General features: G+C 49.6%; 85 protein-coding genes, 11 pseudogenes, 1 riboswitch and 1 other annotated feature. Of the genes and pseudogenes, 68 read left to right on the forward strand and 28 right to left on the reverse strand.

The features are described from left to right. The 7 genes from BHE85_RS08325 to BHE85_RS08360 all read left to right on the forward strand — a co-directional run. Positions 1-306: integrase core domain-containing protein (locus BHE85_RS08325; RefSeq protein WP_032232747.1), on the forward strand; the 306-nt coding region annotated here is incomplete at its 5' end. A 54-nt stretch (positions 307-360) separates the two neighbouring features. Next, positions 361-1,200 carry a phage tail tape measure family protein gene (locus tag BHE85_RS08330; protein WP_242412321.1) on the forward strand — a complete coding sequence of 280 codons (840 nt, stop codon included), beginning with the start codon at positions 361-363 and terminating at the stop codon, positions 1,198-1,200. After that, positions 1,164-1,457, forward strand: coding sequence for a hypothetical protein (locus tag BHE85_RS08335; RefSeq protein ID WP_000274322.1), 294 nt, complete (start codon positions 1,164-1,166; stop codon positions 1,455-1,457). The genes BHE85_RS08330 and BHE85_RS08335 overlap by 37 nt, the downstream gene beginning before the upstream one ends. Positions 1,458-3,036: 1,579 nt before the next feature. Continuing rightward, positions 3,037-3,133, forward strand: a riboswitch (TPP riboswitch). 34 nt (positions 3,134-3,167) lie between these two features. Further along, a complete protein-coding gene (gene thiM / locus BHE85_RS08345) occupies positions 3,168-3,956 on the forward strand; it encodes a hydroxyethylthiazole kinase (RefSeq protein WP_001195644.1) in 789 nt (262 codons plus the stop codon). Next, the gene (gene thiD, locus BHE85_RS08350) at positions 3,953-4,753 is read left to right on the forward strand and encodes a bifunctional hydroxymethylpyrimidine kinase/phosphomethylpyrimidine kinase (protein ID WP_000822297.1); all 801 of its coding nucleotides are present in this window, start codon (positions 3,953-3,955) and stop codon (positions 4,751-4,753) included. Before thiM ends, thiD begins: the two co-directional genes overlap by 4 nt. 64 nt (positions 4,754-4,817) lie before the next feature. Next, positions 4,818-5,636, forward strand: coding sequence for a glycoside hydrolase family 25 protein (locus BHE85_RS08355; RefSeq protein ID WP_004981988.1), 819 nt, complete (start codon positions 4,818-4,820; stop codon positions 5,634-5,636). A 51-nt stretch (positions 5,637-5,687) separates the two neighbouring features. Further along, on the forward strand, positions 5,688-6,434 hold the full coding sequence (locus tag BHE85_RS08360; protein ID WP_000434038.1) for a GntR family transcriptional regulator: 747 nt from the start codon (positions 5,688-5,690) through the stop codon (positions 6,432-6,434). Here BHE85_RS08360 and BHE85_RS08365 read toward each other — a convergent pair. From BHE85_RS08365 to BHE85_RS08375, 3 genes and pseudogenes are all read right to left on the reverse strand, one after another. Further along, positions 6,408-7,372: pseudogene (locus BHE85_RS08365) on the reverse strand (carbohydrate kinase family protein). The gene BHE85_RS08360 and the pseudogene BHE85_RS08365 sit on opposite strands and share 27 nt — an antisense overlap. Then, the gene (locus tag BHE85_RS08370) at positions 7,369-8,373 is read right to left on the reverse strand and encodes an ADP-ribosylglycohydrolase family protein (protein ID WP_000846249.1); all 1,005 of its coding nucleotides are present in this window, start codon (positions 8,371-8,373) and stop codon (positions 7,369-7,371) included. Before BHE85_RS08370 ends, BHE85_RS08365 begins: the two are co-directional and overlap by 4 nt. Continuing rightward, complete coding sequence (locus BHE85_RS08375) at positions 8,370-9,647, reverse strand: nucleoside permease (RefSeq protein WP_039064054.1); 1,278 nt, start codon at positions 9,645-9,647, stop codon at positions 8,370-8,372. Before BHE85_RS08375 ends, BHE85_RS08370 begins: the two co-directional genes overlap by 4 nt. A 256-nt stretch (positions 9,648-9,903) precedes the next feature. On the opposite strand from BHE85_RS08375, the gene fbaB reads away from it, so the two are divergent. The 8 genes and pseudogenes from fbaB (at position 9,904) to BHE85_RS08415 (ending at position 17,511) form a co-directional block, all read left to right on the forward strand. Then, the gene (fbaB, locus tag BHE85_RS08380) at positions 9,904-10,956 is read left to right on the forward strand and encodes a class I fructose-bisphosphate aldolase (protein WP_000129575.1); all 1,053 of its coding nucleotides are present in this window, start codon (positions 9,904-9,906) and stop codon (positions 10,954-10,956) included. Between the two features lie 307 nt (positions 10,957-11,263). Beyond that, the gene (gene gatY, locus BHE85_RS08385) at positions 11,264-12,118 is read left to right on the forward strand and encodes a tagatose-bisphosphate aldolase subunit GatY (protein WP_000558570.1); all 855 of its coding nucleotides are present in this window, start codon (positions 11,264-11,266) and stop codon (positions 12,116-12,118) included. Between the two features lie 28 nt (positions 12,119-12,146). Next, positions 12,147-13,349, forward strand: a complete 1,203-nt coding sequence (gene gatZ / locus BHE85_RS08390; RefSeq protein WP_039061104.1) for a tagatose-bisphosphate aldolase subunit GatZ — start codon at positions 12,147-12,149, stop codon at positions 13,347-13,349. Positions 13,350-13,418: 69 nt separating this feature from the next. Continuing rightward, on the forward strand, positions 13,419-13,871 hold the full coding sequence (gatA, locus tag BHE85_RS08395; protein ID WP_000182904.1) for a PTS galactitol transporter subunit IIA: 453 nt from the start codon (positions 13,419-13,421) through the stop codon (positions 13,869-13,871). 30 nt (positions 13,872-13,901) lie between these two features. Further along, positions 13,902-14,186 (forward strand): PTS galactitol transporter subunit IIB, encoded by a 285-nt coding sequence (gene gatB, locus BHE85_RS08400; protein ID WP_000823274.1) that lies wholly within the window; start codon positions 13,902-13,904, stop codon positions 14,184-14,186. A gap of 3 nt (positions 14,187-14,189) precedes the next feature. After that, positions 14,190-15,545, forward strand: a complete 1,356-nt coding sequence (locus tag BHE85_RS08405) for a PTS galactitol transporter subunit IIC (protein WP_000490685.1) — start codon at positions 14,190-14,192, stop codon at positions 15,543-15,545. A 47-nt stretch (positions 15,546-15,592) separates the two neighbouring features. Next, positions 15,593-16,632, forward strand: a pseudogene (gene gatD, locus BHE85_RS08410) (galactitol-1-phosphate 5-dehydrogenase). 105 nt (positions 16,633-16,737) lie between these two features. Further along, positions 16,738-17,511: a DeoR/GlpR family DNA-binding transcription regulator gene (locus BHE85_RS08415; RefSeq protein ID WP_001367074.1), complete on the forward strand. Its 774-nt coding sequence runs from the start codon at positions 16,738-16,740 to the stop codon at positions 17,509-17,511. Positions 17,512-17,592: 81 nt separating this feature from the next. Here the strand turns inward: BHE85_RS08415 and yegS are convergent. Then, positions 17,593-18,491: pseudogene (gene yegS, locus BHE85_RS08420) on the reverse strand (lipid kinase YegS). Positions 18,492-18,904: 413 nt separating this feature from the next. On the opposite strand from yegS, the gene yegR reads away from it, so the two are divergent. Further along, positions 18,905-19,222 carry a protein YegR gene (gene yegR / locus BHE85_RS08425; RefSeq protein WP_024258023.1) on the forward strand — a complete coding sequence of 106 codons (318 nt, stop codon included), beginning with the start codon at positions 18,905-18,907 and terminating at the stop codon, positions 19,220-19,222. Between the two features lie 329 nt (positions 19,223-19,551). Here yegR and trhP read toward each other — a convergent pair whose 3' ends face one another. From trhP to mdtA, 10 genes and pseudogenes are all read right to left on the reverse strand, one after another. Continuing rightward, complete coding sequence (trhP, locus tag BHE85_RS08430) at positions 19,552-20,913, reverse strand: prephenate-dependent tRNA uridine(34) hydroxylase TrhP (RefSeq protein WP_000476046.1); 1,362 nt, start codon at positions 20,911-20,913, stop codon at positions 19,552-19,554. A 141-nt stretch (positions 20,914-21,054) separates the two neighbouring features. Continuing rightward, positions 21,055-21,213: a type II toxin-antitoxin system ParD family antitoxin gene (locus BHE85_RS27340; protein WP_223675288.1), complete on the reverse strand. Its 159-nt coding sequence runs from the start codon at positions 21,211-21,213 to the stop codon at positions 21,055-21,057. A gap of 20 nt (positions 21,214-21,233) precedes the next feature. Then, on the reverse strand, positions 21,234-22,634 hold the full coding sequence (locus BHE85_RS08440) for a HEAT repeat domain-containing protein (RefSeq protein WP_000911982.1): 1,401 nt from the start codon (positions 22,632-22,634) through the stop codon (positions 21,234-21,236). Between the two features lie 122 nt (positions 22,635-22,756). After that, positions 22,757-23,089: a YegP family protein gene (locus BHE85_RS08445; RefSeq protein ID WP_000929408.1), complete on the reverse strand. Its 333-nt coding sequence runs from the start codon at positions 23,087-23,089 to the stop codon at positions 22,757-22,759. 190 nt (positions 23,090-23,279) lie between these two features. Beyond that, entirely contained in the window at positions 23,280-24,002 is a 723-nt protein-coding gene (baeR, locus tag BHE85_RS08450) for an envelope stress response regulator BaeR (protein WP_000137877.1), read from the reverse strand. Further along, positions 23,999-25,402: an envelope stress sensor histidine kinase BaeS gene (baeS, locus tag BHE85_RS08455; RefSeq protein ID WP_000675146.1), complete on the reverse strand. Its 1,404-nt coding sequence runs from the start codon at positions 25,400-25,402 to the stop codon at positions 23,999-24,001. The genes baeR and baeS overlap by 4 nt, the downstream gene beginning before the upstream one ends. Beyond that, positions 25,399-26,814 (reverse strand): annotated as a pseudogene (gene mdtD, locus BHE85_RS08460) (multidrug transporter subunit MdtD). Before mdtD ends, baeS begins: the two are co-directional and overlap by 4 nt. Next, positions 26,815-29,892, reverse strand: a complete 3,078-nt coding sequence (mdtC, locus tag BHE85_RS08465) for a multidrug efflux RND transporter permease subunit MdtC (RefSeq protein WP_128832478.1) — start codon at positions 29,890-29,892, stop codon at positions 26,815-26,817. Continuing rightward, positions 29,893-33,015 carry a multidrug efflux RND transporter permease subunit MdtB gene (gene mdtB, locus BHE85_RS08470; RefSeq protein WP_001197852.1) on the reverse strand — a complete coding sequence of 1,041 codons (3,123 nt, stop codon included), beginning with the start codon at positions 33,013-33,015 and terminating at the stop codon, positions 29,893-29,895. Next, positions 33,015-34,262 carry a multidrug efflux RND transporter subunit MdtA gene (gene mdtA, locus BHE85_RS08475; RefSeq protein WP_000678982.1) on the reverse strand — a complete coding sequence of 416 codons (1,248 nt, stop codon included), beginning with the start codon at positions 34,260-34,262 and terminating at the stop codon, positions 33,015-33,017. Before mdtA ends, mdtB begins: the two co-directional genes overlap by 1 nt. A gap of 278 nt (positions 34,263-34,540) precedes the next feature. Between mdtA and BHE85_RS08480 the strand changes: the two genes are divergently transcribed. From BHE85_RS08480 to yegI, 6 genes are all read left to right on the forward strand, one after another. Continuing rightward, a complete protein-coding gene (locus BHE85_RS08480; RefSeq protein WP_100249772.1) occupies positions 34,541-34,597 on the forward strand; it encodes a type I toxin-antitoxin system Ibs family toxin in 57 nt (18 codons plus the stop codon). Positions 34,598-34,868: 271 nt separating this feature from the next. Then, on the forward strand, positions 34,869-34,925 hold the full coding sequence (locus BHE85_RS08485) for a type I toxin-antitoxin system Ibs family toxin (RefSeq protein WP_001386899.1): 57 nt from the start codon (positions 34,869-34,871) through the stop codon (positions 34,923-34,925). Between the two features lie 272 nt (positions 34,926-35,197). Beyond that, entirely contained in the window at positions 35,198-35,257 is a 60-nt protein-coding gene (gene ibsA, locus BHE85_RS08490) for a type I toxin-antitoxin system toxin IbsA (RefSeq protein WP_010723109.1), read from the forward strand. A 220-nt stretch (positions 35,258-35,477) separates the two neighbouring features. After that, positions 35,478-36,137 carry a vWA domain-containing protein gene (locus tag BHE85_RS08495; protein WP_000003176.1) on the forward strand — a complete coding sequence of 220 codons (660 nt, stop codon included), beginning with the start codon at positions 35,478-35,480 and terminating at the stop codon, positions 36,135-36,137. Further along, positions 36,134-36,895 carry a protein-serine/threonine phosphatase PphC gene (pphC, locus tag BHE85_RS08500; RefSeq protein WP_000119081.1) on the forward strand — a complete coding sequence of 254 codons (762 nt, stop codon included), beginning with the start codon at positions 36,134-36,136 and terminating at the stop codon, positions 36,893-36,895. The genes BHE85_RS08495 and pphC overlap by 4 nt, the downstream gene beginning before the upstream one ends. After that, positions 36,892-38,814 (forward strand): protein kinase YegI, encoded by a 1,923-nt coding sequence (gene yegI / locus BHE85_RS08505; RefSeq protein WP_004982315.1) that lies wholly within the window; start codon positions 36,892-36,894, stop codon positions 38,812-38,814. The genes pphC and yegI overlap by 4 nt, the downstream gene beginning before the upstream one ends. An 11-nt stretch (positions 38,815-38,825) precedes the next feature. Here yegI and yegD read toward each other — a convergent pair whose 3' ends face one another. Beyond that, positions 38,826-40,178 (reverse strand): molecular chaperone, encoded by a 1,353-nt coding sequence (gene yegD / locus BHE85_RS08510; RefSeq protein ID WP_000469696.1) that lies wholly within the window; start codon positions 40,176-40,178, stop codon positions 38,826-38,828. Between the two features lie 133 nt (positions 40,179-40,311). Here yegD and alkA point away from each other — a divergent pair, with 133 nt between their 5' ends. Further along, positions 40,312-41,169: a DNA-3-methyladenine glycosylase 2 gene (alkA, locus tag BHE85_RS08515; RefSeq protein ID WP_000288370.1), complete on the forward strand. Its 858-nt coding sequence runs from the start codon at positions 40,312-40,314 to the stop codon at positions 41,167-41,169. Positions 41,170-41,207: 38 nt separating this feature from the next. Here the strand turns inward: alkA and BHE85_RS08520 are convergent. Further along, a pseudogene (locus tag BHE85_RS08520) lies at positions 41,208-44,505 on the reverse strand (diguanylate cyclase). Positions 44,506-44,822: 317 nt separating this feature from the next. On the opposite strand from BHE85_RS08520, the gene udk reads away from it, so the two are divergent. The 3 genes from udk (at position 44,823) to asmA (ending at position 48,012) form a co-directional block, all read left to right on the forward strand. Then, on the forward strand, positions 44,823-45,464 hold the full coding sequence (gene udk / locus BHE85_RS08525; RefSeq protein ID WP_004982015.1) for a uridine kinase: 642 nt from the start codon (positions 44,823-44,825) through the stop codon (positions 45,462-45,464). 91 nt (positions 45,465-45,555) lie between these two features. Next, positions 45,556-46,137, forward strand: a complete 582-nt coding sequence (gene dcd / locus BHE85_RS08530) for a dCTP deaminase (RefSeq protein ID WP_001234767.1) — start codon at positions 45,556-45,558, stop codon at positions 46,135-46,137. A 21-nt stretch (positions 46,138-46,158) separates the two neighbouring features. Beyond that, on the forward strand, positions 46,159-48,012 hold the full coding sequence (asmA, locus tag BHE85_RS08535) for an outer membrane assembly protein AsmA (RefSeq protein WP_001252385.1): 1,854 nt from the start codon (positions 46,159-46,161) through the stop codon (positions 48,010-48,012). A gap of 273 nt (positions 48,013-48,285) precedes the next feature. Here asmA and BHE85_RS08540 read toward each other — a convergent pair whose 3' ends face one another. Both BHE85_RS08540 and BHE85_RS26725 read right to left on the reverse strand, forming a co-directional pair. Further along, positions 48,286-49,869, reverse strand: coding sequence for a TerC family protein (locus tag BHE85_RS08540; protein WP_001300971.1), 1,584 nt, complete (start codon positions 49,867-49,869; stop codon positions 48,286-48,288). Between the two features lie 200 nt (positions 49,870-50,069). Further along, the gene (locus BHE85_RS26725; RefSeq protein ID WP_162829205.1) at positions 50,070-50,219 is read right to left on the reverse strand and encodes a hypothetical protein; all 150 of its coding nucleotides are present in this window, start codon (positions 50,217-50,219) and stop codon (positions 50,070-50,072) included. A 308-nt stretch (positions 50,220-50,527) separates the two neighbouring features. Between BHE85_RS26725 and wza the strand changes: the two genes are divergently transcribed. From wza to ugd, 33 genes and pseudogenes are all read left to right on the forward strand, one after another. After that, positions 50,528-51,667 carry a polysaccharide export protein Wza gene (gene wza / locus BHE85_RS08545; RefSeq protein WP_000978101.1) on the forward strand — a complete coding sequence of 380 codons (1,140 nt, stop codon included), beginning with the start codon at positions 50,528-50,530 and terminating at the stop codon, positions 51,665-51,667. Between the two features lie 5 nt (positions 51,668-51,672). Continuing rightward, positions 51,673-52,116 (forward strand): low molecular weight protein-tyrosine-phosphatase Wzb, encoded by a 444-nt coding sequence (wzb, locus tag BHE85_RS08550; RefSeq protein ID WP_000482907.1) that lies wholly within the window; start codon positions 51,673-51,675, stop codon positions 52,114-52,116. A gap of 2 nt (positions 52,117-52,118) precedes the next feature. After that, a pseudogene (gene wzc, locus BHE85_RS08555) lies at positions 52,119-54,281 on the forward strand (tyrosine-protein kinase Wzc). A gap of 177 nt (positions 54,282-54,458) precedes the next feature. Continuing rightward, entirely contained in the window at positions 54,459-55,298 is an 840-nt protein-coding gene (gene wcaA / locus BHE85_RS08560; RefSeq protein WP_000654503.1) for a colanic acid biosynthesis glycosyltransferase WcaA, read from the forward strand. A 2-nt stretch (positions 55,299-55,300) separates the two neighbouring features. Continuing rightward, the gene (gene wcaB / locus BHE85_RS08565; protein WP_000888729.1) at positions 55,301-55,789 is read left to right on the forward strand and encodes a colanic acid biosynthesis acetyltransferase WcaB; all 489 of its coding nucleotides are present in this window, start codon (positions 55,301-55,303) and stop codon (positions 55,787-55,789) included. Then, positions 55,786-57,003 (forward strand): colanic acid biosynthesis glycosyltransferase WcaC, encoded by a 1,218-nt coding sequence (gene wcaC / locus BHE85_RS08570; RefSeq protein ID WP_001023946.1) that lies wholly within the window; start codon positions 55,786-55,788, stop codon positions 57,001-57,003. Before wcaB ends, wcaC begins: the two co-directional genes overlap by 4 nt. Then, positions 56,978-58,195: a colanic acid polymerase WcaD gene (gene wcaD / locus BHE85_RS08575; RefSeq protein ID WP_000107810.1), complete on the forward strand. Its 1,218-nt coding sequence runs from the start codon at positions 56,978-56,980 to the stop codon at positions 58,193-58,195. The genes wcaC and wcaD overlap by 26 nt, the downstream gene beginning before the upstream one ends. A 10-nt stretch (positions 58,196-58,205) precedes the next feature. Further along, on the forward strand, positions 58,206-58,952 hold the full coding sequence (gene wcaE / locus BHE85_RS08580; RefSeq protein ID WP_000927089.1) for a colanic acid biosynthesis glycosyltransferase WcaE: 747 nt from the start codon (positions 58,206-58,208) through the stop codon (positions 58,950-58,952). Between the two features lie 15 nt (positions 58,953-58,967). Further along, positions 58,968-59,516: a colanic acid biosynthesis acetyltransferase WcaF gene (gene wcaF / locus BHE85_RS08585; RefSeq protein ID WP_001153547.1), complete on the forward strand. Its 549-nt coding sequence runs from the start codon at positions 58,968-58,970 to the stop codon at positions 59,514-59,516. A gap of 25 nt (positions 59,517-59,541) precedes the next feature. Beyond that, positions 59,542-60,663, forward strand: coding sequence for a GDP-mannose 4,6-dehydratase (gene gmd, locus BHE85_RS08590; protein WP_000048190.1), 1,122 nt, complete (start codon positions 59,542-59,544; stop codon positions 60,661-60,663). A 2-nt stretch (positions 60,664-60,665) separates the two neighbouring features. Beyond that, complete coding sequence (gene fcl / locus BHE85_RS08595) at positions 60,666-61,631, forward strand: GDP-L-fucose synthase (RefSeq protein ID WP_039064052.1); 966 nt, start codon at positions 60,666-60,668, stop codon at positions 61,629-61,631. 2 nt (positions 61,632-61,633) lie between these two features. Continuing rightward, complete coding sequence (gmm, locus tag BHE85_RS08600) at positions 61,634-62,113, forward strand: GDP-mannose mannosyl hydrolase (RefSeq protein WP_000479828.1); 480 nt, start codon at positions 61,634-61,636, stop codon at positions 62,111-62,113. Continuing rightward, on the forward strand, positions 62,110-63,333 hold the full coding sequence (gene wcaI, locus BHE85_RS08605; RefSeq protein ID WP_000699735.1) for a colanic acid biosynthesis fucosyltransferase WcaI: 1,224 nt from the start codon (positions 62,110-62,112) through the stop codon (positions 63,331-63,333). The genes gmm and wcaI overlap by 4 nt, the downstream gene beginning before the upstream one ends. A gap of 2 nt (positions 63,334-63,335) precedes the next feature. After that, positions 63,336-64,772, forward strand: coding sequence for a mannose-1-phosphate guanyltransferase (cpsB, locus tag BHE85_RS08610; RefSeq protein WP_039064051.1), 1,437 nt, complete (start codon positions 63,336-63,338; stop codon positions 64,770-64,772). A gap of 192 nt (positions 64,773-64,964) precedes the next feature. Then, positions 64,965-66,334, forward strand: a pseudogene (gene cpsG, locus BHE85_RS08615) (colanic acid biosynthesis phosphomannomutase CpsG). A gap of 54 nt (positions 66,335-66,388) precedes the next feature. Then, on the forward strand, positions 66,389-67,768 hold the full coding sequence (gene wcaJ, locus BHE85_RS08620; protein WP_039064049.1) for an undecaprenyl-phosphate glucose phosphotransferase: 1,380 nt from the start codon (positions 66,389-66,391) through the stop codon (positions 67,766-67,768). 1 nt (position 67,769) lies between these two features. Beyond that, entirely contained in the window at positions 67,770-69,248 is a 1,479-nt protein-coding gene (gene wzxC / locus BHE85_RS08625) for a colanic acid undecaprenyl disphosphate flippase WzxC (protein ID WP_000058483.1), read from the forward strand. A gap of 275 nt (positions 69,249-69,523) precedes the next feature. Next, positions 69,524-70,804, forward strand: a complete 1,281-nt coding sequence (wcaK, locus tag BHE85_RS08630; protein ID WP_000770805.1) for a colanic acid biosynthesis pyruvyl transferase WcaK — start codon at positions 69,524-69,526, stop codon at positions 70,802-70,804. Next, on the forward strand, positions 70,801-72,021 hold the full coding sequence (wcaL, locus tag BHE85_RS08635) for a colanic acid biosynthesis glycosyltransferase WcaL (RefSeq protein ID WP_000862694.1): 1,221 nt from the start codon (positions 70,801-70,803) through the stop codon (positions 72,019-72,021). The genes wcaK and wcaL overlap by 4 nt, the downstream gene beginning before the upstream one ends. A gap of 10 nt (positions 72,022-72,031) precedes the next feature. After that, complete coding sequence (wcaM, locus tag BHE85_RS08640; protein ID WP_001115957.1) at positions 72,032-73,426, forward strand: colanic acid biosynthesis protein WcaM; 1,395 nt, start codon at positions 72,032-72,034, stop codon at positions 73,424-73,426. Between the two features lie 174 nt (positions 73,427-73,600). After that, entirely contained in the window at positions 73,601-74,494 is an 894-nt protein-coding gene (galF, locus tag BHE85_RS08645; protein WP_000183051.1) for a UTP--glucose-1-phosphate uridylyltransferase GalF, read from the forward strand. A 372-nt stretch (positions 74,495-74,866) separates the two neighbouring features. Beyond that, on the forward strand, positions 74,867-75,952 hold the full coding sequence (rfbB, locus tag BHE85_RS08650) for a dTDP-glucose 4,6-dehydratase (protein WP_000699437.1): 1,086 nt from the start codon (positions 74,867-74,869) through the stop codon (positions 75,950-75,952). Then, complete coding sequence (gene rfbD, locus BHE85_RS08655) at positions 75,952-76,851, forward strand: dTDP-4-dehydrorhamnose reductase (protein WP_001023647.1); 900 nt, start codon at positions 75,952-75,954, stop codon at positions 76,849-76,851. The genes rfbB and rfbD overlap by 1 nt, the downstream gene beginning before the upstream one ends. A 57-nt stretch (positions 76,852-76,908) precedes the next feature. Next, positions 76,909-77,787: a glucose-1-phosphate thymidylyltransferase RfbA gene (rfbA, locus tag BHE85_RS08660; protein WP_039064045.1), complete on the forward strand. Its 879-nt coding sequence runs from the start codon at positions 76,909-76,911 to the stop codon at positions 77,785-77,787. Between the two features lie 4 nt (positions 77,788-77,791). Next, positions 77,792-78,361 carry a dTDP-4-dehydrorhamnose 3,5-epimerase gene (rfbC, locus tag BHE85_RS08665; RefSeq protein ID WP_001100813.1) on the forward strand — a complete coding sequence of 190 codons (570 nt, stop codon included), beginning with the start codon at positions 77,792-77,794 and terminating at the stop codon, positions 78,359-78,361. Further along, positions 78,348-79,115 (forward strand): hypothetical protein, encoded by a 768-nt coding sequence (locus BHE85_RS08670; protein ID WP_128832479.1) that lies wholly within the window; start codon positions 78,348-78,350, stop codon positions 79,113-79,115. Before rfbC ends, BHE85_RS08670 begins: the two co-directional genes overlap by 14 nt. Before the next feature lie 72 nt (positions 79,116-79,187). Beyond that, positions 79,188-80,300: a glycosyltransferase family protein gene (locus BHE85_RS08675; RefSeq protein ID WP_000668638.1), complete on the forward strand. Its 1,113-nt coding sequence runs from the start codon at positions 79,188-79,190 to the stop codon at positions 80,298-80,300. Next, a complete protein-coding gene (gene wzx, locus BHE85_RS08680; protein ID WP_000239329.1) occupies positions 80,281-81,510 on the forward strand; it encodes an O53 family O-antigen flippase in 1,230 nt (409 codons plus the stop codon). The genes BHE85_RS08675 and wzx overlap by 20 nt, the downstream gene beginning before the upstream one ends. Then, positions 81,511-82,605 (forward strand): glycosyltransferase family 4 protein, encoded by a 1,095-nt coding sequence (locus tag BHE85_RS08685; protein WP_000716855.1) that lies wholly within the window; start codon positions 81,511-81,513, stop codon positions 82,603-82,605. It begins immediately after the preceding gene. 3 nt (positions 82,606-82,608) lie between these two features. After that, the gene (wzy, locus tag BHE85_RS08690) at positions 82,609-83,901 is read left to right on the forward strand and encodes an O53 family O-antigen polymerase (RefSeq protein WP_000881830.1); all 1,293 of its coding nucleotides are present in this window, start codon (positions 82,609-82,611) and stop codon (positions 83,899-83,901) included. Further along, positions 83,873-84,949 (forward strand): DUF1972 domain-containing protein, encoded by a 1,077-nt coding sequence (locus BHE85_RS08695; protein ID WP_011379140.1) that lies wholly within the window; start codon positions 83,873-83,875, stop codon positions 84,947-84,949. Before wzy ends, BHE85_RS08695 begins: the two co-directional genes overlap by 29 nt. Before the next feature lie 127 nt (positions 84,950-85,076). Then, positions 85,077-86,483, forward strand: coding sequence for an NADP-dependent phosphogluconate dehydrogenase (gene gndA / locus BHE85_RS08700; protein ID WP_000043483.1), 1,407 nt, complete (start codon positions 85,077-85,079; stop codon positions 86,481-86,483). A 248-nt stretch (positions 86,484-86,731) separates the two neighbouring features. Beyond that, positions 86,732-87,898 (forward strand): UDP-glucose 6-dehydrogenase, encoded by a 1,167-nt coding sequence (gene ugd, locus BHE85_RS08705; protein ID WP_000704808.1) that lies wholly within the window; start codon positions 86,732-86,734, stop codon positions 87,896-87,898. Positions 87,899-87,962: 64 nt separating this feature from the next. Here ugd and BHE85_RS08710 read toward each other — a convergent pair whose 3' ends face one another. Then, positions 87,963-88,967, reverse strand: a complete 1,005-nt coding sequence (locus BHE85_RS08710) for an NAD-dependent epimerase (RefSeq protein ID WP_000670924.1) — start codon at positions 88,965-88,967, stop codon at positions 87,963-87,965. A 169-nt stretch (positions 88,968-89,136) separates the two neighbouring features. On the opposite strand from BHE85_RS08710, the pseudogene BHE85_RS28370 reads away from it, so the two are divergent. Together BHE85_RS28370 and wzzB are read left to right on the forward strand one after the other, a co-directional pair. Further along, positions 89,137-89,229, forward strand: a pseudogene (locus BHE85_RS28370) (hypothetical protein); the annotation flags it as partial. Positions 89,230-89,375: 146 nt separating this feature from the next. Continuing rightward, positions 89,376-90,353 (forward strand): LPS O-antigen chain length determinant protein WzzB, encoded by a 978-nt coding sequence (gene wzzB, locus BHE85_RS08720; RefSeq protein ID WP_004982250.1) that lies wholly within the window; start codon positions 89,376-89,378, stop codon positions 90,351-90,353. A gap of 96 nt (positions 90,354-90,449) precedes the next feature. Here wzzB and hisIE read toward each other — a convergent pair whose 3' ends face one another. The 9 genes and pseudogenes from hisIE to hisL all read right to left on the reverse strand — a co-directional run bounded on the left by hisIE (position 90,450) and on the right by hisL (position 97,680). After that, positions 90,450-91,061: a bifunctional phosphoribosyl-AMP cyclohydrolase/phosphoribosyl-ATP diphosphatase HisIE gene (gene hisIE / locus BHE85_RS08730; protein WP_000954858.1), complete on the reverse strand. Its 612-nt coding sequence runs from the start codon at positions 91,059-91,061 to the stop codon at positions 90,450-90,452. Next, positions 91,055-91,831: an imidazole glycerol phosphate synthase subunit HisF gene (gene hisF / locus BHE85_RS08735; protein ID WP_000880186.1), complete on the reverse strand. Its 777-nt coding sequence runs from the start codon at positions 91,829-91,831 to the stop codon at positions 91,055-91,057. The genes hisIE and hisF overlap by 7 nt, the downstream gene beginning before the upstream one ends. Then, entirely contained in the window at positions 91,813-92,550 is a 738-nt protein-coding gene (gene hisA, locus BHE85_RS08740) for a 1-(5-phosphoribosyl)-5-[(5-phosphoribosylamino)methylideneamino]imidazole-4-carboxamide isomerase (RefSeq protein ID WP_000586485.1), read from the reverse strand. Before hisA ends, hisF begins: the two co-directional genes overlap by 19 nt. Continuing rightward, a complete protein-coding gene (gene hisH, locus BHE85_RS08745; protein WP_001103560.1) occupies positions 92,550-93,140 on the reverse strand; it encodes an imidazole glycerol phosphate synthase subunit HisH in 591 nt (196 codons plus the stop codon). The genes hisA and hisH overlap by 1 nt, the downstream gene beginning before the upstream one ends. Continuing rightward, complete coding sequence (hisB, locus tag BHE85_RS08750) at positions 93,140-94,207, reverse strand: bifunctional histidinol-phosphatase/imidazoleglycerol-phosphate dehydratase HisB (protein WP_000080073.1); 1,068 nt, start codon at positions 94,205-94,207, stop codon at positions 93,140-93,142. The genes hisH and hisB overlap by 1 nt, the downstream gene beginning before the upstream one ends. After that, positions 94,207-95,277 carry a histidinol-phosphate transaminase gene (gene hisC / locus BHE85_RS08755; protein ID WP_000029562.1) on the reverse strand — a complete coding sequence of 357 codons (1,071 nt, stop codon included), beginning with the start codon at positions 95,275-95,277 and terminating at the stop codon, positions 94,207-94,209. The genes hisB and hisC overlap by 1 nt, the downstream gene beginning before the upstream one ends. Further along, a pseudogene (gene hisD / locus BHE85_RS08760) lies at positions 95,274-96,579 on the reverse strand (histidinol dehydrogenase). Before hisD ends, hisC begins: the two are co-directional and overlap by 4 nt. Before the next feature lie 5 nt (positions 96,580-96,584). Next, positions 96,585-97,484 carry an ATP phosphoribosyltransferase gene (gene hisG, locus BHE85_RS08765; protein WP_000131782.1) on the reverse strand — a complete coding sequence of 300 codons (900 nt, stop codon included), beginning with the start codon at positions 97,482-97,484 and terminating at the stop codon, positions 96,585-96,587. Between the two features lie 46 nt (positions 97,485-97,530). Continuing rightward, positions 97,531-97,654: a sequence feature (His leader region), on the reverse strand. After that, a complete protein-coding gene (hisL, locus tag BHE85_RS08770; protein WP_001364200.1) occupies positions 97,630-97,680 on the reverse strand; it encodes a his operon leader peptide in 51 nt (16 codons plus the stop codon). Its footprint overlaps the feature before it by 25 nt. 282 nt (positions 97,681-97,962) lie before the next feature. Between hisL and yefM the strand changes: the two genes are divergently transcribed. The 7 genes and pseudogenes from yefM to BHE85_RS08810 all read left to right on the forward strand — a co-directional run. Next, complete coding sequence (gene yefM, locus BHE85_RS08775; RefSeq protein WP_001259255.1) at positions 97,963-98,214, forward strand: YoeB-YefM toxin-antitoxin system antitoxin YefM; 252 nt, start codon at positions 97,963-97,965, stop codon at positions 98,212-98,214. Beyond that, a pseudogene (gene yoeB / locus BHE85_RS08780) lies at positions 98,211-98,465 on the forward strand (type II toxin-antitoxin system mRNA interferase toxin YoeB). The gene yefM and the pseudogene yoeB overlap by 4 nt, the downstream one beginning before the upstream one ends. Positions 98,466-98,547: 82 nt before the next feature. Next, a complete protein-coding gene (locus tag BHE85_RS08785; RefSeq protein WP_000754749.1) occupies positions 98,548-99,372 on the forward strand; it encodes an SDR family oxidoreductase in 825 nt (274 codons plus the stop codon). Between the two features lie 45 nt (positions 99,373-99,417). Next, positions 99,418-100,347: a LysR substrate-binding domain-containing protein gene (locus tag BHE85_RS08790; protein ID WP_000803344.1), complete on the forward strand. Its 930-nt coding sequence runs from the start codon at positions 99,418-99,420 to the stop codon at positions 100,345-100,347. A 214-nt stretch (positions 100,348-100,561) separates the two neighbouring features. Then, positions 100,562-100,624, forward strand: a complete 63-nt coding sequence (yoeI, locus tag BHE85_RS08795) for a membrane protein YoeI (RefSeq protein ID WP_010723108.1) — start codon at positions 100,562-100,564, stop codon at positions 100,622-100,624. Beyond that, entirely contained in the window at positions 100,614-101,972 is a 1,359-nt protein-coding gene (gene plaP / locus BHE85_RS08800) for a putrescine/proton symporter PlaP (protein ID WP_000019197.1), read from the forward strand. The genes yoeI and plaP overlap by 11 nt, the downstream gene beginning before the upstream one ends. A gap of 178 nt (positions 101,973-102,150) precedes the next feature. After that, a pseudogene (locus tag BHE85_RS08810) lies at positions 102,151-102,763 on the forward strand (YeeE/YedE thiosulfate transporter family protein); the annotation flags it as partial. Between the last annotated feature and the right edge of the window lie 99 nt (positions 102,764-102,862).

Raw genomic sequence — 102,862 nt, forward strand, 5'->3', positions numbered from 1 at the left:
AAAGGTTCTCAGTATGTATCGCTGGCCTACACACAGCGGCTTAAGGAAGCCGGATTACTGGCATCAACAGGAAGTACAGGCGACTCGTATGACAACGCGATGGCGGAGAGCATCAATGGTCTTTACAAAGCGGAGGTAATACACCGTAAGAGCTGGAAAAACCGTGCAGAAGTGGAACTGGCCACACTCACGTGGGTGGACTGGTATAATAATCGACGATTGCTGGAAAGGCTGGGCCACATCCCTCCGGCAGAAGCAGAAAAAGCTTATTATGCTTCCATCGGAAACGATGATCTGGCAGCCTGAGTTCACAGATAAAACACTCTCCAGGAAACCCGGGGCGGTTCACTCCCGGGGGCTGTGGGTCTGTTCGTTAAGGCTCTCAACCAGATGAAAGGGACAACCAACCTTACAGAAAAGGATCTGTTTGACCTGATGCAACAAGGGAAGCTGTTCTCTAAGGACATCCTCCCGGAAGTGGCTAAACAGATGAAAGCCGCAGCTCGTAACGGCGGCGCTCTGGATAAGGCTATGAAGTCCAACCGGGCAAGCTGGCAGCGCCTGCAAACCAGTATGCAGAACGCGATGAACATCTTCTTTGCTTCTGGCTTCGGCAACGAATTAACCAGCGCTTTCGACGCTATCAGCGCCGCTGTTAACGGCTCTGGTGGGGCCTTTGAGATGTTCGGGCATATTGCCGGGAAAATCGTTGAGGGTGCCACAGATGCGTTTACAGAGTTGCATGACACTGTGATCCTGACCTTCCGCATTATTGAGTATTACGCCAGCAAGATGGGGATCACTGGTGAGCAGCTTAAAGCCTGGGGCGAAATGGCAGCATACGCCGCCGGGGTGGCTATGTTCGCCGGGTCTATCTGGAAGTTGGGCGTAGCCTTTAAATGGTTGTTGACCATGCTTAACCCACTAACCAAATTACTGGGGGTCATGAAAGGGATCGCCGCTATTGGTGGCATTGAAGCCGCTACTACTGGCGGATCTGGTGGGGAAGGTAAAGACAAGCCAAACAAACCGGGTCGGGGTCCGAAAGTTGGCAAGGTAGGCGGCGCGGCGGCTCTCTCTGGCGGTCCTGTTGGCTGGAGCATTGCGGTCGGTTCGGTAGGTGGGGATTATGCCTGGGATAAGGTCATGACGCTAACGACGCCATGTATGGACAGGACACCACCGCCGGGGGCAATCTGAAAAAAGATAGCCCGCTGGGTAAACTGTGGGATTTCCTCCATAGTCCAGACCTTCCGACTAATCCAGACTTTGCCAAACCAGCAGATAAAACAGGGTGGGTAAGCTCTTACTCCAATCCAACTTATGTACCTCCTACGCCGACGATTACAGCGCCACAGCTTAAAGTTGATATGGCAGGTAATCCACTGATGACGCCGCCAGCGTGGCTAAACCAGCCGCTAAACGTGAACGTTAATGTGAAAGTGCAGGATGGATAGGTTAAGGATCTGGTACGCTCTGAAGTTGAGAGCAATAATCAGCAGGCTTTCAACATGCTAATGCAGGGCGGGCCGAACTAACCACGTTGACACCCCCAACCACAGGCCCCCGGCTAACCCCCGGCGGGCTTTTTTGTTATCTGTAACCATGAAATCAACACTTTGCTAACCCCCTAAATAAATGGCTTTAAATCCGTTTAAATATGTGGTAAAGGGCGATCAAATGGATTGTATACCCGGTAAAAGAATCAGTTTTAGCTCAAAAAGTAATCAATTGTGTAACTAGTGGGACTCCCCCAGCGCTTCTAACTATTTGTTTTTATGGTCAATTAATTATCATTACAAAGTGCAAGTGTGTAGCATTTTACATGCTTAACCCCAAAATTATTTTTCTGGGGAAAACTTCGAACACAAATGAGATCGATTATCACTTGAGAATTGGTTCTCAATCCCTCTTTCGAGTGCGACTCATTCCCATCTACAGGGGCGGTAGCCACCGCCCTAAACCCTTTTTGTGTTTTTGCCACAAGAAAGGGCCTGAAGAGGCGGACGCCTCAAAAGGGGAGTTTATGGGGTTAGTGCGTGGAAGTTATCCACAGGAAAAGGGCGTTACTCACAGGCAGATCAGTTTTACAGTTTACTCTGTGGAATGGCTCCCGGATGGGTACAGAAGAGCCACAGTTATGGGGCGTACACAGCGCCCAGGAGGCGGACCTATTGAAAGGGTACAGGTCTAACCTGTTGCGCATATGTTAAATAGTTGTCTAAAAGTTGACCAAATCGGACCTTTCACCACTTTCATTTATGCAATATTCACACGGACGCTCTGTAACGCTCTGTAAGCCTCGCAATGGGTTAGCTATGGGATTGTATAGAAAGAGGAGAGAAGACGCCACAGCGGCGCGTAAAGAGAGCCACAGCAGGCCCCTCGCCTGGATATTTGGGAATAATAAACATTCTCATCTATGGGTCTGGTTACCCTGCCTGGCTACTGTATCCAAACTCCCAGATATTTTCCCACCCAACTGGAAGGAATCCGCCCCTATTTTATGGTCGTGTATAGGTTAGGCTGAGGGAGGCTCGCCAATGTACACCCCCCTGGATTTGGTGATCTGTTAAGTTATTGATTTTGATCGATTTTAGATCAATCATCCGTTGCCGGGATTACCCCCACCCAGACGGATGGCACACAATGAATAACGATAAAGTAAACCACCCTAAACACTTCCAATACTTGGGCCGCATGGTCACTGTTTACCCTACATACATCATTATTGACGGTATCAAGATCAGCCGTTCCCGTCTTTCCTTTGCATTCCAATTGGAATTGGCAAAAGCACTTCGACTGCATGAAGAAAGCGTATGCAGAAAATAGATTTCATTTAAATCTTCACGACTGAATAATTTACTTAAGCCGCCTTATGGGCGGTTTTTTTGTGCCTGCCATTTATCTGTGGGCCACAACGTGAGACACAAACTGGGACACAGAGGATTTTTTAGGGTTGAGTCTTTGGCTTCCCGCTGGCATGATCCAGAACAGGGATTAACGGGACGTTAATCGCAATCTTTTGATTTTGTTTTAAATGACTCGGGGTGCCCTTCTTTGTGAAGGCTGAGAAATACCCGTATTACCTGATCTGGATAATGCCAGCGTAGGGAAGTCACGGACCACCAGGTCATTGCTTCTTCACGTTATGGCAGGAGCAAACTATGCAAGTCGACCTGCAGAGTTCAGCGCAATCTGCGCACGCGTTACACCTTTTTCACCAACATTCCCCTCTTGTGCACTGCATGACCAACGATGTGGTGCAAACCTTTACTGCCAATACCTTGCTGGCGCTCGGTGCATCGCCAGCGATGGTTATCGAAACCGAAGAGGCCAGTCAGTTTGCGGCTATTGCTAGTGCGTTGCTGATTAACGTTGGCACGCTGACGCAGCTACGCGCACAGTCGATGTGTGCCGCCGTTGAGCAAGCAAAAAGCTCTCAAACACCCTGGACGCTTGATCCAGTAGCGGTTGGTGCACTCGATTATCGCCGCCGTTTTTGTCTGGAACTTCTGCCTCATAAGCCAACCGCTATACGTGGTAATGCTTCGGAAATCATGGCATTAGCTGGCATTGCTAATGGTGGACGGGGAGTGGATACCACTGACGCCGCAGCTAACGCGATACCCGCTGCACAAACACTGGCACGGGAAACTGGCGCAATCGTCGTGGTCACTGGCGAGATGGATTATGTTACCGATGGACATCGTATCATTGGTATTCACGGTGGCGATCCGTTAATGACCAAAGTGGTAGGAACTGGCTGTGCATTATCGGCGGTTGTCGCTGCCTGCTGTGCGTTACCAGGCGATACGCTGGAAAATGTCGCATCTGCCTGTCACTGGATGAAACAAGCCGGAGAACGCGCAGTCGCCAGAAGCGAGGGGCCAGGCAGTTTTGTTCCACATTTCCTTGATGCGCTCTGGCAATTGACGCAGGAGGTGCAGGCATGAAACGAATTAACGCTCTGACGATTGCCGGTACTGATCCGAGTGGTGGTGCGGGGATTCAGGCCGATCTTAAAACCTTCTCGGCACTTGGCGCTTATGGTTGCTCAGTTATTACTGCACTGGTGGCGCAAAATACCCGTGGCGTACAGTCGGTGTATCGCATTGAGTCTGATTTTGTCGCCGCCCAGCTCGATTCGGTGTTCAGCGATGTGCGAATCGACACCACTAAAATCGGTATGTTGGCGGAAACCGATATTGTTGAAGCGGTGGCAGAACGGTTGCAACGTTATCAGATCCAATACGTGGTACTCGACACCGTTATGCTGGCAAAAAGCGGCGACCCGCTGCTTTCACCTTCGGCGGTTGCTACGCTGCGCAGTCGATTATTGCCACAGGTTTCATTAATAACGCCAAACTTGCCCGAAGCTGCCGCCTTGCTCGACGCGCCACACGCGCGCACCGAACAGGAAATGCTGGAACAAGGGCGATCGCTGTTGGCGATGGGCTGTGGCGCAGTGCTAATGAAAGGTGGTCATCTGGATGATGAGCAAAGCCCGGACTGGCTGTTTACCCGCGAGGGTGAACAACGGTTTACCGCACCGCGCATTATGACCAAAAACACCCACGGCACTGGTTGTACGCTCTCTGCGGCGTTGGCTGCACTACGCCCGCGCCATACAAACTGGGCTGACACCGTACAGGAGGCTAAAAGCTGGCTTTCATCAGCATTAGCCCAGGCCGACACGCTGGAAGTTGGTCACGGTATTGGTCCGGTTCACCACTTCCACGCCTGGTGGTGAGCACCGTACTATAGCTGCTTTGGTTATTGTCAGCCTTTGGCACTGACATTCAGGGATGAAACCAATGCAGCTAAGAATTACCAGTCGAAAAAAACTCACCTCTCTATTATGCGCTCTTGGGCTAATTTCCATCGTTGCAATTTATCCGCGTCAGAAGGTGAATTTTTTCTATTCGACAGCAGTTCAGATTACAGACTACATCCATTTCTACGGTTATCGCCCGGTTAAATCTTTCGCTATTCGCATTCCTGCCAGTTACACCATTCACGGAATAGATGTTTCTCGCTGGCAGGAGCGGATCGACTGGCAGCGGGTGGCAAAAATGCGCGACAACGGTATCCGCTTACAGTTTGCTTTTATTAAGGCGACGGAAGGCGAAAAGCTGGTGGACCCGTATTTTTCGCGTAACTGGCAACTAAGCCGCGAAAATGGCCTGCTGCGCGGGGCGTATCATTATTTCTCCCCGTCGGTAGCAGCGCCGGTTCAGGCACGATTATTTCTGCAAACGGTGGATTTCTCACAAGGCGATTTCCCTGCGGTACTGGACGTAGAAGAACGGGGAAAATTATCGGCAAAAGAATTACGCAAACGAGTAAGTCAGTGGCTAAAAATGGTCGAAAAAAGTACGGGAAAAAAGCCGATTATTTACTCAGGAGCCGTTTTTTATCACACCAATCTGGCGGGCTATTTCAATGAATATCCGTGGTGGGTGGCTCACTATTATCAACGTCGTCCGGACAATGACGGCATGGCCTGGCGCTTCTGGCAGCATTCCGACCGTGGACAGGTAGATGGCATCAATGGTCCGGTGGATTTTAATGTATTTAATGGCACGGTGGAGGAGTTGCAGGCATTCGTTGATGGGATTAAAGAAACGCCTTAAATAAGAAGCAGTGATATACTCCCACCAGACTCCCCGGCAGGAACAAGACAAATGGAACAAGCGCATACCCAGCTGATTGCCCAACTGAACGAGCGTATTTTAGCGGCGGATAACACGCCGCTTTATATTAAGTTTGCCGAAACGGTAAAAAATGCCGTGCGCAGCGGGGTGCTGGAGCATGGCAATATTTTGCCCGGTGAGCGTGATTTAAGTCAGTTAACCGGCGTTTCGCGCATTACGGTGCGCAAGGCGATGCAGGCGCTGGAAGAAGAGGGTGTGGTGACGCGTTCGCGCGGTTACGGCACGCAGATCAACAACATCTTCGAATACTCGTTGAAAGAAGCGCGAGGTTTTTCTCAGCAGGTGGTATTGCGCGGGAAAAAGCCCGATACGCTATGGGTTAACAAGCGTGTCGTGAAATGTCCCGAAGAAGTCGCGCAGCAGCTGGCGGTCGAAGCAGGAAGTGATGTCTTTTTGCTTAAGCGTATTCGCTATGTCGATGAAGAAGCGGTATCGATTGAGGAATCGTGGGTTCCGGCGCATTTAATTCATGATGTTGATGCCATCGGGATTTCACTTTATGACTATTTCCGCAGCCAGCACATTTACCCACAACGTACGCGTTCCCGCGTTAGCGCCCGGATGCCGGATGCCGAGTTTCAGTCACATATTCAGTTAGATAGCAAAATACCGGTGCTGGTGATCAAGCAAGTGGCGCTTGACCAACAGCAACGGCCTATTGAGTACAGCATTAGCCACTGTCGCAGCGATCTATACGTTTTTGTGTGCGAGGAGTAGTTCCTCGCGCGTTGGCGCACAATCACCGCCCCGATGCCCGACAACCCATGACGCCACTGCATTGCCCAGTAATACGGCATCCGCCAGTGGCAGACCAGAGGCCAGCCCGGCAAGTACGCCACCGGCATGACTGTCGCCCGCACCAATGGTGTCGACAACTTGCGTTGGAAATGCCGGAATGCAGCCAGAAGCGTCGTTGCTGAAATACCATGCGCCTTCTTTATCGAGACGAACGATCAACGGCGCGGCAAATTTCTCCTGCCATTGCTTGCCAAGTGTTGTTATCTCTGCGGATAAAGCAAAACGTTCGGCGCAATCTCAGCCTCTTGACGATTGAGTGACACTAAAGGTCGACAGGCCATGATCCGCGCCAGTAATGCGTCCGGGATATCGCCAATACGTGGGCCAAAATCGATAAACGGCGTCACGTCTTGCAGCTCTTCCAGCCATTCCACTAACAATTCGCCGCAGGGCGAGGCCAGTTGATAACCGGAAAAATAGAGCAGGCTGCCAGGCGCAACGGTTAATCGCGCCAGCCACTGGCGATTCCACTGATTTTCCACACCGCTGAATGACATAAAAGTACGTTCGCCATCCGGCTCAACCAGCGCCAGACACCAGCCGTTATCGCCTTCGGCGTTATCGATCAGGCTGATTAACCCCTCTTTCGCCATCCGGTTGCGAATAATCTCCGCCCATACCCCCTGACCGAGCGGCAAGGCATTACCCGCTTCGATGCCGAGGCGCTTTAACGCCACGGCAATATTCAGTGCGCAGCCGCCAACGTTAACGCTCTGCTGTTTCAGTTCGATATCGCACCCACGCCAGGGGAGGGCATAAGCGTCGGCGATCACGTCAATGACCGCCGCGCCGACGACCATCACCGACTGACGCGTGGTTAATTCAGGCAGCAGCGTGTGTAATCGAGCGCCGCTCATACCGCCTCCCGTTGTTGACGATATTTCGCCAGCGCTGTGGCATAGCGGTTGAAATCAAGCTGATTTACCGCATCCAGCTCCGCCTTTAACGCAGGATCGATAGCGTTAATGCCATGCAACGCGCCGCAGATTGCCGTCGCCATAGCACCGATGGTGTCTGTATCGCCGCCAAGGTTAGCGCAGAGGACGGCGCAACGGTTCGGGTCGGTTTGTGCCAGTTCAACCAGCGCAATGGCGCACGGAACGGACTCAATAGTGCTGGTACCTGCGCCAACGACCTGGTAAAGCTGTTCGCTGGCGGATTCGGTGCCGTCGGCATTGCGCACAATTTTCAGCGCAATCTCCAGCCGCGCCGCCAGTGAGGCGCTGAACGTGGTGGTGCGTTTTTGCTGGGCATGTCGCGTAATTGAAGGCAGTGAATCAACAATCGCTGACCAGCTTTCTCCGTCAATAGCACGAGAAATCGCCCATGCGATGACTACCGCACCTGCAACTGCCAGATCGGATTTATGGGTCGGGCTCGACGCCAGCGCCACATCATCAATAAAGGAATCAACATCGCGCGCCGGAAGCAAACAACCTAATGGCGAGACGCGCATCGCTGCGCCGTTGGTTACGCCGTTGTTTTCCAGTTCAGCAACGGGTTTACCGTCGCGAATGGCGTTAAGCGCAATCTTCGAGGTCGGACCTAGCACGTTTTTGTTGAAGGCGTCGAAACGCAGCGCCCAGTCGAGGATATTACGCCCAATCAGATCCGGATCGATCTTGCCTTTACGTTCCAGCAACGCATCCGCCAGACACAGCGCCATCGAGGTATCGTCGGTGAATTCGGCGCGGTTAAAATAACAGGCCGCGTTATTCTCCTTTGGTCCAGGCAGAAAACGGTCAATCCAGCCAAAGTGTGCTTTAACGCGGCTGCGTGGCCAAAGCTCGGAGGGCATCCCCATCGCATCCCCTAACGCCTGCCCATAAAGAGCACCGAGAATACGTTCTGTTTTCATTTAACTTCCCCTTGTGTCAACGCAATATCGCGATCATCGACCTTGATAGCCGTAATTTCGTTGTCGGATTCGCAGAAAAAAATCATGAACAGCACGGCGATAATGGCAATCATCACCGCGCCAAAAGTCCACATCCCGGACCAGTTGAAAGTCAGTCCGTTTACCGGTTCCTGATAAGCGAACATCTTTTCCATCATCACACCGCCAAGACGATAGCCGAGCAAACTGCCGAAGCCCTGGCAGCAGAGCGTGATCAGCCCCTGCGCGGCGGTACGCATATGCACGGGGGCTTTTTTATCGACATAGATGTAAGCGGTAACGTAGTAAAAATCGTAACTTACGCCGTGAAGCAAAATACCGAGGAACAGTAACGCGTAGGTGAAATATTCATCCGCACTACCGTAAATAAAGAAGCCATAGCGGATCGCAGCGATGACCAGACCAAGCAATAATACCTTTTTGATACCAAAGCGTTTAGTGAAAAACGGTAATGCCAGCATAAAGAATATTTCAGAGAACTGGCCGAGCGTCATCCAGCCGGTGGCATTTTTCATGCCGACTTCGGTCAGATAACCGTTGGCAAAGATGTAATAGAACGCCAGTGGCATCGCAAACGGGAATGAACAGAAGAAAAAGACGAGGAAGTTTTTATCGCGCAGCAGGATCAGCGCATCCAGGCCGAGCATGACTTTAATATCCATTTTGCCGGTGCTTTTTGGTGGCGTGCCGGGCAGGAAAAACGCAAACACACCGAGCAGAGCAGAACTTCCGGCGGTAATCAGCAGCGGGATGTTAGTCGGTGAGATATCGGCATACCCCAGTATTTGCGGCAAGAAACCACATGCCAGACCGGAGGCAATCCAGCCGATAGTGCCCATCACACGAATGCGCGGGAAATCACGCTCCACATCCGGCACGTTGGCAAAAGCGATGCTGTTAGTCAGCGCAATGGTCGGCATATAGGTTAGAGAGTAAGCCAGCAGTAACGGAAAGAACCCGGCAAAAGTGGTCTGTTGCGCAGCGAAATACATCAGCAGCGCGCCTGCGAACATCAATACCGCCAGCACTTTTTGCGCCGAGAAAAAGCGGTCAGTGATGGAGCCAACCAGAATTGGCGACAGGATCGCCGCAATGGCGGTACAGGCATACGACCAGCCAATTTCTCCGGCACTAAAACCGCTTTTACTTAACCACAACCACAATGGCACAAACCACGCGCCCCAGATAAACCATTCAACAAACATCATGAACGACAGCTTTGCTGTTGTTTTCATCTTTTAATTCCTTCATGACAGGTAATGTAAGGTACGCGATGACAATACCACTTAATAATACCTTTTAAATATCTTTACGGTGAAAACTTGACCGCGCTAACATTTTTTCTGATGAATCGAGCCAACAGAAAACGCTGAAAAAACATCCAAAAGATGGAAAAACTCGCCCGTAACGACCAGGATTATGATTGCCCGCAAAAGGCGGGCCAGGACAATCCATAGCCGATATCCAATCGGAATTTACGGGAGCATAGTAATGACAGATATTGCGCAGTTGCTTGGCAAAGACGCCGACAACCTTTTACAGCACCGTTGTATGACAATTCCTTCTGACCAGCTTTATCTCCCCGGACATGACTACGTAGACCGCGTAATGATTGACAATAATCGCCCGCCAGCGGTGTTACGTAATATGCAGACGTTGTACAACACCGGGCGTCTGGCTGGCACAGGATATCTTTCTATTCTGCCGGTTGACCAGGGCGTTGAGCACTCTGCCGGAGCTTCATTTGCTGCTAACCCGCTCTACTTTGACCCGAAAAACATTGTTGAACTGGCGATCGAAGCGGGCTGTAACTGTGTGGTATCAACTTACGGCGTGTTGGCGTCGGTATCGCGGCGCTATGCGCATCGCATTCCATTTCTCGTCAAACTTAATCACAACGAGACGCTAAGTTACCCGAATACCTACGATCAAACGCTGTATGCCAGCGTGGAGCAGGCTTTCAACATGGGCGCGGTGGCGGTTGGTGCGACTATCTATTTTGGCTCGGAAGAGTCACGTCGCCAGATTGAAGAAATTTCTGCGGCTTTTGAACGTGCGCATGAGCTGGGCATGGTGACCGTGCTGTGGGCCTATTTGCGTAACTCCGCCTTTAAGAAAGATGGCGTTGATTACCATGTTTCCGCCGACCTGACCGGTCAGGCAAACCATCTGGCGGCAACCATCGGCGCAGATATCGTCAAACAAAAAATGGCGGAAAATAACGGCGGCTATAAAGCGATTAATTACGGTTATACCGACGATCGCGTGTACAGCAAGTTAACCAGCGAAAACCCGATTGATCTGGTGCGTTATCAGTTAGCTAACTGCTATATGGGCCGGGCTGGGTTGATAAACTCCGGCGGTGCTGCAGGCGGTGAAACTGACCTCAGTGATGCAGTGCGTACTGCGGTTATCAACAAACGCGCTGGCGGAATGGGGCTGATTCTTGGACGTAAGGCGTTCAAGAAATCGATGGCTGACGGCGTGAAACTGATTAACGCCGTGCAGGACGTTTATCTCGATAGCAAAATTACTATTGCCTGATACGCCTTATACGAACAACACCACCCCGTAGGACGGATAAGGCGTTTACACTGCATCCGGCAACCTATGCCTGATGCGACGCGGAAGCGTCTTATCATGCCTACATAGCACTGCCACGTATGTTTACACCGCATCCGGCATAAAAACACGCGCACTTTGCTACGGCTTCCCTATCGGGAGGCCGTTTTTTTGCCTTTCACTCCTCGAATAATTTTCATATTGTCGTTTTTGTGATCGTTATCTCGATATTTAAAAACAAATAATTTCATTATATTTTGAAAACGAAAACAAACGACAGGATATGAAAATGCACGTGGTATCGACAAAGCAGATGCTGAACAACGCACAGCGCGGCGGTTATGCGGTTCCGGCATTCAATATTCACAATCTCGAAACGATGCAAGTGGTGGTGGAAACCGCTGCCAACCTGCATGCGCCGGTCATCATCGCCGGAACGCCTGGCACATTTACTCATGCTGGTACAGAAAATCTGTTGGCGCTGGTCAGCGCGATGGCGAAGCAATATCACCATCCACTGGCAATTCATCTCGACCATCACACGAAATTTGACGATATCGCTCAGAAGGTTCGTTCTGGCGTGCGCTCAGTCATGATTGACGCCTCGCATTTGCCTTTTGCGCAAAATATTTCACGGGTCAAAGAGGTGGTGGATTTTTGCCATCGCTTTGATGTCAGCGTCGAAGCGGAGCTGGGGCAACTTGGCGGCCAGGAAGATGATGTGCAAGTCAATGAAGCCGATGCTTTTTATACCAACCCCGCTCAGGCGCGTGAATTTGCCGAGGCAACCGGAATTGATTCCCTGGCGGTCGCCATCGGCACGGCTCATGGGATGTATGCCAGCGCACCGGCGCTTGATTTTTCTAGACTGGAGAACATTCGCCAGTGGGTGAACTTACCGCTGGTGCTGCATGGCGCGTCAGGGTTATCGACTAAGGATATTCAGCAAACCATCAAACTGGGGATATGCAAAATCAACGTTGCAACGGAGCTGAAAAATGCCTTCTCGCAGGCGTTAAAAAATTACCTGACCGAGCACCCTGAAGCGACCGAGCCCCGGGATTATTTGCAGTCGGCTAAATCCGCAATGCGCGATGTGGTGAGCAAAGTGATTGCCGATTGTGGCTGCGAGGGCAGGGCATAACGCACCTGCCATTTAATAAGGAAAAAACATGAAAACGTTAATTGCCCGGCATAAAGCTGGTGAACATATCGGCATATGTTCAGTCTGTTCTGCCCATCCGTTGGTTATCGAAGCGGCGCTGGCATTTGATCGCAACAGCACGCGCAAAGTGCTGATTGAAGCAACGTCAAACCAGGTCAATCAATTTGGCGGTTATACCGGAATGACACCGGCAGACTTTCGCGAATTTGTTTTTACGATTGCCGATAAAGTTGGGTTTGCACGCGAACGCATTATTCTCGGCGGCGATCATCTGGGGCCAAACTGCTGGCAGCAAGAAAATGCGGATGCGGCGATGGAAAAATCCGTCGAGCTGGTAAAGGAATATGTTCGTGCCGGCTTCAGTAAAATTCATCTTGATGCGTCAATGTCCTGCGCGGGGGATCCCATACCGTTAGCACCAGAAACGGTTGCGGAACGAGCTGCTGTGCTTTGCTTTGCTGCGGAAAGTGTGGCGACAGATTGCCAGCGTGAGCAACTGAGCTATGTCATTGGCACCGAAGTTCCGGTTCCGGGCGGTGAGGCCAGCGCCATTCAGTCAGTACACATCACCCATGTTGAAGATGCCGCCAATACTTTACGTACGCATCAAAAGGCCTTTATTGTCCGTGGGCTGACAGAGGCGTTAACACGCGTGATTGCCATCGTGGTGCAGCCGGGCGTGGAATTTGATCACAGCAATATTATCCATTATCAGCCGCAGGAAGCGCAGCCGCTGGCGCAATGGATAGAAAACACCCGAATGGTTTATGAAGCACATTCTACCGATTACCAGACCCGGACGGCTTATTGGGAATTAGTCCGCGATCACTTTGCAATATTGAAAGTCGGTCCCGCATTAACCTTTGCTTTACGCGAGGCGATATTTGCACTGGCACAAATTGAGCAGGAACTTATCGCCCCTGAAAATCGCAGCGGTTGCCTGGCGGTAATTGAAGAAGTGATGCTCGACGAACCGCAATACTGGAAAAAATATTATCGTACGGGTTTTAACGATTCATTACTGGATATTCGTTACAGCCTGTCGGATCGTATTCGTTATTACTGGCCGCATAGTCGGATTAAAAATAGCGTCGAAACGATGATGGTGAATCTTGAAGGCGTGGACATCCCACTGGGCATGATTAGTCAGTATCTTCCCAAACAATTTGAACGCATTCAGTCCGGGGAATTATCAGCAATACCGCATTAGCTGATTATGGATAAAATTTATGATGTTTTGCGCGCCTATCGCTACGGCTGTGCGGAATAAGGACGGTATATGACTAACCTGTTTGTTCGTAGCGGAATTTCTTTTGTCGATCGTAGCGAAGTTTTAACCCATATCGGTAATGAGATGCTCGCCAAAGGTGTGGTTCATGATACCTGGCCACAGGCATTAATTGCCAGAGAAGCAGAATTCCCTACCGGGATAATGCTTGAGCAGCACGCCATTGCAATACCGCATTGTGAGGCGATTCATGCTAAGTCGTCAGCCATTTATCTGTTAAGGCCAACAAATAAAGTTCATTTTCAGCAAGCGGATGATGATAACGACGTGGAGGTATCGTTGGTTATTGCGTTGATTGTGGAAAATCCGCAGCAGCAATTGAAACTTTTACGCTGTTTATTTGGCAAGTTACAACAGCCCGATATCGTCGAGACACTAATCACTCTTCCTGAAACCCAGTTAAAGGAATACTTCACAAAGTATGTTTTAGATTCAGACGAATAAATCCCTCTGTAACAATAAAAAGGACTATTTATGAAACGCAAGATTATTGTCGCTTGCGGAGGCGCGGTTGCGACCTCTACGATGGCGGCGGAAGAAATTAAAGAATTGTGTCAGAATCATAATATTCCTGTTGAATTAATCCAGTGTCGGGTTAATGAAATAGAAACCTATATGGATGGCGTGCATTTGATATGCACTACTGCCAGGGTGGATCGTAGTTTTGGCGATATTCCGTTAGTTCACGGCATGCCTTTTGTTTCTGGTGTCGGTATCGAAGCATTACAAAATAAAATTCTGACTATCTTACAGGGGTGACCTATGTTTTCAGAAGTCATGCGTTATATTCTCGACCTCGGCCCTACGGTGATGCTGCCGATTGTCATCATTATTTTTTCTAAAATATTAGGCATGAAGGCAGGCGATTGCTTTAAAGCGGGTCTTCATATAGGGATTGGCTTTGTTGGCATTGGCCTTGTGATTGGCTTAATGCTGGATTCCATTGGTCCGGCGGCGAAAGCGATGGCGGAAAATTTCGACCTGAATCTGCATGTGGTCGATGTCGGCTGGCCGGGCTCTTCACCAATGACCTGGGCGTCGCAAATTGCGCTGGTGGCGATTCCGATTGCTATTCTGGTTAACGTGGCGATGTTACTGACCCGTATGACGCGGGTGGTAAATGTTGATATCTGGAATATCTGGCATATGACTTTCACCGGCGCGTTGCTGCATCTGGCAACCGGTTCATGGATGATAGGGATGGCGGGTGTGGTAATTCACGCGGCGTTTGTTTATAAGCTCGGCGACTGGTTTGCCCGCGATACCCGAAATTTCTTTGAGCTGGAAGGTATTGCTATTCCGCACGGTACGTCGGCGTATATGGGGCCGATTGCGGTGCTGGTCGATGCTATCATCGAGAAAATCCCAGGCGTTAACCGAATTAAATTTAGCGCCGATGATATTCAGCGCAAATTTGGCCCTTTTGGCGAACCTGTCACCGTGGGTTTTGTGATGGGGCTGATTATCGGCATCCTCGCGGGTTACGATGTCAAAGGTGTATTGCAGCTGGCGGTAAAAACGGCGGCAGTGATGCTGCTAATGCCACGGGTGATTAAACCCATCATGGATGGTTTAACGCCCATCGCTAAGCAGGCCCGTAGTCGTTTACAGGCGAAGTTCGGCGGTCAGGAGTTCCTGATTGGCCTGGATCCCGCATTACTGCTGGGGCATACGGCGGTGGTATCGGTAAGCCTGATTTTTATCCCGCTCACCATTTTAATTGCTGTTTGTGTTCCGGGTAATCAGGTACTGCCGTTTGGCGATCTTGCCACCATCGGCTTCTTTGTGGCGATGGCAGTCGCCGTGCATCGTGGAAATCTGTTCCGCACCTTAATCTCGGGTGTCATCATCATGAGCATCACTCTGTGGATCGCGACGCAAACTATTGGTTTGCACACCCAACTGGCGGCTAATGCTGGGGCGTTAAAAGCCGGGGGTATGGTGGCTTCAATGGATCAGGGCGGTTCTCCCATTACCTGGTTACTGATTCAGGTTTTCTCCCCGCAAAATATTCCCGGTTTCATTATTATCGGCGCAATTTATCTGACCGGTATTTTCATTACCTGGCGTAGAGCGCGTGGTTTTATTAAACAAGAGAAAGCCGTTCTCGCAGAATAATTTTTAACTGAGGGGGAGTTTATCCCCCTTAACAATCAGGAGTTTTTATGAAATCAGTGGTGAATGATACTGATGGTATCGTGCGCGTTGCAGAAAGCGTCATTCCTGAAATTAAACATCAGGATGAGGTGCGGGTAAAAATTGCCAGCTCGGGCTTATGTGGTTCCGATTTACCCAGGATATTTAAAAATGGTGCACATTATTATCCAATAACGTTAGGCCATGAATTTAGCGGCTATATTGATGCGGTGGGATCCGGTGTTGATGATTTACACCCTGGCGATGCGGTTGCTGTGTGCCGTTATTACCCTGTTTTACTTGTCCAGAGTGTCTGAAAGGGTTTTATTCCCAGTGCGCAAAATATGATTTTATTGGCTCGCGGCGTGATGGTGGATTTGCTGAATATATTGTCGTTAAGCGAAAAAATGTCTTTGCTCTACCCACGGATATGCCTATTGAGGATGGGGCTTTTATTGAGCCGATTACCGTTGGTCTGCATGCTTTTCATTTAGCGCAAGGTTGTGAGAATAAAAACGTTATTATTATTGGTGCCGGAACCATTGGCCTGCTGGCTATTCAGTGCGCTGTCGCGCTGGGAGCAAAGAGTGTGACGGCTATCGACATTAGCTCAGAAAAACTGGCACTGGCAAAATCTTTCGGTTCGATGCAAACATTTAACAGTAGCGAAATGAGCGCGCCGCAAATGCAGAGCGTTTTACGCGAACTGCGTTTTAATCAGCTTATCCTCGAGACGGCTGGCGTACCGCAAACTGTCGAACTGGCGGTAGAGATTGCCGGTCCTCATGCCCAACTGGCGCTGGTGGGCACGTTGCATCAGGATCTGCATTTAACATCGGCAACGTTTGGCAAAATATTGCGTAAAGAGCTGACGGTTATCGGCAGTTGGATGAACTATTCCAGCCCTTGGCCGGGGCAGGAGTGGGAAACGGCGAGCCGGTTGCTGACAGAACGTAAGTTAAGCCTGGAGCCATTAATCGCTCACCGTGGAAGCTTTGAAAGCTTCACCCAGGCGGTGCGTGACATCGCTCGTAATGCCATGCCGGGCAAAGTGTTGCTCATTCCATGAAACCGCGGGCCAGCGTGATGCTGGCCCGGTATTGTGCAAAACAGATCATTCACCAATGGTCCCCCTTCGTTTACACTAGCCACAATTGAATATGGGTAAATGACGATGAATTCATTCGAGCGAAGGAATAAGATCATCCAATTAGTGAATGAACAGGGAACCGTGCTTGTTCAGGATCTGGCGGGAGTATTTGCTGCCTCGGAAGCGACAATCCGTGCCGATTTGCGCTTTCTCGAACAAAAAGGCGTGGTTACGCGCTTTCATGGCGGTGCGGCGAAAATAATGTCCGGTAATAGTGAAACCGAGACCCAGGAAGTCGGGTTTAAAGAGCGATTTCAGCTCGCCAGCGCGCCAAAAAACAGAATAGCGCAGGCGGCAGTCAAAATGATCCATGAAGGGATGACCGTTATTCTCGACAGCGGAAGTACCACAATGCTTATCGCCGAAGGATTAATGACCGCTAAAAATATCACGGTGATTACCAACAGTCTCCCGGCAGCGTTTGCCCTTTCCGAAAATAAAGACATTACTCTGGTCGTCTGCGGTGGCACGGTCCGCCATAAAACGCGATCTATGCATGGATCTATTGCTGAACGTTCCCTGCAGGATATTAATGCCGATTTAATGTTTGTCGGTGCTGATGGTATTGATGCGGTTAATGGTATTACGACCTTTAATGAGGGTTATTCCGTTAGCGGTGCGATGGTCACAGCCGCTAATAAAGTGATTGCCGTTCTCGATTCATCGAAATTTAACCGTCGCGGTTTTAATCAGGTACTGCCAATCGAAAAAATTGACATTATTATTACCGATGATGCTGTATCAGAGGTGGATAAACTGGCATTGCAGAAGACACGGGTAAAATTAATTACGGTGTAGTATTGTTCTGTATGCCGGATAAGGTATTTACACCGCATCCGGCATTTCGGATTCTCCCTGGTTCAAGAGAGAATAGTTTGATTAACGCAATAATGGACAATCTGGTGGTAATCGACAACGCAACGCCGCCGGAAGTATTTCAATATGAAAGTTTTGTCCGCTCAACGGTTCGCCATCAAGATTAAAAGTGATTTCGTGTGGGGCTTGTATATCAAACCACGACGAAGCGCCTTCGATAATACTCGGGTTATCTTCGTCAGATTTTAAGGTTGATACGAGAGCCGGAAGAATTTCATCGCCGGTAAAAATGCGCAGTTGCAGCAAGCCATCGTTAATTAACGCGTTCGGACACAATTGCTGACCGCCACCGGCCTGACGCCCGTTACCAATACCAATACCAGGGCGTCACCTTGCCAGTGAAAGTTTTCACCGCGGATTTCACAACGGTCCGGTTGCAGAGTATCCATGCGCATTAAGCCATGAATGATGTAAGAGACGCCACCCAGCGCGGCTTTTAATTTTTCCGGCGTTTCTGTGGTAATACGCGTCCCAAATCCGCCTGTCGCCATATTAATAAAACAGGTTTGTTTGTTGACCTGCGCCATATCTATCGCAATGGCGTTACCGGCAATTGCCAGTTTCAGCGCCTTATCCAGTGCCTCAGGAATCCCTACACTGGTGGCAAAATCATTGGCGGTTCCTAATGGCAAAATTCCCAGCGCGGGTATGCCATCCCCCTCACACTGAATCAACGCCGTAGAAACTTCATTAATGGTGCCATCGCCACCACCGGCAATTACCGTTGCGACGCCCAACTTCCGGGCCTCCTCTACAAATCGTGCGGCATCACCTTTCTCCCAGGTGACCCGCACATGGATCGTCATTCCTTCCTCACGCAACAGCATAATTGCTTCGCGCAAGGGTAGATTGTCAGTACTTTTGCCATTAAGAATCAGTAAGCTGGCGGGAAATTCTGCCATGATCGTATGTGCCTTTATGATTGGTCTGTAGATAGTGTAGAGCAGAAAAGAAAAGGTGGAGTCAGAACAGGATGAAAGTCGGAGGATAAAAAGTCAGTTCAAGTATGGAGGATTCAGTGGTTACCACCAGGAGCTTGCAATGGGAACAGCGAATATTAACGGTAGCCACCGATAAATTTCAAAAAAGAGCATATGCCTAATATTCAACCAAACAGTGGCATCTTAAATATACTATTCCAAATATATTAAAGCCCCATGGAGTTACCTGGAAAGGGCCTTCATGTCTGTAAGTCCTACTTATGTAGGAAATGTTGTACAGAACATTTATTATAATCCTATTCAAATATAATGATCAGCTATTATTATATTTAAACACTAGAGAGTGTCGTTGGTATTTAATGGGGAAAGGTGAGATGAAAAAGATAGCTGCTATATCATTAATTAGTATTTTTATTATGTCTGGTTGTGCTGTGCATAATGATGAGACAAGTATCGGTAAATTTGGTCTTGCATATAAAAGTAATATTCAGCGTAAACTCGATAACCAATACTACACCGAAGCCGAAGCTTCTTTAGCCAGGAGTAGAATATCTGGTGCAGAAAATATAGTAAAAAATGATGCAACTCATTTCTGTGTTACTCAGGGCAAAAAAATGCAAATAGTTGAGCTGAAGACAGAAGGTGTAGGATTACATGGTGTCGCTCGTCTGACATTCAAATGTGGAGAGTGAGAATATTTTTTGGTAAGCATCAAACATGCGCGTTCTGGTTGTGCTTAGCCGGAACCTGTGCGAGCACGATGCCGTTACGTGAAAGGCATCGTGCTATGAAGGGAGATTCTATCGATGTGGTCAATGGAAGACGGTGACCAGGGATAGGGCTTATGCATAAAAAATAAGCCCGTGTAAGGGAGATTACACAGGCTAAGGAGGTGGTTCCTGGTACAGCTAGCATTTTATGGGTTATGTTTTTCAGCGAAACGGATGATAACCTTAATAAATGCAGCTGTATGTGATCGGTTTCTAAGAATTTTCCATCCGGGAAAAATAATCGAAATTAATCACTTACCGTGTGGGTTACGCGTGGTTTCCCCGGAGAAATTACGCATCAGCAGCGCGTAATTTAGTTCAAGATCCTGCGGGACCGGGAGCCACACAGTATAACCATCGCCTGGTGCGACCGGCATCGCTACACCTTTGGCGTTTTCCATGTGCTCAAGGGTAAAGTTAATGTTGCCTTGCGGCGTCATCAGCTCAAGGCTGTCGCCAACGGAGAATTTATTTTTCACCGCTACCGCTGCGAGGTCCCCCTTGCGCTCACCGGTAAACTCACCAACAAACTGCTGGCGGTCAGAAACTGAATAACCGTATTCGTAGTTCTGATAATCGTCGTGAGTATGACGACGCAGGAAACCTTCGGTATAGCCACGATGCGCCAGACCTTCCAGAGTTTCCAGCAGGCTGGTATCGAACGGTTTGCCCGCAGCGGCATCATCGATAGCTTTACGATAAACCTGTGCGGTGCGTGCGCAATAGTAGAAAGATTTAGTACGGCCTTCGATTTTCAGCGAATGCACGCCCATTTTGGTCAGGCGTTCTACATGGGCGATGGCGCGCAGATCTTTCGAGTTCATGATGTAAGTGCCGTGCTCATCTTCAAACGCGGTCATATACTCGCCCGGACGCTGGGCTTCTTCGATCATAAACACTTTGTCGGTTGGCGCGCCGATACCTAGCGTCGGCTCAACATTTTGCACCGGGATCGGCTCGTACTTGTGTACGATGTTGCCAACGTCATCTTCTTTCCCTTCCTGGACGTTGTACTCCCAGCGGCAGGCGTTGGTGCAGGTACCCTGGTTCGGATCGCGCTTGTTGATATAGCCAGAGAGCAGGCAGCGACCGGAGTAGGCCATGCACAGCGCACCGTGAACGAAGATCTCGATCTCCATATCCGGCACCTGATTGCGGATCTCTTCAATCTCTTCCAGCGACAGTTCGCGAGAGAGGATCACGCGGGTCAGGCCCATTTGCTGCCAGAATTTCACCGTCGCCCAGTTTACGGCGTTAGCCTGCACCGAGAGGTGGATCGGCATTTCAGGGAAGTACTCACGCACCAGCATAATCAGCCCTGGATCGGACATAATCAGCGCATCCGGCCCCATTTCCACCACCGGTTTCAGGTCACGGATAAAGGTTTTCAGCTTGGCGTTGTGCGGTGCAATGTTGACCACGACATAAAACTTTTTCCCCAGCGCGTGGGCTTCATTGATGCCGAGCTGAAGATTTTCGTGGTTGAATTCGTTGTTGCGCACACGCAGGGAGTAACGCGGCTGGCCCGCATAAACAGCATCTGCGCCATAAGCGAAAGCGTAACGCATATTTTTCAGCGTTCCCGCCGGGGAAAGGAGTTCCGGTTTAAACATAATTCTCTCGTTCTGATGACAGGTCAGATCCGCTTCACCTGATGAAGCGGTTAGGGGAGTGCCCCCACTTTAAGGGCGGGCATTGTAGCGCAATCGGCGGGGTTGGCTCCAGTGCAAATGTGAGGGAAAAGACTGGGGGATTTATTTGTTACCGGCCTTCACTTTATGTAAAAACAGATCCTTTTCCCACGGTTGGGCTTCGCCACTGCGTAGTCCCTCGGCAAGTTTTTCTCGTAGCAAGCGTAAAGCTTCACGTATTGTTTCGTTTTGGTTCCGCTCGTCAGCAGGTACATTTGTCATCGTAAGTCTATAATTCGAAGTTATTTAAAAGGAATGTAACCCCATAATCTGTTGTGAAGTTCCGGATTGCGGGTAAAAAGCGCCTGAAGTTGCTGACGCTGAAGAGCATTCGGTTGAATGCCCGAAAGATTGAAATTGCGTTGCCATATCGCGAGCTGTTTACCTGCAAATTCTTCAGTTAGCTTGTGTTGCGATTGAAGAAGAAGAATTAAACCGTCCCATTTGTTCAAGTTATGATACAGCCGACAATATGCGCAAGCATGTTTAACTGACGGCGCGTTTTCCTGCAACTGACGTATTTCCTCGAACGTGAGCGGAACGCGACACCATACACAGATGTTAACCATAAATCGCAACCCGGCGGCGTCCGGGTTAGCCAGCGTGGTCAGAATAGTCTCTTTGACGCCACAACGAGGATTAGCTTTTGCAAGAATGTGCATAGCGGCTAAACGCAGTGGGAATACATTCTGTGATAATCCCCATTCTGCCAGTTTTAAAATATTGGGATCATGAATGGAATCCAGCCCGTATAAAGCGGCCCGTCGCTGTGAGGGAGTATATTCCGCAGAAGTGACAACATGACGCCAGAATTGCGGAACATCCATGACTTCGTGAAGCATATTTTTAGCGCGTAGGCGGATCAACATATTGTTATCCAGCAGTAATGTGCTGTGCAACGCCGGAGGCATTTCTATTGCTCGGTCAGTGAGGCTAAATAACGTTGCTTGTCGAATACGCGGCCAGCGGTCTTTTAACAGACGAGTTAATACCGCTTCGCTTAATGGTAATTGTTGACGCAGCCAGTGGGTGGTCGCCAGCATTCGCAAACCCTCATCGGGTTTATCGAGTATTGAAAGCAGTGAAGATTCATCATTAAAGTAACCGTATTCAATCAGCGTTTGTAATACCGCGCGGGAGAGCTTTTTATCAGGGCAAGTAAGCCAATACGTTAATTGTGGGCGGTTATTTTCTGTCAATAAATATCTAAGTATCTCGTCTACAAATGCACGGTGATCGTAACGCTGGCATTGGAGAAGGTTACGTATCATGGGTAGATTAACGGCAAATGCCGCTGCATTCTTATCCTTCATTAAATGACGTAATGCTATGGTTGCAGCAAGGCGAACCTCTTTTACCCAGTCATTAGCTGCAAGTAATAATTCTTCTATAGCCGCAACATCCTCTTTGTGCCCCAGATACTGCACGGCCTTTTCTCGTATATATCCATTGTGATGATGGGTAAGCTGGCAAAGAACCAGAGTATCGTTGAGATCACAATCATGTGCTAAATAATTGCCTGGTTCGGCTATCAATGCCTGGAGTTGTTGCTGGATGAGAAGTAATTCACAGTCAACAGAATTATTCATTTCGACGTTAAACAAAACCCTGCGTGAAAATAATGTACGCAATCCTTTGAGCATAATTTTCCTTATCAGTTATGAGGAGAAAACTCATTTCATGGTTAATAATTTCTTGAGGGATAGTAACTCTGTGATGAGAGAAAATAAAGCCGGACGCCAACAACCCACGCCCGGCATCGTAATTACGTATTGTCTTTCACCGTCTGGCTTGTGCCATTGGCTTTAACGGAGGCAATTCCGGTTTCACGAGATTGCGCGGTGGCGTACATCTGGCTGGAGCCGATAATTTGATGATTGGCGGCTTTCAGATTGAAATAGAATTTGCCGTTACTTGCCGTTTTTTTCTCATAGCGTTCTTCTTGCGGGCTGTTGCTACGCACTGACGCGATGCCCTTTTCCGCAGAGGCTTTTGATGTATACAGCTCGCTGGTGAGGATAGTCTCACCATTGCCCGCTTTTAGCACAAACCGGAACTGATTATCACTGCTCTTACTGAGTTCAAACCAACCAGCCATAATGACTCCTTGATTGAAATTGCGTATCGAAAACAGCATCTAAAGGTGCTGTTTACCGATTAAAGTATGAGCGATTTTCTGATGCCTGCCAGGGCGGAGAGATAATGTCAGTTTGCTGACCATGCGTGGGATAATGTTGCCGGATCTGGTCTGAACGCCATCTCCGGCTAACAAAGTCATGTCGCTAAAACTAAACGATGCGGCAGGCGTCGGCTTCCCAGCGGTAACCAACGCCGTAAACGGCGCGGATAAATGACTGTTCGGCGTCGAGAGATTCCAGCTTGCGGCGCAGGTTTTTAATGTGGCTGTCAATGGTGCGGTCGGTTACTACGCGGTAGTCGTCATAAAGATGATTGAGCAATTGCTCGCGGGAGAACACTTTTCCTGGTTCATGAGAGAGCGTTTTCAACAGACGAAATTCCGCAGGTGTCAGGTCAAGCATTTTACCGCGCCATGAAGCCTGAAAACGACCTTCGTCGATAATCAACGGGCTTTCGGCATCCTGTTGCTGCAATTCGCGCTGCGGTTTGCAACGGCGCAAAATGGTTTTGACGCGCGCTACCACTTCCCGTGGGCTGTACGGCTTGCAGATGTAGTCATCTGCGCCAATCTCCAGTCCGAGCAGGCGGTCGATCTCTTCGATTTTTGCCGTCACCATCACGATAGGAATGTCAGAAAAACGACGAATTTCCCGGCACAGCGTCAAGCCATCGGTGCCAGGGAGCATCAGATCCAACAGGATCAGATCCGGTGGTGTCTGGCGCACATACGGCAGTACCTGATCGCCGTGGCTGATAAGCGTCGGCGCATAGCTCGCAGCACGCAGATAATCAATGAGCAACTGCCCCAGCTTCGGTTCATCTTCCACGATCAAAATACGTGGTGTGTTTTCGTCGATTGGTAATTCGGTCATACTTCTCTCTGTAAATCCCGTTCCAGCGGTAACTCTACTGTAATGCTTACCCCGCCAAAAGGCGAATGGGCAGCAATAATGCGGCCATTATGTGCTTCAACAATGTTCAGGCAAATCGCCAGCCCCAGCCCGGAACCACCGCTGGCGCGGTTGCGGGAACCTTCGGTGCGATAAAAACGTTCAAATAATTTTTGTAGCTGCTCGTCACTGACACCTGGCGCACTGTCGGCAAAGGTCAGGCGCACCGTTTTGTCGTGCTGCTCGGCAGAGATTTTCAGGCTGCCGCCGCTGTCAGTATAGCGCAGGCTGTTTTCAAGTAAATTATTGAATAACTGCATTAAACGGTCGCGATCGCCAAATACGGTAATACTGTCTGGCAGGGAAAATTGCAGTTTCAGGCCACGACTGGCGAATCGTTCGCGAAATGCGCCGCCCGCCACTTCCAGCAGTGGGATCAAATCTACCGGTGCTTTTTGATAGGCGAGAGCGCCTTCATCAGACATCGACAACTGATGGAGATCGTCAACCAGTTTGGTCAGTGTACCGACCTCCGCCTGTAAAGACGCCACCGTCTCCGGCGTGAATTTACGCACGCCATCCTGAATGGCTTCCAGTTCACCGCGCAGCACCGCTAATGGCGTACGCAGTTCGTGAGAAATATCGGCCATAAAATCGCGCCGCATTTGCTGGTTTTTCTCCAGTGTGCTGGCAAGCTGGTTGAAGTCTTGCGCCAGTTTGCCCAGTTCATCTTCACTGGTGGGCGTTACGCGGGTAGTGAAATCGCCCGCCGCCAGTTTGTGCGTGCCATCGACAAGTCGTTTTACCGGTGCCAGTAAACCGCGCGCCAGCAGAAAAGTGGCAAGTGCCGCGAGTAACGTTGCCAGGGCGACAATCAACCAGCTGGTTTGCCGCTGTTGTTTATCGAAATTGATATCAGTATTGCGCGTTAACCGCTCAACGGGGGAGGCGATCACCGCGCCAACTTCCGCACCGTTGACCAGAATGGGTCGCCGTGTACCGTCAGGTGGAATCGGCGCTCGCGGACCAACCAGCACTTTGTTGTTTTGATCAACCACCCAGAACTGGGTACGCCAGCCGTGCGGTGGCATACCCGGGCCGGGTTTATCTTCCGAATTATCGTGTTCAAATGAACGCAGGATCTGAAAGACAAAGCGATCATTGTTGCGCAGGAAGCGCCAGTTGCCATGCTGCGCATACTGCTCGCCAAGCGCATCACTTAACAGTTGTAATCGCTGTTCATTACCATGCTTGATGTAATCAATAAAGCCACGCTCAAAACTGATACGCACCGCCCAGTGCATACTGATCAGCAAGACAATGCAGGTGGCGAAAATCGCCAGAAACAGTTTGCCGGTAATACCGGGTCGCCAGAACTTCATTGCGCGCTCCTTTTTCGCCGCGAAATAGCTACATTTTGATGCGTATCGTTCGGCACTCTGGCAAAGATGAACGCCGGAAGGGCGATGATCAACGCCATGCTAAGCCAGGTGTACATAAAGACGGTTTGTGTGGTGCCGCTGTCGACGCTGACATGCTGTGAACCAAAAAGTCCCAGCAACAGCCCGGCGATAGTGACGCCGATACTCATCGACAATTGCATAATCATCGACAGCAGGCTGTTGCCGCTGCTCGCCAGATTGTCCGGGAGATCTTTCAGCGTCAGGGTGTTCATGGAGGAGAAACGCGTCGAGTTGACCATCCCTTGTAAAAACAGGACGAACGGCAAAACGTAGTACCAGCCCAGCAGGGCGGTAGTCATAAACAACAGGGTGACCAGCGACAGACCCAGCGTGGTCGCTACCAGTACCCGACGATAACCAAAGCGATTCACCACCTGTACCACAATTCGCTTCATTCCCATGCTGCCAAGCACCATCGGGATCATCATCAGTCCGGCATGAAACGGCGAGAAACCGAGGCCAATTTGCAGGAAAACCGGTGTCATAAAGGGCAACATGCCACTGCCAATACGTCCGGCAAAGCTCCCCGCCAGGCCCAGCGAAAAGGTACGAGTACGGAACAGTTTCAGACTGAACAGGGCACGGTTGTTATTTCTGGCGTGCAGCAGATAAAGCACCAGTGCCACCACGCCAACTGCGACCAGGCCAGCAATCGCCAGCGGCGATAAACCTGTACCTTTACTGCCGTCCAGCGCCAGGGGTTAATACCGCCATGCCAACCGCCAGCAATAAAAATCCGGAGAGATCAAAGCGCCACGTCTGCATGGTGTAGTTCGGCATTAACAGCAATGTGGCGATCGCACCGATAATCCCCACCGGAATGTTGATCAAAAAGATCCAGTGCCACGACGCGTACTCCACCAGCAGACCGCCGAGCGCCGGACCGAGCAGCGGACCGACCTGACCGGGTAACGTGACAAAGGTCATCGCAGCCATATATTGCTCGCGCGGTACGATTTTCATCACCGTCAATCTGCCGACCGGCACCATCATCGCGCGCCAACGCCCTGTAACGCGCGTGCCAGCAACAGTTCGTTCAGCGTGCCGGAAAGCGCGCAAAACAGTGAACCGAGAGTAAACAGCACGATGGCGGTAAAGAAAATATTGCGCACGCCGACTTTGTCCGCCAGCCAGCCGCTGGCGGGCAGCATCACCGCCACGGTCAGCACATAAGAGACAATGACCATGTGCATATGCAACGGACTTTCCCCGAGGCTTTGCGCCATTGAGGGAAGGGCGGTGTTTACGATGGTGGTGTCCAGCGACTGCATAAAGAAGCCGAAAGCCACAATCCACAATTGCCAACGGGTGCTGTCGGGAAGATCTGTCATTTACTCGGTTACCGTTTGTTTAGGTTTACGCGAAAAACGCAGCCGCAGACGGTCGAAAAAGAGATACACCACCGGCGTGGTATACAGCGTAAGGAGCTGGCTCATTACCAGTCCGCCGACAATGGTGATCCCCAGGGGTTGCCGCAGCTCCGAGCCGTCGCCGCCCGACAATACCAGCGGCAGCGCACCAAACAGCGCCGCCAGGGTGGTCATCATAATCGGGCGAAAACGCAGCAGACAGGCCTGGAAAATAGCTTCCTGCGGCGTCAGGTTACCGTGCCGTTGGGCTTCAAGCGCAAAATCGACCATCATAATGGCGTTTTTCTTCACGATGCCGATTAATAGCATGATCCCTATCAGGGCGATTAGGCTGAACGGGGCATTGAACAGCTCCAGCGCCAACAGCGCTCCAACGCCCGCCGAGGGCAGGGTGGAGAGAATCGTCAGCGGATGTACGTAACTCTCGTAAAGGATACCCAGCACGATATACACCGTGGCGATGGCGGCGATAATCAGGATCACCTGCGAGTTCATCGTCTCCTGGAACACCTGCGCCGTGCCGGCAAAACTGCCGCGCACCGTCGAAGGCACCCCAAGCTGGGTCATTGCGCGATCGATCGCCGCACTGGCGTCCGAGAGCGATTTTCCGGTCGGCAGGTTAAACGAAATGGTCGAGGCCGCCGATAATCCCTGATGATTCACCGATAGTGGGGCATTCGCCGGTTGCCATTTAGCGAAATACGACAGCGGGATCGCTTTGCCTTCGTTATTGATAACGAACATTTTTTCCAGCGCACTGATGTCCTGGGTATAGCGCGGATCCACTTCCATCACCACTTTATACTGGTTCATCGGCTGGTAAATGGTCGAGATTTGCCGCTGACCGAAGGCGTTATTTAACAGACTGTTGGCGGCTTGTACGTCGATTCCCAGCCGTGCCATGGTGTCGCGGTCGTAAACCAGATTCATCTCCGCGCCGTTATCCTGCTGATCGGAGTTCACGTCCGCCAGTTCCGGCAACGTCGCCAGTTTTTTGCGGATTTTCGGCTCCCATTCTCGCAGTGCCGCCAGGTCGTCGGATAACAACGTGTACTGGTAGCTGGCGTTCGACTGACGCCCACCAACGCGAATATCCTGTACCGCCATCAGGAACAGATTCGCCCCCGGTTCTTTCGCCAGTTTTACGCGCAGACGGTCGATAATTTGCTGCGCCGTTTCGCTGCGTTCGTCGCGTGGCTTGAGGGTGATAAACATCATCCCGCTGTTCACTCGCGAACCGCCTGTAAAGCCGGTGACATTATCCACTGCCGGATCGTCACGGATAATTTTCATGAAATCCTGCAACTTACCGCGCATCGCCTGAAACGAAATACTCTGATCCGCCTGAATCCCGCCCATCAACACGCCAGTGTCCTGCTCCGGGAAGAAGGTTTTCGGGATCGAGATATACAGCCAGATATTCAGCGCAATGGTGCCAAGCAGCACCACGCCCACCAGACGGGTATGATTGAGCACCCATTTCAGTGACTTGCCGTAGCCTTGTTGCAGGGCTACCAACATGCGACCAAAACCACGCAGTCGCTTTTGCTCGCGCGGCTTGCTGGCTTTCAGCATCCAGCCACACATCATTGGCGTTAATGTCAGAGAAACCAGCAACGATATACCAATGGCGACAGAAAGCGTCACGGCAAATTCGCGTAACAGTCGGCCCGGCAATCCGCCCATCAACAGCAGCGGCAGGAACACCGCCACCAGTGACAGACTCATCGACAGCACCGTAAAACCGACTTCGCGAGTACCTTGCAGTGCGGCTTGCAACGGTTTCATTCCCGCTTCCAGATGACGGGCAATGTTTTCCAGCACCACGATGGCGTCATCCACCACGAAACCAGTAGCGATGGTGAGCGCCATTAACGAAAGATTATTGAGACTGAAACCGCACAGGTACATCGCCGCAAACGTACCAATCAGCGGAACCGGCACCGCAACGGCGGGAATAATAGTTGCGCGACCCGAGCGCAGGAATAAAAACACCACCAGAATCACCAGCGCCACCGAGATAATCAGCGTTTGCTCGACTTCTTCCAGCGAGGCGCGAATGGTGGGGGAGCGATCCTGAGCAATTTGCAGATCAATCGCCGCCGGAATGGTTTCCTGCAACTCCGGTAATTTTGCCCGGATGCTGTCAACCGTCTGGATAATATTGGCTTCCGGCAGCTTGCGGATCATCAGCAAAATAGCCGGTTTGGCATTGGTCATCCCGGCGTTACGTACATCCTGTACAGAGTCGGTCACTGTCGCCACATCGCCCAGACGAACCGCGCCGCCGTTGTTGTAATGAATAATCAGCGGCTGATATTCGGCGGCGGTTTTTAGCTCATCATTGGTCTGGATCTGCCAGCGGTGAGTGCCATCTTCCAGCGCCCCCTGCGGTTTACGCACGTTGGCATTGCTGATGGCAGTGCGTACGTCGTCCAGCGAGACGCCCTGATTAAACAGCGCCTGCGGATTCAGCCCGACGCGTACGGCGGGCAGTGAGCTGCCGCCGACATCGACATCACCAACACCGTCGATTTGCGAAATCGTCGGAGCCAGCTGCGTCGAGGCGAAATCGTACAGTTTACCCTGCGAATAAGTATCGGATGTCAGCGTGAGGATCATAATTGGCGCATCCGACGGGTTAGCTTTGCGATAGGTCGGACGGCTGGGCATCCCGCTGGGCAGCAAACTTTGTGCAGCGTTGATCGCCGCCTGCACATCGCGCGCCGCGCCGTTGATATCCCGGTCAAAATCAAACTGCAAAATAATACGCGTGCTGCCGAGCGAACTGCTGGAGGTCATTTCACTGACTCCGGCAATGCGCCCAAGTGAGCGCTCCAGCGGCGTGGCAACGGAAGACGCCATTGTTTCTGGTGACGCACCGGGCAGCGAGGCGCTGACCATAATCACCGGAAAATCGACCTGCGGCAGCGGGGCGACCGGCAGCATACGGAAGCCCAGTATGCCGCACAGGGTAATGGCAACCGACAGTAAAATCGTCGCCACCGGACGGTAAATGAAGAGGGCAAAAAACTTCACTTACGCTTCCTCTTCATGGCGAGCAAAGCGACTTTTGGTCCACAATGCCAGGCGGTCGAACAGCAGATAAATCACCGGCGTGGTGAACAGCGTCAGCACCTGGCTGACAATCAGACCGCCGACCATGCCGATACCTAACGGACGACGCAGTTCCGCGCCGACCCCGGTACTCAACATCAGCGGCAGCGCGCCAAGCAGAGCCGCCAGGGTGGTCATCAGGATCGGACGAAAACGCAACAGACAAGCCTGGTAGATTGCATCGCGCGGCGACATGCCTTGCTCGCGCTCAGCAGCCAGCGCGAAGTCGATCATCATGATGGCGTTCTTCTTCACAATACCGATCAGCAAAATAATGCCGATAATCGCAATCACATCCAGTTCGCTACCGGCAATCATTAATGCCAGCAGCGCGCCGACCCCTGCGGTGGGTAGCGTCGAGAGAATGGTGATCGGGTGAATAAAGCTCTCGTACAGAATGCCGAGCACGATATACATCGCCACCACCGCCGCGACAATCAGCCAGACAGTGCTGCCCAGCGCCGACTGGAAGGCGAGGGTGCTGCCCTGGAATTGCGTGGTGATATCCACCGGCAGATTCAGCGTCTTTTCGGTGTCCATAATCGCCTGCACCGCATCGCCCAGCGAATAGTTATCCGGCACGTTAAAGGAGATGGTCGTTACCGGGAACTGATCCAGATGGTTGATGGAAAGCGGCGCAAAACGCTGTTCAACTTTGGCAATTGAGCTTAACGGCACCACGCCGCCGTCGCTACTGGTCAGGCGAATGGTATCCAGCGCCGCGAGGCCCGGGGTAATTTCGGTGTTGTGCTCCAGCACTACGCGATACTGGTTAGCCTGAGTATAAATAGTGGAAATCAGTCGCTGACCAAACGCACTGTACAGGGCATTATCGACATCCGCCATGCTGATCCCCAGACGGCTGGCGCTGTCGCGATCAACATTGACATACGCCACCAGCCCTTTGTCCTGCCAGTCGCTGGAGACATCAGAAAGCTGTGGCAGTTGCTGGAGTTTTTCCATCAACTGTGGCACCCAGGTACTGAGCGCATCCAGTGAGGTGGCCTGCAAGGTAAACTGGTACTGGGTGCGGCTGACCTGAGTATCAATAGTCAGATCCTGCGTTGGTTGCAGGAAGAGATCGACGCCCGGCACTTTATCTACCGCCGTTTGCAGACGGGCGATGACTTTTTGCACCCGATCATCACGTTCATCCAACGGTTTGAGGTTGATTTGTAAACGTGCACTATTCAGCGACGGGTTAGTGCCATCAACGCCAACAAATGAGGTCAGGCTTTGCACTGCCGGATCCTGCAAAATCACGTCCGCGACCTGGCGTTGTCGCTGGGCCATATTGGCAAAGGAGCTGGATTGCGGTGCCTGCAAAGTGCCCTGAATAATGCCATTGTCCTGTACCGGGAAGAAACCTTTCGGAATGAACACCCACAGCAGCACGCTAAGCAGCAGCGTGCTGAGTGCCACGCTTAAGGTCAGCCACGGATGATTCAGCACTTTCGCCAGTCCACGACCATAGGCGGCGATTATCCTGTCGAACATTTTTTCCGAGGCACGGGAGAAGCGGTTCTGTTTACGCAACGACTCCTGGCTGAGCATCCGCGCGCACATCATCGGTGTCAGGGTCAGCGACACCACCGCTGAGATCAAAATCGCTACCGCCAGGGTAATAGCAAATTCGCGGAACAGTCGCCCGACGATATCGCCCATAAACAGCAGTGGGATCAACACCGCAATCAGTGAGAAGATCAGCGAGATAATGGTAAAGCCGATTTCACCTGCGCCCTTGAGCGCCGCCGCCAACGGTTTTTCGCCTTTTTCGATATAGCGGGAAATGTTTTCGATCACCACGATGGCGTCATCGACCACGAATCCGGTGGCGATAGTTAACGCCATCAGTGTCAGGTTATTGATTGAAAAATCGAGAAACACCATAACCGCGAAAGTGCCGATTAACGACAGCGGTACAGCAACACCGGGAATGATGGTCGCCGGAATATTGCGCAAAAACAGGTAGATAATCATGACTACCAGCGCGATAGCCATCATCAATTCAAACTGAGTATCATCGACGGATGCGCGGATATTGGTGGTGCGATCGGAAAGCACTGTCACCTTCACCGATTTCGGCAGACTCTCAGTGAGCTGTGGCAGCATCTGCCGAATGCTGTCGGCGGTGGAGATAATGTTAGCACCGGGCTGGCGCTGAACATTCATCACAATGGCCTGTTCTTTGTTCGCCCACGCGCCGAGCCAGCTGTTTTCTGCACCTTGCTCTACAGTTGCGACATCGCCCAGACGAATTGGCGCGCCGTTCTGGTAGGCGATGATTAGCTGGCGATACTCTTCGGCGGATTGCATCTGGTCGTTCGCGGAAAGCGTGACCGCACGGGAAGGGCCGTCGAGGCTACCTTTTGCCGAGTTAACGTTAGCGCCGGTAATGGCGGTGCGCACGGTTTCGCTGGTCAGGCCGAGGGCGGCAATCGCCTGAGCGTTAAGTTTGACGCGAACAGCCGGACGCTGACCGCCGGAAAGCGTCACCAGGCCGACGCCGGAAATCTGCGAGATTTTCTGCGCGACGCGGGTTTCCACCATATCTTCCACTTGCGTCATCGGCATGGCGGTTGAGGTGACGGCGAGCGTCATGATCGGCGGATCTGCCGGGTTCACTTTGCTGTAAACCGGCGGGTTAGGCAGATCGCTCGGCAACAAGTTGGTCGCAGCGTTAATCGCGGCCTGCACTTCCTGCTCGGCGACATCGAGCGGTAATGTTAGCTGGAACTGCAAAGTGATAACTGACGCACCGCCGGAACTTTGCGACGACATCTGTTTCAGGCCAGACATCTGCCCGAACTGGCGTTCGAGCGGCGCGGTAACGGCAGAGGTCATGACATCCGGGCTGGCACCTGGGTAGAGCGTGACCACCTGAATGGTCGGATAGTCCACTTCCGGCAGCGCCGAAACGGGCAGGGCGCGATAACCGATAATCCCGGCGAGTAAGATCGCCACCATCAGCAGCGTGGTGGCGACAGGACGCATAATAAACAGGCGCGACGGGCCGCCTGTGCTGCTCGGGGGTAACACCTGCATCAGGAGCGTGCTCCTTTTTTCGCGTATTCGCGGCTGGTGGCTTTCTCTTCCGGAGTGGTGGCGCTCTGGGCTTCCACCACTTCCACTTTCGCCCCTTCGGTCAGGCGATCAATGCCGTCTGTCACCACGCGATCGCCCGCAGAAATACCTGCACGGATCACCACTTTCTGACTGTCCTGAATGCCCGGCGTCACCAGATGTTTGCTGACCTTGTTTTCGCTATTCAGCACCCAGACAAAATGGCCTTCATTGCCCATTTGCAGGGCGGCTGTTGGGATCACTACGGCGTTTTGTTCGGTGTCGACTAACATGCGCGCGTTAACAAACTGATTGGGAAACAGCACATCATTCTGATTATTAAAGCGTGCTTTCACTTTAATCATACCGGTTGTGGCATCGATTTGGTTATCGAGGCTTAACAGCGTGCCTTCACTTAATTTCTTCGAATTGGTGCGATCCCAGGCTTCTACCACCAGCGGTTTTCCGGCTTTTTGCGCCTGCACTACAGTAGCGATATCGCTTTCCGGCAGGGTAAAGACTAAATCGATAGGATGCGTCTGGGTGATCACCACAATTCCGGTGGTATCACCACTGGAGATTTGGTTACCAACATCAACCTGCTTGAGACCAACGCGACCATCGACTGGTGCGGTGATGCGGCTCCAGTCGAGTTGCAACTGCGCGCTGGCGACGCTTGCTTCATCAGCCTTAATGGTGCCTTCGGTTTCACTGACCAGCGCCTGTTGGGCATCCAGCTCCTGACGGGAGACGAGATTGGTTTTTGCCAGTTGCTGATAACGCGCCAGATCACGGCGGGCGTTAGCAAGCGTGGCTTTATCTTTTGCCAGTTGGCCCTGGGTTTGTGCTAATGCAACTTTGAACTGGCTGGGGTCAATTTCTGCCAGTAAATCGCCTGCTTTGACCTGCTGGCCTTCCTGGAAATGTAACGCCATCAGTTGACCGTCCACGCGGCTGCGCACCGTAACAGTATTAGCGGCGATAATGGTGCCAAGCCCGGTGAGGTAACGCGGAACTGCCTGTTCTACGGCGGTCGCCGCCTGAACCGGGGCTAATGGGCCGGAACGCATACCACGGCGACCACCCGCTGGCGATTGCTGCGCTTGTTTCGTCGCCCCTGGGGCTGCACTCCGGGAGTCATTGCGGCCTTGCCAGAACCAGAATGCGGCGATGGCGGCGATAACCACCACGATTACGATTACCCAACGGGATTTATAACTGCCTTTCATCGTTAAGAGTTTCTCTTCCTGAAACGTTTCGCGGAATGATACTAGTGTAGCCAGCCAATAAGGGAGAAAAATGGAGGAATTATGAAACACTGTCGGGAATTGTCTGAATGACGGGCACATTTGCGAGCACGCATCCAGTAATAACACAGGAAACTATTTTATCTACGCGTTAGGGATAGACTGCTTGCATGGCGAAAGGAGGTAAGCCGCCGATTTCAGCGGGACGCTGAAACGGGAAAGCCCCTCCCGAGGAAGGGGCCATAAATAAGGAAAGGGTCATGATGAAGCTACTCATCATCGTGGTGCTCTTAGTCATTAGCTGGCCAGCTTACTAAGACTACCAGGGCGGGGGAAACCCCGCTCTACCCTCACTCCTGAAAGTATGCCTTCACGATAAGATTGTCAATCTGCAGGCTTTGCAGTCTGCGATCCTGCCAGCAAATATTCTTTGCGAGACGTTACGCAATAATCACACTGGAAACTATTTTATCCGCAAGTCAGCGATAGACTGCATACAGGGCGAAAGGAGGTAAGCCGACGATTTCAGCGGGACGCTGAAACGGGAAAGCCCCTCCCGAGGAAGGGGCCTTAAATAAGGAAAGGGTCATGATGAAGCTACTCATCATCGTGGTGCTCTTAGTCATAAGCTTCCCCGCTTACTAAGACTACCAGGGCGGGGGAAACCCCGCTCTACCCTCACTCCTGAAAGTATGCCTTCACGATAAGATTGTCAATCCGTAGGCTTTGTAGTCTGCGATCCTGCCAGCAAATATTCTTTGCGAGTCGTTACGCAATAATCACAGAGGAAACTATTTTATTCACGCGTTAGCGATAGACTGCATTCAGGGCGAAAGGAGGTAAGCCGATGATTTCAGCGGGACGCTGAAACGGGAAAGCCTCTCCCGGAGAAGAGGGCTTTTAATAAGGAAAGGGTTATGATGAAGCACGTCATCATACTGGTGATACTCTTAGTGATTAGCTTCCAGGCTTACTAAGAACACCAGGGGGAGGGGGAAACCTCTCCCTAACCCTCACTCCTGAAATTATGTCACTCCGCCCTTAGTGTCAATCGACGGCTCTCCGTTCTTGCGAGGCGAATAGCAAAATTTTCTGCGCCGACGGGCCTAATTCTGAAAGTTTCTTCGTTTGCTCTTATTTCATTATTGCAATCGGTATGATACCGGACCTCGATAATTCTCTAAGAAAGGATTTCTTATGAGCGAACAAATCACGTTTGCCACCAGCGATTTTGCCAGTAACCCGGAACCACGTTGCCCCTGCATTTTGCTGCTGGATGTTTCTGGCTCGATGAGCGGCAGACCTATTAATGAACTTAACGCCGGATTGGTTACCTTTCGTGATGAACTGCTTGCTGATCCGCTGGCTTTAAAAAGAGTGGAACTCGGCATTGTGACGTTCGGCCCGGTGCATGTGGAACAACCCTTTACCAGCGCCGCTAACTTTTTCCCGCCCATCCTGTTTGCCCAGGGGGATACGCCTATGGGGGCCGCCATTACCAAAGCCCTAGATATGGTTGAAGAGAGGAAACGTGAGTACCGCGCAAATGGTATTTCGTATTATCGCCCGTGGATTTTCCTGATCACCGATGGCGCTCCAACCGATGAGTGGCAGGCTGCCGCCAACAAAGTGTTTCAGGGGGAAGAAGATAAGAAGTTTGCCTTCTTTTCCATCGGTGTTCAGGGGGCGGATATGAAGACTCTGGCACAAATCAGCGTTCGTCAGCCTTTGCCACTGCAGGGATTACAATTCCGTGAACTGTTTAGCTGGTTATCCAGTTCGCTGCGTTCGGTTTCCCGCTCCACGCCGGGAACGGAAGTTGTGCTGGAAGCGCCAAAAGGCTGGACGTCAGTGTGAGCTGGCGTCTGGTTTATGCATCCGCTGTTGGAACATCGCACATTAGTGCTGATTTGCCTTGTCAGGATGCCTGCCAGATGCAGGTTGTCTGGTTAAACGACCAGCAACCATTACTGGTGATGTTCCTTGCTGATGGCGCAGGTAGCGTTTCGCAGGGAGGAGAAGGCGCGACGCTCGCCGTCAATGAAGCGATGGCGTTTATGGTGCAAAAAGTACAGGACGGTGAATTGGGGCTTAATGATGTCCTCGCCACAAATATGGTACTGACTATTCGTCAACGACTTTTTGCCGAGGCAGAAGCCAAAGCATTAGCAGTTCGCGATTTTGCCTGCACGTTTCTGGGATTGATTTCATCGCCTGACGGCACCTTGATTATGCAGATTGGCGATGGCGGCGTGGTGGTAGATTTGGGTCACGGTCTGCAATTGCCTCTCACGCCGATGGTGGGTGAATATGCCAACATGACGCACTTCATTACCGACGAAGATGCCGTTTCCAGACTGGAAACTTTCACCAGCACTGGGCGTGCGCATAAAGTTGCAGCATTTACGGATGGTATTCAGCGGCTGGCGTTAAATATGCTGGATAATTCTCCTCATGTGCCTTTCTTTACCCCGTTTTTCAATGGACTGGCGTCAGTAACGCAGGAACAACTCGATTTATTACCTGAATTGTTAAAGCAGTTTTTGTCCAGCCCGGCGGTAAACGAGCGTACGGATGATGATAAAACGTTGGCACTGGCGCTGTGGTTACCATGAAACCCACTTTATATACTGCTACTGGTGAGTGCGTTACGCCAGGCCGTGAACTGGGCAAAGGCGGTGAAGGCGCGGTTTATGATATCGAGGAGTTTGTCGATAGCGTCGCCAAGATTTATCACACGCCGCCACCCGCCTCAAAACAGGACAAACTTGCCTTTATGGCTGCGACAGCTGACGCGCAGTTGTTGAATTATGTCGCCTGGCCGCAGGCAACGCTTCACGGTGGACGAGGCGGAAAAGTTATCGGTTTTATGATGCCAAAAGTTTCTGGTAAAGAACCGATTCATATGATCTATAGCCCGGCACATCGTCGCCAGAGTTACCCTCATTGTGCGTGGGATTTTCTACTCTATGTTGCGCGCAATATTGCTTCATCTTTTGCTACGGTTCACGAGCACGGGCACGTCGTGGGTGACGTAAACCAGAACAGTTTTATGGTAGGTCGCGACAGCAAAGTGGTACTGATTGATAGCGACTCCTTTCAGATTAACGTCAATGGCACACTGCATTTATGCGAAGTCGGCGTGTCGCATTTTACGCCGCCAGAGCTACAAACCTTGTCGTCATTTGTCGGCTTTGAACGCACAGAAAATCACGATAATTTTGGCCTTGCGTTGCTGATTTTTCACGTCTTGTTTGGTGGCCGGCATCCTTATTCTGGTGTGCCGCTTATCTCTGATGCGGGTAATGCGCTGGAGACGGATATTACCCATTTCCGTTATGCCTACGCGTCAGATAATCAGCGACGTGGTTTAAAACCGCCGCCACGATCGATTCCGCTATCGATGTTACCGAGTGATGTTGAAGCCATGTTTCAGCAGGCATTCACGGAAAGTGGCGTGGCAACCGGGCGTCCGACGGCTAAAGCGTGGGTAGCGGCACTTGATTCTCTGCGCCAACAGTTAAAGAAATGTCCCGTTTCGGCAATGCATGTTTATCCCGCTCATTTGACCGACTGCCCGTGGTGTACGCTGGATAATCAAGGCGTTATCTATTTTGTTGATCTCGGTGAAGAGGTCATTACCACCAGCGGTGATTTTGTGCTGGCGAAAGTCTGGGCGATGGTGATGGCGTCAGTAGCACCGCCAGCATTGCAATTGCCATTACCCGATCATTTCCAACCGACTGGCAGGCCGCTTCCTTTAGGCCTGTTACGGCGCGAATACATCATTCTGATTGAGATCGCACTGTCAGCGTTATCGCTGTTGCTTTGCGGCCTTCAGGCAGAACCGCGTTATATTATTTTGGTTCCTGTGCTGTCGGCTATCTGGATTATTGGCAGTCTGACAAGCAAAGCGTACAAAGCAGAAATCCAGCAACGCCGTGAGGCATTTAATCGCGCGAAAATGGACTATGAGCATTTAGTCAGCCAGATCCAACAGTTGGGCGGGCTGGAAGGTTTTATCGCCAAACGGGCGATGCTCGAAAAAATGAAGGACGAAATTCTCGGGTTACCGGAAGAGGAGAAACGCGCTCTGGCAGCACTTTATGACACCGCAAGGGAACGGCAGAAGCAGAAGTTTCTGGAGGGATTTTTTGCCTCTATTCCCGGCGTTGGCCCTGCGCGTAAAGCGGCGTTACGGTCTTTTGGTATTGAAACAGCAGCGGATGTTACCCGTCGTGGCGTTAAGCAAGTTAAAGGGTTTGGCGACCATCTGACCCAGGCGGTTATCGACTGGAAAGCGAGCTGTGACCGCCGTTTTGTGTTCAGGCCGAACGAAGCGGTAACGCCAGCAGACAGACAGGCGGTAATGGCCGCCAAACGACATCGGCTGGAATCGGCGTTGACTGTCGGCGCGACAGAGTTGCAGCGATTCCGCCTTTATGCTCCAGCACGGACCATGCCGTTGATGGAACCGTTACGTCAGGCGGCAGAAAAACTGGCTCAGGCGCAGGCAGATTTAAGCCGCTGCTGAGCCATTTTCTTTTAACGAAATACCACTTCCGCCCAGCGTGCCAGCCCGGCGGTGACGGAGCCAAAGTCATCGCCGCCTGCAATCGGAATGCCCGGCAACTGTTCTGCCAGAGCCTTTTTAATCAGCGGCGAACGGGCGCTACCGCCGGTCAGGTATATAACGTCCGGTTTTTCCTGGGCGTTATCCAGCGCCAGTTGCACCTGTTCCAGAATCCGCGCCAGTGGCTGGCTGAGGGCGCTTTCCAGCCCTTGCTGGCTAATCAGCGTAGCCAGTTCATCGCTGATAAACGGCAGTGAGGCGCGGGTTTCCGCAGCGTTTGAAAGGGCGATTTTGCTCTCTTCTGCGCTGCGTACCAGGCGATAGCTTAAACGCTGACGCCAGACTTTCTGTAACAGGGCCACTTTTTCCGGTTCGCGGGCATCGCGTACCAGATCGTTAAGCAGACGACCGTTGGCACTACTGTAGAAATCACTCTGCGCAGGTACGTCGTTGATGGCAACCGCATTCCACCACGGCAGGATCGGCAGGGCGATGCCTTTTTCGGTTTCGCCACCCATACCCAGCAGTGGCATCAGGTTTTTAAACGCCAGGGCGATATCCAGATCGTTACCGCCAATACGACAACCACTGTGACCCAGCAGGCTGGCTTCACGATCGAGACGCGAACGCCACTGCGGTCCCATCAGCAGCAATGAACAGTCAGTCGTACCACCACCGATATCCACCACCAGCACCCGTTTTTCTTCCTGCAAGGTGGCTTCGTAATCCAGCCCAGCCGCGACCGGCTCATACTGGAATACCACGTCCCTGAATCCGGCACGCTTCGCCGCGCGTTCCAGAATCCCTTGCGCCTGGGCGTTTGCTTCATCGCCGCCCAGCCCCTGGAAGTTGATCGGGCGACCAATCACCGCCTGAGTAATCGCTTCTGGCAGCTGCGCCTGCGCCTGCTGGCGAATGTGCAACATCATTGCGCAGACCAGATCCTCAAACAGCGCTACCTGCTGCGGTTTTAAGCCGCTGGCACCGAGGAACGATTTTGGTGATTTCACAAACCACACTTCTTCTGGATCATCAATGTACTGTGCCAGTGAGGAAAGACCGAACTGCACGCTTTTCGCTGTAACATCGATATCTTCTTCGCGGTTATAACGAATCGCCCGTCGTAACAACGCCTGCGTTTCATCGTCGTCTGCCGGAACGTCATGATGGCGGTACAGCCATTCGCTTACCGCTTCACGCGTTGGCGCGCAAAGCATTGAAGGCAGCAGCGTGCTGTCGTTTTCCATTTTTAGCAAGTGCGGTTTACCGTCACGCATGACCGCCACTGAACAGTTTGCTGTACCGTAATCAAAACCAATAAACACGAAATAATCCCCATGCCGGTGAAGAAGGGGCGTGACTTTAGCGAAATGTTGCCGTCGCGACAACCGGAATATGAAAGCAAAGCGTAGCGTCTGAATAACGTTTATGCTGAAAGCGGATGAATAAGGAGATGCGATGTATACCCTGAACTGGCAGCCGCCGTATGACTGGTCGTGGATGTTGGGATTTCTCGCCGCCCGTGCAGTGAGTGGTGTGGAAACGGTCGCTGACGATTATTATGCCCGTAGTCTGGCGGTGGGCGAATATCGCGGCGTGGTGACTGCTATTCCGGATATAGCCCGCCATACTCTGCACATAAATTTAAGTGCAGGTTTAGAACCCGTTGCCGCTGAGTGTCTGGCGAAAATGAGCCGCCTGTTTGATCTGCAATGTAACCCGCAGATTGTTAACGGTGCGTTGGGCAAGTTAGGCGCGGCGCGGCCCGGATTGCGTTTACCCGGCTGTATTGATGCTTTTGAGCAGGGTGTGCGGGCGATTTTAGGCCAACTGGTGAGCGTGGCGATGGCGGCAAAATTGACTGCCAAAGTTGTACAGCTTTATGGCGAACGGCTGGATGATTTTCCGGAGTATATCTGCTTCCCCACGCCTCAGCGGCTGGCAGCAGCCGACCCGCAGGCATTAAAAGCGTTAGGCATGCCGTTGAAACGGGCAGAGGCACTGATTCATCTGGCAAATGCGGCGCTGGAGGGCAGCTTACCAATGACAATTCCGGGCGATGTGGAGCAGGCGATGAAAACGCTGCAAACTTTTCCGGGTATCGGGCGCTGGACGGCGAATTATTTCGCTTTGCGTGGCTGGCAGGCGAAAGATGTTTTTCTGCCGGATGATTATCTGATTAAACAGCGATTTCCGGGGATGACACCGGCACAAATCCGCCGTTATGCCGAGCGCTGGAAGCCCTGGCGTTCTTATGCGCTGTTGCATATCTGGTATACGGAAGGCTGGCAACCAGACGGAACGGACGAATTGTAGGCCTGATACGTCGCATCAGGCAATGGGCAAACGCTCTCTCAGTTAATCGCGAAATAACTGCTATTCACCAGCAAATCCAGCGGTTGGGCATCGGCAATCACATCACCATAAATCAGATCGACGCCGATGCCAGAAAGCGTATCCATCACTAAGGGTAAAACGACTGGCCCGGCGATGGTTTTCATCCCGAGTCGCTGAGCGTGCCCCTGAATAATCGTAATCAGCATCTCATCCATCAAATTACCCTGCACGTTGGCGCATAACTCACCATCAAGTAGCAGGTAATCTGCCATATTCGCTTTCAGCGAGTTGAAGATTTGCAGATCGCGGCCCACCTGGCTGAGCACTATCCGACATCCCACCAGCCGCAGTTTTTGCACGCTTTCTGCGTGATCTAAAATCGCTTCAGCCGGAATAATCAGATGTAATAACCGTGGTGGTAGAGGGCTATTTCCCAGCTGCTCAAGCAGATCATTCACCAGCGTGGCGCTACTCAAACCGGCAACGGAAAGGGGGAGGGCGATGCTTATGCCTTTACTGGCAACCGCTTTTGCGGCCTGCTGGAAAAATTCGTGGAATACCCGTCGGTCAAGAGCATGGCTAAGTGCCGGATCGCTGAAGCTACGACGAAATTTTTGTTCATCAATAATCTCGCCTTCGCAACTCCAGAGCTTAAGTGAAATCAGCCACAAATTACGCGCTTCCGGGATCCGCGGCGAAGCGACACCGTGGGCGATCATCATCAACTGATTCTCTTTAATCATCCGCCACTGTTCATCAAGCGACATCGCCGCCCGTTCGCTATGTGCGGCAGCTTGCTGTGGTTCGTAAACCGTCACCCGGCCCCGTCCACCATTTTTGGAGGCATAACAGGCGATATCAGCCTGCGACATCACTTCTGCCGCCTGATGATTGTTGTCATCAATCAAGGTAATCCCGGCACTGGCACCTACCCGATGCACACGGCCTTCCCATATAAAGTGATAATCATTCACGGCACTGATAATGCGTGTAGCGATAAAACGCGCACTTTCGATATTACAGTCTGGCAACAGTAGACCAAATTCATCACCACCGAGTCGCGCCAGCACGTCGCTGGAGCGCAGCATACTCAGCATCAACGACGCCAGTTCGCGCAGTAAAGCGTCACCCGCCGCATGCCCGGCGCTGTCATTCACCGCTTTAAAGCGATCAAGATCGATAAACACCAGGGCATGTCGCTGATGTGTACTGTTTACCGTTTGCAGCAGGATACGCAGTTGCTTCTCAAAACTGGCGCGATTGGCGAGATGCGTCAGTGCATCATGGGAGGCGCTGTAGCTCAGCTGGCGCAGCATTTTGCGTGATTCGGTGACGTCCTGAATCACCAGTACCGAGCCTATATTGCTGCCGTCCAGAGTACTTAACGGCGTAATACTGTAATGCACGTCGTAACTGCCGCCGTTCCGGCAGTGCAACACCACATCTTGTTCAATCGCGGAACGTGAGGTGTCGGCACTGTAAATGTTCTCCATTAATGGTCCGTTGTCGCCAAAAGTAATATGCAACACCGTCAGGAGCGGAACACCTAATGCTTCTTCCTGCGTCCAGCCGCTCATCTTCTCCGCCACTGGATTCATAAAGGTAATTTTCATCGCCATATCAATACAGACCACGGCTTCACCGATGGAATCCAGCGTAATGTGCAGGCGCTCTTTTTCCTGAAACAATGCCTCGTTAAGCTGTTTAACCTCGGTCATATCCATATTAATGCCGAGCAGGCGTTCGACTTCGCCTTCTTTATTCAGTACCCGGTTGGCGAGGGCGCGGATATGGCGAATACCGTCTTTTACGGTAATGCGAAATTCCAGCTTAAAGGGCGAGCGTGATTGCAACGAATCACGAATCACTTTTTCGGCATGCTGGCGATCTTCCGGCAGCACGCACTCGTACCACACCTGCCAGTTCGGTTTGATATGCGGAGGAATTTCATACAGCTCGAAAAATATTCGGCTTCAGCTCCCACTCCCAGATGCCAATCCCGCCCGCTTCGTTAGCCAGCGTGATGCGCTCCATCAGTTGCTGATTCACCTGTTCGGTGCGTTTTAGCTCGTTAATGTCTTCAATCTGAGCGATAAAATAGAGCGGCGTGCCATCCGTGTGGCGCACCAGTGAGACGGCAAGCAACGCCCAGACAACATCGCCATTACGGTTGTAGTAGCGTTTTTCCATTGAATAGGTGTTTATTTCACCGCTTATCAGCTTTTCAACCTGTTGGAGATCTTTATTGAGATCCTCCGGCCAGGTCAGTTGCTGAAAGGTGAGTCCGCGCAGCTCTTCCTGACTGTACCCGAGAAACTGGCAGAGCGCTTTGTTGGTTTGCAGCCATTGTCCCTCGGTGCCCACTAACGCCATACCGATAGCGGAATATTCCATCGCGTTCCGAAAGCGGGTTTCGCTTTCGGAAATGTGTTTGCGTTCCGCACGAAAGGCATACATCACCATGGTCATGATGTTGGCGGGCAGCAGGATCAGCAAAAACAGTAGCCACGGCATATGGCTCATCAGGTACGTACGCGGCGTAGCAAGCAGGGAGGGATCCGCGGCCATCATCAGCGACACCATCATCACCGTGGTAAGGAAGATCAAAAAGGCTTCCATTCGTGGCAGGCGCACGGCGCTCCACATCAACAGCACAATAATGAAAGTAAAAGGCCACGGCAGGTACAACATAGAAAGCCAGCTTAACGTCAGCGTGATGGCTAATGTGAGCAGTGACTCAAAAAGTAACCGTGGGTTGCGATGGCGCAGCAGATAGTGTGGCTTAAATAACAATCCCAGCGGCACCAGTACCAGAGCGCCGATGGATTCTGACAGTACCCATATCAAAAATGCCCTGAGAGGATCGTCTCCGGGCGTCAGCAGGACAACCAGAACACCCCCTAACAGAGGCGGAACAATGGCGCTGCCGAATGCCAGACGCAGCCAGTCAGCCAGATTTTGCAAGGGGTTATACCACGGCAGCAATTTACGTAGCAGCACTGCCCCGACCACGGCTTCAACAATATTGATGGTCGTCCAGGTCATGTTCAGCGAGCTGGTGGAAAAAAGCAGGATGGATGCGGCGATATTTCCCAGCGAGCAGCTCAGCGCAATTCCCGGCCACATGCGCCCGGCATGGCGATAAAACGCCACCATCATGATGGACGTCGGGAACCACAGTGGGGCGAGTTGGGTGCCAAACTGCGAAAGCTCAAGCGAGAAAAGGGTAAAGATAAACGAGACTAAACCTAAACTGACCAGGTGAAGCAGTGGGTGGGGCAGGGCAATTAATACATGCTGTGATTGTTTGCTCATTACCGCTTTATCCGCAAGACCAGGTCGCCAGTATTCGTTTCTGTGTTTATGCTAGTACAAAAGTTTTACATTTTATATGTGAATTGCTCATAAAGTGACGTAAAGGCGGATAATTTGCGCAACTGCGTATAACATTTTTTACCTTACATAAAACTGATCAACGTAATTTGCCACCGGGAATTCTTTGTCAACAATTAACTCTGAGCGCGCGGCAACGCTATTCGACTGGTATCAGGCGGATGAAATCCCTATAATTGCCGCGTTTGGCGCTTCGTCGCCCCCTTCCTAACATCCAGGTTAATCAGGTCGCTAAATATATGACTGATCAGTCTCATCAGTGCGTCATTATCGGTATCGCTGGCGCATCGGCTTCCGGCAAGAGTCTTATTGCCAGTACCCTTTATCGTGAATTACGTGAGCAAGTCGGTGATGAACACATCGGCGTAATTCCTGAAGACTGCTATTACAAAGATCAAAGCCATCTGTCGATGGAAGAACGCGTTAAGACCAACTACGACCATCCCAGCGCGATGGATCACAACCTGCTGCTTGAGCATTTACAAGCGTTGAAACGCGGCTCGGCAATTGACCTGCCGGTTTACAGCTATGTTGAACATACGCGTATGAAAGAAACGGTGACGGTTGAGCCGAAGAAGGTCATCATTCTCGAAGGCATTTTGTTGCTGACGGATGCGCGTTTGCGTGACGAACTTAACTTCTCCATTTTCGTTGATACCCCGCTGGATATCTGCCTGATGCGCCGCATCAAGCGTGACGTTAACGAGCGTGGGCGTTCAATGGATTCCGTGATGGCGCAATATCAAAAAACCGTGCGCCCGATGTTCCTGCAATTCATTGAGCCTTCTAAACAATATGCGGACATTATCGTGCCGCGCGGCGGGAAAAACCGCATCGCGATCGATATATTGAAAGCGAAAATAAGTCAGTTCTTTGAATAAGCTTGATAAATTGTGTACCGTTCAGTGATAACCTGGTATGCCCTTGACGTAATTGGCGTTAAGGGAGTGATGCGCGAAAGGAGAAAATGCCATGCGTCTGTGTGACCGAGATATTGAAGCCTGGCTTGATGAAGGCCGTTTGTCGATCAACCCACGTCCGCCAGTGGAGCGTATTAACGGCGCGACGGTGGATGTACGCCTGGGCAATAAATTTCGTACCTTCCGTGGTCACACGGCAGCGTTTATCGATCTGAGCGGTCCCAAAGATGAAGTGAGCGCCGCGCTTGACCGCGTGATGAGCGATGAGATCGTTCTCGACGAGGGCGAGGCGTTCTATCTTCACCCAGGAGAACTGGCGCTGGCGGTGACGCTGGAGTCGGTGACGCTGCCAGCCGATCTGGTGGGCTGGCTGGACGGGCGTTCCTCTTTGGCGCGTCTGGGGCTGATGGTGCACGTCACCGCGCACCGTATCGATCCGGGCTGGTCTGGTTGCATTGTGCTGGAGTTCTACAACTCCGGTAAGCTGCCGCTGGCGCTGCGTCCGGGCATGTTAATTGGTGCGCTGAGCTTTGAGCCGCTTTCCGGCCCGGCGGCGCGACCTTACAACCGCCGTGAAGATGCGAAATATCGCAACCAGCAGGGCGCGGTAGCCAGCCGAATCGATAAAGACTAATTCAGGCCCATTGAGGATACCATGAGACGATTTCTGACGACGCTGATGATACTCCTGGTCGTGCTGGTGGCCGGGTTATCTGCGTTAGTGTTGCTGGTGAATCCGAATGATTTCCGCAACTATATGGTCAAGCAAGTTGCTGCACGTAGCGGTTATCAATTGCAGCTCGACGGGCCACTGCGTTGGCACGTCTGGCCGCAGCTTAGTATCCTCTCCGGGCGAATGTCTCTCACCGCCCAGGGCGCGAGCCAGCCACTGGTTCGCGCCGACAACATGCGTCTGGACGTGGCGCTTTTACCACTACTGAGTCATCAACTGAGCGTTAAGCAGGTGATGCTAAAAGGGGCAGTGATCCAACTGACGCCGCAGACGGAAGTGGTGCGCAGTGAAGACGCTCCGGTTGCACCGCGCGACAATACCTTGCCGGATCTGTCAGACGATCGCGGATGGTCGTTTGATATATCCAGTCTTAAGGTGGCGGACAGCGTGCTGGTGTTCCAGCATGAAGATGACGAGCAGGTGACAATCCGCAATATTCGCCTGCAAATGGAACAAGATCCCCAACATCGTGGTTCATTTGAGTTCTCCGGGCGGGTTAATCGCGATCAGCGCGATCTCACGATATCCCTTAACGGTACGGTAGATGCTTCTGATTATCCGCATGATTTAACGGCGGCTATTGAACAAATTAACTGGCAGTTGCAGGGTGCAGATTTACCAAAACAAGGTATTCATGGGCAGGGGAGTTTCCAGGCCCAGTGGCAGGAGTCACATAAACGCCTTTCATTTAACCAAATTAGTTTGACCGCCAATGACAGTACGCTGAGCGGGCAAGCACAGGTCACGCTGACAGAGAAACCGGAATGGCAGCTGAGACTGCAATTCCCGCAACTGAATCTTGACAACCTCATCCCGCTTAATGAAACAGCGAATGGTGAAAACGGTGCCGCGCAGCAGGGGCAGAGCCAATCAACGTTGCCGCGCCCGGTCATTTCTTCGCGTATTGATGAACCGGCATATCAGGGACTGCAAGGCTTTACGGCTGATATTTTGTTGCAGGCCAGTAACGTGCGCTGGCGCGGAATGAATTTTACAGATGTTGCCACGCAAATGACCAACAAGTCGGGTTTGCTGGAAATTACTCAACTGCAGGGCAAGCTTAACGGTGGACAGGTTTCACTGCCGGGCACGCTGGACGCGACATCAATAAATCCGCGGATAAACTTCCAGCCACGGCTGGAAAACGTTGAGATTGGCACCATTCTGAAGGCGTTTAACTATCCGATTTCGTTGACCGGAAAGATGTCACTGGCTGGTGATTTCTCCGGTGCTGACATAGATGCCGACGCATTCCGCCACAACTGGCAAGGACAGGCACATGTCGAAATGACCGACACGCGCATGGAAGGGATGAACTTCCAGCAGATGATTCAGCAAGCGGTAGAACGTAATGGTGGTGATGTGAAGGCCGCTGAAAACTTCGATAACGTAACGCGTCTTGACCGCTTTACCACCGATTTGACGTTGAAGGATGGCGTCGTGACGTTAAACGACATGCAAGGTCAATCGCCTGTGCTGGCGCTTTCCGGGGCTGGTACGTTGAATCTGGCGGAGCAAACCTGCGACACCCAGTTTGATATTCGGGTCGTGGGTGGCTGGAACGGGGAAAGCAAACTGATTGATTTCCTTAAAGAAACGCCAGTACCGCTGCGGGTTTATGGCAACTGGCAGCAACTCAATTACAGTCTGCAAGTGGATCAGTTACTGCGCAAACATCTACAGGACGAAGCGAAACGTCGTCTGAATGACTGGGCCGAGCGGAATAAAGATTCCCGCAATGGCAAAGATGTGAAGAAGTTGCTGGAGAAGATGTAGGTTACCTGGTGACCTGTCCTGTAGGCCTGATAAGACGCGTAAAGCGTCGCATCAGGCGTTCGTGGCGGCATCATTATATTCTGAATATGTAAGATCGAAGGCTGTTCCGTTCACTTGATGTTCCTCGCTACTATGGAACGCTCAAGCCGGTGAACGTGCCAGGGGGGCTCAATCGCCACCACCCTGGCAACCCGGGCTCCCGGCGGTAAATCGCCGCTGGCGCGGTTCCCTCATCTTATTCCTTTCGGCTATTGGGTAAAATGACCGATACCATCACACCTCGTACTCCAACTCGCCATCCTTATGCAGCGGAATAATCTGCACCTTCTGCACGCGATGGCTTTCCACCTGCAACGTTTTAAGCAAATAATCCCCCACCTGAACTTCTTCGCCAGGTTTTGGAATACGCTGTAAATATTCCATCAACAGCCCGGCAATGGTGTGATATTCACGTTTTTCATCCAGCGGCAGCGGCACATATTGCACCAGATCTTCCAGCGGCATATGACCATTCGCCGTCCAGGAACCGTCCGCATTCTTCTGAATATCATGGCGGGCGTCGATCTCTTCCACTTCGTTCGGTAAGTTACCGGCAATGGTTTCAGTTACGTCACTTAATGTCACAATCCCTTCCACCGAGCCAAACTCATCCACCACAAAAGCAAAGTGTGTGCGGGCATTACGGAACTGCTCCAGGGCAGGTAACAACGGCAAGGTTTCCGGGAACACTAGCGGCTGGCGAATCAACACCCGCAGGTTGAGCGGTTCGCCACGCAGTGACTGTTGTAGCAGGTCGATAACGTGAACAACACCGAGCAAATCTTCTGCGTCATCACCGTCGGTAACCACCAGCCGCGTATGCTGATTTCGCTCCAGCAACTGGCGGATCTCGTCTTCCGGCGCGTTGAGATCGATATGCTCAATATCGTGGCGCGACGTCATAATGCTGCTGACAGTACGCTGGTTAAGATTAAGTACCCGCTCAATCATCCGCCGTTCCTGCGGATTAAAGATCTGCTGGTTACCATGATCCACCAGCATGGACGCGGTTTCGGCGTCCAGTTCCGCATCTTCTTTTTGCCCGCTAAGCAGGCGCATTACCGCTTCGGTAGTCCGCTGGCGTAGCGTCTGGTTAGCGGAAAGAAAACGTCGCCGGTTAAAGATAGCCAACTGATTGAGCGCCTCGATCATTACCGAGAAACCAATGGCAGCGTACAGGTAGCCTTTCGGAATGACGAAGCCGAAACCTTCTGCCACCAGGCTAAAGCCAATCATCAACAGGAAGCTTAAGCAGAGAATAACGATGGTCGGGTGACTGTTAACAAATTGCGTTAACGGCTTGCTGGCCATCAACATCAGGCTGATAGCGATAACCACGGCGGCCATCATGACCAGTAAATGGTCGACCATCCCGACGGCGGTAATCACTGAGTCGAGTGAGAAGATGGCGTCCAGTACCACAATTTGTGTCACCACCCCCCAGAACTTCGCACCTTTGCGTTGTGTGGGATTATTGCTGTCTTTCCCTTCCAGCCGTTCGTTCAGCTCCATCGTGGCTTTGAACAACAGGAAGAAACCACCAAACAGCATGATTAAGTCGCGGGCGCTAAAGGTAAACGAGCGGAAGCTGAACAGCGGTTGCGTCAGGGTGACCAGCCAGGAGATTGACGCCAGCAGTAACAGGCGCATTAACATCGCCAGCAACAGCCCGGTAACCCGTGCGCGGTCGCGCTGCTTCGGCGGTAGTTTTTCGGCGAGGATGGCAATAAAGACCAGGTTATCAATGCCGAGGACCAGTTCGATCACAATCAGCGTGATTAACCCGGCCCAGATAGACGGATCGGCAATCCATTCCATAGTAAGTACAAAACCTATTCGTTGTATGACAAATGTCACAATTCGATCATGGATAAATCGGGGCAAAAATGCAATGTTGCAGCACTATTTATCTCATATTATTTGAGGGTAATAACCTCACATTATCCCTGAATTAAAAGTGGTAATAATAAAACATTATTTAAGAAATATCGCATGCGGAGGCGCAATATTAAATATTGTCAACCTAAAGAAACTCCTAAAAACCATATTGAATGACACTTAATATAATTCTTAAAAATAGCCAATTGCCGAATTGTTACCTTGCCTGCTATTCCGTTAGCTGTAACACTTCCTCCTGCATTATTGGAGAGCCAATATTCAATTACCATAATGTCACCTTATATTCGGAAGTTAATTTCCGCAATAACCCTTTCTCATCAACGATTGTATGCAGAGAGGGTTTAAAAAATTAAGCTAAATCAGTGTATTGGTGGCTAAAAAGCCAGGGGCGGTAGCGTGTCTGGATGCCTGAAAGACCAGTCTGAATTATTCTGTCAATAGCCTGCGGATGAAATCAATTTTTTTAGGACTGATGCCAGTTAAATTTGTATTCAATTAACTGCAAGGTAAATGTGCATGGCGACATTGCTATTAATAGTGCACAGGATAATTACTCTGCCAAAGTGATAAATAAACAATGATGAAATCCAAAATGAAATTGATGCCATTATTGGTGTCAGTAACCTTGATAAGCGGTTGCACAGTACTTCCGGGCAGCAATATGTCGACGATGGGCAAAGACGTCATCAAACAGCAGGACGCTGATTTCGATCTCGACAAAATGGTGAATGTTTATCCGCTGACCCCGCGCCTGATTGACCAATTACGCCCACGTCCGAATGTAGCGCGCCCCAATATGACGCTGGAAAGCGAGATCGCGAATTACCAGTATCGCGTCGGGCCGGGGGACGTTCTTAATGTCACCGTCTGGGATCACCCGGAACTCACCACGCCAGCTGGTCAGTACCGCAGCTCCAGCGACACCGGCAACTGGGTACAGCCTGACGGCACTATGTTTTACCCGTATATCGGCAAGGTTCACGTAGTCGGGAAAACGCTCGCTGAAATCCGCAGTGATATTACCGGGCGCTTAGCGACGTACATCGCTGACCCGCAGGTGGACGTTAATATCGCCGCCTTCCGCTCACAAAAGACCTATATCTCAGGTCAGGTGAATAAATCCGGTCAACAGGCGATCACCAACGTACCACTGACCATTCTCGACGCCATCAACGCCGCAGGTGGCCTGACCGACACCGCTGACTGGCGCAACGTGGTGCTAACACACAATGGTCGTGAAGAACGCATTTCTTTGCAGGTGCTGATGCAAAACGGCGACCTCAATCAGAACCGACTGCTTTATCCCGGCGATATTCTCTACGTGCCGCGTAATGATGATCTGAAAGTATTTGTGATGGGTGAAGTGAAGAAACAGAGCACCCTGAAAATGGACTTTAGCGGCATGACCCTGACTGAAGCCCTGGGTAATGCTGAAGGTATCGACATGACCACCTCCAACGCCAGCGGCATCTTTGTCATTCGTCCGCTGAAAGGCGAGGGCGGGCGTAACGGCAAGATTGCCAATATCTACCAGCTGGATATGTCCGATGCCACGTCGCTGGTGATGGCGACAGAATTCCGCCTGCAACCTTATGACGTGGTGTATGTCACCACCGCCCCGGTTTCCCGCTGGAACCGTCTGATCAATCAGTTGCTGCCAACTATTAGCGGTGTCCGTTACATGACGGATACAGCCAGCGACATTCATAACTGGTAATCGTCATGTTTAACAACATATTAGTTGTCTGTGTCGGCAATATTTGCCGTTCCCCGACGGCGGAACGCTTACTGCAACGTTATCACCCGGAACTGAAAGTGGAGTCCGCTGGACTCGGCGCGCTGGTCGGTAAGGGCGCTGATCCTACCGCTATCAGCGTCGCCGCAGAACATCAACTGTCTCTGGAAGGCCACTGTGCACGACAAATCAGCCGCCGCCTGTGTCGCAACTATGACCTGATTTTGACCATGGAAAAGCGCCATATCGAACGCTTATGCGAGATGGCACCTGAGATGCGCGGCAAAGTGATGCTGTTTGGTCACTGGGATAACGAATGTGAAATCCCCGATCCGTATCGCAAAAGCTGGGAAACGTTTGCAGCGGTGTACACATTACTTGAACGGTCTGCCCGCCAGTGGGCGCAGGCATTGAACGCAGAGCAGGTATAAGAATGACAGAAAAAGTAAAACAACATGCCGCTCCGGTAACGGGCAGTGATGAAATCGATATTGGTCGCCTGGTCGGCACCGTCATTGAAGCGCGCTGGTGGGTGATTGGCATCACCGCTGTATTTGTCCTCTGTGCCGTGGTTTACACCTTCTTCGCCACGCCGATTTATAGTGCCGACGCACTGGTACAAATCGAGCAAAACAGCGGCAATTCGTTAGTGCAGGACATTGGTTCGGCATTAGCCAACAAACCGCCTGCATCGGACGCCGAGATCCAGTTGATTCGTTCGCGTCTGGTGCTTGGTAAAACGGTGGACGATCTCGACCTCGATATTGCAGTGAGCAAAAACACGTTCCCGATTTTCGGGGCGGGCTGGGATCGACTGATGGGACGCCAGAACGAGACGGTGAAAGTGACTACCTTTAACCGCCCGAAAGAGATGGCGGACTAGGTGTTTACGCTTAATGTGCTGGACAATAAAAACTACACCCTGAGCAGTGATGGCGGCTTTAGCGCCCGTGGGCAAGCGGGCCAGATGCTGAAAAAAGAAGGCGTCACGCTGATGGTTGAAGCCATTCACGCCCGCCCGGGCAGTGAGTTTACCGTCACCAAATACTCCACGTTGGGGATGATCAACCAACTGCAAAACAGCCTGATGGTAACGGAGAACGGCAAAGACGCAGGCGTACTGAGCCTGACTTATACCGGTGAAGATCGCGAACAGATCCGCGACATTCTTAACAGCATCGCCCGTAACTATCAGGAACAAAATATTGAGCGCAAATCGGCGGAAGCGTCGAAAAGCCTCGCTTTCCTCGCGCAACAGTTACCGGAAGTACGTAGCCGCCTCGATGTTGCCGAAAACAAACTGAATGCCTTCCGTCAGGATAAAGATTCTGTTGATCTGCCGCTGGAAGCGAAAGCGGTGCTCGATTCGATGGTGAACATCGACGCGCAGTTGAACGAACTGACCTTTAAAGAGGCGGAAATCTCCAAGCTGTACACCAAAGTTCACCCGGCGTACCGCACGCTGCTGGAGAAACGTCAGGCGCTGGAAGAAGAGAAAGCCAAACTTAACGGTCGCGTAACGGCGATGCCGAAAACCCAGCAGGAGATTGTGCGCCTGACCCGCGATGTCGAGTCTGGTCAGCAGGTCTATATGCAACTGCTGAATAAAGAGCAGGAGCTGAAAATCACCGAAGCCAGCACCGTCGGCGATGTGCGCATTGTTGACCCGGCAATCACCCAGCCTGGCGTGCTAAAACCGAAGAAAGGGCTGATTATCCTCGGCGCGATTATCCTTGGCCTGATGCTTTCTATCGTGGGTGTGCTGCTGCGCTCGTTGTTTAATCGCGGCATTGAAAGCCCGCAAGTACTGGAAGAACACGGTATTAGCGTCTATGCCAGCATCCCGCTGTCGGAATGGCAGAAAGCGCGTGATAGCGTCAAAACCATCAAAGGGATTAAACGCTATAAACAGAGCCAGCTACTGGCGGTGGGGAATCCAACCGATCTGGCGATTGAAGCCATCCGTAGTCTGCGTACCAGTTTGCACTTCGCGATGATGCAGGCACAGAACAATGTGTTGATGATGACCGGGGTTAGCCCGTCAATTGGTAAAACCTTTGTCTGCGCCAACCTGGCGGCGGTGATCAGCCAGACCAATAAACGCGTGTTGTTGATCGACTGCGATATGCGCAAAGGCTACACCCACGAGCTGTTGGGCACCAATAACGTCAATGGCCTGTCGGAAATTCTGATTGGTCAGGGCGATATTACTACCGCAGCTAAACCGACCTCTATTGCCAAATTTGACCTGATCCCGCGCGGTCAGGTGCCGCCAAATCCTTCTGAACTGTTGATGAGCGAACGCTTTGCCGAACTGGTGAACTGGGCGAGTAAAAACTATGACCTGGTGTTGATTGATACGCCGCCGATTCTGGCAGTGACCGATGCGGCAATTGTTGGTCGTCATGTCGGAACCACATTAATGGTGGCGCGTTATGCGGTCAACACATTGAAAGAAGTGGAAACCAGTCTGAGCCGCTTTGAGCAAAACGGTATTCCGGTGAAAGGGGTGATTCTGAACTCCATCTTCCGCCGCGCCAGCGCGTATCAGGATTATGGCTATTACGAATACGAATATAAGTCGGATGCGAAATAACGAGATCCGTTGTCGGATGCGATGCTGACGCATCTTATCCGACCTACGTTGACGCCGCATCCGGCAAGCAAACCAGCTCCGTAGGCCGGATAAGGCGCTCACGCCGCATCCGGCAACAGAACCCGTAAACAAGCTTATAAACCGGCAGAACATCTCGACACTCCGGGAGAACAACCTATGAAAGACAATCCGCTGATCTCAATCTATATGCCGACCTGGAACCGCCAACAACTGGCGATTCGGGCGATAAAATCGGTCTTGCGCCAGGACTACAGCAACTGGGAGATGATCATCGTGGATGATTGCTCCACCTCCTGGGAACAACTGCAACAGTACGTCACCGCCCTCAACGATCCGCGTATCACTTACATTCACAACGACATTAACAGCGGGGCGTGCGCGGTACGTAACCAGGCTATTATGCTGGCGCAAGGGGAATACATTACCGGGATCGATGATGATGATGAATGGACACCCAACCGTCTGAGCGTCTTCCTCGCCCATAAACAGCAACTGGTCACTCACGCCTTTTTGTACGCTAACGACTACGTTTGCCAGGGAGAAGTTTATTCCCAACCGGCAAGCTTACCACTGTATCCCAAATCGCCGTACTCACGCCGCCTGTTCTATAAACGCAATATCATTGGCAATCAGGTCTTTACCTGGGCATGGCGTTTCAAAGAGTGTTTGTTCGATACCGAACTGAAAGCGGCACAGGATTACGACATCTTCCTGCGGATGGTGGTGGAGTACGGCGAACCGTGGAAAGTGGAAGAGGCGACGCAGATCCTGCATATCAATCACGGTGAAATGCAGATCACCTCGTCACCGAAAAAATTCTCCGGATACTTCCACTTTTACCGCAAGCACAAAGACAAATTTGACCGCGCCAGCAAAAAATATCAGCTGTTTACCCTCTACCAGATCCGCAATAAACGTATGACCTGGCGCACTTTGCTGACGCTGCTGTCGGTGCGTAACGGCAAACGTCTGGCTGATGGTATTCGGGGGCGCTAAAGATGCTGGAAGATCTGCGCGCCAACAGCTGGAGTTTACGTCCGTGCTGCATGGTTCTAGCGTATCGCGTCGCTCATTTTTGTTCGGTGTGGCGCAAAAAGAACGTCCTCAACAATATTTGGGCGGCCCCTCTGCTGGTGCTGTATCGCATTATCACCGAATGCTTTTTCGGTTATGAAATCCAGGCTGCCGCGACCATTGGCCGCCGCTTTACTATCCATCACGGTTACGCCGTAGTGATCAATAAAAACGTGGTGGCGGGGGATGATTTCACCATTCGCCACGGCGTCACTATCGGCAATCGTGGTGCCGATAACATGGCATGTCCACATATTGGCAACGGCGTCGAACTCGGTGCCAACGTTATTATTCTTGGTGATATCACGCTTGGTAACAACGTCACCGTGGGTGCGGGCAGCGTGGTGCTCGACTCTGTCCCGGACAACGCGCTGGTGGTGGGAGAAAAAGCGCGAGTGAAGGTAATTAAATGAATATTTTGCAATTTAATGTGCGACTGGCGGAAGGCGGGGCAGCAGGTGTGGCGTTAGATCTCCACCAGCGTGCGCTGCAACAGGGGCTTGCGTCACATTTTGTCTACGGTTACGGCAAAGGCGGCAAAGAGAGCGTCAGCCATCAAAACTATCCGCAGGTCATCAAACATACGCCGCGGATGACTGCAATGGCGAATATTGTCCTGTTTCGTCTGTTTAATCGCGATCTGTTTGGCAATTTCAATGAGTTATATCGCACCATTACTCGTACACCGGGTCCGGTGGTCCTGCATTTTCATGTGCTGCACAGCTACTGGCTAAATCTTAAGAGCGTGGTGCGCTTTTGCGAAAAGGTGAAAAACCATAAACCGGACGTCACTCTGGTCTGGACGCTGCACGACCACTGGAGCGTTACCGGACGCTGCGCCTTTACCGACGGTTGTGAAGGCTGGAAAACGGGCTGCCAGAAATGCCCGACCTTAAATAACTATCCGCCGGTGAAGATTGATCGGGCGCACCAGCTGGTGGCGGGCAAACGCCAGTTATTCCGTGAGATGCTGGCGCTGGGCTGTCAGTTTATTTCCCCCAGCCAGCATGTGGCTGACGCTTTCAATAGCCTGTACGGTCCAGGGCGTTGCCGGATTATCAATAATGGTATTGATATGGCAACCGAAGCGATTCTGGCGGATCTGCCTCCGGTGCGCGAAACCCAGGGCAAGCCGAAAATCGCTGTGGTGGCGCATGACCTGCGTTACGACGGCAAAACTAACCAGCAACTGGTGCGTGAGATGATGGCGCTGGGCGACAAAATCGAACTGCATACCTTTGGTAAGTTCTCGCCGTTCACCGCTGGCAACGTGGTTAATCACGGCTTTGAAACCGACAAACGTAAGCTGATGAGCGCGCTCAATCAGATGGATGCGCTGGTATTCAGTTCTCGCGTCGATAACTACCCGCTGATTTTGTGTGAGGCGCTATCGATTGGCGTGCCGGTGATTGCCACCCATAGCGATGCGGCGCGGGAAGTGTTGCAAAAATCCGGCGGTAAAACCGTCAGCGAAGAAGAGGTGCTGCAACTGGTGCAGTTAAGCAAACCGGAAATCGCGCAGGCGATATTTGGTACCACGCTGGCTGAGTTCAGCCAACGCAGCCGCGCCGCCTACAGTGGACAACAGATGCTGGAGGAGTATGTCAACTTCTATCAGAATCTGTAGCTACCTGTTGCTGCCGCTGATTTATCTGCTGGTTAACGTCAAAATCGCCCAGCTTGGCGAAAGTTTCCCCATCACCATCGTCACTTTTTTACCTGTCTTGTTACTGCTGTTTTTAGAACGCATCAGCGTTAAAAAATTGATGATTGCCTTAGGGATTGGCGCGGGACTCACGGCGTTTAACTATCTGTTTGGTCAGTCGCTGGATGCCAGTAAATACGTCACTTCAACTATGCTGTTTGTCTATATTGTGATCATTATTGGCATGGTGTGGAGTATTCGTTTTAAAACAATTTCGCCACACAACCATCGCAAGATATTACGTTTCTTTTATCTGGTGGTCGGGCTGGTGGTGGCGCTGGCGGCGGTGGAGATGGCACAAATTATCCTCACCGGTGGCAGCAGTATTATGGAGTCGATTTCGAAATATCTGATTTACAGCAACAGCTATGTGCTGAATTTCATTAAATTCGGCGGCAAGCGCACGACAGCACTTTATTTCGAACCGGCATTTTTCGCTCTGGCATTAATCTCAATTTGGCTCAGCATCAAACAGTTTGGTATCAAAACGCCTAAAACAGATGCTATGATTCTCGCAGGGATAATATTATCCGGATCGTTTTCAGGGGTTATGACCTTTATCCTGTTTTATTTGCTGGAGTGGGCATTTCAATATCTGAATAAAGAGGCGATTAAGAAAAAGTTACCGTTAGCATTGATTTCTCTGGCTGTATTCCTGGTTGGTGTGGTAATCGCGTTTCCTTATATTTCCACCCGTCTGGGCGATTTAGGTACGGAAGGATCGTCATCATATTATCGTATTGTCGGTCCGCTGGTGATGGTCGGTTATTCTTTGACCCATATTGACGGTGTAGTCAGATTTGGCTCACTTTATGAATATGTCGCATCATTCGGAATATTTAACGGTGCGGATGTCGGAAAAACCATAGACAATGGTTTGTATCTGCTGATTATTTATTTTTCCTGGTTCGCGGTGTTTTTATCACTGTGGTACATGGGGAAAGTGATAAAAATGATGATCAACGCTTTTGGTGATAACCACAATTTTCGCGTGCAATTATATCTTTTTACTCCGGTATCGCTGTTTTTTACCGGTTCGATATTTAGCCCGGAATATGCATTTTTAATCGTCTGTCCGTTTATTTTGCGAAAAGCGTTAAATATTACGAGGTAAGAATAAGAACATGTTGCTTAGCATAATCACTGTCGCGTTTCGTAACCTCGAAGGGATAGTCAAAACACATGCCTCGCTGGCGCATCTGGCGCAGGTGGAAGATATCAGCTTCGAATGGATTGTTGTCGATGGCGGTTCCAACGACGGCACCCGTGAGTATCTGGAAAATCTCAATGGTATCTTTAACCTACGCTTTGTCAGCGAGCCAGATAACGGTATCTACGACGCCATGAACAAAGGCATTGCGATGGCACAAGGCAAGTTCGCGTTGTTTCTCAATTCGGGCGATATTTTTCATCAGAATGCCGCAAATTTTGTCCGTAAGTTAAAAATGCAAAAAGATAACGTGATGATCACCGGCGATGCGCTGCTGGATTTTGGCGACGGGCATAAAATTAAACGTAGCGCCAAACCGGGCTGGTATATTTATCACAGCCTGCCCGCCAGTCATCAGGCGATATTTTTCCCTGTATCCGGCTTGAAAAAATGGCGTTATGACCTGGAATATAAAGTTTCTTCCGACTACGCGCTGGCAGCCAAAATGTATAAAGCCGGTTATGCATTTAAAAAACTCAATGGCCTGGTGTCTGAATTTTCCATGGGTGGGGTATCTACCACCAATAATATGGAATTGTGTGCTGACGCGAAAAAAGTCCAACGACAAATATTACATGTGCCTGGCTTTTGGGCTGAATTATCCTGGCATTTACGCCAACGTACTACCTCAAAGACGAAAGCCTTATATAACAAAGTCTGAATATAAGGAAAACCAATGCAAGATTTAAGCGGTTTCTCGGTGCCGAAAGGGTTCCGGGGCGGCAACGCTATTAAAGTGCAATTATGGTGGGCAGTACAGGCAACAATATTTGCCTGGTCGCCACAAGTATTGTATCGCTGGCGGGCTTTTTTATTACGTTTATTCGGAGCAAAAATAGGAAAAAACGTAGTTATTCGTCCGTCAGTAAAAATTACCTATCCGTGGAAATTAACCTTAGGTGATTACGCGTGGGTCGGCGATGACGTCAATTTATATACCCTCGGTGAAATAACCATTGGCGCACATTCGGTGATATCGCAAAAAAGTTATTTATGCACCGGTAGCCACGACCATGCAAGTCAACATTTCACCATTAACGCCACGCCTATTGTGATTGGCGAGAAATGCTGGCTGGCAACCGATGTCTTTGTTGCCCCAGGCGTCACAATCGGCGACGGCACCGTCGTGGGTGCACGAAGCAGTGTTTTTAAATCGCTTCCGGCAAATGTGGTTTGCCGGGGGAATCCCGCAGTGGTGATACGCGAACGCGTTGAAACTGAATAAATTCAAAAATACAGAGGAATAATACATGTCAAAAGTCGCTCTCATCACCGGTGTAACCGGACAAGACGGTTCTTACCTGGCAGAGTTTCTGCTGGAAAAAGGTTACGAGGTGCATGGTATTAAGCGTCGCGCATCGTCATTCAACACCGAGCGCGTGGATCACATTTATCAGGATCCGCACACCTGCAACCCGAAATTCCATCTGCATTATGGCGACCTGAGTGATACCTCTAACCTGACGCGCATTTTGCGTGAAGTACAGCCGGATGAAGTGTACAACCTGGGCGCAATGAGCCACGTTGCGGTCTCTTTTGAGTCACCAGAATATACCGCTGACGTCGACGCGATGGGTACGCTGCGCCTGCTGGAGGCGATCCGCTTCCTCGGTCTGGAAAAGAAAACTCGTTTCTATCAGGCTTCCACCTCTGAACTGTATGGTCTGGTGCAGGAAATTCCGCAGAAAGAGACCACGCCGTTCTACCCGCGATCTCCGTATGCGGTCGCCAAACTGTACGCCTACTGGATCACCGTTAACTACCGTGAATCCTACGGCATGTACGCCTGTAACGGAATTCTCTTCAACCATGAATCCCCGCGCCGCGGCGAAACCTTCGTTACCCGCAAAATCACCCGCGCAATCGCCAACATCGCCCAGGGGCTGGAGTCGTGCCTGTACCTCGGCAATATGGATTCCCTGCGTGACTGGGGCCACGCCAAAGACTACGTAAAAATGCAGTGGATGATGCTGCAGCAGGAACAGCCGGAAGATTTCGTTATCGCGACCGGCGTTCAGTACTCCGTGCGTCAGTTCGTGGAAATGGCGGCAGCACAGCTGGGCATCAAACTGCGCTTTGAAGGCACGGGTGTTGAAGAGAAGGGCATTGTGGTTTCCGTCACCGGGCATGACGCGCCGGGCGTTAAACCGGGTGATGTGATTATCGCCGTTGACCCGCGTTACTTCCGTCCGGCAGAAGTTGAAACGCTGCTCGGCGACCCGACCAAAGCGCACGAAAAACTGGGCTGGAAACCGGAAATCACCCTCAGAGAGATGGTGTCTGAAATGGTGGCTAATGACCTCGAAGCGGCGAAAAAACACTCTCTGCTGAAATCTCACGGCTACGACGTGGCGATCGCGCTGGAGTCATAAGCATGAGTAAACAACGCATTTTTATCGCTGGCCATCGCGGGATGGTCGGTTCTGCCATCAGGCGGCAGCTCGAACAGCGCGGTGATGTGGAACTGGTATTACGCACCCGCGACGAGCTGAACCTGCTGGACAGCCGCGCTGTGCATGATTTCTTTGCCAGCGAAAGCATTGACCAGGTCTATCTGGCGGCGGCGAAAGTGGGCGGCATTGTTGCCAACAACACGTATCCGGCGGATTTCATCTACCAGAACATGATGATTGAGAGCAACATCATTCACGCCGCGCATCAGAACGACGTGAACAAACTGCTGTTTCTCGGATCGTCCTGTATCTACCCGAAACTGGCAAAACAGCCGATGGCAGGAAGCGAGTTATTGCAGGGTACGCTGGAGCCGACCAACGAGCCTTACGCCATTGCCAAAATCGCCGGGATCAAACTGTGCGAATCTTACAACCGCCAGTATGGACGCGATTACCGCTCGGTCATGCCGACCAACCTGTACGGGCCACACGACAACTTCCATCCGAGTAACTCGCATGTGATCCCAGCATTGCTGCGTCGCTTCCACGAGGCGACGGCACAGAATGCGCCGGACGTGGTGGTGTGGGGCAGCGGTACACCGATGCGTGAATTTCTGCACGTCGATGATATGGCGGCGGCGAGCATTCATGTGATGGAGCTGGCGCACGAAGTCTGGCTGGAAAACACCCAGCCGATGCTGTCACACATTAACGTCGGCACGGGCGTTGACTGCACTATCCGCGAGCTGGCGCAAACCATCGCCAAAGTGGTGGGTTACAAAGGTCGGGTGGTTTTTGATGCTAGCAAGCCGGATGGTACGCCGCGCAAACTGCTGGATGTGACGCGCCTGCATCAGCTTGGCTGGTATCACGAAATCTCACTGGAAGCGGGGCTTGCCAGCACTTACCAGTGGTTCCTTGAGAATCAAGACCGCTTTCGGGGGTAATGATGTTTTTACGTCAGGAAGACTTTGCCACGGTAGTGCGCTCCACTCCGCTTGTCTCTCTCGATTTTATTGTCGAGAACAGTCGCGGCGAGTTTCTGCTTGGCAAAAGAACCAACCGCCCGGCGCAGGGTTACTGGTTTGTGCCGGGAGGGCGCGTGCAGAAAGACGAAATGCTGGAAGCCGCATTTGAGCGGCTGACGATGGCGGAACTGGGGCTGCGTCTACCGATAACAGCAGGCCAGTTTTACGGTGTCTGGCAGCACTTTTATGACGATAACTTCTCCGGCACGGATTTCACCACTCACTATGTGGTGCTCGGTTTTCGCTTCAGAGTCGCTGAAGAAGATCTGTTACTGCCGGATGAGCAGCATGACGATTACCGCTGGCTGACGCCGGACGCGCTGCTCGCCAGTAACGATGTTCACGCTAACAGCCGCGCCTATTTTCTCGCTGAGAAGCGTGCCGGAGTACCCGGATTATGAAAATACTGGTCTACGGCATTAACTACTCGCCGGAGTTAACCGGCATCGGCAAATACACCGGAGAGATGGTTGAATGGCTGGCGGCGCAAGGTCATGAGGTGCGGGTTATTACCGCACCGCCTTACTACCCGCAGTGGCAGGTGGGCGAGAACTATTCCGCCTGGCGGTACAAACGAGAAGAGGGGGCCGCTACGGTGTGGCGCTGCCCGCTGTACGTGCCAAAACAGCCGAGCACCCTGAAACGCCTGTTGCATCTCGGCAGTTTTGCCGTCAGCAGTTTTTTCCCGTTGATGGCGCAACGTCGCTGGAAGCCGGATCGCATTATCGGCGTAGTGCCAACGCTGTTTTGCACGCCGGGAATGCGCCTGCTGGCGAAACTCTCTGGCGCGCGTACCGTGCTGCATATTCAGGATTACGAAGTGGACGCCATGCTGGGGCTGGGCCTTGCCGGAAAAGGCAAAGGCGGCAAAGTGGCACAGCTGGCAACGGCGTTCGAACGTAGCGGACTGCATAACGTCGATAACGTCTCCACGATTTCGCGTTCGATGATGAATAAAGCCATCGAAAAAGGCGTGGCGGCAGAAAACGTCATCTTCTTCCCCAACTGGTCAGAAATTGCCCGTTTTCAGCATGTCGCAGATGTCGATGTTGATGCCCTTCGTAACCAGCTTGGCCTGCCGGATAACAAAAAAATCATTCTTTACTCCGGCAATATTGGTGAAAAGCAGGGGCTGGAAAACGTTATTGAAGCTGCCGATCGCCTGCGTGATGAACCGCTGATTTTTGCCATTGTCGGGCAGGGCGGCGGCAAAGCGCGGCTGGAAAAAATGGCGCAACAGCGTGGTCTGCGCAACATGCAATTTTTTCCGCTGCAATCGTATGACGCTTTACCCGCACTGCTGAAGATGGGCGATTGCCATCTGGTGGTGCAAAAACGCGGCGCGGCAGATGCCGTATTGCCGTCGAAACTGACCAATATTCTGGCGGTAGGCGGTAACGCGGTGATTACTGCAGAAGCCCACACAGAACTGGGACAGCTTTGCGAAACCTTTCCGGGCATTGCGGTTTGCGTTGAACCGGAATCGGTCGAGGCGCTGGTGGCGGGGATTCGTCAGGCGCTCCTGCTGCCCAAACACAACACGGTGGCACGTGAATATGCCGAACGCACGCTCGATAAAGAGAACGTGTTACGTCAATTTATAAATGATATTCGGGGATAATTATGGCGCAGTCGAAACTCTATCCAGTTGTGATGGCAGGTGGCTCCGGTAGCCGCTTATGGCCGCTTTCCCGCGTACTTTACCCCAAGCAGTTTTTATGCCTGAAAGGCGATCTCACCATGCTGCAAACCACCATCTGCCGCCTGAAAGGCGTAGAGTGCGAAAGCCCGGTGGTGATTTGCAATGAGCAGCACCGCTTTATTGTCGCGGAACAGCTGCGCCAACTGAACAAACTCACCGAGAACATTATTCTCGAACCGGCAGGGCGTAACACTGCACCAGCCATTGCGCTGGCGGCGCTGGCGGCAACACGTCATAGTCCGGAGAGCGACCCGTTAATGCTGGTGCTGGCGGCGGATCATGTGATTGCCGATGAAGACGCGTTCCGTGCCGCCGTGCGTAATGCCATACCGTATGCCGAAGCGGGCAAGCTGGTGACCTTTGGCATTGTGCCGGATCTACCTGAAATCGGTTATGGCTATATTCGTCGCGGTGAAGTGTCTGCGGGTGAGCAGGATACGGTGGCCTTTGAAGTGGCGCAGTTTGTCGAAAAACCGAATCTGGAAACCGCTCAGGCCTATGTGGCAAGTGGCGAATATTACTGGAACAGCGGCATGTTCCTGTTCCGCGCCGGACGCTATCTCGAAGAACTGAAAAAATATCGCCCGGATATTCTCGATGCCTGTGAAAAAGCGATGAGCGCCGTCGATCCGGATCTCGATTTTATTCGCGTGGATGAAGAAGCGTTTCTCCCCTGCCCGGAAGAGTCGGTGGATTACGCGGTCATGGAACGTACGGCAGATGCTGTTGTGGTGCCGATGGATGCGGGCTGGAGCGATGTCGGTTCTTGGTCTTCATTATGGGAGATCAGCGCCCACACCGCCGAGGGCAATGTTTGCCACGGCGATGTGATTAATCACAAAACTGAAAACAGCTATGTGTATGCCGAATCTGGCCTGGTCACCACCGTCGGGGTGAAAGATTTGGTGGTAGTGCAGACCAAAGATGCAGTGCTGATTGCCGACCGTAACGCGGTGCAGGATGTGAAAAAAGTGGTCGAGCAGATCAAAGCCGATGGTCGCCATGAGCATCGGGTGCATCGCGAAGTGTATCGTCCGTGGGGCAAATATGACTCTATCGACGCGGGCGACCGCTACCAGGTGAAACGCATCACCGTGAAACCGGGCGAAGGCTTGTCGGTACAGATGCATCATCACCGCGCGGAACACTGGGTGGTTGTCGCAGGAACGGCAAAAGTCACTATCGACGGTGATATCAAACTGCTTGGTGAAAACGAGTCCATTTATATTCCGCTGGGGGCGACGCATTGCCTGGAAAACCCGGGGAAAATTCCGCTCGATTTAATTGAAGTGCGCTCCGGCTCTTATCTCGAAGAGGATGATGTGGTGCGCTTCGCGGATCGCTACGGACGGGTGTAAACGTCGCATCAGGCGCTGTTTGTCGGATGCGGCGTGAACGCCTTATCCGACCTACGGTTCGGATTTGTAGGCCTGATAAGACGCGGCAGCGTCGCATCAGGCAATGAATGCGAAACCGAGATGTAAATAACGACAAAAACAAAATTGGCCGTTTCGGTCAGGGCCAACTATTGCCTGAAAAAGGGTAACGACATGAAAAAATTAACCTGCTTTAAAGCCTATGATATTCGCGGGAAATTAGGCGAAGAACTGAATGAAGATATCGCCTGGCGCATTGGTCGCGCCTATGGCGAATTTCTCAAACCGAAAACCATTGTGTTAGGCGGTGATGTCCGTCTCACCAGCGAAACCTTAAAACTGGCGCTGGCGAAAGGTTTACAGGATGCGGGCGTCGATGTGCTGGATATTGGCATGTCCGGCACCGAAGAGATCTATTTCGCCACGTTCCATCTCGGCGTGGATGGCGGCATTGAAGTTACCGCCAGCCATAATCCGATGGATTATAACGGCATGAAACTGGTGCGCGAAGGGCTCGCCCAATCAGCGGTGATACCGGACTGCGCGACGTCCAGCGTCTGGCAGAAGCCAACGACTTTCCTCCCGTCGATGAAACCAAACGCGGTCGCTATCAGCAAATCAACCTGCGTGACGCTTACGTTGATCACCTGTTCGGTTATATCAATGTCAAAAACCTCACGCCGCTCAAGCTGGTGATTAACTCCGGGAATGGCGCAGCGGGTCCGGTGGTGGACGCCATTGAAGCCCGCTTTAAAACCCTCGGCGCGCCCGTGGAATTGATCAAAGTGCACAACACGCCCGACGGCAATTTCCCCAACGGTATTCCTAACCCGCTGCTGCCTGAATGCCGCGACGACACCCGCAATGCGGTCATCAAACACGGCGCGGATATGGGCATTGCCTTTGATGGCGATTTTGACCGCTGTTTTCTGTTTGACGAAAAAGGGCAGTTTATCGAGGGCTACTACATTGTCGGCCTGCTGGCAGAAGCGTTCCTCGAAAAAAATCCCGGCGCGAAGATCATCCATGATCCGCGTCTCTCCTGGAACACTATTGATGTGGTGACTGCCGCAGGCGGCACCCCGGTAATGTCGAAAACCGGACACGCCTTTATTAAAGAACGGATGCGCAAGGAAGACGCCATCTACGGTGGCGAAATGAGCGCTCACCATTACTTCCGTGATTTCGCTTACTGCGACAGCGGCATGATCCCGTGGCTGCTGGTCGCCGAACTGTTGTGCCTGAAAGGAAAAACGCTGGGCGAACTGGTGCGCGACCGGATGGCGGCGTTTCCGGCAAGCGGTGAGATCAACAGCAAACTGGCGCAACCCGTTGAGGCGATTAATCGCGTCGAACAGCATTTTAGCCGTGAGGCGCTGGCGGTGGATCGTACCGATGGCATCAGCATGACCTTTGCCGACTGGCGCTTTAACCTGCGCACCTCCAACACCGAACCGGTGGTGCGGTTGAATGTGGAATCGCGCGGTGATGTGCCGCTGATGGAAGCGCGAACGCGAACTCTGCTGACGTTGCTGAATGAGTAATGTCGGATCTTCCCTTACCCCACTGCGGGTAAGGGGCTAATAACAGGAACAACGATGACAAATCTAAAAAAGCGCGAGCGAGCGAAAACCAATGCATCGTTAATCTCTATGGTGCAACGCTTTTCAGATATCACCATCATGTTTGCCGGACTATGGCTGGTTTGCGAAGTGAGCGGACTGTCATTCCTCTACATGCACCTGTTGGTGGCGTTGATTACGCTGGTGGTGTTCCAGATGCTGGGCGGCATCACCGATTTTTATCGCTCATGGCGCGGTGTTCGGGCAGCGACAGAATTTGCCCTGTTGCTACAAAACTGGACCTTAAGCGTGATTTTCAGCGCCGGACTGGTGGCGTTCAATAATGATTTCGACACGCAACTGAAAATCTGGCTGACCAGTATCGGACTGGTGGTTTGCCGTTCATGTATTCGCATTGGGGCGGGCTGGCTGCGTAATCATGGCTATAACAAGCGTATGGTCGCCGTAGCGGGAGATTTAGCCGCCGGACAAATGCTGATGGAGAGCTTCCGTAATCAGCCGTGGTTAGGGTTTGAAGTGGTGGGCGTTTACCACGACCCGAAACCGGGTGGCGTTTCTAACGACTGGGCGGGCAATCTGCAACAGCTGGTCGAGGATGCGAAAGCGGGCAAGATTCATAACGTCTATATCGCGATGCAAATGTGCGACGGCGCACGAGTGAAAAAACTGGTCCATCAACTGGCGGACACCACCTGTTCGGTGCTGCTGATCCCCGACGTCTTTACCTTCAACATTCTCCATTCACGTCTCGAAGAGATGAACGGCGTTCCGGTGGTGCCGCTGTACGATACGCCGCTTTCCGGGGTTAACCGCCTGCTAAAACGTGCGGAAGATATTGTGCTGGCGACGCTTATTCTGCTGCTGATCTCCCCGGTGCTGTGCTGTATTGCGCTGGCGGTAAAACTCAGTTCACCAGGACCGGTTATTTTCCGCCAGACTCGCTATGGCATGGATGGCAAGCCGATCAAAGTGTGGAAGTTCCGTTCGATGAAAGTGATGGAGAACGACAAAGTCGTGACTCAGGCGACGCAGAACGATCCGCGCGTCACCAAAGTGGGGAACTTTCTGCGCCGCACCTCGCTGGACGAATTGCCGCAGTTTATCAATGTGCTGACCGGGGGGATGTCGATTGTCGGGCCACGTCCACACGCGGTGGCGCATAACGAACAGTATCGCCAGCTCATTGAAGGCTACATGCTGCGCCACAAAGTGAAACCGGGCATTACCGGCTGGGCGCAGATTAATGGCTGGCGCGGCGAAACCGACACGCTGGAGAAAATGGAAAAACGCGTCGAGTTCGACCTTGAGTACATCCGCGAATGGAGCGTCTGGTTCGATATCAAAATCGTTTTCCTGACGGTATTCAAGGGCTTCGTTAACAAAGCGGCATATTGATATGAGCTTACGTGAAAAGACCATCAGCGGCGCGAAGTGGTCGGCGATTGCCACGGTGATCATCATCGGCCTCGGGCTGGTGCAGATGACCGTGCTGGCGCGGATTATCGACAACCACCAGTTCGGCCTGCTTACCGTGTCGCTGGTGATTATCGCGCTGGCAGATACGCTTTCTGACTTCGGTATCGCTAACTCGATTATTCAGCGAAAAGAAATCAGTCACCTTGAACTCACCACGTTGTACTGGCTGAACGTCGGGCTGGGGCTTGTGGTGTGCGTGGCGGTGTTTTTGTTGAGTGATCTCATTGGTGACGTGCTGAATAACCCGGACCTGGCACCGTTGATTAAAACATTGTCGCTGGCGTTTGTGGTGATCCCCCACGGGCAACAGTTCCGCGCGTTGATGCAGAAGGAGCTCGAGTTCAACAAAATCGGCATGATCGAAACCAGCGCGGTGCTGGCGGGCTTTACTTTTACGGTGGTTAGCGCCCATTTCTGGCCGCTGGCGATGATCGCGATCCTCGGTTATCTGGTCAATAGTGCGGTAAGAACGCTGCTGTTTGGCTACTTTGGCCGCAAAATTTATCGCCCCGGTCTGCACTTCTCGCTGGTGTCGGTGGCACCGAACTTACGCTTTGGTGCCTGGCTGACGGCGGACAGCATCATCAACTATCTCAACACCAACCTTTCAACGCTGGTGCTGGCGCGTATTCTCGGCGCGGGCGTGGCCGGGGGATACAACCTGGCGTACAACGTGGCCGTTGTGCCGCCGATGAAGCTGAACCCGATCATCACCCGTGTGTTGTTTCCGGCATTCGCCAAAATTCAGGACGACACCGAAAAGCTGCGCGTCAACTTCTACAAGCTGCTGTCGGTGGTGGGGATTATTAACTTTCCAGCGCTGCTGGGGCTGATGGTGGTGTCGAATAACTTCGTACCGCTGGTATTCGGCGAAAAGTGGAACAGCATTATTCCGGTGCTGCAATTGCTGTGTATTGTGGGTCTGCTGCGCTCCGTGGGTAACCCGATTGGTTCGCTGCTGATGGCGAAAGCGCGGGTCGACATCAGCTTTAAATTCAACGTATTCAAAACCTTTCTGTTTATTCCGGCGATTGTTATTGGTGGGCAGATGGCGGGCGCAATCGGCGTCACGCTCGGTTTCCTGCTGGTGCAGATTATCAACACCATTCTGAGTTACTTCGTGATGATTAAACCGGTTCTTGGTTCCAGTTATCGCCAGTACATCCTGAGTTTGTGGCTGCCGTTTTATCTCTCGCTGCCGACGCTGGTGGTCAGTTATGTGCTGGGCATTGTGCTGAAAGGGCAACTGGCGCTGGGGATGCTGCTGGGGGTGCAAATAGCCGCGGGCGTGCTGGCGTTTGTGGTGATGATTGTGCTGTCGCGCCATCCGCTGGTGGTGGAAGTGAAGCGTCAGTTTTGTCGCAGCGAAAAAATGAAAATGCTTTTACGGGCGGGGTGAGTTGTTGTTTTCGGTTCCGACAACGGTTGCCGGGTGCAGCGTAAAACGCCTTATCCATCCTACGGTTCTGTGCTCGGGACCTGTAGGCCTGATAAGACGCGTCAGCGTCGCATCAGGCACTGAATGCCGGATGCGGCGTGAACGCCTTATCCGGCCTACGGTTCTGTGCTCGGGTCTTGTAGGCCTGATAAGACGCGCCAGCGTCGCATCAGGCAAAAAACGGCAACGAACAAAACAAACGCAGCCTCACCTGGCATCAAATTTATGAGGAAAAAATGAAATTACTTATTCTGGGCAACCACACTTGCGGCAATCGTGGCGACAGCGCCATCTTGCGTGGCTTACTTGATGCCATCAACATCCTCAATCCACACGCCGAAGTGGACGTGATGAGCCGCTATCCGGTCAGTTCTTCCTGGCTGCTCAACCGCCCGGTAATGGGCGATCCGCTGTTCCTGCAAATGAAACAACACAACAGCGCGGCGGGCGTTGTCGGGCGCGTTAAAAAAGTCCTCCGTCGCCGCTATCAACACCAGGTATTGCTCTCGCGCGTCACCGACACTGGCAAGCTGCGCAATATTGCCATCGCCCAGGGATTCACTGACTTCGTGCGCCTACTGTCAGGTTACGATGCCATTATCCAGGTCGGCGGATCGTTTTTTGTCGATCTCTATGGCGTGCCGCAGTTTGAACATGCACTTTGCACGTTTATGGCGAAAAAGCCGCTGTTTATGATTGGTCACAGCGTCGGTCCCTTCCAGGATGAGCAATTTAACCAACTGGCGAACTACGTTTTTGGTCACTGTGACGCGCTGATCCTGCGCGAATCGGTCAGCCTTGATCTGATGAAACGCAGCAATATCACCACTGCAAAAGTGGAACATGGCGTCGATACTGCGTGGCTGGTCGATCACCACACCGAAGACTTCACTGCCAGCTATGCCGTTCAACACTGGCTGGACGTTGCCGCACAACAGAAAACGGTGGCAATTACCCTGCGCGAACTGGCACCGTTCGACAAACGTCTCGGCACCACTCAGCAAGCGTATGAAAAAGCCTTTGCCGGGGTGGTCAATCGCATTCTCGACGAAGGCTATCAGGTGATTGCGCTCTCCACCTGTACGGGCATCGACAGCTATAACAAAGACGACCGCATGGTGGCGCTCAACTTGCGTCAGCACATCAGCGATCCTGCCCGTTACCACGTAGTGATGGATGAACTCAACGATCTGGAAATGGGCAAAATTCTGGGGGCCTGTGAACTCACCGTCGGTACGCGCCTGCACTCCGCCATTATCTCAATGAACTTTGCTACTCCGGCGATTGCCATCAACTATGAACATAAATCCGCCGGGATTATGCAGCAGCTGGGACTACCGGAGATGGCAATTGATATCCGTCATTTATTAGACGGCAGCCTGCAAGCGATGGTTGCGGATACCTTAGGCCAGCTTCCGGCGCTGAACGCACGACTTAGCGAAGCCGTCAGTCGTGAGCGTCAGACGGGAATGCAGATGGTGCAATCTGTGCTTGAGCGCATCGGGGAGGTGAAATGAAGGTCGGCTTCTTTTTACTGAAATTTCCGCTGTCTTCGGAAACCTTCGTCCTCAATCAAATTACCGCGTTTATTGATATGGGCTTTGAGGTGGAGATTGTCGCGCTGCAAAAAGGCGACACCCAGAACACCCACGCGGCATGGACGAAATACAACCTTGCCGCAAGAACCAGTTGGTTACAGGACGAACCTACGGGCAAAGTGGCGAAGCTACGCCACCGTGCCAGCCAGACGTTACGAGGCATTCATCGTAAAAATACCTGGCAGGCGCTCAACCTCAAACGCTATGGCGCAGAGTCGCGGAATCTGATTTTGTCTGCCATTTGCGGCCAGGTCGCAACACCGTTTCGCGCCGATGTGTTCATCGCTCATTTTGGTCCAGCGGGGGTAACCGCAGCAAAACTCCGCGAACTGGGTGTCATTCGCGGCAAAATTGCCACCATTTTCCACGGCATTGATATTTCCAGTCGGGAAGTGCTCAACCACTACACTCCCGAATATCAACAACTGTTTCGCCGTGGCGATCTGATGTTACCGATAAGCGATTTGTGGGCCGGAAGGCTGCAAAAAATGGGCTGCCCGAGGGAAAAAATCGCCGTATCGCGCATGGGCGTAGATATGACGCGCTTTAGCCCGCGTCCCGTGAAAGCGCCCGCAACACCGCTGGAGATTATTTCCGTCGCACGCTTAACCGAGAAAAAAGGTCTGCATGTGGCGATTGAAGCCTGCCGTCAGTTGAAAGAGCAGGGCGTGGCATTTCGCTATCGCATTCTCGGCATTGGCCCGTGGGAACGACGCCTGCGCACCCTCATCGAACAATATCAACTGGAAGATGTGGTAGAGATGCCGGGCTTTAAACCGAGCCATGAAGTGAAAGCGATGCTCGACGACGCGGATGTCTTCCTGTTGCCATCGGTAACGGGCGCGGATGGTGATATGGAAGGCATTCCAGTGGCGCTAATGGAAGCGATGGCGGTCGGCATTCCGGTGGTTTCTACTCTGCATAGCGGAATACCGGAACTGGTGGAGGCCGACAAATCCGGCTGGCTGGTGCCTGAGAACGATGCTCGCGCACTGGCGCAACGACTGGCGGCGTTTAGCCAACTTAACACCGACGAACTGGCTCCGGTTGTCAAACGTGCGCGCGAAAAAGTCGAACACGATTTTAACCAGCAGGTGATTAACCGAGAACTCGCCAGCTTGTTGCAGGCTTTATAGAGGAGAACGTATGCCATTTAAAAAAATCTCCCGACGCACCTTCCTGACGGCAAGCTCGGCGCTTGCCTTCCTCCATACCCCTTTCGCTCGCGCACTTCCCGCCCGACAAAGCGTTAACATTAACGACTACAACCCTCACGACTGGATCGCCTCATTTAAACAAGCCTTCAGCGAAGGGCAAACGGTCGTCGTGCCTGCTGGATTCGTTTGTGACAATATCAACACCGGCATCTTCATTCCTCCTGGAAAAACGTTACACATCCTTGGAAGCCTGCGCGGCAACGGCAGAGGGCGATTTGTCTTACAGGACGGCAGCCAGGTGACAGGGGAGGAGGGCGGCAGTATGCATAACATCACCCTGGATGTGCGTGGTTCTGACTGCACCATCAAAGGGCTGGCGATGAGCGGCTTTGGCCCGGTAACGCAGATTTATATCGGCGGCAAAAACAAACGGGTCATGCGCAACCTGACCATCGATAACCTCACTGTCAGCCACGCTAATTACGCCATCTTACGCCAGGGATTTCATAACCAGATAATTGGTGCCAACATCACCAACTGTAAATTTAGTGATTTACAGGGGGACGCTATTGAATGGAACGTGGCGATTAACGACAGTGATATTTTGATCTCCGACCATGTCATCGAGCGCATCAACTGTACCAACGGCAAAATCAACTGGGGCATTGGCATAGGCCTTGCGGGAAGCACTTACGATAATAATTACCCGGAAGATCAGGCAGTGAAAAACTTTGTCGTGGCGAATATCACGGGATCGGATTGTCGGCAGTTGATCCATGTTGAAAATGGCAAACATTTTGTTATCCGTAATATCAAAGCCCGCAATATCACGCCGGATTTCAGTAAGAAAGCAGGCATTGATAACGCGACAGTTGCTATTTACGGTTGTGACAATTTCGTGATTGATAATATTGAAATGATTAATAGCGCCGGGATGTTAATCGGCTATGGGGTAATTAAAGGCAAATATCTCTCGATACCGCAAAATTTCCGAGTGAATAATATTCAACTGGATAATACCCACCTTGCTTATAAATTGCGCGGTATCCAAATCTCCGCCGGGAATGCCGTCTCCTTTGTGGCGCTGACTAACATTGAGATGAAGCGTGCGTCGCTTGAGCTATACAATAAACCGCAACACCTTTTTATGCGTAATATCAATGTGATGCAGGAATCCTCAGTTGGACCCGCATTGAGCATGAACTTCGACATGCGCAAAGACGTTCGCGGCGTCTTTATGGCGAAAAAAGAAACACTGCTGTCTCTTGCAAATGTTCATGCGGTGAATGAGAAAGGACAAAGCTCCGTCGATATCGACAGGGTTAATCACCATATTGTTAATGTGGAAAAGATTAACTTTAGATTGCCGGAACGGAGAGAGTAGATTTGCGACCATTCCTGGAAAAATGGAGCCATACTTAGGAACAATGCTACTGCAATCCACAACGAAGCGGCGTAACATCACAAGTAATTCAGTAATCAATTCAGGGTAATTGATGCTGGCGAAAAAAATCGAACAAGCTATAATTCAGCAACCATTTTACAGGTGGATGAAATAATGACGAATTTAAAAGCAGTTATTCCTGTAGCGGGTCTTGGGATGCATATGTTGCCTGCCACTAAGGCGATTCCCAAAGAGATGCTACCGATCGTCGACAAGCCAATGATTCAGTACATTGTTGACGAGATTGTGGCTGCAGGGATCAAAGAAATCCTCCTGGTAACTCACGCGTCCAAGAACGCGGTCGAAAACCACTTCGACACCTCTTATGAATTAGAATCTCTCCTTGAGCAGCGCGTGAAGCGTCAACTGCTTGCGGAAGTGCAGTCCATCTGTCCACCGGGCGTGACCATTATGAACGTGCGTCAGGGCGAACCTTTAGGTTTGGGCCACTCCATTTTATGTGCACGACCTGCCATTGGTGACAATCCATTTGTCGTGGTGCTGCCAGACGTTGTGATCGACGACGCCAGCGCCGACCCGCTGCGCTACAACCTTGCTGCCATGATTGCGCGCTTCAATGAAACAGGACGCAGCCAGGTGCTGGCAAAACGTATGCCGGGTGACCTCTCTGAATACTCTGTCATTCAGACCAAAGAACCGCTGGATCGCGAAGGTAAAGTCAGTCGCATCGTCGAATTTATCGAAAAACCGGATCAGCCGCAGACGCTGGACTCAGATATCATGGCCGTGGGCCGTTATGTGCTTTCTGCCGATATTTGGCCGGAACTTGAACACACTCAGCCTGGTGCATGGGGGCGTATTCAGCTGACTGATGCCATTGCCGAACTGGCGAAAAAACAGTCCGTTGATGCCATGCTGATGACTGGTGACAGCTACGATTGCGGTAAAAAAATGGGTTATATGCAGGCGTTCGTGAAGTATGGGCTGCGCAACCTCAAAGAAGGGGCGAAGTTCCGCAAAGGGATTGAGAAGCTGTTAAGCGAATAATGAAAATCTGACCGGATGTAACGGTTGATAAGAAAATTATAACGGCAGTGAAGATTCGTGGCGAAAGTAATTTGTTGCGAATATTCCTGCCGTTGTTTTATATAAACAATCAGGATAACAACGAGTTAGCAATAGGATTTTAGTCAAAGTTTTCCAGGATTTTCCTTGTTTCCAGAGCGGATTGGTAAGACAATTAGCGTTTGAATTTTTCGGGTTTAGCGCGAGTGGGTAACGCTCGTCACATCGTAGGCATGCATGCAGTGCTCTGGTAGCTGTAAAGCCAGGGGCGGTAGCGTGCATTAATACCTCTATTAATCAAACTGAGAGCCGCTTATTTCACAGCATGCTCTGAAGTAATATGGAATAAATTAAGTGAAAATACTTGTTACTGGTGGCGCAGGATTTATTGGTTCTGCTGTAGTTCGTCACATTATAAATAATACGCAGGATAGTGTTGTTAATGTCGATAAATTAACGTACGCCGGAAACCTGGAATCACTTGCTGATGTTTCTGATTCTGAACGCTATGTTTTTGAACATGCGGATATTTGCGATGCAGCTGTAATGGCACGGATTTTTGCTCAGCATCAGCCGGATGCAGTGATGCACTTGGCTGCTGAAAGCCATGTTGACCGTTCAATTACAGGCCCTGCGGCATTTATTGAAACCAATATTGTTGGTACTTATGTCCTTTTGGAAGCCGCTCGCAATTACTGGTCTGCTCTTGATAGCGACAAGAAAAATAGCTTCCGTCTTCATCATATTTCTACTGACGAAGTCTATGGTGATTTGCCTCATCCAGATGAAGTAAATAATACAGAAGAATTACCCTTATTTACTGAGACGACAGCTTACGCGCCAAGCAGTCCTTATTCCGCATCCAAAGCATCCAGCGATCATTTAGTCCGCGCGTGGAAACGTACCTATGGTTTACCGACCATTGTGACTAATTGCTCTAACAATTATGGTCCTTATCATTTCCCGGAAAAATTGATTCCATTGGTTATTCTCAATGCTCTGGAAGGTAAAGCATTACCTATTTATGGTAAAGGGGATCAAATTCGCGACTGGCTGTATGTTGAAGATCATGCGCGTGCGTTATATACCGTCGTAACCGAAGGTAAAGCGGGTGAAACTTATAACATTGGTGGGCACAACGAAAAGAAAAACATAGATGTAGTGCTCACTATTTGTGATTTGCTGGATGAGATTGTACCGAAAGAGAAATCTTATCGTGAGCAAATCACTTATATTGCCGATCGTCCGGGACACGATCGCCGTTATGCGATTGATGCTGAGAAGATTGGTCGCGAATTGGGATGGAAACCACAGGAAACGTTTGAGAGCGGGATTCGGAAGACAGTGGAATGGTACCTGTCCAATACAAAATGGGTTGATAATGTGAAAAGTGGTGCCTATCAATCGTGGATTGAAGAGAACTATGAGGGCCGCCAGTAATGAATATCCTCCTTTTTGGCAAAACAGGGCAGGTAGGTTGGGAACTACAGCGTGCTCTGGCACCTCTGGGTAATTTGATTGCTCTTGATGTTCACTCCACTGATTATTGTGGTGATTTTAGTAATTCTGAAGGTGTAGCTGAAACTGTCAAAAAAATTCGCCCTGATGTTATTGTTAATGCGGCTGCTCATACCGCGGTAGATAAGGCTGAGTCAGAACCCGAATTTGCACAATTACTCAATGCGACAAGTGTTGAAGCGATTGCAAAAGCAGCCAATGAGGTCGGTGCATGGGTTATTCACTACTCTACTGACTACGTATTTCCGGGAACCGGTGAAATACCATGGCAGGAGGCGGATGCAACCGCACCGCTGAACGTTTATGGTGAAACCAAGTTAGCCGGGGAAAAAGCATTACAAGAGCATTGTGCGAAGCATCTTATTTTCCGGACCAGCTGGGTCTATGCAGGTAAAGGAAATAACTTCGCCAAAACGATGTTGCGTCTGGCAAAAGAGCGTGAAGAATTAGCTGTTATTAACGATCAGTTTGGTGCGCCAACTGGCGCAGAGTTACTGGCTGATTGTACGGCACATGCCATTCGTGTGGCACTGAATAAACCGGAAGTCGCAGGCTTGTACCATCTGGTAGCTAGTGGTACCACAACGTGGCACGATTATGCTGCGCTGGTTTTTGAAGAGGCGCGCAAAGCAGGCATTCCCCTTGCACTCAACAAGCTCAACGCAGTACCAACAACAGCCTATCCTACACCAGCTCGTCGTCCGCATAACTCTCGCCTTGATACAGAAAAATTTCAGCAGAACTTTGCGCTTGTCTTGCCTGACTGGCAGATTGGCGTGAAACGCATGCTCAACGAATTATTTACGACTACAGCTATTTAATAGTTTTTGCATCTTGTTCGTGATGGTGGAGCAAGATGAATTAAAAGGAATGATGAAATGAAAACGCGTAAAGGTATTATTTTAGCGGGCGGTTCTGGTACTCGTCTTTATCCTGTAACTATGGCTGTCAGTAAACAGCTATTACCGATTTATGATAAACCGATGATCTATTATCCGCTCTCTACACTGATGTTAGCGGGTATTCGCGATATTCTGATTATCAGTACGCCACAGGATACTCCTCGTTTTCAACAACTGCTGGGTGACGGGAGCCAGTGGGGGCTAAATCTTCAGTACAAAGTGCAACCGACTCCAGATGGGCTTGCGCAGGCGTTTATTATCGGTGAAGAGTTTATCGGTGGTGATGATTGTGCTTTGGTTCTTGGTGATAATATCTTCTACGGCCACGATCTGCCGAAGTTAATGGACGTAGCTGTTAACAAAGAAAGTGGTGCAACAGTATTTGCTTATCACGTAAATGATCCTGAACGCTACGGTGTCGTTGAGTTTGATAAAAACGGTACGGCAATAAGCCTGGAAGAAAAACCGTTACAACCAAAAAGTAATTATGCGGTAACCGGGCTTTATTTCTATGACAACGACGTTGTCGAAATGGCGAAAAACCTTAAGCCTTCTTCCCGTGGTGAACTAGAAATTACCGATATTAACCGTATTTATATGGAACAGGGGCGTTTATCTGTTGCCATGATGGGCCGTGGTTATGCATGGCTGGACACGGGGACACATCAAAGCCTGATTGAGGCAAGCAACTTCATTGCCACCATTGAAGAGCGCCAGGGACTAAAGGTTTCCTGCCCAGAAGAAATTGCTTACCGTAAAGGATTTATTGCTGCTGAGCAGGTGAAAGTATTAGCTGAACCGCTGAAAAAAAATGCTTATGGTCAGTATCTGCTGAAAATGATTAAAGGTTATTAATTAAATGAACGTAATTAAAACAGAAATTTCTGATGTGCTGATTTTTGAACCAAAAGTTTTTGGCGATGAGCGCGGCTTCTTTTTTGAAAGCTTTAACCAGAAAGTATTTGAAGAAGCTGTAGGCCGCAAAGTTGAATTTGTCCAAGATAACCATTCGAAGTCTAGTAAAGGTGTTTTACGCGGGCTGCATTATCAGTTAGAACCGTATGCGCAAGGGAAATTGGTACGTTGCGCTGTTGGTGAGGTTTTTGACGTAGCGGTTGATATTCGTAAATCGTCACCAACTTTTGGCAAATGGGTTGGGGTGAATTTATCTGCTGAGAATAAGCGCCAGTTGTGGATACCTGAAGGATTAGCACATGGGTTTTTGGTGCTGAGTGAGACGGCGGAGTTTTTATATAAAACGACCAATTATTATCATCCAGAGAGTGATAGAGGGATTATTTGGGATGATCCTGACATTGACGTAAAGTGGCCTTTAAGTATCCATAAACCGATTTTATCTATAAAAGATGAAAAACAAAAGATGTTTAAAGAAATGATAGCGTTGGAGAAATGGAATGGAGAATACTAATTATTATAAGTTAGCTATCTTAATTGTACTTTATGGAAAAGAAGTAGAACAGTGTGAAACATTTACTCATATAGATAGAGTTCTAAAAAAAAATAGGATGTCAAAGGATGATATTATTCTGTGTCTTTGGAATAATGGCCCAAGAGAAATCGCATTTAATCTGACTACAGATTACTATACCTTAAAAGTTTGTCAAACAATAAATAATGAATCATTAAGTTATATATATAATTTATTTATTAATGAGGTGGAGTCAGAAAAATATATTTTACTAGATCATGATTCCATATTGAAATATGATTATGTTTTGGAATGTCTTAATTCTACATCTGATTGTATCATTCCTAATATAATAGTAGGAAACAATATTCAAAGTCCTAAAACATATAGCATTCAATCGTTTAACAAGGGAAATACAGTGCTTGCTATTGGGAGTGGAATTTGTATATCTAAAAAATTATGTGAGAAACTTCGACAAGTATTTGGTGATGTTTTTGATTCTAGGTTTTATTTTTATGGTGTTGATTCAACTTTTTTTCTACGGCTGAATAAAATTGGGGAAAGTGAGTTTATAAAAATCAGTGAGTGCGTTGTATTGCATTCATTGTCTAGACTAGAAAATGAAGCTATAAAAGTAAAGCAATTTAGAATTAAAGAAAGAAGTTATGATCAAGGATTAACATTAAGATATTATTTCTGTAAATTTACGTTTTTTACTGTCGCAAAAAAAACTTCTTGCGAAGTTGATTTTTAATAAAAGTGATATAAGTTTAATATATTTTGCAAAAGCATATTTTAGCGGTAAGCATTATAAGAGCGGTAAATCATGAAGTTTATTATTATTGGCTATAGAGATGCGTATTTTTGGAATGAATATGGGACATCTGTTAGAGATTTACAAATTGCAGAAATTCTATCTAGAAAGTATCATGTTACATTTATAAATAGACCTGTGTCGATATATGAAAGATTAAAAAATAAGAAGAAAGCAAAAAGTGAGTATAAAGCATATAGTAATAGGATAACTTTTATTGACCATACAAGTTATGATTTAATCGGACCGTTATTTGGCCGCATATGGACGAAATATTGTTACAAGAAGATATTAAATAGAATATCATCGTTATTTACAGATGATTCAATCATCATTGATTTTACCCCTATAGCCGAATTAGAATTCAAGAACAATAAACGAATAACATATTGGTATGATTTAATAGATAATTTTTCAATTCATAATAGATTTTCTGAAAAAGAAAAAAAAGCTGTTCGAGATAAATATGCTTATGTAGACGAAAATGCTGATATAATTACAGCTGTTTCCGACAAAGCGATAAAAAATTTTCTAAATCCTAATAAGTATGTAATGCCAAATGGTGTTTATCTTGAAAACCAAAATCATGAATGTTTTATAGATGGAACTCCAAATAAGGTATATCAATTAGGATTTGTTGGCTTCGTTACTGATAAATTAGATATTGATTTTTTAAATAAATTATCAAAAAAATTCAGTATCATCATTTGGGGAAAATTTTTTGATGATTCTATACGTGATAAGCTGAATGAAAATATAAAAATAGCGGGGGCATTTAAATACTCTGATCTTCCTTCAATAATGAAATCTTTTAAAGTCGGATTATTGCCATATCTGCCAGAAAAATCGCATGATGAATCACCATTGAAAATGTATGAGTACTTTAAATATGGCATTCCATGTTTATCATCTATGAATTTTGAAATTAAGAGTCGATGGTTTGTTAATTATCTAGAATACTCAAAAAGAGATTTGTTATATGAGAAAATAAATGAATTAATTGTCTCAAATAATTCGGAAAGCATTAAAGCCAGCATACAAAAAGAATGGTTATTTGAAATAAAAGTTAATAAAATTATCGAAGATATTATTCGAAGGAAAGAATGTGGTAAAAAAAATAGTTAATCAATTTATTTACCAGTTTGGGAATTATATTCTACCCTTTCTTATAATTCCTTTCTTAATCAATAAACTCTCTATTGCGGTCTATAAAGATTTTGTTGTTATTCAATCATTAGTATTATTTTTTGCTGTTTTAATTAATTATGGGCTGGATCTGTTTGGTGTTAGATATATTAGTAATAATGTAAAGCATCTAAGAAAATGTAAGAGTTTTCTTTATATTTCCATATTGTCACGGCTCTGTATTTTTATATTTTGCTCATTCTTTTTGCTTGTGTCGTTGATGGCATTGACTAAACCCGACCTCCTTTATTGGTTGCTATGTTTTTTTTGGATGCTAAGCTTTGTATTTCAATCAAATTGGTATTTGCAAGGATGTGGTGATTTTAAGTTAATTACGTTCTATGGCTTACTTCCTAAGCTTATTGTTTATCCCTTCGTTTTTATTTTGGTCAATAATGATAATGATGCTTGGGTTTATCTATTTTTATGTGCAATAGCAAATTATGCATCAAACATACTAATGATGATACATATTAGGAGGAAGTTGAATGTAGTAGCTTTTAAACGTACTAATTTGCTCAGAAATGTATGGATATTTTTAGTTAAAGGGTGGTATATATTCCTATCTCAAGCTAGTGTGACATTGATTTCTTATGCCAATATTTTCTTTCTACCTTTGGTGTTGGAACCTAAAAGTTTCGTTGTCTTTTCAACTGCTGAAAGAATCGTGAAGGTGTTATCGATTACAACAACGCCTATTCTAAACGTTATTTTTCCACATATTTCATCATTAATTGAAAATAATAAACAAAGAGTATTTATAATGATTTCTCGAATATCATTATTTAGTTTAATTGTTTTTCTGTTATGTTACACGTTGTATGTTTTTATAGGCTATTATCTCATACAGCTTATTTTTCCAACAATATCACAAGAATTATACTCTGTATTATTATTGTTGTTATTTAATGTATTCTTCGTATTCCAAAACAATCTCTTTGGTACACAAATTGGATTGAATTATGGGAAAGACAAAAGCTTCACTAAAATTATTGCAATCAATGGTATTTTAAATATTATAGCCATGCCTGTATTTAGTAAACTGTATCACCTGCATGGCACAATATTAACATCCTTATGCATACAATTATCAATTTTGATATGTATGTATATGTTGGCTAAAAAATGTGGTTATAAATTTAAGGTCTAAATGAAAAAAATAGCTATTTTACTACCAGGACCAAGAAGGGAGCCTGTTGGTGGATATAAAGTCTTGTATCAATATGGAAACTATTTGGCATCTGTTGGATGGCAGATTGATTTTATTTATTTGACGAACCGTATTGTTTGTTATAATCGATTTTCTGGCCTTGTGGGTAAAATAAAAGCAAAATTATTTTCATTATTAAAGTTCTACAAATGGTTTGATTTTACATCCTCTAATATAAATCATTATGTGATTAAATCTCTAAAAAAAAGAGATATCGAAAATTTTAATATTGTCATTTGCTCCTCTGTTGAGACGTTTATATACGCCAATTCGTCATGTAGAGTTAACCATAAAAAATTAGTATATTTTGTACAGGATTATGAAAACTGGAATATTCCTGAGAATATTTTAAACTATACACTTTCACATAAAGATGTTGATTATATAACTATTTCTGATGACTTGGTGAAAAAGATTACAAAAATGGGAGGGGATGTTTCTCTCACCTTGTACAATGGAATAAACAAAAATGATTTTTTTGTTAACATTCCATGGAATGAAAGGGATAGAGCTTCATTTTTATTTCTATATCATCCTAGTGAAAGAAAGGGTTGTGATCTCTTATTAAGAGCAATACAAAAAATTCACGAAGTTGATAGCTCAATTAAATTCAGTTGCTTTAGTGCTTATACAAAACCAGAAAATTTCCCTTCGTTTATTCATTACGTATATCAACCCACAGTTAAACAGCTAAATAATTTATATAATGAGAATAGATACTTCATTTGCAGTAGTATATATGAAGGATTTGGTTTGACTGCAGCAGAGGCATCTTTTAGTGGGGCAATAGTAGTTACAACGAGAAATGGTGGCGTAGAACAATTTATCAAAAATGAAGTGACTGGCTTTGTTCTCAAGGAAAGAACGCTAAATTCCTTCATGGTTGCTATTATGAAGCTTTCACAAAAGGATGAAGAACTAAATCTTTTTGCTATTGAAAGTAGTAAAAAAGTCAGAATACAACTAGATCTCGATATAAATTTCAAGAAAATTGATAGTTACTTTAAGGCTAGATATAATAACAAGAGGAATTAATTTATGCTAGCTTGGGCACCAAAGTTGTTATTGCTGTTTTTTTTATTGTCTGGATTAATTAAGGCTATATCATTGTATATAAATATTAATCTTAATTATGTGTTTATTCCTCTATTAATATTAGCCTCTCTGTTTTATCTGTTAATTAACAGAACAATAAAAATGAAAGCTCAAGGGGCATGTTTTATATTTTTCTTTTCCATATCTGCAATTTTGTTTCTTGTAAATAACATCGTTGTTAATAATGTTTATACACAATTACAATTAATGCTTGCAGTAACGATACAATATATTTTTCCAATTATAATCATTTGTTTAGCCGGTTCGGGAAAGTTGAAATTGGATATTTTTGACTCTTTGATTAATATAATAACAAAGCTTACCTTTTTATCACTTTTAATATTTGGGTTATGTGTGATGTATGACTCTAAAATGGTTGAAGAGTTTTATTCGCAATTATACAATCATGGTTTAATAATTAATCCATTTCAAACAAGTGAAGAAGGTATTACTCTTCGTTTTAGTGGGATATTTTCATCTGGGTTTATCTTAGCTAGTTATTGTTGCTTTGCAATAATTTATTATTATTTTAATAAATCTGTCAATCGTATAAAGTTTGCTTTTCTATTTGTTGGTTTTGTCATAATGGTTGTTTTGACATATAATAGAAACGGGATGTTGGCATTTGCAGTTACATCTTTATTTATAATGATTCATACTTACCTTCGTCGATACTATCTAACTCTTGCGAATTTATATTATGTTTTTTTGATTGGAATATTGTTCATAGCACCAAGTTTTATATTATACTTTGGTGGTGACATTCAGAATTCATATTCTTCTATAGATTATTCAGCTTTTACAAAATTGAGTACATTATTCTCTCGTATAGATGCCTGGCTTCAGGTTTTGAATATTAATGACGTCTCTCGTTTATTATTTGGTTCCGGTTTAGTGCAGGGGTTAGGGGAAGATGATATGAATTTTTACGTCGATAATGGTTATTTATATCTTTTGCATCAGAGTGGTCTTATAGCTCTTGTTTTATATATCGCTACTTGGAGTTACATGTTTATTTCTCTCTCTAAAAACTTAAAGAAAAGACGAAACCATAATTTTGTTTCAGTAGATGAAATAAATATATGCTTACTTCTTATTCTTGTAAGTTTCACCTTGGCACTCCTTAATAATCTATTTTTTGAACCCGTATTTCTAATTCTTGTATTAATGAAATGTGTAACTGTGAATAATAAATCAAGTAGTATTTATGAAAAAAATGAACAAACATATGAGTAATACCGCCATTATTGGTACTGTAGGTGTTCCTGCTTCGTATGGAGGGTTTGAAACACTTGTTGAAAATTTAATTGAAACTGAAAAGGTTAATTATATTGTTTATTGCTCATCAAAAAATTACCCCAAAAAACTAAGCACATATAAAAATGCGAAATTGGTTTATATTCCTCTTAGCGCTAATGGAATATCAAGTGTTATTTATGACGCATTTAGCATATTGCATGCGATTGTATTCCGAAAAGTAAATACACTCCTTATTTTAGGAGTCTCTGGTTGCTTTATTCTTCCTATAATAAAAAAAATATCATCTGTTAAAATAATTACAAACATTGATGGAGTAGAATGGCGTCGAGATAAATGGGGTAGGTTTGCTAAAAAATTTTTAAAATGGTCTGAAAAAATAGCTGTGAAAAATTCTAATATTGTGATTTCTGATAATAAGGAAATCGCAAACTATGTGTGCTCAGAATATATGGTAAATTCTCAAGTAATTGCCTACGGCGGAGATCATTCACTAGTTTTTGAAACAAAAAGATGTAACGATGTGGAGAATTCCGAAAGTAAATATGCTCTTGCTCTCTGTCGTATTGAGCCAGAAAACAATGTTCATGTTATATTAGAATCTTTTTCTAAAGTCACCAAAAAATTGAAGTTTATTGGTAATTGGGGAAGTAGCGACTATGGGCGTAGTCTTAAGAAAAAATATTCAAAGTACAATAATATAGAAATTATTGATCCAATTTATGATGTTGAACAATTAAATATTATTAGAAGCGGATGTGAGTTCTATGTGCATGGACATTCTGCTGGAGGTACTAATCCATCACTAGTTGAAATGATGTTTTTTGCAAAGCCGATTATTTGTTTTGATTGTAAGTATAATCGTTATACAACATTTGAACAAGCGTGTTATTTCAGAGACCTGAAGGATCTTATAATTAAAATAGAATCACCCAAAGAGAGAACACAAGGTGTTAAGTTGAAGTCGCTGGCTGAAAAACATTACACATGGAATAGAATTCGTGAACAGTATGAGCAGCTTTTGTAAAAATGGAGTAAGAATATTAAGAACATATAGATATTTCAGGTAGGTAAAGTTGAGGTTATAAGGTACTCTTCAAACTTGATTCAAGCCGCGCAAACCCGTGGTGAACACCCCCTGACAGGAGTAAACAATGTCAAAGCAACAGATCGGAGTCGTCGGTATGGCAGTGATGGGGCGCAACCTTGCGCTCAATATCGAAAGCCGTGGTTATACCGTCTCTATTTTCAACCGTTCCCGTGAAAAGACGGAAGAAGTGATTGCCGAAAATCCAGGCAAAAAACTGGTTCCTTACTATACGGTGAAAGAGTTTGTTGAATCTCTGGAAACGCCTCGTCGCATCCTGTTAATGGTGAAAGCAGGTGCAGGCACGGATGCTGCTATTGATTCCCTCAAGCCATACCTCGATAAAGGTGACATCATCATTGATGGTGGTAACACCTTCTTCCAGGACACCATTCGTCGTAATCGTGAGCTTTCTGCTGAAGGCTTTAACTTCATTGGTACCGGTGTTTCCGGTGGTGAAGAGGGCGCGCTGAAAGGGCCTTCCATTATGCCTGGTGGCCAGAAAGAAGCCTATGAACTGGTTGCGCCGATCCTGACTAAAATCGCCGCAGTGGCTGAAGACGGTGAGCCATGTGTTACCTATATCGGTGCCGATGGTGCAGGCCATTATGTGAAGATGGTTCACAACGGTATTGAATACGGCGATATGCAGCTGATTGCTGAAGCCTATTCTCTGCTTAAAGGTGGCCTGAACCTCACCAACGAAGAACTGGCGCAGACCTTTACCGAGTGGAATAACGGTGAACTGAGCAGCTACCTGATCGACATCACCAAAGATATCTTCACCAAAAAAGATGAAGACGGTAACTACCTGGTTGATGTGATCCTGGATGAAGCGGCTAACAAAGGTACGGGTAAATGGACCAGCCAGAGTGCGCTGGATCTCGGCGAACCGCTGTCGCTGATTACCGAGTCTGTGTTTGCACGTTATATCTCTTCTCTGAAAGATCAGCGTGTTGCCGCATCTAAAGTTCTCTCTGGCCCGCAAGCGCAGCCAGCTGGCGACAAGGCTGAGTTCATCGAAAAAGTTCGTCGTGCTCTGTATCTGGGCAAAATCGTTTCTTACGCCCAGGGCTTCTCTCAGCTGCGTGCTGCGTCTGAAGAGTACAACTGGGATCTGAACTACGGCGAAATCGCGAAGATTTTCCGTGCTGGCTGCATCATCCGTGCGCAGTTCCTGCAAAAAATCACTGATGCATATGCCGAAAATCCGCAGATCGCTAACCTGCTGCTGGCTCCGTACTTTAAACAAATTGCCGATGATTACCAGCAGGCGCTGCGTGATGTCGTTGCTTATGCAGTACAGAACGGTATCCCGGTTCCGACCTTCGCCGCTGCGGTTGCCTATTATGACAGCTACCGTGCCGCTGTTCTGCCTGCGAACCTGATCCAGGCACAGCGTGACTATTTCGGTGCGCATACTTATAAGCGCATTGATAAAGAAGGTGTGTTCCATACCGAATGGCTGGATTAATCTGATTTAAATCAATTAATCAAAGCAAGGCCCGGAGAAACCCTCCGGGCTTTTTTATTATACAAAGCGGCAGGTTAGGGCCTTTTTTTATAATTTATAGTTAAAAACGCGATATAATACAGCGCCGCACAGCAGGATCGCTGCCTTGACAGTTCATCTACATCAGCGTTAAAAATCCCGCAGTAGATGAAGCTGTGGTGGTGGATTAATGACCACTCTAAATGTTTAACCGGAAGAAGTCAGAGCTAATGAAAATAACAATTTCAGGAACAGGTTATGTTGGTCTTTCAAATGGTATTCTGATTGCGCAAAACCACGAAGTGGTTGCACTGGATATCGTTCAGGCCAAAGTGGACATGCTTAACAAGAGGCAGTCACCGCTTGTTGATAAGGAGATTGAAGAGTATCTGGCGACTAAAGATCTCAATTTCCGCGCTACGACAGATAAGTATGACGCGTATAAAAATGCCGATTACGTTATTATTGCCACACCTACCGATTATGATCCGAAAACAAATTATTTTAATACCTCAAGCGTGGAAGCGGTCATTCGTGATGTGACAGAAATTAATCCCAACGCGGTAATGATTATAAAATCAACTATCCCTGTTGGTTTTACAGAGTCCATTAAAGAACGTTTTGGTATTGAAAATGTGATCTTTTCGCCTGAGTTTTTGCGTGAAGGTAAAGCACTTTATGATAACTTACACCCATCACGCATTGTGATTGGCGAGCAGTCTGAACGCGCTAAACGTTTTGCTGCGTTATTACAGGAAGGCGCCATTAAGCAAGACATACCAACATTGTTTACTGACTCAACCGAGGCTGAGGCGATTAAACTTTTTGCGAACACTTATCTGGCGATGCGTGTAGCGTATTTCAATGAACTTGATAGTTATGCTGAAAGCCTGGGACTTAATTCACGCCAGATTATTGAGGGCGTATGCCTTGACCCGCGTATCGGTAATCACTACAACAACCCGTCATTCGGTTATGGTGGTTATTGTCTGCCGAAAGATACTAAGCAGTTACTGGCAAATTACCAGTCTGTGCCGAATAACCTGATCTCGGCAATTGTTGACGCCAACCGCACGCGCAAAGATTTTATTGCCGATTCTATCCTTGCACGTAAACCGAAAGTTGTTGGCGTCTATCGTTTGATTATGAAGAATGGTTCAGACAATTTTCGTGCTTCCTCGATTCAGGGTATTATGAAGCGAATCAAGGCGAAAGGTGTGCCTGTAATCGTTTATGAGCCAGCTATGAAAGAGGACGATTTTTTCCGGTCGCGCGTGGTACGTGATCTGGATGCGTTCAAACAAGAAGCTGATGTTATTATTTCTAACCGTATGTCTGCCGATCTGGCTGATGTAGCAGATAAAGTTTATACGCGCGACTTGTTTGGCAATGATTAATTATTTTGTTTCATTCTAAGAAAAGCCCTAATAAATTAGGGCCTTTTCTTATGGTTTTGTAAAATCAAACTTTATAGAAGTTACGATACCATTCTACAAAGTTCTTTACCCCTTCTTTAACTGACGTTTCAGGTTTGAATCCTATTACGTCATACAGTGCTTTTGTATCAGCACTGGTTTCCAGTACATCACCGGGTTGGAGAGGCATCATATTTTTGTTGGCTTCAATACCCAGAGCCTCTTCTAACGCATTGATATAGTCCATCAACTCCACAGGCGAACTATTACCAATGTTATAGACACGATATGGTGCTGAACTTGTTGCAGGCGAGCCTGTTTCTACAGCCCACTGTGGGTTTTTTTCTGGAATAACATCCTGTAAGCGAATAATAGCTTCGGCAATATCATCAATGTAAGTAAAGTCACGCTTCATTTTGCCGAAGTTGTAAACATCAATGCTTTTACCTTCCAGCATGGCTTTAGTGAATTTAAATAATGCCATATCCGGACGTCCCCATGGACCATAAACCGTAAAGAAACGCAGCCCTGTGGTCGGTAAGCCATACAAATGAGAATATGTATGGGCCATGAGTTCATTCGCTTTTTTAGTTGCTGCATAAAGCGAAACAGGATGATCTACAGAGTCATCTGTAGAGAAAGGCATCTTGCGGTTCATGCCATAAACAGAACTGGAGGAAGCGTAAAGTAGATGCTGAACATTATTATGGCGACATCCTTCTAGTATGTTCAGGAATCCAATCAGGTTTGCATCTGCATATGCATTGGGATTTTCAAGAGAGTAACGTACACCGGCTTGCGCAGCGAGGTTTATTACGCGTTCGAACCGCTCGTCTGCAAACAGTGCCGCCATTTTCTCACGATCGGCCAGGTCAATTTTATAAAAACTGAAGTTGTCGTGCTTGAGTAAATCAAGTCGTGCTTGTTTGAGGTTGACATCGTAATAATCATTTAAGTTGTCAATGCCTACAACCTGATGACCAGCTGCAAGAAGCCGTTTACTTAGATAGAAACCGATAAAGCCAGCAGCTCCCGTAACCAGAAATTTCATTTATAATCCTCGCTCAGGCTAGAATATAGCCAATCTTCATCTGGCATAACTGAAAGTTAAATTATACCGTTAGACAAGAAAAAAAGATAATCGGTATCAGTTCTAAACTTGGCTGTTTTTTCTGGTAACGTGCTCATTTTACAATCAAAGCTGTTCTAAGCTGACTATACAAGCCGACGTCATTATCTCCAACCGTATGGCAGAAGAGCTTAAGGATGTGGCAGACAAAGTCTACACCCGCGATCTCTTTGGCAGTGACTAACATCCTGTTATCATGGCGATTTTCGCCCTGATTCTCTTATGTTCCCTTTGTAATAATTCATTATTTTTATCATTTATCCTATAGCATTCATGGCGATTATCGCTAAACTATGGCGACTTAAAATTATTTCGTCCGTTAGGGTAATGATGAGAGTAGAAAATAATAATGTTTCTGGGCAAAACCATGATCCGGAACAGATTGATTTGATTGATTTACTGGTGCAGTTGTGGCGTGGCAAGATGACAATTATCATCTCTGTCATTGTTGCTATTGCCCTGGCTATAGGGTATCTGGCCGTTGCCAAAGAAAAGTGGACTTCCACAGCTATCGTTACTCAACCTGATGTGGGGCAAATCGCTGGTTATACCAACGCGATGAATGTGATCTACGGATCGGCTGTACCGAAAGTCTCCGACATTCAGGCTTCACTTATCGGACGTTACAGCACTGCATTCTCAGCATTAGCGGAAACGCTGGATAACCAGGAAGAAGCAGAAAAGCTGACCATTGAGCCTACCGTCAAAAATCAGTCATTACCTTTAGCGGTGTCTTATGTTGGTGAAACACCTGAAGGTGCTCAGAAGCAGCTGGCGAAGTATATCCAGCAAGTTGACGACCAGGTAAATGAAGAACTGGGAAAAGACCTGAAAGACAACATCGCGCTGCGTATGAAAAACTTGCAGGATTCTCTGAAAACTCAGGAAGTAGTTGCGCAGGAGCAGAAAGATCTGCGTATCCGTCAGATTCAGGAAGCGTTGCAGTATGCGAATCAGGCGCAGGTGACAAAGCCACAGGTTCAGCAGACTGAAGATGTGACACAAGATACGTTGTTCCTTTTGGGGAGCGAAGCGCTGGAGTCGATGATTAAGCATGAAGCGACTCGTCCGTTGGTGTTCTCACCAAACTACTATCAGACTCGTCAAAACCTGCTGGATATCGACAATCTTGACGTTGATAAACTTGATATTCATGCTTACCGCTATGTAATGAAACCGACGTTACCTATTCGTCGCGATAGCCCGAAAAAGGCAATTACCTTGATTCTGGCGGTGCTGCTGGGCGGCATGGTTGGCGCGGGGATTGTCTTGGGGCGTAACGCTCTGCGTAATTACAACGCGAAGTAATCTTTTCGGTTTTAAAGAAAAGGGGCAGGGTGGTGACACCTTGCCCGTTTTTTTTTCCGGATGCTACAACAATATCGCATCCGCTTACCCCGCAACTCACTGATGCCGTTTACGCAGGTTCTCAATCACCGTCGTTAAGTCCAGATCCTGATCCTGCAACAGCACCAGCAGGTGATACATCAAATCAGACGCCTCGTTGGTGAGCTCAAAGCGGTCATGTACTGTCGCTGCCAGTGCGGTTTCCACGCCTTCTTCGCCCACTTTCTGCGCAATGCGTTTGGTGCCGCTGGCATACAGTTTGGCGGTGTAGGAGGTTTCCGGGTCGGCAGATTTGCGTTCGGCGAGCAGTTGTTCCAGTTGATACAGGAACAGCCACTGGTGAGCGGTGTCGCCGAAGCAGCTGCTGGTGCCTTTATGGCAGGTTGGTCCGATAGGATTCACCAGTAACAGTAACGTGTCGTTGTCGCAGTCCGGTGCAATACTCACCACATTGAGGAAATTGCCCGACGTTTCGCCTTTGGTCCACAGTCGCTGTTTAGTGCGCGAGAAGAAGGCGACTTTGCCGCTTTCTATGGTTTTGTCTAAGGCTTCCGGGTTCATATAGCCCAGCATTAACACTTCGCCGGATACCGCGTGTTGCACAATCACCGGCATAAGTCCGTCGGTTTTTTCCCAGTCCAGTTCGCGACGTTGTTGTTCTGTTAACATATCCTGATCTCCACGCCCTGTGTTGCCAGGTACGCTTTTAATTCACCAATATTGATTATTTGTTTGTGGAATACGGAAGCTGCCAGCGCGCCGTCAACGTCGGCATCACGGAAGGCTTCGAGGAAGTGTTCCATGGTGCCCGCGCCACCGGAGGCAATTAGCGGGACGTGGCAAACTTCACGCACTTTTTTCAGTTGTTCGAGGTCGTAACCGTTACGCACGCCGTCCTGATTCATCATGTTGAGGACGACTTCTCCGGCACCGCGTTTTTGCACTTCCTGTACCCAGTCGAGCGTTTCCCACTGAGTGACGCGGGTGCGGCTTTCATCGCCGGTATATTGATTCACATGATATTTACCGGTTTCAGCGTCGTACCAGGTATCAATACCCACCACAATACACTGCACGCCAAAACGATCCGCCAGGCGAGTAATTAACGTCGGATCCGCCAGCGCAGGCGAGTTGATGGAAATTTTATCCGCGCCAAAGGAAAGAATTTTCGCGGCATCTTCCAGAGACTTAATCCCACCCGCCACGCAGAACGGAATGTCGATCACTTCCGCCACGCGAGATACCCAGCTTTTATCTACCACACGGCCATCGCTGGAAGCGGTGATATCGTAGAACACCAGTTCGTCTGCACCTTCTTCGGCGTAGCGTTTTGCCAGCGGCACGATATCGCCAATGATTTCATGGTTGCGAAACTGTACGCCTTTCACCACCTGACCATCACGAACGTCGAGACACGGAATTATGCGTTTTGCCAGCATGCGATGGCCTCCTTCACGGTGAATTTACCTTCCAATAATGCCCGACCAACTATTACGCCGCGCACGCCAGTGCCACGCAGGGCAGCAACATCGTTAATGTCGCCAATGCCGCCGGATGACTGAAATGCCACCTGCGGATATCTGGCGCACACTTCTTCATATAAAGAGACGTTAGAACCTGCCAGCGTGCCGTCGCGCGAGATATCGGTACACAGCACATGTTTCAGGCCGACGGGCAGATAGGTTTCCACCAGTTGTTCCAGTGAAACGCCCGAGTTCTCTTGCCAGCCGCTGACTGCCACCTGCTTGTTGCCTTGCTCGTCAATACGGACATCCAGCGCCAGCACTAAGGCATCGGCACCGAAACGTTCAAACCAGCCTTTCACCATTTCTGGTGATTTCACCGCGGTGGAGCCGACCACCACGCGCGCAACGCCCGCTTCCAGTAACGCCGCCACGTCTTCTTCGCTACGCACGCCGCCGCCAACCTGCACCGGAACGTTAACGCCCGCGACCAGGGTTTTAATCAACGGGATTTGACGTTTTGCTGGATCTTTTGCCCCGGTCAGATCCACCAGATGCAACACTTCGGCACCCTGCGTGGCGTAATCCTGTAAGCGCGGCAGCGGGTCGTTACCGTAATCGCGCTGTTTGCCGTAATCGCCCTGATGGAGACGCACCACGGTGCCGTCGATTAAATCTAATGCCGGAATAATCATCACATCTCCAGGAAGTTTTTCAGCAACTTAGCGCCAGCGGCACCAGAACGCTCCGGGTGGAACTGCACGCCGTAGAAGTTATCTTTTTGTACCGCCGCGGTGAACGGTTCGCCGTAATTACACTGGGCGATGGTCCACGGATTGACTGGCATTGCGTAGCTGTGAACAAAGTAAAAGTACGCGCCGTCTTCAATCCCCTGAAACAGGCGGTTGCCTGCCTGCGGGTAAACGCGGTTCCAGCCCATATGGGGCAGCGGTAGACCAAAGTCGGTCATTTTCGGCACGTCTTCGTCGATGATGCCCAGCAAATCGACGCCGTTGCTCTCTTCGCTGCGCCGCCCCAGCAGTTGCATCCCTAAGCAGATGCCTAGCACCGGTTGGGTACAGGCTTTGATGAGATCAAACAGCTCGCGCTCACGCACCTGATCCATCGCTGCTTGTGCGGTGCCAACGCCGGGTAAAAATAGTTTATCGGCCAGCAACACGACGTCCGGGTCACGGCTGACTTTGGGTTCATAACCGTGGCGCGCAATGGCAGACTTCACCGAGTTCAGGTTGGCGCAGCCAGTATCAAGGATCACCACGTTCATTACAGCACTCCTTTCGACGAGGGCAGGGTATCGCCTTCCACGCGGATGGCCTGGCGCAGGGTGCGACCAAAAGCTTTGAACAGGCTCTCTACACGGTGGTGATCGTTTTTACCTTTGGTTTTCAGGTGCAGGGTCACGCCCATGGTGTAAGAGAGCGAACGGAAGAAGTGCTCGATCATCTCGGTGCTGAGATCGCCCACGCGCTGGTAGGTAAATTCAGCTTTATATTCCAGGTGCGGGCGACCAGAGATATCCAGTGCGCAGCGGGCAAGGCATTCGTCCATCGGCAGCACAAAACCAAAGCGACAAATACCGCGTTTATCGCCGAGGGCAATTTTTAACGCTTCACCCAGCGCCAGGCCGGTATCTTCGACGGTGTGGTGATCGTCGATATAGAGGTCGCCTTTGACGTTGATTTCCATGCGGAAACCGCCGTGGGTGGCGATCTGATCCAGCATATGATCAAAGAAGCCAACGCCGGTGTTAATCTTGCTGCCACCTTCGCGATCCAGCCACACCTGAACGTCAATCTGCGTCTCTTTGGTGTTGCGCACTACATGGGCGTAACGGTCTCGTTTGGTAAGTTGCTCGCCAATCATCGGCCAGTTCAGGGTTTCGCGGTCGTAGCGTAAACCAGTAATGCCCATGTTTTCTGCTAGTTGAATATCGGTCGCGCGATCGCCAATCACATAACTGTTGGCGCGATCTATCGCTTGCTCAGCGAGATAACGCTCCACCAGTTTTACTTTCGGCTTACGGCAGTCGCATTCATCGGCGGGCAGGTGCGGGCAAATCAGCACTTCATCAAACTGCACGCCTTGCGAGGTGAAGATCTGCATCATCAGGTTGTGCGGGCCATCAAAATCCGCCTGCGGGAAACTTTGTGTTCCAAGACCATCCTGATTAGTGATCATCACCAGTTTGTAGCCCGCTTTTTGCAGCTTCAGCAGTTCCGGGATCACGCCCGGTTCAAAGGCGAGTTTGTCAAAACGATCCACCTGAAAATCACTCGGCGGTTCGCTAATCAGGGTTCCATCGCGATCGATAAAAAGATACTTCTGACTCATTAAACTTGCTCCGCACGTAAGGCGTCAATGACGCGCTGGCTTTCTTCACGGGTTCCGACGGTAATTCGCAGGCAGCCGCTTAAAGAGGGTTGTTTATTCTGATCACGTAAGATAATGCCCTGATCCCACAAAGATTTAAACACTGCACTGGAGGCTTTAAAGCGCGCCAGAATGTAGTTGGTTTCAGAGTCGAAAACCTGCTCCACGCAGGGGATCTCTTTCAGTGCGGCAATCAGGCATTCGCGTTCTGCAATAATTTGCGCCACCCGCTCACGCATGGCGACGATCCCCTGCGGGCTTAACGCCTGGGCCGCAATGTCGGCAACCGGCGTCGAGAGCGGGTAGGGGGCAATCACTTTCATCAGCAGGTTGATGACTTCTTCGTTTGCCAGCGTAAATCCGCAACGAAGGCCCGCCAGAGCAAAAGCTTTCGACAGTGTGCGCAAAATAGCCAGGTGCGGATATTCCGCCAGCCAGCCAGCCAGCGATGCCTGCGGGCAAAACTCGATATAGGCTTCATCGGCAACCACAATCGCTTTACCGCGGGTTAACTCCAGCAGAGTGCGAAAATCCTGCGGATTGATCAGTTGCCCGGTCGGGTTGTTGGGGCTGCAAACATAGACCACTTTTACGCCTTCCAGCTTGTCGGAAATGCCCTGTAAATCCAGTTGCCAGTTGTCCAGCGTCGGCACTGTGCGGCACTCGACGCCAATGGTTTCGGCGCTGACGCCGTACATGCCGTACGTTGGCGGGCAGTAGAGGATGGCGTCTTTACCCGGTTCGCAAAAAGCGCGAATCAGTAGTTCAATACCTTCGTCCGCGCCACGGCTGACCAGCACCTGTTCCGGTTTTACGCCTGCATATTGCGCGTAATTTTCAATCACCGCTTTCGGCTGACATTCCGGGTAGCGGTTGAGCGTTTGCTGAGTAAGCTGAAATTCCACGGCTGTGGGATATTCGTTGGCGTTCAGCCAGACATCGCCGTTACCGCCCAGACGACGCGCCGACTGATACGGCGTCAGGTTGCGCACGTTTTCACGCGCTAAATCGGTAATAGTCACGATGCTCATGCTTGCTCCTTAAGGGCGTTAACACGTAAAGTAACGGCATTTTTATGGGCGGTCAGGCGCTCGGCGGCGGCCAATGTTTCAATGGTCGAAGCCAGCGCGGAGAAACCTTCTTTCGACAGTTCCTGCACGGTCATGCGCTTCTGGAAATCTGCCAGCCCGAGGCTGGAACAGGTGGCGGTGTAACCGTAAGTCGGCAGAACGTGGTTGGTGCCGGAGGCGTAATCACCTGCCGATTCCAGTGACCAGTCACCAAGAAATACCGAACCGGCACTGGTAATGCCATCGACCAGATCGCGGGCGTTGCGGGTCTGGATGATCAGGTGCTCCGGGCCGTACTGGTTGGAGATCTCTACGCACTGCGCTAAATCTTTAGTCACGATCAGGCGGCTGGCGTTCAGTGCCTGACGGGCGGTTTCAGCACGCGGCAGTTCTGCCAGCTGGCGTTCGACAGCCTCGGCAACGCGACGCGCCATATCAGCAGCGGGCGTCAGTAAAATCACCTGTGAGTCCGGGCCGTGTTCAGCCTGAGAAAGCAAATCAGAAGCCACGAAATCCGGCGTTGCGCCACTGTCGGCAATGACCAACACTTCCGACGGGCCTGCGGGCATATCGATCGCCGCACCGTCCAGACGCTGGCTCACCTGACGTTTCGCTTCGGTGACAAAGGCGTTGCCCGGCCCGAAGATTTTGTCCACTTTCGGCACAGATTCCGTACCAAACGCCAGTGCGGCAATGGCCTGTGCGCCGCCGACGTTAAACACGTCCTGCACACCGCACAGCTGCGCCGCATAAAGGATCTCATCGGCAATCGGCGGCGGTGAGCACAGCACCACTTTTTTTACAGCCCGCAATACGCGCCGGAGTCGCCAGCATTAATACCGTTGAGAAGAGCGGGGCGGAGCCGCCAGGAATATACAACCCAACTGAAGCGACCGGGCGCGTGACCTGCTGGCAACGCACGCCTGGCTGCGTTTCTACATCTACCGGCGGCAGTTTTTGCGCAGTGTGGAAGGTTTCAATATTCTTCACTGCCACCGCCATCGCCTGTTTTAGCTCGTCGCTCAGGCGTTCGCTAGCGGCGGCAATTTCCTCAGCAGACACCTTCAGTGCGGTAACCGTGGTTTTATCAAACTTCGCGCTGTATTCCCGCAGGGCCTCATCGCCGCGTGCTTTCACGTTATCGAGAATATCGTTAACAGTGCGGGTAATGCTTTCAGAAGCGGAGATCGCCGGGCGCATTAACAGCTGGCGTTGTTGCTCCGCAGTACAGCTATTCCAGTCAATGATTGTGTTAAAGCTCATGGCGATCACTCCATCATCTTCTCAATCGGCAGGACCAGGATTGAACTGGCACCCAGCGCTTTCAGTTTTTCCATCGTTTCCCAGAACAGGGTTTCGCTACTGACCATGTGCATCGCTACGCGCTGTTGATCACCCGCCAGCGGTAGAATAGTTGGGCGTTCGGCACCTGGCAGCAGGGCGATGACTTCATCCAGACGTTCGGTCGGTGCGTGCATCATGATGTATTTTGATTCACGCGCCTGGATAACACCCTGAATACGGGTCAGCAGTTTGTCGATCAGTTGCTGTTTGGATTCTTCCATTTCGCCATCGCGTTGTATCAGGCAGGCTTTCGAGCGATAGATAACTTCGACTTCGCGCAGGCCGTTAGCTTCCAGCGTGGCACCGGTGGAAACCAGATCGCAAATCGCATCCGCCAGTCCGGCACGCGGGGCGACTTCAACAGAACCGTTCAGTAAGCAGGATTTAAAAGAGATACCTTTCTGGTCGAGATAACGCTTGAGCAGGTGAGGATAAGAGGTGGCGATACGTTTACCGTTTAAGGAGAGCGGGCCATCCCAGGCTTCATCAACCGGCGTTGCCAGTGAAAGTCGGCAGCCGCCGAAATCCAGACGACGCAGGGTAAAGTAGCGTGGATCTTCACCCTGGGCGCGGCGGTTAAGCAGCTCTTCTTCCAGCACGTTTTCGCCGATAATCCCGAGGTCAACCACGCCGTCCATTACCAGACCGGGAATGTCGTCGTCACGCACGCGCAGAATATCAATCGGCATGTTTTCTGCCATCGCGATCAGGCGCTGGGTGTGAAGATTGATTTTAATGCCACAGCGCGCCAGCAATTCGCGTGAGTCATCACTTAAACGGCCGGATTTCTGCATAGCTATGCGTAAACGAGTGTTGTCTGTCATTTTCTTATTCCTCTTTAAACCTGTCTGAACCGTTATCAACCGCGCAATAAAAAAGCCCCCGGAAGGTGATCTTCCGGGGGCTTTCTCATGCGTTCATGCACCACTGGAAGATCTGAATGTCTTCCAGCACACATCGCCTGAAAGACTAGTCAGGATGATGGTGATGATGGTGGTGTTTAAATTGAACGCGTGTCATAAAAGTCTCTGTGAATGTTTATTCAACTGATGTCTTTTAACCTAAACCACTTTCACGTTAGAAAGCAAGGGCTTTTTTATATATTCTATGGCGATGGATTTGTTTAATGAATGAGCGGGGAAAGGAGGGGGCTAAGAGGACTGTCCTCTAAGCTGACGGCACCAAAAATAGCGAAGCCTGGATTTTCGTCTCACTGACAATACCTTGATCTACAAACTAATTAATAAATAGTTAATTAACGCCCATCATTGTACAATGAACTGTACAAAAGAGGAGATTGACATGCGTACAATTAGCTACAGCGAAGCGCGTCAGAATTTGTCGGCAACAATGATGAAAGCCGTTGAAGATCATGCCCCGATCCTTATTACTCGTCAGAATGGAGAGGCTTGTGTTCTGATGTCACTCGAAGAATACAACTCGCTGGAAGAGACGGCTTATCTACTGCGTTCCCCCGCTAACGCCCGGAGATTGATGGACTCAATCGATAGCCTGAAATCAGGCAAAGGAACAGAAAAGGACATTATTGAGTGAAACTAATCTGGTCTGAGGAATCATGGGATGATTATCTGTACTGGCAGGAAACAGATAAGCGAATTGTTAAAAAGATCAATGAACTTATCAAAGATACCCGCAGAACGCCATTTGAAGGTAAGGGGAAGCCAGAACCCCTGAAACATAATTTGTCAGGTTTCTAGTCCCGACGCATTACAGAGGAGCACCGTCTGGTATACGCGGTTACCGACGATTCACTGCTCATTGCAGCATGTCGTTATCATTATTGAACAGATTCATTCATAGAATGAATTGTCAGTTTTGATACGCTAGCGTAGCCTTATAGATCTAAGGTGTATCAGGAGATAACGGATGAAAAAGGTCGCAATTGTCGGGTTAGGGTGGTTAGGCATGCCGCTGGCGATGTCACTTTCAGCGCGAGGCTGGCAAGTCACCGGGAGTAAAACCACACAAGATGGTGTCGAAGCGGCCCGAATGAGTGGCATTGATAGCTATCTGCTTCGCATGGAGCCTGAGTTAGTTTGCGATTCTGACGATCTGGATGCCCTGATGGATGCCGATGCACTGGTCATTACGCTTCCGGCACGTCGTAGCGGCTCCGGCGATGAGTTCTATTTACAAGCGGTACAAGAGTTAGTGGATAGCGCGCTGGCCCATCGTATTCCCCGAATTATTTTTACCAGCTCAACATCTGTCTATGGCGATGCGCAAGGCATGGTGAAAGAAACTACCCCGCGTAATCCGGTAACCAACAGTGGACGAGTATTAGAAGAACTCGAAGACTGGCTGCACAATTTACCCGGTACTTCGGTCGATATTCTGCGTCTTGCGGGCCTGGTCGGACCGGGGCGTCATCCCGGACGCTTCTTTGCCGGAAAAACCGCGCCTGATGGTGAACATGGTGTTAATTTAGTCCATTTAGAAGATGTTATTGGCGCTATCACTCTGTTGTTACAGGCACCTAAAGGCGGACACATCTATAATATATGTGCGCCAGCTCACCCTGCGCGTAATGTTTTCTATCCGCAGATGGCCCGTTTACTGGGGCTGGAACCTCCGCAGTTCAGAAATAGTCTGGACAGCGGCAAAGGTAAGATTATTGATGGCAGTCGGATTTGTAATGAACTGGGATTTGAATACCAGTATCCCGATCCGCTGGTAATGCCGCTGGAGTAAACGATCACGCCAGCAGGACGCCGCATACACTGCAAGGGGGCGTGTATGAAACCACTGCTGGATGTGTTGATGATCCTCGATGCCTTAGAAAAAGAAGGCAGTTTTGCGGCGGCGTCGGCCAAACTCTACAAGACGCCGTCCGCTCTGAGTTACACCGTTCACAAGCTGGAAAGCGACCTTAATATTCAATTGCTTGATCGTAGCGGTCACCGCGCTAAATTCACCCGCACCGGAAAAATGTTATTAGAGAAAGGGCGGGAAGTTCTGCATACCGTGCGGGAACTGGAAAAGCAGGCGATCAAACTGCATGAAGGCTGGGAAAACGAGCTGGTGATTGGCGTGGACGACACGTTTCCTTTTTCTCTGCTAGCGCCACTGATTGAAGCTTTTTATCAACATCATAGCGTGACGCGCCTGAAGTTTATCAATGGCGTACTGGGTGGTTCATGGGATGCCCTGACTCAGGGGCGAGCGGATATTATTGTTGGCGCGATGCATGAGCCACCATCTTCCAGTGAGTTTGGTTTTTCACGGTTGGGCGATCTGGAACAAGTCTTTGCGGTCGCGCCTCATCATCCGTTAGCCCTGGAAGAAGAGCCGTTAAATCGTCGTATTATTAAGCGATATCGGGCGATTGTGGTGGGGGATACTGCGCAGGCAGGCGCTTCTACGGCCTCACAACTTCTCGACGAACAAGAAGCCATTACCGTTTTCGATTTTAAAACCAAGCTGGAGCTGCAAATTAGCGGCCTCGGCTGCGGCTATTTACCCCGTTATCTGGCGCAACATTTTCTCGATAGTGGCGCGTTAATCGAGAAGAAAGTGGTCGCCCAAACTCTCTTTGAACCCGTCTGGATTGGCTGGAATGAACAGACCGCAGGACTTGCCAGTGGCTGGTGGCGGGATGAAATTTTAGCAAATAGTGCGATCGCCGGTGTTTATGCAAAATCTGATGACGGAAAATCAGCCATTTAAAGAAAAATTATTATGACAAGCCTCTCATTCTCTTGTCATTTCCCCCCCATTTAGGCACAATGCGCCGCTGTCAAAAAATGACTAAAAACCGACGTTTCATCAGCGTCGGTTATTTTTTGCTTCAAACCAATCATTCATACCAAGAGGCCGGGCTTCGTACCGGATAGATATTTACTAAAAATCGACAGTTGTTGTCGCTGAGGAATCCAAAAAAATGGGGCAATTTTTTGCTTACGCGACGGTTATCACCGTAAAGGAGAATGACCATGTCGCATAACGTTACTCCAAACACCTCTCGCGTGGAATTGCGTAAAACGCTTACGTTAGTTCCGGTTGTAATGATGGGTCTTGCCTATATGCAGCCGATGACGCTGTTTGATACTTTTGGTATCGTTTCAGGCCTCACGGATGGTCATGTGCCGACAGCCTATGCGTTCGCATTGATTGCGATCCTGTTTACGGCTCTGAGCTACGGGAAGCTGGTTCGCCGCTATCCTTCTGCTGGCTCTGCATACACTTACGCCCAGAAATCCATTAGCCCGACTGTCGGCTTTATGGTGGGTTGGTCTTCTCTGCTCGACTATCTGTTCGCGCCGATGATCAACATTCTGCTGGCGAAAATCTATTTTGAAGCTCTGGTGCCTTCCATCCCATCGTGGATGTTTGTGGTGGCGTTGGTGGCCTTCATGACCGCCTTTAACCTGCGTAGTCTGAAATCCGTAGCGAACTTCAACACTGTAATCGTCGTGTTGCAGGTGGTGCTGATCGCGGTGATTCTGGGCATGGTTGTTTATGGCGTATTTGAAGGTGAAGGCGCTGGTACGCTGGCGAGCACTCGTCCATTCTGGTCTGGCGATGCGCATGTTATCCCGATGATTACCGGGGCGACAATCCTGTGCTTCTCCTTTACCGGCTTTGACGGCATCAGCAACCTGTCGGAAGAAACCAAAGATGCAGAGCGCGTGATCCCGCGTGCGATTTTCCTGACCGCGCTGATCGGCGGCATGATCTTCATCTTTGCAACTTACTTCCTGCAGCTGTACTTCCCGGATATCTCTCGCTTTAAAGATCCGGATGCGTCACAGCCTGAAATCATGCTGTACGTTGCGGGTAAAGCGTTCCAGGTTGGCGCGCTGATCTTCTCCACCATTACCGTACTGGCGTCCGGTATGGCGGCGCATGCAGGCGTAGCGCGTCTGATGTACGTAATGGGTCGTGACGGCGTATTCCCGAAAAGCTTCTTCGGTTATGTACACCCGAAATGGCGTACTCCGGCGATGAACATCATCCTGGTTGGCGCGATTGCCCTGCTGGCAATCAACTTCGACCTGGTAATGGCAACGGCGCTGATTAACTTTGGTGCGCTGGTGGCGTTCACCTTCGTTAACCTGTCGGTCATCTCGCAGTTCTGGATCCGTGAGAAGCGTAATAAGACGCTGAAAGATCACTTCCAGTATCTGTTCCTGCCGATGTGTGGTGCGCTGACCGTTGGTGCGCTGTGGGTTAACCTGGAAGAAAGCTCAATGGTTCTGGGTCTGATCTGGGCTGCTATCGGTCTGATTTACCTGGCTTGCGTCACCAAGAGCTTCCGTAACCCGGTTCCGCAGTACGAAGACGTAGCATAATCATCTTTTCTAATAATCAACCGGAGTCGAATGAATATTTGGCTCCGGTTTTTTTATTCTTTTTTATCGAAATCCTCATTAAGAACCATTTGTTCTAATTTAGAGAATTTGGTTATTGGTCTGCATTCCACCAGTCATGAATAATTTCCTCATTAACATTCATCTGGTTAATTAATTTATGTTTTCAATGATATTAAGCGGGCTAATTTGTGGTGCTCTGCTGGGATTTGTCATGCAGCGTGGGCGTTTTTTGCCTGACTGGTGGTTTTCGCGATATGTATATCGCGAAAAATAATCGCATGTTTTACGCCTTGCTGATTGCAATTTCGGTACAAAGTGTGGGGGTTTTTGCGTTAATTTAGGCGGGCCTACTGACTTACGAAGCCGGGGCGTTCCCGTGGCCTGGTACTGTTATAGGTGGGTATATCTTCGGGCTGGGAATTGTTCTGGCGGGTGGATGTGCCACCGGGACCTGGTATCGCGCGGGTGAGGGATTGATCGGCAGTTGGATCGCGCTTTTCACTTATATGGTGATGAGTGCGGTGATGCGTTCTCCACATGCCAGTGGTTTAAATCAAACCTTGCAGCACTACAGTACTGAACATAACTCTATTGCTGAGACTTTTAATTTGTCTGTGTGGCCGTTGGTTGCCGTTTTGCTGGTGATAACGCTCTGGGTGGTGATGAAAGAGTTGAAGAAGCCAAAACTCAAAGTCGCGACCTTACCGCCGCGCCGAACCGGGATCGCTCATATTCTGTTTGAAAAACGCTGGCATCCCTTTGTCACTGCTTAGACTGGCCCCCTGAATCTCCAGACAACCAGTATCACTTAAATAAGTGATAGTCTTAATACTAGTTTTTAGACTAGTCATTGGAGTACAGATGATTGA

This window comes from Shigella sp. FC1567 (assembly GCF_001743015.1).
GTDB classification, from domain to species: Bacteria; Pseudomonadota; Gammaproteobacteria; order Enterobacterales; family Enterobacteriaceae; genus Escherichia; species Escherichia coli.

What these genes read in the sequence shown, in the direction of transcription:
- BHE85_RS08335 (WP_000274322.1), top strand. Translation starts at nt 1,164, where the DNA reads ATGTATGGACAGGACACCACCGCCGGGGGCAATCTGAAAAAAGATAGC.
- thiM (WP_001195644.1), top strand. Translation starts at nt 3,168, where the DNA reads ATGCAAGTCGACCTGCAGAGTTCAGCGCAATCTGCGCACGCGTTACAC.
- thiD (WP_000822297.1), top strand. Translation starts at nt 3,953, where the DNA reads ATGAAACGAATTAACGCTCTGACGATTGCCGGTACTGATCCGAGTGGT.
- BHE85_RS08355 (WP_004981988.1), top strand. Translation starts at nt 4,818, where the DNA reads ATGCAGCTAAGAATTACCAGTCGAAAAAAACTCACCTCTCTATTATGC.
- BHE85_RS08360 (WP_000434038.1), top strand. Translation starts at nt 5,688, where the DNA reads ATGGAACAAGCGCATACCCAGCTGATTGCCCAACTGAACGAGCGTATT.
- BHE85_RS08370 (WP_000846249.1), bottom strand. Translation starts at nt 8,373, where the DNA reads ATGAAAACAGAACGTATTCTCGGTGCTCTTTATGGGCAGGCGTTAGGG.
- BHE85_RS08375 (WP_039064054.1), bottom strand. Translation starts at nt 9,647, where the DNA reads ATGAAAACAACAGCAAAGCTGTCGTTCATGATGTTTGTTGAATGGTTT.
- fbaB (WP_000129575.1), top strand. Translation starts at nt 9,904, where the DNA reads ATGACAGATATTGCGCAGTTGCTTGGCAAAGACGCCGACAACCTTTTA.
- gatY (WP_000558570.1), top strand. Translation starts at nt 11,264, where the DNA reads ATGCACGTGGTATCGACAAAGCAGATGCTGAACAACGCACAGCGCGGC.
- gatZ (WP_039061104.1), top strand. Translation starts at nt 12,147, where the DNA reads ATGAAAACGTTAATTGCCCGGCATAAAGCTGGTGAACATATCGGCATA.
- gatA (WP_000182904.1), top strand. Translation starts at nt 13,419, where the DNA reads ATGACTAACCTGTTTGTTCGTAGCGGAATTTCTTTTGTCGATCGTAGC.
- gatB (WP_000823274.1), top strand. Translation starts at nt 13,902, where the DNA reads ATGAAACGCAAGATTATTGTCGCTTGCGGAGGCGCGGTTGCGACCTCT.
- BHE85_RS08405 (WP_000490685.1), top strand. Translation starts at nt 14,190, where the DNA reads ATGTTTTCAGAAGTCATGCGTTATATTCTCGACCTCGGCCCTACGGTG.
- BHE85_RS08415 (WP_001367074.1), top strand. Translation starts at nt 16,738, where the DNA reads ATGAATTCATTCGAGCGAAGGAATAAGATCATCCAATTAGTGAATGAA.
- yegR (WP_024258023.1), top strand. Translation starts at nt 18,905, where the DNA reads ATGAAAAAGATAGCTGCTATATCATTAATTAGTATTTTTATTATGTCT.
- trhP (WP_000476046.1), bottom strand. Translation starts at nt 20,913, where the DNA reads ATGTTTAAACCGGAACTCCTTTCCCCGGCGGGAACGCTGAAAAATATG.
- BHE85_RS27340 (WP_223675288.1), bottom strand. Translation starts at nt 21,213, where the DNA reads ATGACAAATGTACCTGCTGACGAGCGGAACCAAAACGAAACAATACGT.
- BHE85_RS08440 (WP_000911982.1), bottom strand. Translation starts at nt 22,634, where the DNA reads ATGCTCAAAGGATTGCGTACATTATTTTCACGCAGGGTTTTGTTTAAC.
- BHE85_RS08445 (WP_000929408.1), bottom strand. Translation starts at nt 23,089, where the DNA reads ATGGCTGGTTGGTTTGAACTCAGTAAGAGCAGTGATAATCAGTTCCGG.
- baeR (WP_000137877.1), bottom strand. Translation starts at nt 24,002, where the DNA reads ATGACCGAATTACCAATCGACGAAAACACACCACGTATTTTGATCGTG.
- baeS (WP_000675146.1), bottom strand. Translation starts at nt 25,402, where the DNA reads ATGAAGTTCTGGCGACCCGGTATTACCGGCAAACTGTTTCTGGCGATT.
- mdtB (WP_001197852.1), bottom strand. Translation starts at nt 33,015, where the DNA reads ATGCAGGTGTTACCCCCGAGCAGCACAGGCGGCCCGTCGCGCCTGTTT.
- mdtA (WP_000678982.1), bottom strand. Translation starts at nt 34,262, where the DNA reads ATGAAAGGCAGTTATAAATCCCGTTGGGTAATCGTAATCGTGGTGGTT.
- BHE85_RS08495 (WP_000003176.1), top strand. Translation starts at nt 35,478, where the DNA reads ATGAGCGAACAAATCACGTTTGCCACCAGCGATTTTGCCAGTAACCCG.
- yegI (WP_004982315.1), top strand. Translation starts at nt 36,892, where the DNA reads ATGAAACCCACTTTATATACTGCTACTGGTGAGTGCGTTACGCCAGGC.
- alkA (WP_000288370.1), top strand. Translation starts at nt 40,312, where the DNA reads ATGTATACCCTGAACTGGCAGCCGCCGTATGACTGGTCGTGGATGTTG.
- udk (WP_004982015.1), top strand. Translation starts at nt 44,823, where the DNA reads ATGACTGATCAGTCTCATCAGTGCGTCATTATCGGTATCGCTGGCGCA.
- dcd (WP_001234767.1), top strand. Translation starts at nt 45,556, where the DNA reads ATGCGTCTGTGTGACCGAGATATTGAAGCCTGGCTTGATGAAGGCCGT.
- asmA (WP_001252385.1), top strand. Translation starts at nt 46,159, where the DNA reads ATGAGACGATTTCTGACGACGCTGATGATACTCCTGGTCGTGCTGGTG.
- BHE85_RS08540 (WP_001300971.1), bottom strand. Translation starts at nt 49,869, where the DNA reads ATGGAATGGATTGCCGATCCGTCTATCTGGGCCGGGTTAATCACGCTG.
- BHE85_RS26725 (WP_162829205.1), bottom strand. Translation starts at nt 50,219, where the DNA reads ATGGTAATTGAATATTGGCTCTCCAATAATGCAGGAGGAAGTGTTACA.
- wza (WP_000978101.1), top strand. Translation starts at nt 50,528, where the DNA reads ATGATGAAATCCAAAATGAAATTGATGCCATTATTGGTGTCAGTAACC.
- wzb (WP_000482907.1), top strand. Translation starts at nt 51,673, where the DNA reads ATGTTTAACAACATATTAGTTGTCTGTGTCGGCAATATTTGCCGTTCC.
- wcaA (WP_000654503.1), top strand. Translation starts at nt 54,459, where the DNA reads ATGAAAGACAATCCGCTGATCTCAATCTATATGCCGACCTGGAACCGC.
- wcaB (WP_000888729.1), top strand. Translation starts at nt 55,301, where the DNA reads ATGCTGGAAGATCTGCGCGCCAACAGCTGGAGTTTACGTCCGTGCTGC.
- wcaC (WP_001023946.1), top strand. Translation starts at nt 55,786, where the DNA reads ATGAATATTTTGCAATTTAATGTGCGACTGGCGGAAGGCGGGGCAGCA.
- wcaD (WP_000107810.1), top strand. Translation starts at nt 56,978, where the DNA reads ATGTCAACTTCTATCAGAATCTGTAGCTACCTGTTGCTGCCGCTGATT.
- wcaE (WP_000927089.1), top strand. Translation starts at nt 58,206, where the DNA reads ATGTTGCTTAGCATAATCACTGTCGCGTTTCGTAACCTCGAAGGGATA.
- wcaF (WP_001153547.1), top strand. Translation starts at nt 58,968, where the DNA reads ATGCAAGATTTAAGCGGTTTCTCGGTGCCGAAAGGGTTCCGGGGCGGC.
- gmd (WP_000048190.1), top strand. Translation starts at nt 59,542, where the DNA reads ATGTCAAAAGTCGCTCTCATCACCGGTGTAACCGGACAAGACGGTTCT.
- fcl (WP_039064052.1), top strand. Translation starts at nt 60,666, where the DNA reads ATGAGTAAACAACGCATTTTTATCGCTGGCCATCGCGGGATGGTCGGT.
- gmm (WP_000479828.1), top strand. Translation starts at nt 61,634, where the DNA reads ATGTTTTTACGTCAGGAAGACTTTGCCACGGTAGTGCGCTCCACTCCG.
- wcaI (WP_000699735.1), top strand. Translation starts at nt 62,110, where the DNA reads ATGAAAATACTGGTCTACGGCATTAACTACTCGCCGGAGTTAACCGGC.
- cpsB (WP_039064051.1), top strand. Translation starts at nt 63,336, where the DNA reads ATGGCGCAGTCGAAACTCTATCCAGTTGTGATGGCAGGTGGCTCCGGT.
- wcaJ (WP_039064049.1), top strand. Translation starts at nt 66,389, where the DNA reads ATGACAAATCTAAAAAAGCGCGAGCGAGCGAAAACCAATGCATCGTTA.
- wzxC (WP_000058483.1), top strand. Translation starts at nt 67,770, where the DNA reads ATGAGCTTACGTGAAAAGACCATCAGCGGCGCGAAGTGGTCGGCGATT.
- wcaK (WP_000770805.1), top strand. Translation starts at nt 69,524, where the DNA reads ATGAAATTACTTATTCTGGGCAACCACACTTGCGGCAATCGTGGCGAC.
- wcaL (WP_000862694.1), top strand. Translation starts at nt 70,801, where the DNA reads ATGAAGGTCGGCTTCTTTTTACTGAAATTTCCGCTGTCTTCGGAAACC.
- wcaM (WP_001115957.1), top strand. Translation starts at nt 72,032, where the DNA reads ATGCCATTTAAAAAAATCTCCCGACGCACCTTCCTGACGGCAAGCTCG.
- galF (WP_000183051.1), top strand. Translation starts at nt 73,601, where the DNA reads ATGACGAATTTAAAAGCAGTTATTCCTGTAGCGGGTCTTGGGATGCAT.
- rfbD (WP_001023647.1), top strand. Translation starts at nt 75,952, where the DNA reads ATGAATATCCTCCTTTTTGGCAAAACAGGGCAGGTAGGTTGGGAACTA.
- rfbA (WP_039064045.1), top strand. Translation starts at nt 76,909, where the DNA reads ATGAAAACGCGTAAAGGTATTATTTTAGCGGGCGGTTCTGGTACTCGT.
- rfbC (WP_001100813.1), top strand. Translation starts at nt 77,792, where the DNA reads ATGAACGTAATTAAAACAGAAATTTCTGATGTGCTGATTTTTGAACCA.
- BHE85_RS08670 (WP_128832479.1), top strand. Translation starts at nt 78,348, where the DNA reads ATGGAGAATACTAATTATTATAAGTTAGCTATCTTAATTGTACTTTAT.
- BHE85_RS08675 (WP_000668638.1), top strand. Translation starts at nt 79,188, where the DNA reads ATGAAGTTTATTATTATTGGCTATAGAGATGCGTATTTTTGGAATGAA.
- BHE85_RS08685 (WP_000716855.1), top strand. Translation starts at nt 81,511, where the DNA reads ATGAAAAAAATAGCTATTTTACTACCAGGACCAAGAAGGGAGCCTGTT.
- wzy (WP_000881830.1), top strand. Translation starts at nt 82,609, where the DNA reads ATGCTAGCTTGGGCACCAAAGTTGTTATTGCTGTTTTTTTTATTGTCT.
- BHE85_RS08695 (WP_011379140.1), top strand. Translation starts at nt 83,873, where the DNA reads ATGAAAAAAATGAACAAACATATGAGTAATACCGCCATTATTGGTACT.
- gndA (WP_000043483.1), top strand. Translation starts at nt 85,077, where the DNA reads ATGTCAAAGCAACAGATCGGAGTCGTCGGTATGGCAGTGATGGGGCGC.
- ugd (WP_000704808.1), top strand. Translation starts at nt 86,732, where the DNA reads ATGAAAATAACAATTTCAGGAACAGGTTATGTTGGTCTTTCAAATGGT.
- BHE85_RS08710 (WP_000670924.1), bottom strand. Translation starts at nt 88,967, where the DNA reads ATGAAATTTCTGGTTACGGGAGCTGCTGGCTTTATCGGTTTCTATCTA.
- wzzB (WP_004982250.1), top strand. Translation starts at nt 89,376, where the DNA reads ATGAGAGTAGAAAATAATAATGTTTCTGGGCAAAACCATGATCCGGAA.
- hisIE (WP_000954858.1), bottom strand. Translation starts at nt 91,061, where the DNA reads ATGTTAACAGAACAACAACGTCGCGAACTGGACTGGGAAAAAACCGAC.
- hisF (WP_000880186.1), bottom strand. Translation starts at nt 91,831, where the DNA reads ATGCTGGCAAAACGCATAATTCCGTGTCTCGACGTTCGTGATGGTCAG.
- hisA (WP_000586485.1), bottom strand. Translation starts at nt 92,550, where the DNA reads ATGATTATTCCGGCATTAGATTTAATCGACGGCACCGTGGTGCGTCTC.
- hisH (WP_001103560.1), bottom strand. Translation starts at nt 93,140, where the DNA reads ATGAACGTGGTGATCCTTGATACTGGCTGCGCCAACCTGAACTCGGTG.
- hisB (WP_000080073.1), bottom strand. Translation starts at nt 94,207, where the DNA reads ATGAGTCAGAAGTATCTTTTTATCGATCGCGATGGAACCCTGATTAGC.
- hisC (WP_000029562.1), bottom strand. Translation starts at nt 95,277, where the DNA reads ATGAGCATCGTGACTATTACCGATTTAGCGCGTGAAAACGTGCGCAAC.
- hisG (WP_000131782.1), bottom strand. Translation starts at nt 97,484, where the DNA reads ATGACAGACAACACTCGTTTACGCATAGCTATGCAGAAATCCGGCCGT.
- yefM (WP_001259255.1), top strand. Translation starts at nt 97,963, where the DNA reads ATGCGTACAATTAGCTACAGCGAAGCGCGTCAGAATTTGTCGGCAACA.
- BHE85_RS08785 (WP_000754749.1), top strand. Translation starts at nt 98,548, where the DNA reads ATGAAAAAGGTCGCAATTGTCGGGTTAGGGTGGTTAGGCATGCCGCTG.
- BHE85_RS08790 (WP_000803344.1), top strand. Translation starts at nt 99,418, where the DNA reads ATGAAACCACTGCTGGATGTGTTGATGATCCTCGATGCCTTAGAAAAA.
- plaP (WP_000019197.1), top strand. Translation starts at nt 100,614, where the DNA reads ATGTCGCATAACGTTACTCCAAACACCTCTCGCGTGGAATTGCGTAAA.